General features: G+C 67.2%; 95 protein-coding genes and 1 pseudogene (2 of these 96 only partly in view). 53 read left to right on the plus strand and 43 right to left on the minus strand.

Annotated features, from left to right (window positions below; genetic code table 11):
* The 26 genes from flhB to VER16_RS08235 all read left to right on the plus strand — a co-directional run.
* Window positions 1-173, plus strand: the 3' end of a protein-coding gene (gene flhB, locus VER16_RS08110; protein ID WP_324807021.1) for a flagellar biosynthesis protein FlhB. The gene continues 958 nt to the left of window position 1, outside the view; 173 of the gene's 1,131 nt are visible here — the last part of the coding sequence; its start codon lies beyond the left edge, outside the window; its stop codon occupies window positions 171-173.
* Entirely contained in the window at window positions 170-2,275 is a 2,106-nt protein-coding gene (gene flhA, locus VER16_RS08115; RefSeq protein ID WP_324807023.1) for a flagellar biosynthesis protein FlhA, read from the plus strand. The genes flhB and flhA overlap by 4 nt, the downstream gene beginning before the upstream one ends.
* A gap of 145 nt (window positions 2,276-2,420) precedes the next feature.
* A complete protein-coding gene (flhF, locus tag VER16_RS08120; RefSeq protein ID WP_324807025.1) occupies window positions 2,421-4,163 on the plus strand; it encodes a flagellar biosynthesis protein FlhF in 1,743 nt (580 codons plus the stop codon).
* Entirely contained in the window at window positions 4,150-5,037 is an 888-nt protein-coding gene (locus VER16_RS08125) for a MinD/ParA family protein (protein WP_324807027.1), read from the plus strand. The genes flhF and VER16_RS08125 overlap by 14 nt, the downstream gene beginning before the upstream one ends.
* A complete protein-coding gene (locus VER16_RS08130; RefSeq protein ID WP_324807029.1) occupies window positions 5,034-5,777 on the plus strand; it encodes an RNA polymerase sigma factor FliA in 744 nt (247 codons plus the stop codon). The genes VER16_RS08125 and VER16_RS08130 overlap by 4 nt, the downstream gene beginning before the upstream one ends.
* 56 nt (window positions 5,778-5,833) lie before the next feature.
* Window positions 5,834-6,226 carry a chemotaxis response regulator CheY gene (gene cheY, locus VER16_RS08135; RefSeq protein ID WP_324807031.1) on the plus strand — a complete coding sequence of 131 codons (393 nt, stop codon included), beginning with the start codon at window positions 5,834-5,836 and terminating at the stop codon, window positions 6,224-6,226.
* On the plus strand, window positions 6,226-6,831 hold the full coding sequence (locus VER16_RS08140; protein ID WP_108765090.1) for a protein phosphatase CheZ: 606 nt from the start codon (window positions 6,226-6,228) through the stop codon (window positions 6,829-6,831). Before cheY ends, VER16_RS08140 begins: the two co-directional genes overlap by 1 nt.
* 2 nt (window positions 6,832-6,833) lie before the next feature.
* Window positions 6,834-8,657, plus strand: coding sequence for a chemotaxis protein CheA (locus VER16_RS08145; protein ID WP_324807035.1), 1,824 nt, complete (start codon window positions 6,834-6,836; stop codon window positions 8,655-8,657).
* Between the two features lie 102 nt (window positions 8,658-8,759).
* Complete coding sequence (locus VER16_RS08150; RefSeq protein ID WP_324807037.1) at window positions 8,760-9,500, plus strand: flagellar motor protein; 741 nt, start codon at window positions 8,760-8,762, stop codon at window positions 9,498-9,500.
* A gap of 1 nt (window position 9,501) precedes the next feature.
* Window positions 9,502-10,527, plus strand: coding sequence for a flagellar motor protein MotD (gene motD / locus VER16_RS08155; protein ID WP_414716032.1), 1,026 nt, complete (start codon window positions 9,502-9,504; stop codon window positions 10,525-10,527).
* A gap of 4 nt (window positions 10,528-10,531) precedes the next feature.
* Entirely contained in the window at window positions 10,532-11,314 is a 783-nt protein-coding gene (locus tag VER16_RS08160) for a ParA family protein (protein WP_324807038.1), read from the plus strand.
* Window positions 11,311-12,570 (plus strand): chemotaxis protein CheW, encoded by a 1,260-nt coding sequence (locus VER16_RS08165; RefSeq protein ID WP_324807040.1) that lies wholly within the window; start codon window positions 11,311-11,313, stop codon window positions 12,568-12,570. The genes VER16_RS08160 and VER16_RS08165 overlap by 4 nt, the downstream gene beginning before the upstream one ends.
* Window positions 12,571-12,728: 158 nt before the next feature.
* The gene (locus VER16_RS08170) at window positions 12,729-13,037 is read left to right on the plus strand and encodes an STAS domain-containing protein (protein WP_079221799.1); all 309 of its coding nucleotides are present in this window, start codon (window positions 12,729-12,731) and stop codon (window positions 13,035-13,037) included.
* A complete protein-coding gene (locus VER16_RS08175) occupies window positions 13,034-13,399 on the plus strand; it encodes a response regulator (RefSeq protein WP_070207889.1) in 366 nt (121 codons plus the stop codon). Before VER16_RS08170 ends, VER16_RS08175 begins: the two co-directional genes overlap by 4 nt.
* Before the next feature lie 54 nt (window positions 13,400-13,453).
* The gene (locus tag VER16_RS08180; RefSeq protein WP_324807042.1) at window positions 13,454-15,448 is read left to right on the plus strand and encodes a chemotaxis protein CheA; all 1,995 of its coding nucleotides are present in this window, start codon (window positions 13,454-13,456) and stop codon (window positions 15,446-15,448) included.
* Window positions 15,449-15,833: 385 nt separating this feature from the next.
* Entirely contained in the window at window positions 15,834-18,080 is a 2,247-nt protein-coding gene (locus tag VER16_RS08185; protein ID WP_324807044.1) for a methyl-accepting chemotaxis protein, read from the plus strand.
* A 213-nt stretch (window positions 18,081-18,293) separates the two neighbouring features.
* A complete protein-coding gene (locus VER16_RS08190) occupies window positions 18,294-18,770 on the plus strand; it encodes a hypothetical protein (RefSeq protein WP_324807045.1) in 477 nt (158 codons plus the stop codon).
* A 3-nt stretch (window positions 18,771-18,773) separates the two neighbouring features.
* On the plus strand, window positions 18,774-21,017 hold the full coding sequence (locus tag VER16_RS08195) for a methyl-accepting chemotaxis protein (RefSeq protein ID WP_324807047.1): 2,244 nt from the start codon (window positions 18,774-18,776) through the stop codon (window positions 21,015-21,017).
* A gap of 75 nt (window positions 21,018-21,092) precedes the next feature.
* On the plus strand, window positions 21,093-21,866 hold the full coding sequence (locus VER16_RS08200; protein ID WP_324807049.1) for a flagellar brake protein: 774 nt from the start codon (window positions 21,093-21,095) through the stop codon (window positions 21,864-21,866).
* Window positions 21,867-22,107: 241 nt separating this feature from the next.
* The gene (locus tag VER16_RS08205; protein WP_324807052.1) at window positions 22,108-22,599 is read left to right on the plus strand and encodes a chemotaxis protein CheW; all 492 of its coding nucleotides are present in this window, start codon (window positions 22,108-22,110) and stop codon (window positions 22,597-22,599) included.
* A gap of 137 nt (window positions 22,600-22,736) precedes the next feature.
* The gene (locus tag VER16_RS08210) at window positions 22,737-23,120 is read left to right on the plus strand and encodes a hypothetical protein (RefSeq protein WP_324807054.1); all 384 of its coding nucleotides are present in this window, start codon (window positions 22,737-22,739) and stop codon (window positions 23,118-23,120) included.
* 96 nt (window positions 23,121-23,216) lie between these two features.
* Window positions 23,217-25,583, plus strand: a complete 2,367-nt coding sequence (locus VER16_RS08215; protein ID WP_324807055.1) for a methyl-accepting chemotaxis protein — start codon at window positions 23,217-23,219, stop codon at window positions 25,581-25,583.
* A gap of 814 nt (window positions 25,584-26,397) precedes the next feature.
* Window positions 26,398-28,665 carry a methyl-accepting chemotaxis protein gene (locus VER16_RS08220; protein ID WP_324807057.1) on the plus strand — a complete coding sequence of 756 codons (2,268 nt, stop codon included), beginning with the start codon at window positions 26,398-26,400 and terminating at the stop codon, window positions 28,663-28,665.
* Between the two features lie 33 nt (window positions 28,666-28,698).
* A complete protein-coding gene (locus VER16_RS08225; protein WP_324807059.1) occupies window positions 28,699-29,568 on the plus strand; it encodes a CheR family methyltransferase in 870 nt (289 codons plus the stop codon).
* On the plus strand, window positions 29,565-30,161 hold the full coding sequence (gene cheD, locus VER16_RS08230; RefSeq protein WP_324807061.1) for a chemoreceptor glutamine deamidase CheD: 597 nt from the start codon (window positions 29,565-29,567) through the stop codon (window positions 30,159-30,161). The genes VER16_RS08225 and cheD overlap by 4 nt, the downstream gene beginning before the upstream one ends.
* Window positions 30,158-31,231: a chemotaxis response regulator protein-glutamate methylesterase gene (locus tag VER16_RS08235; protein WP_324807063.1), complete on the plus strand. Its 1,074-nt coding sequence runs from the start codon at window positions 30,158-30,160 to the stop codon at window positions 31,229-31,231. The genes cheD and VER16_RS08235 overlap by 4 nt, the downstream gene beginning before the upstream one ends.
* Window positions 31,232-31,305: 74 nt before the next feature.
* Here VER16_RS08235 and VER16_RS08240 read toward each other — a convergent pair whose 3' ends face one another.
* The 6 genes from VER16_RS08240 to VER16_RS08265 all read right to left on the minus strand — a co-directional run bounded on the left by VER16_RS08240 (window position 31,306) and on the right by VER16_RS08265 (window position 37,689).
* Window positions 31,306-32,196: an amidohydrolase family protein gene (locus tag VER16_RS08240; RefSeq protein ID WP_324807065.1), complete on the minus strand. Its 891-nt coding sequence runs from the start codon at window positions 32,194-32,196 to the stop codon at window positions 31,306-31,308.
* Entirely contained in the window at window positions 32,196-33,218 is a 1,023-nt protein-coding gene (locus tag VER16_RS08245; protein WP_324807067.1) for an amidohydrolase family protein, read from the minus strand. Before VER16_RS08245 ends, VER16_RS08240 begins: the two co-directional genes overlap by 1 nt.
* 23 nt (window positions 33,219-33,241) lie before the next feature.
* Window positions 33,242-34,525, minus strand: coding sequence for a carbohydrate porin (locus VER16_RS08250; RefSeq protein WP_324807070.1), 1,284 nt, complete (start codon window positions 34,523-34,525; stop codon window positions 33,242-33,244).
* Window positions 34,526-34,612: 87 nt separating this feature from the next.
* Window positions 34,613-35,926, minus strand: a complete 1,314-nt coding sequence (gene dctA, locus VER16_RS08255; RefSeq protein ID WP_324807071.1) for a C4-dicarboxylate transporter DctA — start codon at window positions 35,924-35,926, stop codon at window positions 34,613-34,615.
* A gap of 43 nt (window positions 35,927-35,969) precedes the next feature.
* A complete protein-coding gene (locus VER16_RS08260; protein WP_324807072.1) occupies window positions 35,970-37,025 on the minus strand; it encodes a 4-oxalomesaconate tautomerase in 1,056 nt (351 codons plus the stop codon).
* On the minus strand, window positions 37,018-37,689 hold the full coding sequence (locus VER16_RS08265) for a 4-carboxy-4-hydroxy-2-oxoadipate aldolase/oxaloacetate decarboxylase (protein WP_324807074.1): 672 nt from the start codon (window positions 37,687-37,689) through the stop codon (window positions 37,018-37,020). Before VER16_RS08265 ends, VER16_RS08260 begins: the two co-directional genes overlap by 8 nt.
* Before the next feature lie 100 nt (window positions 37,690-37,789).
* Here VER16_RS08265 and VER16_RS08270 point away from each other — a divergent pair, with 100 nt between their 5' ends.
* Together VER16_RS08270 and VER16_RS08275 are read left to right on the plus strand one after the other, a co-directional pair.
* Complete coding sequence (locus VER16_RS08270; RefSeq protein WP_324807076.1) at window positions 37,790-39,037, plus strand: LysR family transcriptional regulator; 1,248 nt, start codon at window positions 37,790-37,792, stop codon at window positions 39,035-39,037.
* A gap of 11 nt (window positions 39,038-39,048) precedes the next feature.
* Window positions 39,049-39,207, plus strand: a pseudogene (locus VER16_RS08275) (chemotaxis protein CheB); the annotation flags it as partial.
* A gap of 23 nt (window positions 39,208-39,230) precedes the next feature.
* Here the strand turns inward: VER16_RS08275 and VER16_RS08280 are convergent.
* From VER16_RS08280 to VER16_RS08325, 10 genes are all read right to left on the minus strand, one after another.
* Entirely contained in the window at window positions 39,231-39,521 is a 291-nt protein-coding gene (locus tag VER16_RS08280) for a hypothetical protein (RefSeq protein WP_324807078.1), read from the minus strand.
* Entirely contained in the window at window positions 39,479-39,757 is a 279-nt protein-coding gene (locus VER16_RS08285) for a hypothetical protein (RefSeq protein WP_324807080.1), read from the minus strand. The genes VER16_RS08280 and VER16_RS08285 overlap by 43 nt, the downstream gene beginning before the upstream one ends.
* 188 nt (window positions 39,758-39,945) lie before the next feature.
* Complete coding sequence (gene acnB, locus VER16_RS08290; RefSeq protein ID WP_324807082.1) at window positions 39,946-42,537, minus strand: bifunctional aconitate hydratase 2/2-methylisocitrate dehydratase; 2,592 nt, start codon at window positions 42,535-42,537, stop codon at window positions 39,946-39,948.
* A 43-nt stretch (window positions 42,538-42,580) separates the two neighbouring features.
* A complete protein-coding gene (locus tag VER16_RS08295) occupies window positions 42,581-42,979 on the minus strand; it encodes a type II toxin-antitoxin system VapC family toxin (RefSeq protein ID WP_108765065.1) in 399 nt (132 codons plus the stop codon).
* A 6-nt stretch (window positions 42,980-42,985) separates the two neighbouring features.
* Window positions 42,986-43,210, minus strand: a complete 225-nt coding sequence (locus VER16_RS08300) for an AbrB/MazE/SpoVT family DNA-binding domain-containing protein (RefSeq protein WP_324807083.1) — start codon at window positions 43,208-43,210, stop codon at window positions 42,986-42,988.
* A gap of 65 nt (window positions 43,211-43,275) precedes the next feature.
* Entirely contained in the window at window positions 43,276-44,700 is a 1,425-nt protein-coding gene (locus tag VER16_RS08305; protein WP_324807085.1) for an OprO/OprP family phosphate-selective porin, read from the minus strand.
* Window positions 44,701-44,820: 120 nt separating this feature from the next.
* A complete protein-coding gene (locus VER16_RS08310) occupies window positions 44,821-45,597 on the minus strand; it encodes an ABC transporter permease (RefSeq protein WP_324807086.1) in 777 nt (258 codons plus the stop codon).
* Complete coding sequence (locus tag VER16_RS08315) at window positions 45,581-46,414, minus strand: ABC transporter ATP-binding protein (protein WP_324807087.1); 834 nt, start codon at window positions 46,412-46,414, stop codon at window positions 45,581-45,583. Before VER16_RS08315 ends, VER16_RS08310 begins: the two co-directional genes overlap by 17 nt.
* 14 nt (window positions 46,415-46,428) lie before the next feature.
* Window positions 46,429-47,490, minus strand: a complete 1,062-nt coding sequence (locus VER16_RS08320) for an ABC transporter substrate-binding protein (RefSeq protein WP_324807089.1) — start codon at window positions 47,488-47,490, stop codon at window positions 46,429-46,431.
* A 75-nt stretch (window positions 47,491-47,565) separates the two neighbouring features.
* A complete protein-coding gene (locus VER16_RS08325; RefSeq protein ID WP_324807091.1) occupies window positions 47,566-48,687 on the minus strand; it encodes a 4-oxalomesaconate tautomerase in 1,122 nt (373 codons plus the stop codon).
* A 109-nt stretch (window positions 48,688-48,796) separates the two neighbouring features.
* Here VER16_RS08325 and VER16_RS08330 point away from each other — a divergent pair, with 109 nt between their 5' ends.
* Together VER16_RS08330 and acnA are read left to right on the plus strand one after the other, a co-directional pair.
* Window positions 48,797-49,699 (plus strand): LysR family transcriptional regulator, encoded by a 903-nt coding sequence (locus tag VER16_RS08330; RefSeq protein ID WP_049455867.1) that lies wholly within the window; start codon window positions 48,797-48,799, stop codon window positions 49,697-49,699.
* A gap of 171 nt (window positions 49,700-49,870) precedes the next feature.
* Window positions 49,871-52,624 carry an aconitate hydratase AcnA gene (acnA, locus tag VER16_RS08335; RefSeq protein WP_324807094.1) on the plus strand — a complete coding sequence of 918 codons (2,754 nt, stop codon included), beginning with the start codon at window positions 49,871-49,873 and terminating at the stop codon, window positions 52,622-52,624.
* A gap of 124 nt (window positions 52,625-52,748) precedes the next feature.
* Here the strand turns inward: acnA and VER16_RS08340 are convergent, their stop codons facing one another.
* Entirely contained in the window at window positions 52,749-53,123 is a 375-nt protein-coding gene (locus VER16_RS08340; protein ID WP_324807096.1) for a hypothetical protein, read from the minus strand.
* A gap of 253 nt (window positions 53,124-53,376) precedes the next feature.
* Between VER16_RS08340 and VER16_RS08345 the strand changes: the two genes are divergently transcribed.
* Complete coding sequence (locus VER16_RS08345; RefSeq protein WP_324807098.1) at window positions 53,377-53,751, plus strand: type II toxin-antitoxin system Phd/YefM family antitoxin; 375 nt, start codon at window positions 53,377-53,379, stop codon at window positions 53,749-53,751.
* On the plus strand, window positions 53,751-54,383 hold the full coding sequence (locus VER16_RS08350) for an AAA family ATPase (RefSeq protein ID WP_324807100.1): 633 nt from the start codon (window positions 53,751-53,753) through the stop codon (window positions 54,381-54,383). The genes VER16_RS08345 and VER16_RS08350 overlap by 1 nt, the downstream gene beginning before the upstream one ends.
* A 63-nt stretch (window positions 54,384-54,446) precedes the next feature.
* Here the strand turns inward: VER16_RS08350 and VER16_RS08355 are convergent, their stop codons facing one another.
* Window positions 54,447-55,994: a BCCT family transporter gene (locus tag VER16_RS08355; RefSeq protein ID WP_324807102.1), complete on the minus strand. Its 1,548-nt coding sequence runs from the start codon at window positions 55,992-55,994 to the stop codon at window positions 54,447-54,449.
* 168 nt (window positions 55,995-56,162) lie between these two features.
* Here VER16_RS08355 and betI point away from each other — a divergent pair, with 168 nt between their 5' ends.
* From betI to VER16_RS08380, 5 genes are all read left to right on the plus strand, one after another.
* The gene (betI, locus tag VER16_RS08360) at window positions 56,163-56,753 is read left to right on the plus strand and encodes a transcriptional regulator BetI (RefSeq protein ID WP_324807104.1); all 591 of its coding nucleotides are present in this window, start codon (window positions 56,163-56,165) and stop codon (window positions 56,751-56,753) included.
* Between the two features lie 37 nt (window positions 56,754-56,790).
* A complete protein-coding gene (gene betB, locus VER16_RS08365; RefSeq protein WP_324807106.1) occupies window positions 56,791-58,263 on the plus strand; it encodes a betaine-aldehyde dehydrogenase in 1,473 nt (490 codons plus the stop codon).
* 18 nt (window positions 58,264-58,281) lie between these two features.
* Window positions 58,282-59,964, plus strand: a complete 1,683-nt coding sequence (betA, locus tag VER16_RS08370; protein ID WP_324807107.1) for a choline dehydrogenase — start codon at window positions 58,282-58,284, stop codon at window positions 59,962-59,964.
* 241 nt (window positions 59,965-60,205) lie between these two features.
* Window positions 60,206-61,882: a long-chain fatty acid--CoA ligase gene (locus VER16_RS08375; protein WP_324807108.1), complete on the plus strand. Its 1,677-nt coding sequence runs from the start codon at window positions 60,206-60,208 to the stop codon at window positions 61,880-61,882.
* A gap of 200 nt (window positions 61,883-62,082) precedes the next feature.
* On the plus strand, window positions 62,083-62,952 hold the full coding sequence (locus tag VER16_RS08380; protein WP_324807110.1) for a crotonase/enoyl-CoA hydratase family protein: 870 nt from the start codon (window positions 62,083-62,085) through the stop codon (window positions 62,950-62,952).
* A 12-nt stretch (window positions 62,953-62,964) separates the two neighbouring features.
* Here the strand turns inward: VER16_RS08380 and VER16_RS08385 are convergent, their stop codons facing one another.
* From VER16_RS08385 to prfB, 7 genes are all read right to left on the minus strand, one after another.
* Window positions 62,965-65,142 carry a response regulator gene (locus VER16_RS08385; protein WP_324807112.1) on the minus strand — a complete coding sequence of 726 codons (2,178 nt, stop codon included), beginning with the start codon at window positions 65,140-65,142 and terminating at the stop codon, window positions 62,965-62,967.
* A gap of 154 nt (window positions 65,143-65,296) precedes the next feature.
* Window positions 65,297-66,436 (minus strand): two-component system response regulator, encoded by a 1,140-nt coding sequence (locus VER16_RS08390; protein ID WP_324807114.1) that lies wholly within the window; start codon window positions 66,434-66,436, stop codon window positions 65,297-65,299.
* A gap of 201 nt (window positions 66,437-66,637) precedes the next feature.
* Window positions 66,638-68,149: a lysine--tRNA ligase gene (gene lysS / locus VER16_RS08395; protein WP_324807116.1), complete on the minus strand. Its 1,512-nt coding sequence runs from the start codon at window positions 68,147-68,149 to the stop codon at window positions 66,638-66,640.
* 234 nt (window positions 68,150-68,383) lie between these two features.
* A complete protein-coding gene (locus VER16_RS08400; RefSeq protein ID WP_324807118.1) occupies window positions 68,384-70,024 on the minus strand; it encodes an acetolactate synthase large subunit in 1,641 nt (546 codons plus the stop codon).
* Between the two features lie 63 nt (window positions 70,025-70,087).
* Window positions 70,088-71,473: an NAD-dependent succinate-semialdehyde dehydrogenase gene (locus tag VER16_RS08405; RefSeq protein ID WP_324807120.1), complete on the minus strand. Its 1,386-nt coding sequence runs from the start codon at window positions 71,471-71,473 to the stop codon at window positions 70,088-70,090.
* Between the two features lie 735 nt (window positions 71,474-72,208).
* Entirely contained in the window at window positions 72,209-72,991 is a 783-nt protein-coding gene (locus VER16_RS08410; protein WP_324807121.1) for a helix-turn-helix transcriptional regulator, read from the minus strand.
* Between the two features lie 119 nt (window positions 72,992-73,110).
* Window positions 73,111-74,236, minus strand: a protein-coding gene (prfB, locus tag VER16_RS08415; RefSeq protein WP_108765046.1) for a peptide chain release factor 2 whose coding sequence is annotated in 2 segments (ribosomal slippage) — window positions 73,111-74,160 and window positions 74,162-74,236 — 1,125 coding nt in all. Because the reading frame shifts where the segments join, the coding sequence is not laid out codon by codon here.
* Window positions 74,237-74,416: 180 nt separating this feature from the next.
* Here prfB and VER16_RS08420 point away from each other — a divergent pair.
* Window positions 74,417-75,157, plus strand: coding sequence for a M48 family metallopeptidase (locus VER16_RS08420; RefSeq protein ID WP_324807124.1), 741 nt, complete (start codon window positions 74,417-74,419; stop codon window positions 75,155-75,157).
* 33 nt (window positions 75,158-75,190) lie between these two features.
* On the opposite strand, the gene VER16_RS08425 is transcribed toward VER16_RS08420, so the two are convergent.
* Window positions 75,191-76,093 carry a LytTR family DNA-binding domain-containing protein gene (locus tag VER16_RS08425; protein WP_324807126.1) on the minus strand — a complete coding sequence of 301 codons (903 nt, stop codon included), beginning with the start codon at window positions 76,091-76,093 and terminating at the stop codon, window positions 75,191-75,193.
* Window positions 76,094-76,228: 135 nt separating this feature from the next.
* Here VER16_RS08425 and VER16_RS08430 point away from each other — a divergent pair, with 135 nt between their 5' ends.
* On the plus strand, window positions 76,229-77,434 hold the full coding sequence (locus VER16_RS08430) for an acyltransferase family protein (protein WP_324807129.1): 1,206 nt from the start codon (window positions 76,229-76,231) through the stop codon (window positions 77,432-77,434).
* A gap of 91 nt (window positions 77,435-77,525) precedes the next feature.
* Window positions 77,526-78,509: a phosphatase PAP2 family protein gene (locus VER16_RS08435; protein WP_324807131.1), complete on the plus strand. Its 984-nt coding sequence runs from the start codon at window positions 77,526-77,528 to the stop codon at window positions 78,507-78,509.
* A gap of 67 nt (window positions 78,510-78,576) precedes the next feature.
* On the opposite strand, the gene VER16_RS08440 is transcribed toward VER16_RS08435, so the two are convergent.
* Together VER16_RS08440 and recJ are read right to left on the minus strand one after the other, a co-directional pair.
* Entirely contained in the window at window positions 78,577-81,477 is a 2,901-nt protein-coding gene (locus VER16_RS08440) for a VIT domain-containing protein (protein WP_324807133.1), read from the minus strand.
* A gap of 122 nt (window positions 81,478-81,599) precedes the next feature.
* Window positions 81,600-83,357 (minus strand): single-stranded-DNA-specific exonuclease RecJ, encoded by a 1,758-nt coding sequence (gene recJ, locus VER16_RS08445; protein WP_324807135.1) that lies wholly within the window; start codon window positions 83,355-83,357, stop codon window positions 81,600-81,602.
* 158 nt (window positions 83,358-83,515) lie between these two features.
* Between recJ and VER16_RS08450 the strand changes: the two genes are divergently transcribed.
* Window positions 83,516-84,547 (plus strand): DUF1176 domain-containing protein, encoded by a 1,032-nt coding sequence (locus VER16_RS08450; protein ID WP_324807137.1) that lies wholly within the window; start codon window positions 83,516-83,518, stop codon window positions 84,545-84,547.
* Window positions 84,548-84,750: 203 nt separating this feature from the next.
* Here VER16_RS08450 and VER16_RS08455 read toward each other — a convergent pair whose 3' ends face one another.
* From VER16_RS08455 to VER16_RS08490, 8 genes are all read right to left on the minus strand, one after another.
* Entirely contained in the window at window positions 84,751-85,668 is a 918-nt protein-coding gene (locus tag VER16_RS08455; RefSeq protein ID WP_324807139.1) for a phosphoglycerate mutase, read from the minus strand.
* Window positions 85,669-85,672: 4 nt separating this feature from the next.
* Window positions 85,673-86,137, minus strand: coding sequence for a transcription elongation factor GreA (gene greA, locus VER16_RS08460; protein ID WP_026347191.1), 465 nt, complete (start codon window positions 86,135-86,137; stop codon window positions 85,673-85,675).
* Window positions 86,138-86,145: 8 nt separating this feature from the next.
* Window positions 86,146-89,388 (minus strand): carbamoyl-phosphate synthase large subunit, encoded by a 3,243-nt coding sequence (carB, locus tag VER16_RS08465; RefSeq protein ID WP_324807141.1) that lies wholly within the window; start codon window positions 89,386-89,388, stop codon window positions 86,146-86,148.
* Between the two features lie 149 nt (window positions 89,389-89,537).
* Window positions 89,538-90,665 (minus strand): glutamine-hydrolyzing carbamoyl-phosphate synthase small subunit, encoded by a 1,128-nt coding sequence (gene carA, locus VER16_RS08470; protein WP_324807143.1) that lies wholly within the window; start codon window positions 90,663-90,665, stop codon window positions 89,538-89,540.
* Between the two features lie 290 nt (window positions 90,666-90,955).
* The gene (gene dapB / locus VER16_RS08475; RefSeq protein WP_324807145.1) at window positions 90,956-91,684 is read right to left on the minus strand and encodes a 4-hydroxy-tetrahydrodipicolinate reductase; all 729 of its coding nucleotides are present in this window, start codon (window positions 91,682-91,684) and stop codon (window positions 90,956-90,958) included.
* Window positions 91,685-91,806: 122 nt separating this feature from the next.
* A complete protein-coding gene (locus tag VER16_RS08480) occupies window positions 91,807-92,052 on the minus strand; it encodes a DUF6587 family protein (protein WP_324807147.1) in 246 nt (81 codons plus the stop codon).
* Window positions 92,052-93,914, minus strand: a complete 1,863-nt coding sequence (gene feoB, locus VER16_RS08485; RefSeq protein WP_324807149.1) for a ferrous iron transport protein B — start codon at window positions 93,912-93,914, stop codon at window positions 92,052-92,054. Before feoB ends, VER16_RS08480 begins: the two co-directional genes overlap by 1 nt.
* Window positions 93,911-94,165 (minus strand): FeoA family protein, encoded by a 255-nt coding sequence (locus tag VER16_RS08490; protein ID WP_324807151.1) that lies wholly within the window; start codon window positions 94,163-94,165, stop codon window positions 93,911-93,913. The genes feoB and VER16_RS08490 overlap by 4 nt, the downstream gene beginning before the upstream one ends.
* Before the next feature lie 118 nt (window positions 94,166-94,283).
* On the opposite strand from VER16_RS08490, the gene VER16_RS08495 reads away from it, so the two are divergent.
* The 6 genes from VER16_RS08495 to yeiP all read left to right on the plus strand — a co-directional run bounded on the left by VER16_RS08495 (window position 94,284) and on the right by yeiP (window position 100,591).
* Window positions 94,284-95,072: an enoyl-CoA hydratase-related protein gene (locus VER16_RS08495; RefSeq protein WP_324807153.1), complete on the plus strand. Its 789-nt coding sequence runs from the start codon at window positions 94,284-94,286 to the stop codon at window positions 95,070-95,072.
* Window position 95,073: 1 nt separating this feature from the next.
* On the plus strand, window positions 95,074-95,460 hold the full coding sequence (locus VER16_RS08500; protein ID WP_324807155.1) for a VOC family protein: 387 nt from the start codon (window positions 95,074-95,076) through the stop codon (window positions 95,458-95,460).
* 160 nt (window positions 95,461-95,620) lie between these two features.
* Entirely contained in the window at window positions 95,621-96,514 is an 894-nt protein-coding gene (locus VER16_RS08505; RefSeq protein WP_313179020.1) for a hydroxymethylglutaryl-CoA lyase, read from the plus strand.
* Window positions 96,511-99,093: a sensor domain-containing protein gene (locus VER16_RS08510; RefSeq protein WP_324807160.1), complete on the plus strand. Its 2,583-nt coding sequence runs from the start codon at window positions 96,511-96,513 to the stop codon at window positions 99,091-99,093. The genes VER16_RS08505 and VER16_RS08510 overlap by 4 nt, the downstream gene beginning before the upstream one ends.
* 112 nt (window positions 99,094-99,205) lie before the next feature.
* Window positions 99,206-99,976: an SDR family oxidoreductase gene (locus VER16_RS08515; protein ID WP_324807162.1), complete on the plus strand. Its 771-nt coding sequence runs from the start codon at window positions 99,206-99,208 to the stop codon at window positions 99,974-99,976.
* Between the two features lie 48 nt (window positions 99,977-100,024).
* Window positions 100,025-100,591 carry an elongation factor P-like protein YeiP gene (yeiP, locus tag VER16_RS08520; protein ID WP_079221730.1) on the plus strand — a complete coding sequence of 189 codons (567 nt, stop codon included), beginning with the start codon at window positions 100,025-100,027 and terminating at the stop codon, window positions 100,589-100,591.
* A 127-nt stretch (window positions 100,592-100,718) separates the two neighbouring features.
* Here yeiP and VER16_RS08525 read toward each other — a convergent pair whose 3' ends face one another.
* The 4 genes from VER16_RS08525 to VER16_RS08540 form a co-directional block, all read right to left on the minus strand.
* Complete coding sequence (locus VER16_RS08525) at window positions 100,719-101,183, minus strand: hypothetical protein (protein ID WP_324807164.1); 465 nt, start codon at window positions 101,181-101,183, stop codon at window positions 100,719-100,721.
* A 101-nt stretch (window positions 101,184-101,284) separates the two neighbouring features.
* Entirely contained in the window at window positions 101,285-103,036 is a 1,752-nt protein-coding gene (locus VER16_RS08530; RefSeq protein WP_324807166.1) for a DUF4105 domain-containing protein, read from the minus strand.
* A gap of 157 nt (window positions 103,037-103,193) precedes the next feature.
* Window positions 103,194-103,493 carry a DUF2388 domain-containing protein gene (locus VER16_RS08535; RefSeq protein WP_079225213.1) on the minus strand — a complete coding sequence of 100 codons (300 nt, stop codon included), beginning with the start codon at window positions 103,491-103,493 and terminating at the stop codon, window positions 103,194-103,196.
* 63 nt (window positions 103,494-103,556) lie between these two features.
* Window positions 103,557-104,945 (minus strand): FAD-binding oxidoreductase, encoded by a 1,389-nt coding sequence (locus tag VER16_RS08540; RefSeq protein WP_324807170.1) that lies wholly within the window; start codon window positions 104,943-104,945, stop codon window positions 103,557-103,559.
* 172 nt (window positions 104,946-105,117) lie between these two features.
* Here VER16_RS08540 and serA point away from each other — a divergent pair, with 172 nt between their 5' ends.
* Window positions 105,118-106,359, plus strand: coding sequence for a phosphoglycerate dehydrogenase (serA, locus tag VER16_RS08545; protein ID WP_324807172.1), 1,242 nt, complete (start codon window positions 105,118-105,120; stop codon window positions 106,357-106,359).
* A 125-nt stretch (window positions 106,360-106,484) separates the two neighbouring features.
* Here the strand turns inward: serA and VER16_RS08550 are convergent, their stop codons facing one another.
* Together VER16_RS08550 and VER16_RS08555 are read right to left on the minus strand one after the other, a co-directional pair.
* Window positions 106,485-106,802 carry a hypothetical protein gene (locus VER16_RS08550; protein ID WP_324807174.1) on the minus strand — a complete coding sequence of 106 codons (318 nt, stop codon included), beginning with the start codon at window positions 106,800-106,802 and terminating at the stop codon, window positions 106,485-106,487.
* 74 nt (window positions 106,803-106,876) lie between these two features.
* Window positions 106,877-107,491, minus strand: coding sequence for an NUDIX hydrolase (locus VER16_RS08555; RefSeq protein ID WP_324807176.1), 615 nt, complete (start codon window positions 107,489-107,491; stop codon window positions 106,877-106,879).
* 130 nt (window positions 107,492-107,621) lie between these two features.
* Between VER16_RS08555 and VER16_RS08560 the strand changes: the two genes are divergently transcribed.
* The 5 genes from VER16_RS08560 to mtnC all read left to right on the plus strand — a co-directional run bounded on the left by VER16_RS08560 (window position 107,622) and on the right by mtnC (window position 113,146).
* Window positions 107,622-109,094 carry an amino acid permease gene (locus tag VER16_RS08560; RefSeq protein WP_324807178.1) on the plus strand — a complete coding sequence of 491 codons (1,473 nt, stop codon included), beginning with the start codon at window positions 107,622-107,624 and terminating at the stop codon, window positions 109,092-109,094.
* A gap of 84 nt (window positions 109,095-109,178) precedes the next feature.
* A complete protein-coding gene (locus VER16_RS08565) occupies window positions 109,179-110,606 on the plus strand; it encodes an amino acid permease (protein ID WP_324807180.1) in 1,428 nt (475 codons plus the stop codon).
* Between the two features lie 549 nt (window positions 110,607-111,155).
* Window positions 111,156-111,797, plus strand: a complete 642-nt coding sequence (locus VER16_RS08570) for a methylthioribulose 1-phosphate dehydratase (RefSeq protein WP_324807182.1) — start codon at window positions 111,156-111,158, stop codon at window positions 111,795-111,797.
* A 92-nt stretch (window positions 111,798-111,889) separates the two neighbouring features.
* The gene (locus VER16_RS08575; protein WP_324807184.1) at window positions 111,890-112,447 is read left to right on the plus strand and encodes an acireductone dioxygenase; all 558 of its coding nucleotides are present in this window, start codon (window positions 111,890-111,892) and stop codon (window positions 112,445-112,447) included.
* A 3-nt stretch (window positions 112,448-112,450) separates the two neighbouring features.
* The gene (gene mtnC, locus VER16_RS08580) at window positions 112,451-113,146 is read left to right on the plus strand and encodes an acireductone synthase (protein ID WP_324807186.1); all 696 of its coding nucleotides are present in this window, start codon (window positions 112,451-112,453) and stop codon (window positions 113,144-113,146) included.
* A gap of 173 nt (window positions 113,147-113,319) precedes the next feature.
* On the opposite strand, the gene VER16_RS08585 is transcribed toward mtnC, so the two are convergent.
* Window positions 113,320-115,343, minus strand: the 3' portion of a protein-coding gene (locus VER16_RS08585) for a beta-mannosidase (RefSeq protein WP_324807188.1). The gene runs 595 nt beyond the window's last position; only the last 2,024 of its 2,619 coding nucleotides appear in the window; its start codon lies beyond the right edge, outside the window — the gene reads right to left on this strand; the stop codon is at window positions 113,320-113,322.

Here is a 115,343-nt window from a genome sequence, read left to right on the forward strand (position 1 = left end):
CACGCGCCTTGTATCGGGAAGGGCAACTCGGAAAGGAAATTCCCGTGAGACTGTACTCCGCCGTCGCCCAGGTGCTGTCCTACGTCTACCAGCTGCGCAGCTGGCGGACCGGCCCGATGCCGCCCGCCCCGAACGTGGACGTGGATGAATTCGGCAAGGGAGACCGCCCATGAGCGCCCAGACATCCGGCTTCAACACCCGCCGCGCCCTGGAAATGATCCGCCAGGGCCTTGGCGCGCCGCTGATCGTGCTGGCCCTGCTGGCCATGGTCGTGGTACCGCTGGCCGCGCCGGTGCTCGATGCGCTGTTCACCTTCAACATCGCCATCTCGCTGATGGTGCTGCTGGCGGTGGTCTACGTGAAGCGCCCGCTGGATTTCACCATCTTCCCGATCGTGCTGCTGGTCACCACCATGCTGCGGCTGGCGCTGAACGTGGCCTCGACCCGCGTGATCCTGCTCAACGGCCAGAACGGCCACGACGCGGCCGGCAAGGTCATCGCCGCCTTCGGCGAGTTCGTCATCGGTGGCAACTACGCCGTCGGCATCGTGGTCTTCGCCATCCTCACCATCATCAACTTCGTGGTCATCACCAAGGGCGCCGGGCGCGTCTCGGAAGTGACCGCACGCTTCATCCTCGATGCCATGCCCGGAAAGCAGATGGCCATCGACGCCGACCTGAACGCCGGTTTGCTGACGCGTGAGGAAGCCAAGGCCCGCCGTGAAGAGGTCCGCGAGGAAGCCGACTTCTACGGTGCGATGGACGGTGCCAGCAAGTTCATCCGCGGTGATGCCATCGCCGGCATCCTGATCCTGTTCATCAACATGCTCGGCGGCCTGGCCGTGGGCGTACTGCAGCATGGCATGCCGTTCGGCGATGCCGCCGCCACCTATACCCTGCTGTCCATCGGTGACGGTCTGGTGGCGCAGCTGCCGGCCCTGCTGATCTCCAGCGCCGTGGCCATGCTGGTCACCCGCGCCTCGCGCTCGCAGGACATGGCCCAGGCCATGACCGGCCAGGTGTTCGGCCAGTACCGCGCGCTGGCCATCACCGCCGGCATCATCGGCCTGGTCGGCCTGGTGCCAGGCATGCCGAACGTCGCTTTCCTGACGCTGGCCGCCATCCTCGGCTTCATCGCCTGGAAGCTGTACCGCAAATCCCAGGCCCCGGCCGCCGACGAGGCCGCCAAGGCAGGCGAAAACGGGCCGGTGAATGCATTGGGCCGCCCGGCCGCACCGGCCCCCACCGCGGAACTGAGCTGGGACGAACTGCGCCCGGTCGATCCGCTCGGCCTGGAAGTGGGCTATCGGCTGATTCCGCTGGTGGACAGCAGCCAGGGCGGCGAATTGATGGCGCGCATCAAGGGCGTACGCCGCAAGCTGACCCAGGACGTGGGCTTCCTGATTCCCTCTGTGCACATCCGCGACAACCTCGAGCTGCCGGCCAACGGCTACCGGGTGCTGGTGCATGGCGTGCCGGTGGCCACCGCCGACATCCATCCCGACCGCGAGCTGGCCCTGGACCCGGGCAGCGCACTGGGCCCGTTGGAGGGCATCGCCGGCAAGGATCCCGCATTCGGCCTGGATGCCACCTGGATCCAGCCGCATCAGCGTGCACAGGCCGAGACCATGGGCTACACCGTGGTCGACCCGGCCACCGTGGTCGCCACCCATCTTTCCCACCTGATCCGCGAACACGCGCCGGAACTGCTGGGCCACGAAGAGGTGCAGCACCTGCTGGCCAACCTGGGCAAGAGCGCGCCGAAGCTCGTCGAAGATCTGACGCCCAAGGCACTGCCGCTGTCGGCGGTGGTACGCGTGCTGCAGAACCTGCTGGTCGAGCGCATCCCGATCCGCCAGCTGCGCAAGATCGCCGAGGCACTGGTCGAGCATGCCCCGCTCACCCAGGACCCGGCCACGTTGACCGCCGCCGTGCGCAACACGCTGGGCCGCTTCATCGTGCAGGAAATCGCCGGAATGTCGGCGGAGCTGCCGGTGTTCACCCTCAACCCGCAATTGGAACGTGTCTTGCAGGAGTCCACGCAGGGCAACGGCGCCGCGCTGGAACCCGGACTCGCAGAGCGACTGCACCAGAGCCTGGCCGAATGTGTCAGCAAGCAGGAAGCGCGAAACGAGCCGGCGGTCGTGCTGGTACCGGGCCCGGTGCGCGCCGCGCTGGCGCGCCTGGTCCGCCACAGCGTTCCGTCGCTGTCGGTCCTGGCCTACAGCGAAGTGCCGGAAGACAAGCGCCTGAAACTGGTCGGAACGATCAGCTGACGCCGCCCTTCCAAGCGCCAGAAAACAGACATCACTTTCAAACCGCACCACACGACAGATTCCAAGGGGAACCCGAACCGTGCAGACCACCGACCACCCGCGTTCTCCGACTGCCACTCCGCCGACTTCGTCCCGTGACCACAGCATGAAAATCAAACGATTCGTCGCCGCCGACATGCGCTCGGCCATGAACCTGGTGCGCAAGGAACATGGCCCCGACGCGGTGATCCTGTCCAACCGGCGGATCGAGGAAGGCATCGAAATCGTCGCAGCCGCGCACTACGACGAGAGCGTCGTGCAGCGTGCACTGGAAGCCTCGCGCCGCGAGATTGCACCGCCGCCGCCGCCGAAGCCGCGCACCGCCGCCGACGCGGTCATCGCCGCCGTCAGCCGCCGCCGCAGCGCCACCACCGCCGCCGAGCCGGTCGCGGCCACCACTTCGGCCGTGGCCGCCCTGGCCCGCGCCGCCGTGGGCGCAACCGGCCGCACCCTGGACAGTGCCGACGAGATCGTGCCGACCCGCGGCAGCACCGGCTTCGCCGCTACCTTGGCCCGCGCGGGCGTCAATGAATCGGCACTGCCGGAACAGATCTTCGCCCCGTACGCCGAGGCCATCGTGGCACCGCCGGCCAGGCACGTGCTGCCTGCCGACCCGTACCCGGCCCAGGCTCCGGTCCAGCCCCCCGTGGCTGCGCCGATCAACCGCGCCCGCTTCCTGATCGACCCGCCGCTGGAAGAGGACAGCGCCCCCACGCTGCCGCCGCCCATTCCTGGCGCCGCACCGGCGCCGGCGCCAGCCATCGCCATGGCCGCTGCAGTGGTCCAAGCTCCGGTCGAAGTCGCCTTCACCGCGCCTGTGGTCGAGGTCGCCGCTGCCCCGGCCAATGACATGACGCCGGTTGCCGCGCCCCAGCCGATCCCGGCTCCGGCTCCGGCTCCGCAGCTTGCCCCCGCCCCGACCCTGACCGTGGTCGCCGCCGATGACGGCGAGATCCGCCAGCTGCGCCAGGAAGTGGCCGGCATGCGCCAGGTGATCGAGCGCGAAATGAACCGCTTTACCGACGAGCGCCTGCGCGGCAGCGCGGTGCGGGCTGCCGCCCTGGATCTGATGGATGAGTACGGCTTCGATACCGGCCTGTCGCGCGACGTGGCCATGCAGATTCCGCTGGACACCGAGGCCCACCGTGGCCGCGGCCTGATGCTGGGGCTGATCTCGCGCAAACTGCCGATCGCCCCGGTCGACCCGCTGGAAGCCGGCGGAGTGATCGCCCTGGTCGGTCCCACCGGGGCCGGCAAGACCACCACCATCGCCAAGCTGGCCTCGCGCTTTGCCGAAAAGCACGCCCCGCGTGACGTCGCCCTGGTGACCACCGACACGATGCGTATCGGTGCCCGCGAGCAGCTGTACGGGTACGGCCGCCAGCTCGGCATCGCCGTCCACGAGGCCAACAGCGGCACCGACCTGGACCAGCTGCTGGAACGCCTGCAGGACTACAAGCTGGTGCTGATCGACACCGCCGGCCTGGGCCCGCGCGACCGCGCCCTGGCCGCCCAGCTGCAGTGGCTGCGCGCCGCCCGCCAGGTGCGCACCCTGCTGGTGCTGCCGGCCAACACCAGCTTCGGCGACATGGACGAGGTGGTCCGCCGCTTCGGTGCCGCCAACCTGCAGGGCCTGGTCCTGAGCAAGCTGGACGAGACCGGCCGCTTCGGCAATGCCCTGTCGGTGGCCGTCGACCACGCCCTGCCGATCACCTGGGTGACCGACGGCCAGGACGTGCCAGAGGACCTGCACCGGGCCAGTGCAGCCAATCTTGTACTTCGCCTTGAAGATTTGCGCCGAGCGGCCGATATGCCCTGCAACCCGGAGTTGAACCATGCCGTCGCGTGAGTACGCCAAGCTGACCACTACCTTCCCGCTGTCGGCCACCCGCAGCGAGCCGCTCGGCCCTGTCCGCACCATTGCGGTGACCGGCGGCAAGGGCGGCGTGGGCAAGACCAATGTGTCGGCCAACCTGGCCGTGGCACTGGCCGGCATGGGCAAGCGCACCCTGCTGCTGGACGCCGACCTGGGCCTGGCCAACATCGACGTCATCCTCGGCCTGAGCCCCACCTTCACCCTGGCCGACCTGGTGGCCGGCCGCTGCAGCCTGGAGGACGTGATCATCGAGGGCCCCAACGGGGTGCTGGTGGTGCCGGCCGCCTCGGGCCGCCGGCACATGGCCGAACTGGCCCCGGCCGAGCACGTCGGCCTGGTCAACGTGTTCTCCGAACTGGAACGCGACCTGGACATCATGGTGGTCGACACCGCCGCCGGCATCACCGATGGCGTGCTGACCTTCTGCCAGGCCGCACAGGACACCGTGGTGGTGGTCTGTGACGAGCCGGCCTCGATCACCGACGCCTATGCGCTGATCAAGGTCCTGTCGCGCGAACGTGGCGTGGACCGCATCCAGGTGGTGGCCAACATGGTGCGCGACCCCAACGAAGGCCGCGTGCTGTACGAAAAGCTGAGCCGGGTCTGCGAGAAGTTCCTCGCCGATGTGTCACTGAACTACCTCGGCTGCGTGCCGCAGGATGACTGGCTGCGCCTGTCGGTGCAGCGCCAGCAGCCGGTGGTGAAAGCCTACCCGTCCAGCCCGGCCGCGCTGGCGATCACCGAGATCGCCCGCCGCACCGCCCGTTGGCAGGCGCCCACCGAACCGCGTGGTGGCGTCGAGTTCTTCCTCGAACGCATCCTCAAGCAGCGTGGGGTGACCGTATGAAAGGCGCAGCCCAGTACAAGGAAGTCCAGCGCTCGAACGCGACCGACGTCATCACCCAGCACTCGGACCTGGTGCGGCGCATCGCCCACCACCTGGCCGCGCGCCTGCCGGCCAGCGTGGAAGTGGACGACCTGATCCAGGCCGGCATGATGGGCCTGATCGAAGCCTCGCGCAGCTACGACGCCGACCAGGGCGCGTCGTTTGAAACCTACGCCTCGATCCGCATCCGCGGCTCGATGATCGACGAGATCCGCCGTGGTGACTGGGTACCGCGCTCGGTGCACCGCCGCGCCCGCGACGCGGCCGCCACCATCCGCCGGCTGGAACAGAGCACCGGCCGCGCCGCCAGCGCCACCGAGGTGGCTGCGGCGATGGACATGCCCCTGCCCGAATACCTGCGCCTGATGGAAGACGCCTCGCGTGGCCAGGTGCTGAGCCTGGAATCGCGCATCGAGGACCAGGGCGAGCTGGACACCGTGGCCCAGGGCGGCCCGACCCCGCAGCAGGTGCTGGAACGCGGCGAATTCGGCCGCGAGCTGGGCAAGGCCATCGGTCTGCTGCCCGAGCGCGAACAGCTGGTGCTTTCGCTCTACTACGAGCAGGAGCTGAACCTGAAGGAGATCGGCGCGGTGCTCGGCGTGAGCGAGTCGCGGGTCTGCCAGATCCACGGCCAGGCCGTGCTGCGCCTGCGCGGCCGCCTGAAAACCTTCGAGGCCGCCGACGCGGGCCTTGAAGAATGACATGAACGGGTCGGCTGCCCCCGGCCGCCCGGAATGAACACCAAAGGAACTCTGCTTTGAACAAGAACATGCGCATCCTGATCGTTGACGACTTTTCGACCATGCGTCGCATCGTCAAGAACCTGCTGGGCGATCTGGGCTTCACCAATACCGCCGAAGCCGAGGACGGGCATGCCGCGCTGTCGATGCTGCAGAGCCAGCCGTTCGATTTCGTGGTCACCGACTGGAACATGCCGGTCATGACCGGCATCGAACTGCTCAAGGCCATCCGTTCCGATGCCAAGCTGAAGACCCTGCCGGTGCTGATGGTGACCGCCGAAGCCAAGCGCGAGCAGATCATCGAAGCGGCGCAGAGCGGCGTCAACGGCTACATCATCAAGCCGTTCACCGCGCAGACCCTGGAAGAGAAGCTGGGCAAGATCTTCGAACGCCTGGCGGCCAGCGCCTGATGGATACCCCGGTCGACAGAAGCGCCCTTGCCCTGCGCCTGCAGGAGGCCCTGGATGCCCTGGAGTCAGGCGACGAGGCGGCCTGGCGCCAGCGCATCGACAGCCTGGTGGCCGCGCGCACCCAGCCGATGATGAGCGGCCTTTCACGGCTGGCCCGCGAACTGGGCCAGGCGCTGGGCGAGCTGCCGACCGTGCCCGACGAGGCCGGCGAGCTGGACGACGCCTGTGCGCGCCTGGACCACGTGGTGGCGATGACCGAACAGGCCACCCACCGCACCCTGGACCTGGCCGAGGAATGCCGCGCCCTGACCGAACAGCTGCGTGCCGATGGCCTGCAGCCGGGCCAGGACGCGCAGCTGGAGCGCATCCGCCACAACCTGACCGAGATCGCGCTGACCCAGAGCTACCAGGACCTGACCGGCCAGATCATCCGTCGCGTGGTCGGCATCGTCCGCCGCGTGCACGAAGGCTTCGGCGCGCTCGGCCTGCCACCGGAACAGCATCGCACCGACCCGGAACTGGCCGGGCCGGCACTGAAGGGACTGGACCGCCATGCGGTCTCGCAGAACGACGCCGACGACCTGCTGTCGGACCTGGGGCTGTAAGCATGAGCGCTGTTGCCGACGACATCACTGCCGATTTCATCATCGAGGCCCAGGAAATCCTGGATCGCCTGGGCGAACAGCTGGTGTCGCTGGAACAGGCGCCGCAGGACAATGACCAGCTCAACGCGGTGTTCCGTGGCTACCACACGCTGAAGGGCGGCGCCGGTTTCCTCGGCATCACCGCCATGGTCGAACTGTGCCACGCCGCCGAAGAAGCGCTGGGTGCGGCCCGCGCCGGCCAGGCCGTGCTGCAGTCCGGTCACTTCGATGCCGCCCAGCAATCGCTGGACTACCTGCAGTCGATGCTCGATGCGGTGTCGTCCGGCACCGAACCGGGCTATGCCCCGCCGGAACTGATTGCCCAGTTCGATGTGCACGGTGGCGCTGCGCCCACGCCGAGCGCCGCCGCAACACCGGCCGCTGCGGGCAGCGACCTGATCACCGACGACGAATTCGAAGCCCTGCTCGACCAGCTGCACGGCGGCAATGCACCCACTGCCGTTGCCGCGCCGAAGAAGGCCGACGATGGCCTGATCAGCGAAGACGAGTTCGAAGCCCTGCTCGACCAGCTGCATGGTGGCGCGGTTCCGGGCTCGAAGCCGGTGGCCGTCGTGCCGGCGGTCGCCCCGCCCGCGCCGCCCCCGCGCGCCGCGCCCAAGCCAGCCGCGAACAAGCCGGTGGCCGAAGCCGAGCACACCGTGCGCGTGGACACCAAGCGCCTGGATGCCATCGTCAACCTGATCGGCGAACTGGTGCTGTCGCGCAACCGGCTCAAGACCCTGCGCACCCGCCTGCGCGATGAAGAGCTGGACCGCGCCGTGTCCACCCTGGACATCGCCACCGCACGCCTGCAGTCGGCAGTCATGCGCACCCGCATGCAGCCGGTCGGCAAGGTGTTCTCGCGCTTCCCCAAGGTCGCCCGCGATGTTGCCCGTTCGCTGCAGAAGGAAGTGGACCTGGAGCTGGTCGGCGCCGAGACCGAGCTGGACCGCAACCTGGTCGAAGCGCTGGCCGACCCGCTGGTCCACCTGGTGCGCAACGCCATCGACCACGGCGTGGAAATGCCCGACCTTCGCGAAGCGCAGGGCAAGCCGCGGATGGGCCATGTGCGCCTGTCCGCACAGCAGGAAGGCGACTACGTCAGCATCGAGGTGCAGGATGATGGCGCCGGCATCGACCCGGAAAAACTGCGGGCCAAGGCGCGCGAAAAGGGCCTGATCGATCCGGAAGCCGCCGCCCGCCTGAGCAGCGAGGAGTGCCTGCACCTGGTGTTCCTGCCCGGCTTCTCCACCAAGCAGCAGGTCACCGACATTTCCGGCCGCGGCGTGGGCATGGACGTGGTGCAGTCACGCATCCGCGAACTGAGCGGGCAGATCCAGATCCAGTCTGAACTGGGCCGCGGCAGCCGCTTCCTGATCCGCGTCCCGCTCACCCTGGCCATCCTGCCGACCCTGCTGGTGCAGGCCGGCGAGGATGTCTACGCCCTGCCACTGGCCCGCGTGATGGAAGTGCTGCACGCGCCGCGCACCTCGCTGGGCTGGTTCGATGGCCGTGCGGTGCTGGACCGGCGCTCGCACACCCTGCCGCTGGTCGACCTGCGCCAGTGGCTGGATGTGACGCCGGCCGCCTCCACCCTGCTGACCATCGTGGTGCTGCAGGCCGGTGAAGCCCGCTTCGGCCTGGTCGTGGACCAGGTGCGTGGCCGCGAGGAAGTGGTCATCAAGCCACTGCCCAAGGCCCTGCGCGGCCTGCGCGGTTATGCCGGTGCAACCTTGATCGGCGATGGTCGCATGGCGCTGATCCTGGACGTGGACGGCCTGCGATGAACCCCCGCCGGGCCTGGCCCGGCAACCCGAAAACTGTGACTACCGTCTGTACACGATCACCCGGTGTCTCAAGTCCCGTTCACACACGCCGATACCGGACCCATGGATAGACTCAGCCTCATTGGACTCTTTCTGGCCCTGGCCTCGCTGGTCGGCGGCAGCATCCTGAAGGGCGCCGGCCTGGCCTCGCTGTGGTCGCCGGCGGCCTTCGTGATCGTGATCGTCGGCACCGTGGCGGCCATCCTGCTGCACACCGCACCGGCCGTGTTCAAGCACGCCTTCAAGATCGTGCGCTGGGTCGTGCGCCCGCCGCACAGCGACCGCCACGAACTGATCAAGCAGATCGTCGAGTGGAGCAACATCGCCCGCCGGCAGGGCCTGCTGGGCCTGGAATCGCAGGTGGAAGCGCAGCGCGACCCGTTCCTGCGCAAGGGCCTGCAGCTGCTGGTCGATGGCGTGGAACCTGAATCGATCCGGCACATGCTGGAAATCGAACTGGGCAGCCAGGAACACCAGGACCAGGCCGGTGCCAAGGTATTCGAGGCCATGGGCATCTATGCACCCACCCTGGGCATCATCGGCGCCGTGCTGGGCCTGATCGCGGTGATGAAGAACCTGGCCGACCCCAGCAAGCTTGGCCACGGCATCGCTGCCGCGTTCACCGCCACCATCTACGGCATCGCCTCGGCCAACCTGCTGTTCCTGCCCATCGCCGCCAAGCTCAAGGGCGTGATCGCCCACAACACCCGCGACCGCGAAATGGTCATCGAAGGCCTGATCTCGATTGCCCAGGGCGAGAACCCGCGCAACATCGAAACCAACCTCACCGGTTTCCTGCACTGACATGGCCCGCCGCAAGCACCACGAAGAGCACGCCAACCACGAGGCATGGGCCATCCCCTATGCCGACCTGATGACGTTGCTGCTCGCCTTCTTCGTGGTCATGTATGCCATTTCCTCGGTCAACGAGGGCAAGTACCGGATCATGGCCGATGCCCTCACCGATGCCTTCGGCGGTGCGCCGCGTACCATCAATCCGGTGCAGGTGGGCAACAAGCAGGTCCAGGGCGGCGGCTGGGACAGCCCCTCGGTCATCAAGTCGGGCACGAAGATCGGCCCGTCCGCACCCGCGCCCACCCACGATCCCACTCTGCTGCCGGCGATGGCCTCGCAGATGCGCATGCCGGTCTCGGTGCACAACCAGGAGCAGATCGCGCGTGCCGAGCGCCAGCTCAACAGCATCGCCGACCGGCTGACCGCCGCGCTGTCGCCGCTGATCGACCGCGGCATGATCAGCGTGCGCCGCACCGAGCTGTGGATCGAAGTGGAGATCAACAGCGACATCCTGTTCCCGACCGGCTCAGCCAATCTGGACGTACATGCGCGGCAGACCCTGGCCAGCCTGGCCGAGGTGCTGCGCGATGTGCCCAACAGCGTGCGCGTGGAAGGCCACACCGACAACGTGCCGATCGCCACCGCCACCTTCCCCTCCAACTGGGAACTGTCGGCCGGGCGCGCCGCCAGCGTGGTCCATCTGTTCGCAGACCAGGGCGTGCAGCCTTCGCGGCTGGCGATGGTGGGCTACGGCCAGTTCCGCCCGCGCGAGGAAAATGACAGCGCCCAGGGCCGCAACCGCAACCGGCGGGTGATGGTCATCATCCTGGCCGACACCAGCCACGCGGTCGATCCGCTGGGCCAGCGCCTGAATGCCGCCGCCGATGCCAACGCAGGTTCGTCCCGCACGACTGCGGACGCGGCCGCCACGGCGCCGCGCAGTCCCACCCTTTCCCCCAACGCACCGGTGCAGTTGCCGCCGGTGCCGGCTGGCAGCCGCGTCGGCGCCGCCGTTCCCCCGGCAATGAAGGAGTAACCCGATGCGCATCTGGGCAGTCGCCAACCAGAAGGGTGGAGTCGGCAAGACCACCACCACCCTCGCCCTCGGTCGCGGCCTGGCCGCACAGGGCCACCGCGTGCTGTTGATCGACCTGGACCCGCACGCCTCGCTCACCCGCGCCTTCGGCGTGCCGGTGGAGCCGGCGCCGGCGGGCGTGCTGGAACTGTTCGGCACACCGCCTGCCGAACTGTCCGCACTGACCCACCCCAGCAGCACCGGCGGGCTGGACTACGTCTGCGCACAGGCCTCGCTGGCGACGCTGGAACGGCGCAGCGCCAACCAGCCCGGCCTCGGCCTTGCGCTGCAGAATGCACTTGCCCGCCACCACGGCCAGCACGACTACATCCTGCTGGACTGCGCACCCACCCTGGGCCTGCTGATGATCAACGCGCTGGCCGCAGCTGACCGCCTGATCATTCCCACCCAGGCCGAACCGCTGGCCCTGCACGGCCTGGACGGTATGGTCCGCACCGGCGAAATGGTCGAGCGTTCGCGCCGCCGTCCGCTGCCGATCTCGATCCTGCCCACTCTGTTCGACCGCCGCACCCGCGCCGGCAACGAATCGCTGCGCACCATGCAGGACCGGCACGGCAGCCGCGTGTGGGAAGACGCGATCCCAATCGACACCCGCATCAGCAATGCCGCGGGCCTGACCCTGCCGAGCATCGGCGAGGAATACCCGGGCCGTGGCCTGGCCGCATACCGCCGTGCCCTGAACTGGATCCTCGGAGAAGACGCGCGCGCGCTGGAGCAGGCAGCATGACCACCACCGGCGTACTGGACGACTACCTGGACGAGCTGCTGGGCGAAGCGATTGCCGTGCCCGCACCGCCACCGGCCGCCGCTGCGCCGGTCGCGCCCGAGCGCGAGCCCACCCGGGACGACCTGCCCTCCGAAGTCATCCATGAAACCGGCGACGCCACCATGACCGCCGCCGTCGACGACGCTTCGCTTGAGGCCACCTTCGAATCCGCCGCTGCGCCAGCGGCGCCCGAGCGCGAACCGACCTGGGACGACCTGCCCGCCGAAGTCATCTACGAAACCGGCGACACCGCCGCGATCACCGCCGCCGTCGACGACGCTTCGCTTGAGGCCGCCTTCGAATCCGCCGCTGCGCCGGCAGTACCCGAGCGCGAACCCACCTGGGATGATCTACCCGCCGAAGTCATCTACGAAACCGGTGATACCCCCGGTAGCGCCGGGCCACCCCCGGCGAGCGCAGCGGCGCCTGTCCCTGCAGCAGAGCCGGCAGCGCCCAAGCCCACCTGGGACGATCTTCCGGACGAAGTGATCTACGAGACCGACAGTGCTGACAGCCATCGTCTGGCGCACACCGACAGCCCCGCCCTGCAGGCCGCCTTTGAAGCGGCCGCAGTAGGCGAACCGGTGCCCGTCCCGCCAACTCCGGCTCCGGCTGCGATACCCACGCCGCGACCGGCGCCCAGCCCGGCCCCGGCCGCACGCGCAGGCGTCGCACCGCCACCACGTGTCGCGCTGGACGCACCGGCGGGCACCCGCCCCGGCAGCTGGCAGGAACTGCAGGCCCAGGCCCACCAGCCACCGCACGGCACCAGCACACACAACCGCCGCGCAGCCGAACGCACCTCGCGCTGGCTGCGCCTGCGCTGCGGCACCCAGGCCTACGCCCTGGAACTGCTGAAGGTGCAGGAAGTGGTGCTGCCGGTACCACTGCTGCCGTTGCGCGGCACCGCCCCGGCCATGCTCGGCATCATGAACCTGCGCGGCCAGGTCGTGCCGGTGATGGACCTGGGCATCCATCTCGGTGCAGCCACCGGCGAAGATGATGCACAGACCCGCATCGTGGTGCTGGAGGAGAACGGCGAAACCCTCGGCCTGCGCGTATCGGCGGTCGAGGACGTGGCCAACCTCACCGATTCGCAGATCGAACCGCCCGATACGGCACGCATCTGCCAGATCTCCAACGAGCTGTTCCGTGGCGTGGCCCGCATCAGCCAGCGGCCGATGATCCTGCTCGACGCTACCAGGTTGTTGAGTTGAGCCCCATCCAGGCATGCCGTGTCCAGTAGATCCACGCCATGCGTGGATGCCCCTCCGGCCACCGCCCCGGTAGATCCACGCCATGCGTGGATGATTCCCCCTAAAGAACCCCCGCCCGATGCCGTTATGGATCTCGGAACCGTTTGTCCGGAGCAACGATGAGCACTGTCGAACTGGGTGACGATCTCGGCATCGAGAACAGCACCGAGCTCAAGAACCGCCTTTCGCCCCTCGTGGCGGAAGCAGGCGAACTGACCCTGGATGCAAGCCAGGTCGGTCGCATCCACACCGCCAGCGTGCAGGTGCTGTGTGCATTCGTGCAGGCGCGCCGCGAGGCGGGCCTGGGCACCGGCTTCCACGGTTGCACTGCAACCTTCCGTGACGCCGCCCGCCTGTTGGGCGTCACCCAGGCCCTGGGCCTGGACGTACCCCATGACAACCTGAAATCTGTGGAGAACGCTGCATGAGCGCACGTATCTTGGTGGTGGACGATTCGGCGTCGATGCGCCAGATGGTTTCCTTCGCCCTCACCTCGGCCGGCTTTGCCGTTGAAGAAGCCGAAGACGGCGCGGTCGCGCTGGGTCGCGCCAAGGGCCAGCGGTTCAACGCGGTGGTCACCGACGTCAACATGCCGAACATGGATGGCATCAGCCTGATCCGTGAACTGCGCCAGCTGCCGGACTACAAGTTCACCCCGATGCTGATGCTGACCACTGAATCGGCCGCGGACAAGAAGTCCGAAGGCAAGGCCGCCGGTGCCACCGGCTGGCTGGTCAAGCCGTTCAACCCCGAACAGCTGGTCGCCACCGTGCAGAAGGTGCTGGGCTGATCGCCCCGCACTCCTGAACCACCCCTACCCCACCGTTTCCGGATTGCCTCTGCCATGAGCATGGACCTGCAACGCTTCCACGCCACGTTCTTCGAAGAGAGCCGCGAAGGCCTCGACGCGATGGAGGCCGGCCTGCTGGCCCTGGAATCGGGGCAACAGGACGCGGAGATCATCAATTCGGTGTTCCGCGCCGCCCATTCCATCAAGGGCGGTGCCGGCACCTTCGGCTTCGATGCGATTGCCGGCCTGACCCATGTGCTGGAAACGCTGCTGGATGAGCTGCGTGCCGGCAAGCGCGCCCTGGAAGCGGCTGCGGTGGACGCCATGCTGTCCTCGGTGGACGTGCTGCGCGCCCTGCTGCGCGAAGCCGAGCACGGCCAGGCCGCCGACCCGGCCGCCGTCACCGCAGTGAAGGCGCGCCTGGAGGCCGTGCTGTCCGGCCAGGCCGCCGCCAGCGCTCCGGCGGTTGCCGAAGCCAAGGTGGACGACACGCCCGAAGCCTGGCAGATCGGCTTCACCCCCGCGCCGTCGCTGTTCATGAGCGGCAACGACCCGCTGCGCATCATCCGCGAACTGGAACACCTGGGTTCGCTGCAGGTGGCCGCGCGCATGGAGCGCCTGCCCGGTTTCGCCCAGCTCGACCCGCTGGAAGCGCACCTCGCGTGGGACCTGGGCCTGGTCGGCAAGGTGCCGCGCAGCAAGATCGAAGACACCTTTGCCTGGGTACTGGACGACTGCGAGCTGGACATCCGTCCGGCCGCGCCGCCGAGCCTGGCCACCCAGGCCCCTTCTGCACCCGTTGCCGCCCCTTCCACCCCCGCTGCACCGGTGGCTGCTGCGCCCGCAGCAGCCGCCAGCAGTGGCAACAACCAGGAAGCCGAAACCTCGATCCGCGTCAGCGTGGACAAGGTGGACGCGCTGATCAACCTGGTCGGCGAACTGGTCATCACCCAGGCCATGCTCAAGCAGGTCTCGCACGCGCTGGACCCGGTGCATGCCGAGAGCCTGTTCGCCGGCCTGGACCAGCTCGAACGCAACACCCGTGACCTGCAGGAAGCGGTGATCGGCGTGCGCATGCTGCCGGTCGATGCGGTGTTCCGCCGCTTCCCGCGCCTGGTCCGCGACCTGTCCACCCGCCTGGGCAAGCAGGTGCGCCTGCGCACCGTCGGCGAGGGTACCGAACTGGACAAGGGCCTGATCGAAAAGATCGCTGATCCGCTGGTTCACCTTGTGCGCAACTCGATCGACCACGGCCTGGAAATGCCGGACGTGCGTCGCGACACTGGCAAGGACGAGACCGGCACGATCACCCTGGCCGCTTCGCACCAGGGCGGTCACATCGTCATCGAAGTCAGTGACGACGGTCGCGGCCTGAACCGCGAGAAGATCCTGGCCAAGGCGCACGAACGCGGCCTGGCCGTACCGGACAACCCGACCGATTCGCAGGTCTGGGACCTGATCTTCCAGCCGGGCTTCTCCACCGCCGATGCGGTGACCGATCTGTCCGGCCGAGGCGTGGGCATGGACGTGGTCCGCCGCAACATCCAGGCGCTGGGTGGCGAAGTGCAGATCGAAAGCAGCCTGGGCAGCGGTACGCGCACGCTGATCCGCCTGCCGCTTACCCTGGCCATCCTCGACGGCATGACCGTGGCGGTGGCCGGTGAAACCCTGATCCTGCCGCTGGCCTACGTGCTGGAAGCCCTGCAGCCGCAGCCCGAGGACATCCGCAGCATGGCCGGCGAAGGCCGCGTGCTGCGCGTGCGCGGCGAATACCTGCCGATCCTGTCGCTGAGCGAGTACTACGGCTACGGCACCCGCAGCGCCAACAGCGAATCGCTGGTGGTGGTGGTCGAGGGCGATGGCCAGAAGATCGCCCTGGAAGTAGACGAACTGGTCGGCCAGCAGCAGGTGGTGGTGAAGAACATCGAGAACAACTACCGCCGCATCGGCGGGGTGTCCGGTGCCACCATCCTCGGCGACGGCCGCGTTGCGCTGATCGTCGACATCGGTGGCCTGGTGCGTTCGCTGCGCGTGCCGCAGGCCGCCTGATCCAACCCGCCACGCTGTCACCCGGACCGCCGCCCGCAGGGGCGGCGGTTTTCGTTTGTGTCCGCGCCGCGGGAGTCACTTCCGGGGTCAGATCCCTTTGCGCAGCAAAGGGATCTGACCCCACTCCCAGCGCACTGTGACCTCCGTCGCCGGAGCAGTTTCCGCTGCAACTACCGCAACCCACGAAAGCTCCTGCCCCACAAGGCTTTCGCAGGCTTTCGCGTACCCGAAACAAATGTGACATCCATCCATAAAGTCCGCGCGGACCACGCCGCTATCTGGCTTTGACGGCAGTCACCGCCCCCCACCGGCACCACCGTTTCCCTCTGCACTCCCCGGGCCCGTACACACGCGCCGGCCCTCTGCCCACCTGGAGCACCCCTGCATGAAGTGGTTCCACGATCTGCCCATCGCCCGCAAGCTGGCCGTGGGGTTCACCCTGACAACCCTGATGACCCTGGTCCTGGGCCTGTTCGCCCTGGTCCGCCTCAGTGAGGCCAACACCCAACTGGGCAGCATGGCCAGCAACGATATTCCCTCGGTGCAGCACCTGGGCGAGGTGCGTTCGCAGCTCGGCGAGTTCCGCACCTACGAAATGGCCCTGCTGACCATGCTTGACCAGCCGGACAAGGTGGCCGACTACAACAAACGCATGGATGACACCGCCGCCATCGTGCGCAAGGAGCTGGAGGGCTACGCCGCCCTGCCGGCCGGCGACAAGGAACGCGCCCTGTATGCACCGGTCAAGGCGGGTGTGGATGCCTATTTCGCCGCCAACGCGAAGCTGCGCGAGGCAGCCAACGGTGGCGACGGCGCACTCGCCCAGCAGATCTCAGATGAGCAGTCGCGCCCTGCGCGCCGCAAGGCCTTTGAAGATCTGAAGGCGCTCGGTGCCTTCATCGCGACCCAGATGCAGGGCAAGATCGACGACGCCAACGCCACCCACCGCAACAGCGTCATCGCCATCATCAGCACCATCGTGCTGCTGTCGCTGGTGGCGGCTGCGCTGGCCGTGGTCATTTCGCGCGCCGTCACCGTCCCGCTCGGCAAGGCCCTGACCGCCATCCAGGCGGTGTCGCGTGGCGATCTGAGCGTCACCGCCCAGGCCACCAGCAAGGATGAAGCCGGACGCATGCTGACCGCCACCAGCGACATGACCACCATGCTGCGCCGCTTCTCCGAACAGACCCAGCTGATGGCGCAGATGCATGCCGGCCCGGACATCAGCCACCGCATCCCCGAGGATTTCCCGGGCGTCTACGGCCAGCTGGCCGGCGGCATCAACACTGTCATCTTCGAGCACCTCGATTCGATCCGTGCAGCCATCGACGTGCTCAACCAGTACGCCGCCGGCAACCTGACCCAGGACGCACAGCGCCTGCCGGGCACCCGCGCGTTCCTGCACGAGGCGATGGACGCGGCCAAGGCCAGCCTGCTGGCCATCAACACGCAGATCCAGCAGCTGGCCGACGCGGCCGCCGCCGGCGATTTCAGCCAGCGCGGCGATGCCGGACGCTTCGATCATGACTTCAAGGTGATGATCGAACAGCTGAACTCGATGATGCAGGTGGCCGACGGCAACCTGGGCCAGCTCTCGCAGCTGCTGCAGGCCATCGCCGAGGGCGACCTGACCGCCCGCATGGACGGCCAGTTCAATGGCGTGTTCGCGCGCATGCGTGACGATGCCAACACCACCGTCGCCCAGCTGACCCAGATCGTCGGGCAGATCCAGGCCAGCGCGGGCAGCATCACCCTGGCCGCGGGCGAAATCGCGTCGGGCAACAGCGATCTGTCGCGGCGTACCGAGCAGCAGGCGGCCAACCTGGAAGAAACCGCCGCCTCGATGGAGGAACTGACCTCGACCGTGAAGCAGAACGCCGAGCACGCCCGCCAGGCCAACCAGCTGGCCATCGGCGCGCACGGTGTCGCCTCGCAGGGCGGTGAAGTGGTCGGCCAGGTGGTCACCACCATGTCGGCCATCGAAGCGTCGTCGAAGAAGATTGCCGAGATCATCTCGGTCATCGACGGCATCGCGTTCCAGACCAACATCCTGGCGTTGAACGCCGCCGTGGAAGCCGCCCGAGCCGGTGAGCAGGGTCGCGGTTTCGCCGTGGTCGCCAGCGAAGTACGCACGCTGGCGCAGCGCTCGGCTGCAGCGGCCAAGGAGATCAAGGGCCTGATCGACGATTCGGTCAGCAAGGTGGCCGAAGGCTCCAGCCTGGTGCACCAGGCGGGCAGCACGATGGGCGAAATCGTCGCCTCGGTGCAGCGCGTGACCGACATCATGGCCGAGATCTCGGCGGCCTCGCAGGAACAGAGCGCCGGCATCGAACAGGTCAACCAGACCGTGGTGCAGATGGACGAAACCACCCAGCAGAACGCCGCACTGGTGGAAGAAGCCACCGCTGCGGCGCGTGCCATGGAAGACCAGGCCGCACAGCTGGGTGAGGCGGTGGCCCGCTTCCGCCTGGCGACGCCGGGCCTGTCTGCGCCCGCACCGCGGATGGCCGCCGTCGTCCCGGCCGCACGCAAGGCAGCACCGACCGCCGCGACGGTGCCGGCGCGGGCACCTGCACGCAAGCCCGTCGCCCAGCCCGCACTGGCTGGCGACGGCGAGTGGCAGGAGTTCTGAGCAACGGCGGGTCCGGGTAAACCGGACCCGCCCCCTGGGTTCATCCACGCATGGCGTGGATCTACTGAAAACCGGCCCCAACCCAGTAGATCCACGCCACGCGTGGATGCATGTGCCCCACCAGTAGATCCACGCCATGCGTGGATGCACGTGATCGCCCCCTTCAGCTTCCCCCCATCGCGCCGTTATCGGAGAACGCCCCCAGCAGGCCCGATGATGCCCGCCAGCGCCGAACCCCTACGGGCACCCGCACCGCGCTGGCCAGCATTGGCCGGCCTCCTCCTGCTTTCCGCCTGGCTTGGCTGGACGATACCCGTACTCTGGCTGCAGACGGCCCGCGTCACTGCGACTACAGCGCACGACTGGGGCGCTGCGCAGCTGTTGGCGCAGATTCCTCCTGAAATGCTCGCCGCCAGCCGCCATCACCCCGTGCTGCTGCGCCAGACCGGCCACTGCCCGTGTACCGACGGCACCGTACCACCGGCGGGGATCAGCATTCGCGACAGCGCCCTCGCCCTGCCCTTCGACTGGCTGGTCCTGCACGACCAGCGACTGGTCTACGCCGGTCCCGCCCTGCTCGGCCCCGGCTGCAGCCGCAGCGCCCTGGCTGCCTCCGCCCTGGTCAGCCAGCTGCTGCGCGGGCCGCAGGCGCCACTCATCCTCTCCACCCCATGCCCCTGCAAGGAGTAGCGCATGCACGGATCCTCCCCTCCTCCCTCGCCCCTGGCCGGTCACGAAACCCTGCCGTTCCTGCGCGCCATGTCGGCCAGCGCGGACCGTCTGTTCCTGGCCGTCACCGTGGGCCTGGCCCTGGCCTCGCTGGGCTTGGCCGTGCACAGCGGGCAGTGGACTCCATGGCTGGCGGTCTCGCTGCCCACCCTGCTGGTGGTCGCGCTGCAGGTCCATGGCCTGCCCGGCACCCGCATCAGCCGCTGTACCGTTGCCCTGGCCTGGATGGTGCTGTCGGCCACGTTGATCCACCAGACGCACGGCCAGCTGGAAACCCACTTCACCGTCATCGTGCTGATCGCCCTGCTGCTCTACTACCGCGACTGGCTGCCGATCGTGGTTGCGGCCGCCGCCATCGCCGTGCATCACGTGCTGTTCTACGCACTGCAGGTGCGCGGCCTGCCCTATCCGGTGTTCGCCAGCGGCAGTGGGCTGGGCGTACTGGCACTGCATGCCCTGTATGTCGTGGTCGAGGCCGGCCTGCTGTCGGTGATGGCGGTGCAGATGCGTCGGCAGCTGCTCCTGCTCGGCCATGACCCACAGCAGCTGGCCCAGCTCGCGCGCGGGCTGGCCGAAGACCAGCCGCTGCCTGACAGCCTGCAATCGGCACGGTTCCCGCGCGATTCGCTGGCCGCAGCACTGGTACTGACCGGCAACCAGCTGCTGCAGCGGCGCGCCCGCGAACACGCGGCCGACGGCGAGTCACTGCGCATCCGCACGGCGCTGGACGATGTCACTACCCACGTCATGATTGCCGACCGCGAGCGCAACATCGTCTTCGTCAACCGGCCCCTGCAACGCATGCTGGCCGCCGCTGAAGCCGACCTGCGCCGCGACCTGCCGCAGTTCGATGCCACCGACCTGCTCGGCCGCAGCATCGACATCTTCCACCGCAACCCGGCCCACCAGGCCGCGCTGCTCGACGGCCTGGCCAGCACCTACCGCGCCCAGATCCGCGTGGGCGGCCGCCGCATGCGCCTGATCGTCAACCCGATCATCGACGCTGCCGGGCAGCGTCACGGCTTTGTCGTGGAATGGGCCGACCGCACCGTCGAACTGCAGGTGGAGGAAGAGCTTGGCCAGATCGTCGAAGCGGCATCGCTGGGCGATTTCAGCGGCCGCGTCGACACCGCCGGCAAGGAAGGCTTCTTCCTGCAGCTCGCCGAACGCCTCAACAGCCTGCTCGATGCCAACGCATCCAGCATCGAGCAGATCTCGCACCTGCTCGCGGCCTTGTCACGCGGCGACCTCACCGTGCACATGGAGGGGGAATTCCACGGGCTCTACGCACGCATCCGTGACGATGCCGACGCCACCGTGGCCCAGCTCACCGCCATCGTCGACAGCATCCAGTCTGCGTCAGGCACGCTCACCCGCAGCGCAGGCGATCTCTCGCGCGGCAATGGCCACCTGGCGGACCGCACCGAACAGCAGGCTGCCAACCTGGAGGAAACGGCAGCGACGATGGAGGAACTGACCGCCACCGTGCGACAGAACGCCGAGCATGCGCGCCAGGCCAACCAACTGGCCAGCGGCGCGGCCGCCGTAGCCGGCCAGGGCGGCGCCGTGGTGGGCCAGGTCGTCAGCACCATGTCAGCCATCCAGGCGTCCTCGCAGAGGATCGCAGAGATCATCGCCGTCATCGACGGCATCGCCTTCCAGACCAACATCCTCGCCCTGAATGCAGCCGTGGAAGCCGCCCGTGCCGGCGAACAGGGCCGCGGCTTTGCCGTGGTCGCCAGTGAGGTTCGCACACTGGCGCAACGCTCGGCGGCCGCCGCCAAGGAGATCAGGGGCCTGATCGATGATTCGGTCGGCAAGGTCGCCGAAGGCTCCAGCCTGGTGCACCAGGCCGGCAGCACCATGGGGCAGATCGTGCAGGCGGTGCAGCAGGTCAACCAGATCATGGGCGAGATTTCCGCCGCATCGCAGGAACAGAGCGCCGGCATCGAGCAGGTCAACCAGAGCATCGCGCAGATGGATGCCACGACCCGCCAGAACGCCGCCCTGGTAGAGGCGTCCACCCTTGCTACGCACGGCATGGCCGAACAGGCCGGCCTGCTGGCCGAGGCGGTCGCACGCTTCCACCTGAGCGAACGCGGTTTCGACCCCGGTAGCGTCGAGCCTGCTCGACTGACGCACTTGCCGTCGAGCAGGCTCGACGCTGCGAACCCCCTCATGGAAAGTGATGCACTTCACACTTCATAATCGGCGGTCACGGCCGATACCCTTTTCAAGCCACGCGCCACCGGGTGCCGGCCCCCGCCCCTGAACCAAGATTCCATGTCCGACGGCCACGACAACGATCTGCACGATGACCACGCGGCCGACCCCGCCGACGACCGCTTCCTGGTGCGCAACCCCCGCCAGCTGCGGCAGCTGCTGCGCTCGCTCATCGACCAGCGCTCGCTGATCAACGCCCATATCGACGGTCGCGACCGCTCCTTCCCCACCGCCCTGCTCGAGCTGGACGACGACGACGACTTCCTGCTGCTCGATGGCAGCCCGCAGGAAGCGTCCAACCGCGCCGCCGAACAGGCCGACCACCTGCTGTGCTTCGCCCAGCTGGAACGGGTACTGGTGCGCTTCCGCCTGCACGACCTGGAGCGGGTGGACAACGATGGCCACGTCGCCTTCCGCGCCCCGCTGCCCGAAGAGCTGGTGCATCTGCAGCGCCGCGAGCTGTACCGCCTGGAAACGCCCATCACTGATTCACCGCAGTTGGCTCTGCCCGCCGGCGAAGCGGGTGCGGAGGCGCTGTCCATGCGCGTAGTCGACATCAGCGGGGGTGGGCTGGCGGTCACCGTCCCCAGCGACTGCGCGGTCTTCAGCCTGCAGAAGCGCTACAACGCCACCCTGTCGATGCCCGACGGCCCGGACCTGCAGATCAGCCTGGTGGTGTGCAACATGCTGCCCCAGCGACAACCCAACGGTATCGAGGTCAAGCGCATCGGCATGCGCTTTGACGACCTGCCGCGCGGTGGCGACAGCGCCATCCAGCGCTATATCTTCCGCATCGACCGCCAGCGCAAGGCGCGCCAGAACGGCGAGATGTAGCGCCGCAGGGGTGCGGCAGCGCCGGGCCATGCCCGGCGGATCGCCCCATGCACCGCCGGGCATGGCCCGGCACTACCCATCCGGGGCCGATCCGGTACCCCAGTAGACCCACGCCATGCGTGGATGACCGTGCCCCAGTAGATCCACGCCATGCGTGGATGACCCACCCCACCTAAAGTCCCCCCGCGCGGGGCCGATATCGAGCCTGACACCGGCACATCCGGCAGACCAGGACCCCTCGATGAACGACAAGACCAGCTCCGCCGCCAGCGCCGGTGGCGAATTCCTCAGCTTCACCCTCGGTGCCGAACACTACGGCGTGGACATCCTGAAGGTGCAGGAAATCCGCGGCTACGACGCCGTCACCCGCGTCCCCGACGCGCCGGATTACATCAAGGGCGTCATCAACCTGCGTGGCACCATTGTCCCGGTCATCGATCTGCGCCTGAAGCTGCGCCTGGAAAACGCGCGCTACGACGCCTTCACCGTGATGATCGTGCTGAACGTGGAAGACCGCGTGGTCGGCATCGTCGTGGACAGCGTCTCGGACGTGATCCCGCTGTCGGCCGAACAGATCCGCCCGACCCCGGAATTCGGCGCTGCCGTCGATACCCGCTTCATCTCCGGCATCGGTACCCACGACGACCGCATGCTGATCCTGCTGGACATCGAAACCCTGCTGGACAGCGCCGACATGGGCCAGGCCAGCGTGGTCGAAGACGCCGCCGCCTGAGCGAACGGACTTTGCTCACGTTTCCGTAACCGAGCCCTTCAGTTCCCTGCGGCGCTGCCGATAGGGGGACAGGAACCCGGTCGCGCAGGAGCGCGCCGCACCGGATCGACCTTCCCAATCCCCGGAGAATCACCCTGATGAAGTCCCTGCTTGCGTTCGTTTCGGTCGCCGTCCTGGCCACCACCGCCTCCTCTGCCTTCGCCCAGTCGGCCGACATGATCCCGCCGGAACTGGCCCCGCGTTCGGTCGGCAAGGACGGCATGGTCTGCGGCAAGGTCGAAAAGGCCCGCTACGCAGAAGGTTCCGAAGGCCAGCCGACCTTCCTGTACATGGGCGGCGCCTTCCCGCGCCACACCTTCTCGGCCCGCATCGCCGGTGAAAACCGCGGCAAGTTCAACTTCCCGCTGGAAACCCTGGAAGGCAAGACCGTGTGCGTGATCGGCAAGATCCAGCGCGATGCCTCGCGCGCCGAAATCGAAGTCAGCTCGCCGGCAAGCCTGAAGCTGGCCAACATCAAGTAAACCGCTGTCCATCACCACGCCGGCCACGCGCCGGCGTGGTCTGCTGCAACCGGGCAAGACGCCCGGGCGCGTCTGCCTTAGGAGATCGCAACGCCCATGCCGTGGATCAACAACCTCAAACTGATGCCGAAACTGATGGTGACCTTCGGCGTCATCCTGCTGGTGATGCTGCTGCAGGGCATCGTCGCCTACCGTGGCCTGCATTCGCTGAACAACGTCACCACCGAACTGGCGGGCTCGCGGATGGAAAGCATCCGCATGGCCGGCGAGATGCGCGGCATGGTCGGCGAGTACCGCAATGCCGCCTACCAGCAGCTGATCCGCGCCAGCGATGACGTCAAGACCGACGCGCGCAATCGCGCGAAGGACGTCCGCGCACGCATGGACAAGGCGGTCGTCGACTATCCCAAGTTGATCGACAACGCCCAGCAGAAGAAGCTCTTCGATGCCTTCGCAGCAGACTGGAAGGCCGCGCTGGCTTCCTATGACAGCGTCACCGAGATGCTGGAGCTGGACCTGCCCGACGATGCCATCGATACCTTCGTCGGCGAGACCCGCAGCAAGCACAACAAGGCCACGGCCGCACTTGAATCGCTGATTGCCGAAGACAACCGCCTGGCCCGCGCATCGCGCGACGAGGCATCCTCGACCTACGCCGCCTCGGCCACGCTGATGGTGATCGCCCTGCTGGGCGGTGCCGCACTGGGCCTGGTGCTGGTGTGGCTGTTCGCCCGTGCCCTGGTCGGCAGCGTGCGTGGCGCCGTCTCGGTCGCCAACGACGTCGCCAGCGGCAAGCTGGACGGCCATATCGACGTCAGCCGCCAGGATGAAGTGGGCGAACTGATGCAGGCCATGCAGCGCATGCAGCGCGACCTGCGCGAACGCATCGAAACCGATGCCGCCATCGCCCGCGAGAACCTGCGCATCCGCACCGCGCTGGATTACAGCTCGACCGGCGTGTACCTGACCGACCCCAACAACACCATCGTCTACAGCAACCGCGCGCTGCAGCAGACCCTGGCCCAGTACCAGGACGATGTGCGCCGCGACCTGCCGGACTTCGACGCGCAGGCGTCGCTGGTCGGCAAGCCGGTCACCGTGCTGGAACACCGCGGCGAGATGGATGCCAGCCTGGTGGCCAACCTCAAGGCCCATGGCGTGGCCCGCCGCCCGATGCAGTACGGCGATGCACAGTTCGCCCAGGTGGCGTCGACCATCCGCAACGAGGCCGGTGACACCGTCGGCTACGTGGTGGAATGGCGCGACCGTACCCAGGAAGCCCAGGTCGAAGCCGAAGTGGCACGCGTCATCGCCCAGGCCGCTGCGGGCGACCTGTCCGGCCGCATCGATGCCAGCGGCAAGGAAGGCTTCTTCCTGCAGCTGGCCCAGCAGATCAACGGCCTGCTGGACGCCAACGCCGGCAGCATCGAGCAGATCTCCGGCCTGCTGGCCGCGCTGTCGCAGGGCGACCTGACCGTGCGCATGCACGGCGACTACCAGGGCGTGTTCGCCCGCATGCGTGACGATGCCAACGCCACCGCTGCGCAGCTGAGCGAAATCGTCACCCGCATCAAGCAGTCCAGCCGTGCGATCAGCTCGGCTGCGGGCGAGATCGCCTCGGGCAACAGCGACCTGTCGCGCCGTACCGAGCAGCAGGCCGCGAATCTGGAAGAAACGGCCGCTTCGATGGAGGAACTGACCTCCACCGTCCGCCAGAACGCCGAGCACGCCCGCCAGGCGAACCAGCTGGCCATCGGCGCGCATGGTGTTGCCTCGCAGGGCGGCGACGTGGTCGGCCAGGTGGTCACCACCATGTCGGCCATCGAAGCCTCGTCGAAGAAGATTGCCGAGATCATCTCGGTCATCGACGGCATCGCGTTCCAGACCAACATCCTGGCGCTGAACGCCGCCGTGGAAGCCGCCCGTGCCGGTGAGCAGGGTCGCGGTTTCGCCGTGGTCGCCAGCGAAGTACGCACCCTGGCCCAGCGCTCGGCTGCCGCGGCCAAGGAGATCAAGGGCCTGATCGATGATTCGGTCGGCAAGGTCAACGACGGCTCGGCCCTGGTGCACAAGGCCGGCGCGACCATGGGCGAGATCGTCGCCTCGGTGCAGCGCGTGACCGACATCATGGCCGAGATCTCGGCGGCCTCGCAGGAACAGAGCGCCGGCATCGAACAGGTCAACCAGACCGTGGTGCAGATGGACGAGACCACCCAGCAGAATGCTGCGCTGGTGGAAGAGGCCACTGCTGCCGCCCGTGCGATGGAAGAACAGGCCGGCCACCTCAGCGAGGCCGTGTCGATCTTCGTGGTGGACGAAGCCGAGACCGTGGTTGCCCCGCGCGCCCCGGCCCCGCGCGTGGCCGCCCCGGCACCGGCACCGGCGGCTCCCGCAGCCCGCCGCAGCACCGGTGGCCGCTCGCTGGCCGCAGAGCTGGCAGACGGAGACTGGCAGGAGTTCTGATTCCTGCTGCCGCAAGCTTCGAAGACGCCCTGGCTCCGTGCCGGGGCGTTTTCGTTTCCGGGGCTTCCGGGTCAGCAGCCAACGGCGAAGCCCCTCGGGGTGGATGCGCTCTTTGTGCTGGAATTTTGTGGGTTGGCCGGGCGGGTGGGATGCGCAGGGGACGCCGTTAACCCGTCCATGGGGGCTTGTCCGCGGCATCCATGCCGCGGACACCCCTGCGCAACCCACCCGCCCGGCCACGGACAGTTTCCCGCGCGTCCACCCCCGATTGAAGAAAGAAGAGCAAGAGCAACAGCTGCACCTCTCCCGGGGACAGAGCCGTTTTCCGCAGGAAAACGGCTCTGTCCCTAATTCCGTCCCCCGACAACAACCGCTTCTGCCGTCCGCCGCCGCGATGCATGAAGAGGCGGGTCGGGGTGGGCAGGCGGGACCGCAGGCGCCATGGGCCCGAGGCATGCCTCGGGCGGGTTGGGCAGGACGCCCAACCCCGGTCTTGCCGTGTGCGCAGGACAGCGCACACGAGCAAGGCGCCTACGAGCCCCCATGGATGGGTTAACGGCGTGTCCCGCCTGCCCACCCCGGCCCGCCTCCCTCGATGTAACGAAACGCCGACAGACCGCTGTTGCTGTTGCTGTTGCTGTTGCTTCAAAAGCCTGCCGCAGGCAGCGCCGCAGCCGCCGCTGCAAGGAACCCTGAATACGCAAAGCGCATCACCCTCAAATCTCCCCGCCCCCGGCCGATAACCGTTCTGTCACGGCCTGTCGCGCCCTGACCGGTACTGGCGCCGCCCGCCCGTCTCGACCTGGTCCGCTTCATGAACCTCCTGCATCGCTGGCAACACTACTTCAGCAATCTCTCCGTCCGGCGCAAGCTCAACCTGCTGACGCTGCTCATCGCGATCGGCGTGATCGCGCTGTCGGTGATCGCCGCCCGCATGCAGTACCTGGACCTCACCCAGACCCGCAAGGACGGCCTGAAGACCCAGGTCGAACTGACCTACGGCGTCCTGGACCACTACAAGCGCCTGGCCGACAGCGGTGAACTCAGCGAAGACGTTGCCAAGGCTTCTGCCCTGCAGGCGCTGAACGTGATGCGCGCCAACCACGATGCCGACTACTACAACGTGCTGGACACCCAGTACCGCGTGCTGATGCACCCGTTCGCACCCAAGCGCGTGGGTACCGTGCAGAAGGACTACACCTCCGACGACGGCGTGCCGATCTACTACCTGCAGGTCGGCATGGCCCGCCTCGGCGGCGGCTTCACCTATTACAGGACCGGCAAGCCCGGCAGCGAGGGTCTCATCGACAAGGTCACCTACGCCGGCATGTACGCGCCCTGGCAGTGGGTGGTCACCACCGGCGTCTACATGGACGACGTGCAGCATGAAGCCTGGGCCTTCACTGGCGTGATGACCCTGGCCGGCGGCGTGCTGGTGCTGATCGTGCTGGCCCTGAGCTGGATCATCGGCAACCGCATCGCCCGCCCGCTGAAGCAGGCCACCGCCATTGCCGAGGGCATCGCCAGGGGCAGACTGGACAGCCACATCGGCCCGCAGCCGCACGATGAAACCGGCCGCCTCCTGCACGCCATGTCCGGCATGCAGCAGCAGCTGCATGCGGTCATCAGCGCCCAGCGCGAAATGGCCCGCCGCCATGATGCCGGCGAACTCAGCCACCGCATCGACGCCAGCGCCTTCCCCGGCGAGTACGGCCTGATGGTGCAGGAAACCAATGCCCTGGTCGGCAGCCACGTGCAGACCCTGCACGACGTGCTGGACGTGGTGCAGCAGTACGCTGTTGGTGACCTGAGCCGCGACGTCGCCCGCTACCCGGGCGAGAAGGCCGCCATGACCACCACCGTGGACACGGTCAAGGCCAACCTCGGCCACATCAATACCGAGATCAAGCAGCTGGCCGCTGCCGCCGCCGCCGGCGATTTCAGCCGCCGTGGCGATGCCCAGCGCTTCCATCACGACTTCCGCCTGATGCTGGACAACCTCAACGCCATGATGGCGGTCAGCGATGACAACCTCGGCAAGCTCTCGCAGCTGCTGTCGGCCATCGCCGAAGGTGACCTGACCACGCGCATGCACGGCGATTACCAGGGCGTGTTCGCCCGCATGCGTGACGATGCCAACAGCACCGTCAGCCAGCTGACCCAGATCGTCGGTCAGATCCAGGCCAGCACGTCCAGCATCACGCTGGCTGCAGGCGAGATCGCATCGGGCAACAGCGATCTGTCGCGCCGTACCGAGCAGCAGGCCGCCAACCTGGAAGAAACCGCCGCCTCGATGGAGGAGCTGACCTCCACCGTGCGCCAGAACGCCGAGCATGCCCGCCAGGCCAACCAGCTGGCCATCGGTGCGCAGGGCGTGGCGGCGCAGGGCGGCAGCGTGGTCAACCAGGTGGTCACCACCATGTCGGCCATCGAAGCCTCGTCGAAGAAGATTGCCGAGATCCTCTCGGTCATCGACGGCATCGCCTTCCAGACCAACATCCTGGCCCTGAACGCTGCGGTGGAAGCCGCTCGCGCCGGTGAGCAGGGTCGCGGTTTCGCCGTGGTCGCCAGCGAAGTACGTACCCTCGCCCAGCGCTCGGCCGCAGCGGCCAAGGAGATCAAGGGCCTGATCGACGATTCGGTCGGCAAGGTCGCCGAGGGCTCGATCCTGGTGCACCAGGCTGGCACCACCATGGGCGAGATCGTCGCGTCGGTGCAGCGCGTGACCGACATCATGTCGGAAATCTCGGCGGCATCGCAGGAGCAGAGCGCCGGCATCGAGCAGGTCAACCAGACCGTGGTGCAGATGGACGAAACCACCCAGCAGAATGCTGCACTGGTGGAAGAAGCCACCGCCGCCGCACGTGCGATGGAAAACCAGGCCGCGCAGCTGGCCGATGCCGTGGCCATCTTCCGGCTGGACAACCAGGTGGCCGCTGCGGTCAAGGCCGTGGCCGCGCGTGTCGAGCCTGTGCCGCCTGCCAGTGCAGCGCGCCGTCCGCAGTCGCCGGCACCTGCCCGCCGTCCCAGCACCAGCACCAGCTTCGTCGCCCCCAGCGACGGCGACTGGCAGGAATTCTGATCCCGGCGGCGGCTCCGGCCGCCGTCCCCGCCGATGGACCTGTCCCCCGTGCAAAGTCCCACTCCCATCGTCACCGCCCCCCGCGAATTCGAGTTCGCCGACCGTGATTTCCGCCGCGTCTGCGATCTGATCTACCAGCGCGTGGGCATTGCGCTCGCGCCCGCAAAGCGCGACATGGTGTACGGCCGCCTGTCGCGCCGCCTGCGTACGCTGGGCATGCGCAGTTTCCAGCAGTACCTGGACCATCTGGAACAGGAGGGCGGCGATGAATGGCAGGCTTTCACCAATGCCCTGACCACCAACCTGACCTCCTTCTTCCGCGAACCGCACCACTTCGACAAGCTGCGCGAGGAACTGCAGCAGCGCTCCGGCCGCAGCCCGCTGCTGCTGTGGTCGTGTGCCGCGTCCACCGGTGAAGAGCCCTACTCCATGGCCATCACCGCCTGCGAGGCCTTCGGTACGCTGAAGCCGCCCGTGCGCATCGTCGCCACCGACGTGGACACCCAGGTGCTGGCCACCGCCAGCCGCGGCGTCTACAACATCGACCGCGTCAGCAACCTGGACCCGGACCTGCGACGCCGCTACTTCCAGCGTGGCAGCGGCCCCAACGAGGGCCAGTGCCGCGTGCTGCCCGCGCTGCGCGAGCTGATCGACTTCCGCCCGCTGAACCTGCTGGCCCCGCGCTACGACGTCGGCGGCCCGTTCGATGCACTGTTCTGCCGCAACGTGATGATCTATTTCGACAAGCCCACCCAGCGCGCCATCCTCGGCCGCCTGGTGCACCACCTCAATGAAGATGGCCTGCTGTACACCGGCCATTCGGAGAACTACCTGCACGCCGCCGACCTGATCCAGCCCTGCGGCCGCACCCTGTACCGCCGGGCGCAGGGGGCCGGCGCATGAATGCCTCGCTGCGCACCGACGAGGTGATGCGCTACCAGGATGCGCGCTTCAAGACCGTCGCCGCCAAGCTGCTGCCGACCCAGTACCTGGTAGTCGATGACACCACCGCGCTGACCACCACGCTGGGCTCCTGCGTGGCCGCCTGCCTGCGCGACCCGGTGCTGAAGATCGGCGGCATGAACCATTTCCTGCTGCCCGAAGGCAATGCCGGCGATGGAGCACCGGCGCGTTACGGCAGCTACGCCATGGAACTGCTGATCAACGACATGCTCAAGCGCGGCGCGCATCGCAAGCGCATCGAAGCCAAGGTGTTCGGCGGCGCCAACGTGCTCAAGGGCTTCACCAGCAATCCGGTGGGCACGCGCAACGCCGAGTTCGTGCGCCAGTACCTGCAGGCCGAGCATATCCCCATCATTGCCGAAGACCTGTGCGGCATCCACCCGCGCAAGATCTGGTTCTTCGCCGACAGTGGGCGCGTGGTGGTGCAGCGCCTGCCGCATGCGCACGAAGCCGAAGTGGCTGCCACCGAATCGGCCGTGCGGGCCCGCCTGTCCAAGGCCCCGGTCACCGGCGGCGTGGAGTTGTTCGAATGAACGTCCCCGGCAACGCCCCCTGCCGGGTGCTGATCGTCGACGACTCTGCCGTCGTGCGGCAGATGCTCACCGAGATCCTGTCCAGCGATCCGGGCATCGACGTGGTCGGCACCGCCGCCGACCCGTTGCTGGCGCGGGAGAAGATCAAGCGCCTCGCCCCGGACGTGATCACGCTGGACGTGGAAATGCCGCGCATGGACGGCCTGGCGTTCCTGGAAAACCTGATGCGCCTGCACCCACTGCCGGTGGTGATGATTTCCTCACTGACTGAGCGCGGCGCGGATACCACGCTGCAGGCACTGGCGTTGGGCGCGGTCGACTTCGTCTCCAAGCCCAAGCTGGACGTCGCCCGCGGGCTGCAGGGCTACGCCGAGGAAATCATCGCCAAGGTGAAGATGGCCGCGCGCTCGCGCGTGCGGCCGTTGATGCGTACCACGGCACCCAAGCTCATCCTCGATACCAGCCCGTCGCTTCGCCCCGCTGCGCCACAGTTCCGCACCACCGATCGGCTCATTGCCATCGGCTCGTCAGCCGGCGGCACCGAGGCACTGCGCGTGGTGCTGGAAGGCCTGCCGGCCGACGCCCCGGCGGTGGTGATGACCCAGCACCTGCCCGCCAGCTTCAGCACGGCCTTCGCCGAACGCCTGGACCGCCACTCGGCGATGGCGGTGCGCGAAGCCAGTGATGGCGAAGCCGTGCTGCCGGGGCACGCCTACCTGCCGCCGGGCGGCAAGCACCTGCGCATCATCCGCGACGGTGCGCGCTGGCGCTGCCGTGTTGATGACGGCCCGGCGGTGAACCGGCACAAGCCGGCGGTGGATGTGCTGTTCCGTTCGGTGGCGCAGGCTGCGGGTGGCAATGCCATCGGCGCCATCCTTACCGGCATGGGCGACGACGGCGCACGCGGCCTGCTGGAAATGCGCCAGGCCGGCGCGCCGACCCTGGTGCAGGACGAGGCCACCAGCGTGGTCTGGGGCATGCCAGGTTCGGCGTTCAAGCTGGGCGCGGCAGAGGAACAAGTGCCGCTGGAGCGGATCGCCGAACGATTGCTGGCGCTGGCACGCGGTTGATCGCGAGGGTTCGCGCATCCAGTAGATCCACGCCATGCGTGGATGCCTCTGCGGAGCCGAGCATGGGCTCGGCTCTACACGCCCCAATACAACCGCATCGGGTTGTCCACCAGCAGCTTCTGCTGCAACCCAGGCGTCGGCGCGATATGCGGAATCACATCCACCAGATGCCCGTCATCGGGCATGTGATCCTTCATGTTCGGGTGCGGCCAATCGGTGCCCCACAGCACACGATCCGGGAACCGCTCCACCAGGTGCCGGGCGAACGGCACCACGTCGGCATACCCGGGCGGCCCCACCCGCGACAGGCGCTCGGGGCAGCTGACCTTGCTCCACACGTTGCCGTGCTCGGCCATCAACTGCACGAAGCGCTGGAACTCCGGCCCCTCCACCGGCTGGCTGACATCCGGCCGGCCCATGTGGTCCACCACCACGGTGGTCGGCAGCGAGGTGAAGAATTTCCAGCGCTCAGCCAGATCGGCCGCTTCAAAGTAGACCACCACGTGCCAGCCCAGCGGCGCGATACGGTCGATGATCGCGTGGTAGTAGGCATCCGGCTTGGGGTCGACCAGGCGGCGCACGAAGTTGAAGCGCACGCCGCGCACACCGGCCGCATGCAGCTGCTGCAGCTCCTCGTCGCTCACCGTGTCACGCACGGTAGCCACGCCACGGGCCAGGTCGCCGCTGGCCTGCAGCGCATCGACCAGGGCGCGGTTGTCGGCACCGTGGCAGGTCGCCTGCACGATCACGTTGCGGCTGAACCCGAGAAAGTCACGCAGCGCGAACAGCTCTGCCTTGCCCGCGTCGCAGGGCGTGTACTTGCGCTCGGGCGCGTACGGGAACACCTCGCCCGGACCGAACACATGGCAGTGCGCGTCCACTGCGCCCGGCGGCGGCACGAACCGCGGGCGGCTCGGCTCGGCACAGTAGTCCAGCCAGTCGGCATCCTTCTGGAACGCGGCCATTACAGCCCCCTCGCCTTCAGCTGGGCATCCAGCCGCGGGTAGACGCGGCGTGCGTTGCCTTCGAACACCTTGCAGCGGTCAGCCTCGGACAGCGGCAACGCATCGACGTAGCGGCGGGTGTCATCGAAGAAGTGGCCGGTCTGCGGATCGATGCCACGCACCGCACCCACCATTTCCGAACCGAACAGGATGTTGTCGATGTCGATCACCTCGAACAGCAGGTCGATGCCGGGCTGATGGTACACGCAGGTATCGAAGTAGACGTTCTTCATCACATGCTCGGCCAGCGGCGGCTTGCCCAGCATGTCCGCCAGGCCCCGGAAGCGCCCCCAATGGTACGGCACCGCGCCGCCGCCATGCGGGATGATGAAACGCAGCTCCGGGAAATCACGGAACAGATCGCCCTGCAGGAACTGCATGAAGGCGGTGGTATCAGCATTCAGGTAGTGGGCGCCGGTGGCGTGGAAGTTCGTATTGCAGCTGCCCGACACGTGCACCATGGCCGGCACATCCAGTTCGACCATCTTCTCGAAGAACGGGTACCAGGACCGATCGGTCAGCGGCAGGCCGTCCCAATGACCACCGGAGGGGTCAGGGTTGAGGTTGCAGCCGACGAAGCCCAGTTCGTTCACGCAGCGCTCCAGCTCGGCCACCGAATGCGAAATCGGCACACCCGGCGACTGCGGCAACTGGCAGACCCCGATGAACTGATCCGGGTACAGCTGCACCACGCGCGCGATCAGGTCGTTGCAGTGGCGCGTCCATTCGGCGCTGACCTGCTCATCGCCGATGTGGTGCGCCATGGTGCTGGCACGCGGCGAGAAGATGGTCATGTCCGCACCGCGCTCGCGCAGCAGGCGCAGCTGGTTGGCTTCCACGCTGTCGCGCAGCTCATCGTCGCTGATTACGGGATAGACCGCCGCCGGCAGCGAGCGGTCGTTGAAGTGGGCCACCTGCGCCTTGCGGAAGGCATCGTGGCCCGCAGGGGCCGTGGTGTAGTGGCCGTGGCAATCGATGATCATGGGGGATCTCCTGGGGCGATGGATCACCAGCCGAACAGCTGGGCGAAGTGCACATCCACGCGCAGGCCGACAATCAGCGCATCGGGGATGTTGGTGGTACGCGTGGGCGCGTAGATCGGGTCGGGGTTGATGACGTACTGCAGGTTCGGCATCAGGCGGATCCCCTTCTTCACCGCCCAGCCGTAGCTCAACTCAGCGATGATTTCATCGGCATGGGGTGCGCCCGTTCCGCCGTAGCGGCTGCGACGGTCACGCAGGAAGTCGATCTGCTGATCGCTGAAATGCGTGTTGGAGACGAACAGGGCCAGGGTGTCCTGGTCGCGGCCCGCAAAGGTGCCGGTCTTGACGAAGCCGGCCGACACGAAGTGATCGACCGGCGCCTCGTTGCCGGTATTGACGTACACACGCCCGAACACGGCCAGGTTGCGTTTGCCCTGGCCACGCCAGACCGTCTGGTCGCCCATGGCATACCAGCCCATGCGCGCGCCGTCCTGTGCAGCCGTCGGCTTGCCGCTCAGCGCGGCCGAGTTGCCGTTGGCATCGAAGTACGGGCTCCTGCCACCGTCGCTGTTGCGATACATGCCCACACGGTACGTCCGCGGCAGCCGGTCGTTGGCGAAACTGGTCTGGTAACCCACTTCGTAGGCACTGATGGTGCCGGTGCCCTCGCCCACAGAGAAGTCCAGACCATTCTTGCCGGCCTTGTTCAGGTCGTTGTTGTAGTCGAACACACCGGCCTGTGCGTACCAGCGATCATCGACGTCATAGCGGACGATGCCGGCCCAGGACGAATTCGGATAAGCGGTGATGCCCAGATCGGTGATCGCACCGTAAGGCGTCAGGCACATCGCATTGCTCATGAACACGCAGTTGAGCGGCGAGTTGTTGAAATAGCTGTTCACCGGCGCGCGGCCGGCAGTGATGCTCAGGCCGTTGTCGAAACGGTGACGGATCGTCAGCCGGGTCAGGCGGCCGCCGGCCACGGGCCGCCAGGTCTGCTGCGCGCTGATCGAATTGCCGATCTTCTCGCGCGCCAGGTTGCGCCCGGCAAACCAGGCCCACTGTGCGTCCACATCGGTGCCGTGCACGCCGAACAGCTTGTCCAGGTCGAACTTCGACTGGGCCATCACCCAGTACGAGCCTTCGGTGCCCTGTTCGACACCGCCGACCGGGTTGTGGGCCACGTTGCCGACCAGGTCCAGGGTCAGGTCGATGCCCTCGGGCACGCTGTGTTCAGCGGCGAAAGCGGGCGCTGCCAGAACGCTGGCAAGCAGCAGGTACAGCGGGGTACGCAGGAACTGCGACATGTTCTCTCCCTTCCCGGCGCCGCCGGCGCCAGGGTGATGCATTCAATGGAGGCCACGCGCGGCGGCCGTCAGGATTCAGGCCACCGCTCAGGCAGGCTGCGCGCCGAGCAGACGCTGGCGGGTGCGGCGGGTACCGATCTGCGCCGCCATCGTCTTCTCGTCCAGCTTGCCTTCCCACTTGGCAATCACCAGCACGGCAATCGCATTGCCGATCAGGTTCACGAACGTCAGCCCTTCGGCCAGGATGCGGTGGATGCCCAGAATCAAGGCAATGCTGGCCACCGGAATGGTGCCGGTGGTGCCGAGGGTCGCCGCCAGTACCACGAACGCCGCACCGGCCACGCCCGCAGCACCTTTGGAGGTCAGCAGCAGCACGGCGATCAGGCCGAGCTGGTGCCACACGGTCAGCTCGGTATTGGTGGCCTGGGCCAGGAAAATCGCGACCGTGGTCAGATACAGGCAGGTGCCATCAAGGTTGAACGAGTAGCCGGCGGGAATCACGAAACCGACCACGCCTTCCTCGCAGCCCAGCTTCTTCATTTTCTCGATCAGGCGCGGCAGCACGGTTTCGGTGGAGGTGGTCGCCGCCACGATGATGATCTCATCGCGCAGATAGCCCAGCAGGCGCCACAGGCTGGCACCGGTCCACCAGCACACGGTGCCCAGCACCAGCACGGTGAACAGGCCGCAGACCACGAAGAATTCGATGATCAGCTCGCCCAGCGACAGCAGCGAGGCCGCACCGAACTGGCCCACGGTGAAGGCGATCGCACCGAATGCACCGATGGGTGCCACGTACATGATGTAGCCGATGATCTTGAACAGCGCGCCGGAGGCACTCTCGATCACATCCATCACTGGCTTGCCGCGCTCGCCGATGGCAGCCAGCGCCACGCCGAACAGCACGGCCACGAACAGCACCTGCAGCACATGGGCCTCGGTGAAGGCGCTGACCAGGGTATTGGGGATGATGGCCATGATGTAGGCCACGATCGACTGGTCATGCGCCGTGTGTACATAGCCCTGGATGCTGGCCATGTCGATGGTCGCCGCATCGATGTTCATGCCCGCACCGGGCTGCCACAGATCCACCGCCACCAGGCCGACGACCAGGGCGAGGATGGTGATCACCTCGAAGTAGATCAGCGACTTCAGCGCCAGGCGGCCCACGCTGCGCATGTCACGCATGCCGGCAATGCCGTGCACCACGGTGACGAAGATGACCGGTCCGATCATCATCCGGATCAGCTTGATGAAGCCATCACCGAGCGGCTTCATCGCCGAGCCCAGGTCCGGCTGCAGCCAGCCCAGCAGAACGCCGATCACGGTGCCGGCCAACACCTGGAACCACAACTGGCCAAAGATTCCAAAGCGGCCCGGCCGCTTCCCTACCACGGTCATAACAACCCTCCCAGGTCGCAGAGAATAGAAAGGCGGTGCCTGTTCAGTCGAACAGTTCGCCGTCGAACAGCTTCCGTGCGGTGCGCAGCATGGCCGTGCGGGCCACCTGGCCGTCCTCGTCCAGTTCAATCACGCAGGTGGTGGCCCCGCTGGGGTGCTCCACCGCCAGCGTCTGCACCTGCCCACCCGGCAGGCGGGCCAGGGCATGGGCTGGTGATTTCGGTAACAGGCAGGCCGTGGCCACGGTCACCGCCCCCAGCACGCCGATGGAGGCATGACAGCGGTGCGGGATGAACGAGCGCACGCAGATCGCGCCGCCGTCAGCCGGTGCGGCCACCAGCATCATCTTGGGCACCGACTTTTCCGCCACCTCGCCCAGGTTCATCTTCGGCCCCGCCTGCAGGCGGATCGCCTCCAGCCGCGCTTTCAGTGCGTCGTCGGCATCCAGCGTGGCGCGGTCCTCATGCCCGCTGATGCCCAGATCGGAGGCCCGCAGCACCACGCAGGGCATGCCGTTGTCGATCAGGGTCATCGGCACACCGTCAATCTGGTCCACCGCGTTGCCGGTCGGCAACAGCGCGCCGCAGCTGGAACCGGCGGTGTCCTCGAACGCCAGCGGTACCGGTGCGGCACTGCCCGGCACGCCATCGATGCGCGCCTCACCGGCATAGCTCACCTGCCCACCCGGCGTCTGCACGCTGGCCGTGGCCAGGGTGCCGGTGTTGGCCATGAAGATGCGCACCTCGGTCACCCCATCGCCCGCCGCCACCAGGCCACGCTCGATCGCGAACGGTCCGACGCCGGCCAGCATGTTGCCGCAGTTCTGCGCATCGCTTACCAGCGCCTGGTCGACGAAGACCTGCAGGAACAGGTAATCGACATCGGCGTCCCCGCGCTGCGAGGGCGAGATGACCGCGACCTTGGAGGTCAGCGGGTCGCCGCCGCCCATGCCGTCGATCTGGCGCACGTCCGGCGAACCGTAGGCACGCAGCAGGAACGCGTCACGCGCGGCCGCGTCGGCGGGCAGGTCCTGGGCGAGGAAGAATCCGCCCTTGGACGTGCCGCCACGCATCCACATCGCGCGCACGCCCTTACTCATAGCGCAGGCCCTTGGCAGCCAGGCGCTCGCGCATCGCATAGATGTCCAGGCCAAGCTCACCCCGGGCGAGGCGCTCGCGCTTGTCGGCCTCGCGTGCCTCGCGCGCCTGCGCTTCGGCGGCCACCCGCGCGACATCGGCGCGCGGCACGATGCAGACGCCGTCGTCGTCGGCAATCACCACGTCGCCCGCATTGACCAGGGCACCGCCACAGACCAGGGGCACGTTCACCGAACCCAGGGTCTCCTTCACCGTACCCTGCGCGTGCACCGCCCGGCTCCACACCGGGAAGCCCATCGCGGTCAGCTCGCGCACATCGCGCACACCCGCGTCGATGACCAGGCCGCGGCAGCCGCGGGCCTGCGCCGAGGTCGCCAGCAGATCGCCGAAGTAGCCATCGGTGCAGTCGCTGGTCGGTGCCACCACCAGGATGTCGCCCTCGCCGAGCTGCTCGATGGCCACGTGCATCATCCAGTTGTCGCCCGGCGGCACCGACACGGTGACCGCACTACCGGCAATGCGCGCGCCGCTGTAGATCGGGCGCAGGCGCGGGTGCAGCAGGCCGCTGCGGCCCTGCGCCTCGTGCACGGTGGCCACGCCGGCTTCAGCCAGTGACTGGATCAGCGCCGGTGCGGCGCGCTCGATGCGGGTGATGACGCGGGACATCCATCCATCCTTCGTTGGCGATGGCGCAGTCTGTTCCGCGCCCTACCGCCCCTCAAGATCGTTTTTCGTGCGCCCCATTCAATATGGTTATAGTTGTGCCATGGAAGCGCTTGCCGAACTGAACCTGAAACACCTGCACGCCCTGGTGGCCGTGCACGCGCACGGGGGCATCAGTGCCGCGGCGCCCCACATCAATCTGTCCCAGCCCGCCCTCACCCAGGCCATCGCACGGCTGGAACGGCAGCTGGATGCGCCGCTGTTCGACCGCCAACCCGGTGGCATGGTGGCGACCGAGGCCACGCGCCTGCTGGCACCTCGCATCGAACGCGCCCTCGCCTACCTCGCCCGTGGCGTGCGCGCAGCCCGCCGCGCCGCGCGCCTGCCTGCACTGGCAAGCATCGAGCGGCGACTGACACTCAGCCAGCTGCGCGCCCTCAACGCGGTGGACAGCGCGGGCAGCTTCACGCTTGCCGCAGCGCGCGCCGGGGTTTCGCAGCCGGCGATGCACCGTGCCGTACGCGAACTGGAAGCGGTGATCGAAGTGCCGCTGCTGCAGCGGCGTGGCAAGGCCCTGCTGGCCACCCCTGCCGCCACCCGCCTGCTGCGCTGGGTGCGGCTGGCCCTGTCCGAGCTGGCCACCGGGCTGGATGAACTGGCCGCGACCCGCGACCAGCACGGCGGCCGCCTGGCCATCGGGGTGATGCCGCTGGCGCGTGCCCTGTTGCTGCCGCAGGCGCTGGCACGCTTCGCGCGTGCGTGGCCGGCCGCCACGGTGAACGTGGTGGAGGGCCCCTTCTCGGAATTGTTGTCTGACCTGCGCGAAGGCAGCCTGGACCTGCTGGTCGGTGCCATGCGCGATCTCAGTGCGGTGCCTGACGTTGTGCAGGAAGGCCTGTTCGACGATGACCCGGTCATCGTCGGTCGCGCCGATCATCCCTTGGCCGCGCAGCAGCCGTGGCGCTTCGAGCAGCTGCTGGATTACCCCTGGGTGATCCCCACCACCGGCGCACCGGTGCGGGCACGCTGGGAAAAGATGTTCCGCGACAACGGCCATGAGCCACCCGTGCTGCGCATCGAGTGTGGCTCGCTGGTCATCACCCGCGGCCTGCTGCTGGAGGACGACTGGCTGACCCTGATGTCGCGGGACCAGTTCCTGATCGAACGCCAGGCCGGCCTGCTGGCCGATCTGGGCCTGGCCGGCCGCGCACTGCGTCGCCGCATCGGCCTGACCACCCGCGCCGACTGGCACCCCACCCGGCCGCAGCAGGCTTTCCTGCAGACCTTCCGCGACGTCTGCGCCGAGCGCAGCGGCGATGGGCCGGACGCCTGGCCGTTCCGCTACCGCTGAGGCAGAGCGCTGCAAGCAGCCTGCTGGAAGAGCGTCAGGCCGGAGCGCCGATGGTGATGGTGAACGAGGCCACCAGCGTGGTCTGGGGAATGCCCGGTTCAGCGTTCAAACTGGGTGCGGCCGAGGAACAGGTGCTGCTGGAACGGATTGCCTGGCGCCTGCTGGAGCTGGTCATGCGTTTCGCGCTTGCGGATCATGGCGCTTTCTTCTTGAGCTTCACCCCCCCATGCATACTCAGGTCAATGACGACGAATCCAGCCTCGAGGATTCTTTTCACCTCCTTGTAGCTGGGCCCATCCACGTTGCCGTTGAACTGCACGAACTTGCTGTCGAATACCGCAACATCCACAGCCCCGTTTTTCTTGGCCGCATTGAGTGCCTTGTTGATCTTGGTGTGGAAGACGTAACAGCACTCCGGGGGCAGTGCACCGCTCCCAAGGTTCAGCGCAGCGTCAATCCATGTGTTTTCTTGTCCTGGGTCCACTCACCTTCCAGGCCCCAGGACAGGCAATTGGGCACCACCTTCCCATCGACCGATGCCTTGACCAGTGACATCACTCCCGTACACAACTGATCTGCGCCGGAATAGGCGCTGCTGTCGGTTCCCACGGCGATGACGCTGAGGTTGAGTGAAAGCCCTCCTGCTGCCTTGAGAGCAGCCAGATAGTTCTGCAGCGGGGTGGTGGTCGTCTTTGCCTTCTCCGTCAACACAGCGTTCATGTGCAGCTCCAGCAGCCTCGTCGGCAGTCCCGACCACGGTCAATGCTACTTGCCGCCCTGCCCGGCGTACGACATTCCGTCTCACCGGTCCAATCCCCAGCACAAAGTGGATCGGCCAGAAAAAACCCCCGGTTCACACCGGGGGTTCTTCGCTTCAACGCACTGCCGGCCAGCGGCCGGCACTACCCTCAGGCCGCGACCGTCCTGGCCACGTCCTGGTATTCCTCGATCTGGTCGAAGTTCATGTAGCGGTAGATCTCCGCACCGCTCTGGGCGATCACGCCCACATCGGCCATGTACTCTTCCTTGGTCGGGATGCGACCCAGACGCGAGCAGATCGCGGCCAGTTCGGCCGAACCCAGGTACACGTTGGTGTTGCGGCCCAGACGGTTCGGGAAGTTGCGGGTCGAGGTCGACATCGCGGTGGAGCCTTCGCGGATCTGCGCCTGGTTGCCCATGCACAGCGAGCAGCCCGGCATTTCCATGCGTGCGCCGGTGGCGCCGAAGGTGCCGTACACGCCTTCCTTGGTCAGCTCCGAAGCGTCCATCTTGGTCGGCGGGGCCACCCACAGGCGGGTCGGCAGGTCGCGCTTGCCTTCCAGCAGCTTCGCAGCGGCACGGAAGTGACCGATATTGGTCATGCACGAACCGATGAACACTTCGTCGATCTTGGCGCCGGCCACTTCGGACAGCGTCTTCACGTCGTCCGGGTCGTTCGGGCAGGCCACGATCGGCTCGTGGATGTCGGCCAGGTCGATCTCGATGACGGCGGCGTACTCGGCGTCGGCATCCGGCTCCAGCAGCTCCGGGTTGGCCAGCCAGGCTTCCATCTTCTCGATACGGCGCTGCAGCGAACGCGGATCCTGGTAACCCTCGGCAATCATCCACTTCAGCAGGGTGATGTTGCTGGTCAGGTACTCGATGATCGGTTCCTTGTTCAGGCGCACCGAGCAACCGGCCGCCGAACGCTCGGCCGAGGCGTCGGACAGTTCGAACGCCTGTTCGACCTTCAGCTCCGGCAGGCCTTCGATTTCCAGGATGCGACCGGAGAAGATGTTCTTCTTGCCGGCCTTGGCCACGGTCAGCAGGCCCGACTTGATGGCGTACAGCGGAATCGCGTTGACCAGGTCACGCAGGGTCACGCCGGGCTGCATCTGGCCCTTGAAGCGCACCAGCACCGATTCGGGCATGTCCAGCGGCATGACGCCGGTGGCAGCGGCGAAGGCCACCAGGCCCGAGCCGGCCGGGAACGAAATACCCACCGGGAAACGGGTGTGCGAGTCACCACCGGTACCGACGGTGTCCGGCAGCAGCATGCGGTTGAGCCAGCTGTGGATCACGCCATCGCCCGGGCGCAGCGAAACGCCGCCACGGGTGGAGATGAACTCCGGCAGGGTGTGGTGGGTCTTCACGTCCACCGGCTTCGGGTACGCGGCGGTGTGGCAGAACGACTGCATCACCAGGTCGGCCGAGAAGCCCAGGCAGGCCAGGTCCTTCAGCTCGTCGCGGGTCATCGGGCCGGTGGTGTCCTGCGAGCCGACCGAGGTCATCTTCGGTTCGCAGTAGGTGCCCGGGCGCATGCCCTGGCCTTCCGGCAGGCCACAGGCACGGCCAACCATCTTCTGCGCCAGCGAGAAGCCCTTGCCGTTGTCGGCCGGCTGCACCGGCAGGCGGAACAGATCGGTCGGGGCCAGGCCCAGCGCTTCACGCGCCTTGCCGGTCAGGCCGCGGCCGATGATCAGCGGAATGCGGCCACCGGCGCGCACTTCGTCGAACAGCACGTCGCTCTTCACTTCGAACTCGGCGATCACTTCGCCGTTCTTCAGTGCCTTGCCGTCGTACGGGCGCAGTTCGATCACATCGCCGTGGTCCATCTGCGAGACGTCCAGCTCGATCGGCAGCGCACCGGCATCTTCCATGGTGTTGTAGAAGATCGGGGCGATCTTGCCGCCCAGGCAGACGCCGCCGGCGCGCTTGTTCGGGATGAACGGAATGTCATCGCCGGTCCACCACAGCACGCTGTTGGTGGCCGATTTGCGCGAGGAACCGGTACCGACCACGTCGCCCACGTAGGCAACCAGGTGGCCCTTGTCCTTCAGGTCGAGGATCTGCTGGATCGGACCGCGCTTGCCGTCTTCTTCCGGGGTGAACGCCGCATCGTCGCGCTTGTTCTTCAGCATCGCCAAGGCGTGCATCGGAATGTCGGGGCGGGTGGTCGCGTCCGGGGCCGGCGACAGATCGTCGGTGTTGGTCTCGCCCGGCACCTTGAACACGGTGACGGTCAGGCTCTGCGGCACTTCCGGGTTGCTGGTGAACCACTCGGCATCGGCCCAGCTCTGCAGCACGGCCTGGGCGTTGGCGTTGCCTGCCTTGGCCTTTTCCTGCACGTCATGGAAGGCATCGAAGACCAGCAGGGTCTTCTTCAGGCCGTCAGCGGCGATGGTACCGATGCTGGCATCGTCCAGCAGCTGCACCAGCGGGGCGACGTTGTAACCGCCGAGCATGGTGCCCAGCAGTTCGGTGGCGCGCTCGCGGCTGATCAGCGGGTTCTGCTCGCTGCCCAGGGCGATGGCCGCCAGGTACGAGGCTTTGACTTTGGCAGCATCGTCGACGCCGGCCGGCACGCGGTGGGTCAGCAGGTCGAGCAGGAACTCGGCCTCGCCCTGCGGCGGGTTCTTCAGCAGTTCGATGACATCGGCCGTCTGCTGCGCGCTCAGCGGCAGCGGCGGGATGCCAAGCGCAGCGCGCTCGGCGACGTGGTGGCGGTAGGCTTCCAACATGACAACTCCCGGGTAATGCGTAGGTTGAAAAAACAAGATGGGCTCAGGCTTGCGGCACGATCAGCTTCAGGCCCTTGAAGTAGTCGCGGTAAAACGTGTCGTTCCAGGTAATCAGGCCATCGCACTGCAGCAGTGCATGGGCACCGACCATGAAATCGTCCAGGCTGCGGCGGCCGCCGCTGCGCTGGCGGTGGCGGCGGTGCATCTCGCCGGCGCGCAGGGCCGACTTGGCCTCCAGCGCATTGAAGTGCACGCCCATTTCTTCCAGCGCTTCAAGCACCTCGGCGCCGCCGCGCAGCGAGGCGCAGACTTCGGCCAGGGTTGCGCCGCAGACCACCACGCGGCCGCCGACCAGGCTCTGCCGCAGGCAGGCCTCCACTGCATCGGCCTGCGGGCCATTGCTCAGCAGTTCGACCAGCACCGGGGAATCGACGGCGATCATCACGGCTTATTCCTCGTCGCGCACGGCGCGCACGGCGGCCTGGGCCGAATCAAAGCCATCGAGCGCGAACTTGCCGCGCGCCCGTGAAATGGCATCGTCAACACTCTTGCGCAGAATGATGCGGCTGCCGTCCAGCTCGACCTTCAGCTGGGTGCCCTTGGTCAGGCCCAGCGCATCACGTACTGCCTTGGGCAGGGTGATCTGTCCGCGCTCTGCAACAGTGGCTTCCATGGGTAGGCCCTCTTCGGTATGCACGAATTATACATACCGAAGGGGCCATACCGCCAGCCACGTACTTAGAAGACCACCTGCAGCCGGGTATTGAAGGTGGTGCCCTCGTCCCTGCCCTGCCCGCTGCCGCTGCGGTTGTCGGTCTGCCAGCGGATCGCCTCGAACATCAGCCGGCTGTAGTCGTTCAGGTACCAGTTCGTTCCCAGCGTCCAGGCGTGGCCGGTGCCGCCGGTCGGCAGCTCGGCGTAGTCCACGTCCTCATAGCGCGCCTTCAGTTCCCAGGCCCCGGCGCCGCCGTCGGTCACCGGGTCGGCCACCTTCACCTTGCCCCACGTACCGGCCTTGCCCGAGTAGGCGGGCATTGCGCCGGCCAGGAACCAGCCCGCCGACACCGCCCAAGCCTGGTGGTCCAGGTCATAGCGGCCGCTGGCGTCGACCCCGCGCAGGTTGCGCGTGCCCCATTCACCGGTCGCCCAGGCCGGGCCGAAGAACCCTGCCGCTTCCAGGCCGTAGGCCGTGCTGCGCTCGGCGCCGGCCAGGGTGCCCGGGGCGATCTTCACCAGATCGTTGAAATGCCCGGCAATGGCCGAACTGCGCAGCACGCCAGTGGCACCGGCAGCGATCTCTTCATGGAAGGCCCAGGCGCCCAGGTGCACGGTGGCCGCCTTGCTCGCCACCGGGTTCCAGTGCACGCGCGTGGCCCAGGTCTGGCTGTCGTTGTCATTGCCGGCGTTGTTCAGGTCGTTGCCTGCCACCGACAGGCTGGCATGCCAGCCCTTGCCATACACACGCTCGGTCAGGCCGACGCCGAACAGGCCACGCTGTGGCAGCATCAACGTACCGACCACGTTGCGGTCCGGGAACGGCGTATTGGAGGTGCTGCTGGAGCCGTCGATGCCACGGTCATTCAGCCGGTTGCCGACGGTCAGGTCGGCCGGCAGCCCGAACAGCCTGTGGTCCACGGTCGCATAGACCGATTTCCACGCCACCGCGTTGTCGGCGAAGTCGCCCTCCACCGCCCAGCCGAGGATGCCGTAGCGGCCCTCGGCGCCCAGACGTACCGAGCGGATCTCGGTACCGGAAATGTTGCGGTCGGACACCGACGAGCCATCGGTACTCGAGCCATCAACGAACAAGCGGCCGCGCGGGCGGAAGGCCACCTTGCCATCGGCGCTGCTGAATTCCGGTGCGCCCTTGGCCCAGGACACCTTGGGCGTCTTCGACTGGCTCGATTCCAGCGCCGCTACGCGGCTTTCCAATACTGGTGCCGGTGCCGGCGCCGGGGCTGCAGCGCCGTCCTGCCCGCCTTCAACGGCGCGCAGCCGCGCCTCCAGCTGCTGGATCTGCAGCGCCTGCTGCTGCACCAGCGCCGACAGTTCGGCCTGGCTCAACGGGGCCGGCGCGGACTGCGCTCCGGCATGGCCGCTGGCCAACAGCAGACCGAGCGCGACCGACAGCGCTGCGCGGGGCAGCACGGTGTGCGTGTTCATGGGTTCTCTCTCCGGCCAGCCGGCCCCCTGGCCTGGCGCTGGCCTGTTACGGTGGTGCGGGGGAAGATCGGGGGAGGCAGCGCGCGCCGCCAGGTCAGCCTGGCGGCGCGGCAGCAAGGCTCAGCTGGTGGCTTGAGCCTGGGCGTTGGGACGCCAGGTGATCAGCTTGTTCTCGACCACGTCGAGCAGCGCATCGATGACCAGCACGAAGGCGGCCAGGATGATGATGCCGGCAAACACACCCACGGCATTGAAGTTGCCCTCGGCCTGCGCGATCAGGTAGCCCAGGCCAGCCGAAGCGCCGAGGTACTCACCGATGATGGCGCCAACCACAGCAAAGCCCACCGAGGTACGCAGCGAGGACAGGATCCAGCTGGCGGCGGCCGGGAAGTACACGTGGCGCAGCAGGTCGCTGCGGCCCGCACCCAGGATGCGCGCGTTGGCCAGCACCACCGGGTTCACTTCACGCACGCCCTGCATGGCGTTGAAGAAGGTGGTGAAGAACACCAGGGTCACCGCCAGGGCCACCTTCGACCACAGGCCCAGGCCGAGCCACAACACGAAGATCGGTGCCAGCACCACGCGCGGGATCGCGTTGAAGCCCTTGATGAAGGGATCGAGGATGCGCGCCGAGCGACGGCTCAGGCCGAGCCAGACACCGCCGGCCACACCCAGGCCGGTACCGATCAGGTAGCCCAGCGCGGTCTCGGTCAGGGTGATGTAGACGTGCTGGTAGAACGAGGTGTCGGACAGCCAGGTCCAGGCCTGCTTCACGATCGCCGTCGGCGAGGGGAAGAAGAACGGATCGATCACGCCCAGCGCGATGCCGCCTTCCCAGCCACCGAACACGGCGATGACCAGGGCCAGCTGGATGAATTTGTCAGTCTTGGCGTGCATAGCTCTTCTCCACTTCGCCGCGCAGGCAGGCCCAGATGTCGCGGTACAGGTCGGTGAAACGTTCGTCCAGCTTGATTTCGGCGACATTGCGTGGCCGTTCCAGGTCCACATCGAAACTACGCACCACCCGGCTGGCCGGGCCGGAGGACAGCACCACCACGCGGTCACCCAGGGCGATGGCTTCTTCCAGGTCGTGGGTGATCAGGATCACCGAGCGGCGATCCTCCTGCCACAGGCGCAGCAGTTCGTTCTGCATCAGGTGGCGGGTGTGGATGTCCAGTGCCGAGAACGGTTCGTCCATCAGGATCACCTTCGGCTCGACGATCAACGCCTGCGCCATCTGCACGCGCTTGCGCTGGCCACCGGAGAGCTGGTGCGGGTAGCGGTGCTCGAAACCGGTCAGGCCCACCTTGGCCAGCCAGGCATTGGCCTTGGCCTTGCGTTCGGCCTCGGGCACGCCACGGAAACGCAGGCCCAGCTCGACGTTCTGGTAGGCCGTCTTCCACGGCAGCAGTGCATCCTGCTGGAACAGGTAGCCCACCGACTCCTGCACCCCATTGACCTTCTGGCCGTCAATGGCCACTTCACCGGAGGAGGGCTTGAGCAGGCCCGCCACGGAATTGAGGATGGTGCTCTTGCCGCAGCCGGTCGGGCCGACGATGGCGAGGAACTCGCCGTCGCCCACCTGGATGTCGACATCACGCACGGCGGTGAATTCGCCGAAGGACATGGTCACCTTGTTGATGGCGACCATCGTCTGTGCAGGCTCCAGCTGCGGCGCGCCGTTGAGCTGGCGCACGGTGGCATTGAGGGCCATGGGGTTACCTCCGATTACGGTTGGGCAGCCGGCGCCGCAGCGTGGGCACGCTCGACAAAGGCATTGGTGTAGGTTTTGGACAGATCGATGTCAGCGTTGGCGACATCCTTGTTGAACTCGCGCAGCACCTTCAGCGGCGTTTCCAGATCGGCCGGGGTGAAGTGGCCGTCGGTGGTGAAGATCGCGCGGGCGTTCTCCACCGCGCGGGCATAGGTGGCGCGGTCACCGGACACGTAGCTGTCGGGCAGTGCGGCGACAATCTCCTCGGCGCTGTGGTCGGCGATGAACTTCAGGGCCATCTGCTCGGCGCGGGCGATCTTCTCGGCCGCCTCCGGGCGCTGCTCCAGGAAGCTGCGGTTGGCATACATCACCGAGGTCGGGTACAGCCCGCCGTAGACCTGGCGTGCACCGTCATCGCTGCGCGCATCGATGATGATCTTGCCGACCTTGCGCTCGGTGATCAGGGTGGCGGCCGGATCGTAGTTCACCAGCAGGTCGATCTTGCCCTGCTCCAGCGCCGCCACCGCAGCAGCGCCCGAGCCGACGCCGATCAGCGAAATGCTGTCCACCGCAATGTCATGCTGTGCCAGGAAGTGGCGCACGAAGAAGTCCGACGAGGAGCCCGGTGCGGTGATGCCCACCTTCTGGCCCTTGATCGTCTCCGGGCGCGCCGGGTCGAAGGTCGCGTCATCGCGGCCGGCCATCACCAGCCCGGAATTGCGCGACAGCAGCACGAAGCCCACCACGTCCTTGTGCTTGGCCTGCATCTGGATGGTGTGGTCATAGAAGCCCACCGCCACATCTGTGGAGTTGGCCACCAGCGCCTGCAGCACCTTGGAACCGCCCTGGGCGAAGTTCTCGGTCTTCACCTCCAGGCCGACGTCCTTGAAGTAGCCCTTGGAATCGGCAATGAAGAACGGCAGGTTGTTGAGGTTGTACGACCCCACGCTGATCCGCACCGGCGCGGTGTCGGCACTGCCGGCGGCGGCACCCTGTGCTTCGGCGCCCTTGTTGCTGCACCCGGCCATGGCCAGGCCAGCCGCGCACAGCGCGGCCATGAACATCTGCTTGTACATCATCCCTCCCAGGAGTGAAGCATCTACGTTGTGGTGGCCGGCCACGCGCCACTGCGCGGGCCGACCGGTTTCAGGTCATGCCGCTGAAGTCCATTGGCGGGCTTGGGTGGAACAGTCCTCGGCGTGTGCGGGCGAGGTCGCGAACACGCGGCCTTCAAACAGGCGGCGGGCGGTACGGACCACGCTGGCAACCACCGGCGCATCGTCCGAGCTGCGACTCAGGCCCACGTCCAGGGCCCCGCTCGGATGTTCGAGGGTAATGCTGCCGGGCAGGTCCAGGCATGCGACAAAAGTGTTGGCCAGCGTGCCCGGGGTGACCGCCGCCGTGGCCAGGCCCACGCCGCCGGTGATCGCCAGTGCGGTGTGGCACTGGTGGGGCATGAAGTAGCGCACCTGCAGGTGGCCGCCATGCTGCGGCGCGGAAAGCAGCACTGGCTTGGGAATCACCTTGTTGCCCGCATCGGCGATGCCCATCCGCGCACCGGCTTCGATACGCAGCGCCTCAAGGCGCGCAAGGAAAGCGGCATCCGCATTCAGCTCGGCCGGTGACGCATCGCCGCGCACACCGAGGTCCTCGGCGCGCACCAGCATCATCGGCATCGCGCAATCGATCAGGCTTACCGCCACGCCATCGATGGTTTCCTGCGCGTGGCCACTGGGCAGCAGCTTGCCGGTGCGCGCACCGGCCGCATCCAGGAAGGACAAGCGTACCGGCGAGGCCGAGCCCGGCGCACCGGCAATGCGCGTATCACCGCGGTACACCACTTCACCGCCCGGGGTTTCCACCGTGGCCACGATCAGCTTGCCGGTATTGACGTTGAAGATGCGCACCCGGGTCTGCGGGTCCTGTACCTGCACAAGCCCGCGCTCGATGGCGTACGGGCCGACGGCGGCCAGCATGTTGCCGCAGTTCGGCGAGGTATCCACCACCTGCTGCTCCACCCGTACCTGGGCGAACAGATAGTCCACGTCCGCATCGGCACGGCTGGAACGGTCGATGATCGCCACCTTGCTGGTCAGGGCATTGCCGCCGCCGATGCCGTCGATCTGCAGCGGGTGGCCCGAGCCCATCACTTCCAGCAACAGGCGGTCGCGCCGGGCGGTGTCCGCCGGTAGATCGGAAGCCAGGAAGAAGGGGCCTTTGGAAGTACCACCGCGCATGAGCACGCAGGGAATGCTGAGCAGATCGTTGGACATACGTGTGCTAGATTGATGCGTATAGGGGATGAATACCCCCTCTGTGATTCGATACTGGCATGACCCCGATTGATCTGTGAATTGCTGATTTTTGGATGATTGATACCTAATGAGCATCAATTGCGAAATCCTCGACCTGCGCGCCTTTCTGCTTGTGGCCGAAACGCGCAGCTTCCACCGCGCTGCTGAAAGCCTGCACGTATCGCAGCCCGCGCTCAGCCGACGCATCCAGAAGCTGGAACAGGCGGTCGGCTCACCCCTGCTGGAACGCACCACGCGCAGCGTCAGCACCACGGCGGTGGGCGAGAACCTGCTGCCGCTGGTGCGGCGCATGCTGGAAGAATTCGATGGCTCGCTGTTCTCGCTGCGCGGTCGCGAGGACACCCGTGGCGCCACCGTCACCATCGCCTGCCTGCCGACGGCCGCGTTCTACTTCCTGCCCAGCGTCATGGCGCGCTTCCACGAGGCGCATCCCAACGTGCGCTTCCGCATCCTGGACATTCCGGCCACCGAGGGCCTGCAGGCGGTGGAACGCGGCGAAGTCGAATTCGGCATCAACTTCATGGGTGCCAACGACCCCAACCTGGATTTCGACGTCCTGGCCGAAGACCCCTTCGTGCTCGCCTGCCGCCGCGACCATCCGCTGGCGCGCAAACGCAAGGTCGAATGGGCCGACCTGGCCCAGCACCAGCTGATCACCGTGCACCGCACCAGCGGCAACCGCACGCTGCTGGATGGCGCGCTGGCGCGCGAGAACCTGAAGTTGAGCTGGCATTACGAAGTGACCCACCTGTCCACCTCGCTGGGCATGGTCGAAGCCGGCATCGGCGTGTCGGTGCTGCCGAAAATGGCCACCCCCGATGGCGACCACCCGATCCTGGTGACCCGCCCGATCGGCAATCCGGTGGTGTCGCGCACCATCGGCATCGTGCGCCGTCGCGGCGCCCTGCTCTCACCCACCGCCGAGCGCTTCCTGCAGATGCTGATGAGCCAGTGGCGCGGCAAACCGTGACATCGGCACTACATACAGCCATGTAACCTTGCGTCCTGCGCCAAGGGCGTTCCAGCCCCTCCCCGCTCGGCCATACTGGCGGGGATCCGGCGGCCGGAACGCCGCCGTCAAACGCAAGCAGGCCTGCCACGGTGGGCCATAGCAAGCCATCCGCAAGAGGAGTCATCCCGCATGAGCGATTCGTTCTCCACCCGCAGCCAGCTGGACGTCGGCGGCAAGACCTACGACTACTTCAGCCTTCCCACGCTCGGCAAGCGCTTCGACATTTCCCACCTGCCCTATTCGATGAAGATCCTGCTGGAGAACCTGCTCCGGCACGAGGACGGCGGCGCCACCGTCGGCCCCGACCACATCGAAGCGGTGGCGCGCTGGCAGCCCAGCGCCGAGCCGGATACCGAAATCGCCTTCATGCCCGCGCGCGTGGTCCTGCAGGATTTCACCGGCGTGCCCTGCGTGGTCGACCTGGCCGCCATGCGCGATGCAGTGGTCAAGCTGGGCGGCAAGCCCGAGCAGATCAACCCGCAGATCCCCTCCGAACTGGTCATCGACCACTCGGTGCAGGTCGATGTGTTCGGCAAGCCCGACGCGCTGGACCTCAACGGCAAGATCGAGTTCCAGCGCAACCAGGAACGCTACGGCTTCCTGCGCTGGGGCCAGAAGGCCTTCGACAACTTCAAGGTGGTGCCGCCCAACACCGGCATCGTCCACCAGGTGAACCTGGAGAACCTGGCCCGCGTGGTGATGACTGCCGACAAGGATGGCAAGGCGGTGGCCTACCCCGATACCGTGTTCGGTACCGACAGCCACACCACGATGATCAACGGCATCGGCGTGCTCGGCTGGGGCGTGGGCGGCATCGAGGCCGAGGCGGCCATGCTGGGCCAGCCGTCCTCGATGCTCATCCCGCAGGTGGTCGGCTTCAAGCTCACCGGCAAGCTGCCCGAGGGCGCTACCGCCACCGACCTGGTGCTGACCGTTACCCAGATGCTGCGCAAGCTCGGCGTGGTCGGCAAGTTCGTCGAGTTCTTCGGCGATGGCCTGCAGCACCTGCCACTGGCCGACCGCGCCACCATCGGCAACATGGCCCCCGAATACGGCGCCACCTGCGGCATCTTCCCGATCGATCACGAATCGCTGAACTACCTGCGCCTGTCCGGCCGCAGCGACGAACAGATCAACCTGGTCGAGGCCTATGCCAAGGCTCAGGGCCTGTGGCACGAACCGGGCAGCGCGCCGGCCCAGTACAGCAGCACGCTGGAACTGGACATGGGCACGGTCAAGCCCTCGCTGGCCGGCCCCAAGCGCCCGCAGGACCGCGTGCTGCTGGAAGACGTGCAGAAGAACTACCGCGAAGCGCTGGTCGGCCTCACCGGCAACCGTGACAAGCGCAGCGCCGATGTTTCCACCTTCGTCAGCGAAGGCGGCGGCGCGGCGGTCGGCAACGAACAACTGGCCAAGGGTTATGCGGACATCGAGACCGAAGGCCGCAAGGTCCGCCTGAAGGACGGCGCGGTGGTCATCGCCGCCATCACCTCCTGCACCAACACCTCCAACCCGGCGGTGATGATCGGCGCCGGCCTGCTGGCCCGCAACGCCGCCGCCAAGGGCCTGAACCGCCAGCCCTGGGTGAAGACCTCGCTCGGCCCAGGCTCGCGCGTGGTTACCGATTACCTGGAAAAGGCCGGCGTGCTGAAGGAGCTGGAGAAGATCGGCTTCTACGTGGTCGGCTACGGCTGCACCACCTGCATCGGCAACTCCGGCCCGCTGCCGACCGAAGTCAGCGCCGGCATCGCCGCCGGCGATCTGGTGGTCACCTCGGTGCTGTCGGGCAACCGCAACTTCGAGGGCCGCGTGCATCCCGAAGTGAAGATGAACTATCTGGCCAGCCCGCCGCTGGTGGTGGCCTACGCCATCGCCGGCACCACCGACATCGACCTGACCACCCAGCCGCTGGGCACCGGCAGCGATGGCCAGCCGGTGTTCCTGCGCGACATCTGGCCAAGCAACAAGGAAATCGGCGATGTCATCGCCGCCACCATCGGCCCGGAGATGTTCAAGCAGAACTACGCCGACGTGTTCAAGGGCGATACCCGCTGGAACACCATCGCCTCGCCGGACGGCAACCTGTACGAATGGAGCGATGCCTCCACCTACATCAAGAACCCGCCGTACTTTGATGGCATGACCATGCAGACCGGCAGCATCAACGATGTGCACGGTGCACGCGTGATGGGCCTGTTCGGCGATTCGATCACCACCGACCACATCTCCCCGGCCGGCAACATCAAGAAGGATTCGCCGGCGGGCCGCTTCCTGCAGGAACGCGGCGTGCAGCCGGCCGACTTCAACAGCTACGGCAGCCGCCGCGGCAACGATGACGTCATGGTCCGCGGCACCTTCGCCAACATCCGCATCAAGAACCTGATGTTTGGTGGCGAGGAAGGCGGCAATACCCTGTACTACCCGGCCAACGGTGGCCAGCCGGAAAAGCTGGCGATCTACGACGCGGCCATGAAGTACAAGGCCGACAACGTGCCGCTGGTGGTGCTGGCCGGCAAGGAATATGGCACCGGCTCCTCGCGTGACTGGGCCGCCAAGGGCACCCTGCTGCTGGGCGTGAAGGCCGTGGTGGCCGAGAGCTTCGAGCGCATCCACCGCTCCAACCTGGTCGGCATGGGCGTGCTGCCGCTGCAGTTCCGCAACGGTGAGAACGCGCAGTCGCTGGGCCTGGATGGGTCGGAGACGATCGACATCACTGGTCTGGAAGACGGTGCCAGCAAGCGTGCCACGGTGACCGCGACCAAGGCCGATGGCACGAAGAAGACCTTCGAGGTCTCGGTGATGCTGCTGACCCCGAAGGAAGTGGAGTACTTCCGCCACGGCGGCCTGCTGCAGTACGTGCTGCGCCAGCTGGCCAGCAAATGACGCGAACTCATTCGCTTCTGTAGAGTCGAGCCATGCTCGACTGATCCCGACGTGCCAACCAAGGTTGGCACCTACCGGGGTCTGGCGTGCCAACCAAGGTTGGCATCTTCCAGGGCAATGGCTGCTACGGCTGCACGCCGTAGATCCGCCACGGGGCCGCGCTCGGTCCCACGTAGTACACCAGCCCACGCAGACCCTCTTCCATGAGGGTCTCGCCATCTGCGGCGCCGGTATTGACCACGGTCACCACCATCCCGAACGCCGGGTGCGCTGCCTGGCCAATGCGCGAACACACCACGCCGCGGTTCTCGTAATGCACCACCGGGGTGAACCCGGGGTCTTCGCAGTGCACGGCCACGAACCGGTAGCCGCGGTCCTCGCTGCTGCCCGGCATCAGCGCATGTGCCGCGTACGACACCCGGCCCTGACCGCCTGCATACGCCGGTACCTGCACCCGGAACTGCCCCGTGTCGCCCATCGCCAGCACGGGGTAATCCAACTGCCGCATCGGTGGCGACGTCTGCGCCACGGCGACAGCGCAACTGCAGAACAGCAGGCAACTTACTGCAATGCGCATCGCGCGCTCCCTTGCTTCACAGCCTGTGATGGTGCAGTACGGATGCGTACGGTGTCTTTAGGGATGGCACGAAATGCCAATATCCACATTTCATATTTCGTATGTTTTTCACTATTCATGAAATTCATCCGCATCCGGTGTAGGCTGGCGCCAAAGGTCCCCCTGGAGCCCCGCCATGCTTCACCTGCCCGTCCGCTTCGACCCCATCAACGAGCTGACCCACACCACCGCATCGTCGGTGAAGGAGCACTGGCGCAAGGTCATGCAGGAGGTCCGCGACCAGCGCATGGTGGTGGTCACCAACCACAACGAGCCGCAGGCGGTCATCGTCTCCATCGAGCAGTACCGCGCGCTGCAGGCCCGGGTGGAAGCGCTGGAATCCTCGCTGGAAGCCCTGCGCGGGCAGGACCCGGGCCTGGCCGAACTGCGTGCCGGCTTCGACCAGCGCCTGGCCGTGCTGCAGCAGGCCCAGGCCGGTGACACCGCGCGCGCCCTGCTGCGCCGCCCGGCCCGCCTGAAGGGACAGGTCAAGGCCGGCACGGGGCACTGATGTCGCGACCGTTCCTGTACGTCCTTGCCGGCGTCAACGGCGCCGGCAAGAGTTCGGTGGGCGGCCACGTGCTGCGCGAGGCCGGGCTGGACTGGTTCAATCCGGACTCCTTCGCCCGTGGCCTGCGCGGGCTGTCGGGCCTGTCCCAGGCCGAAGCCAATGCCCAGGCCTGGCAGGAAGGCGTCAACCGCATCCGCGATGCCCTCGATCAGGGCCGCAACCACGCTTTCGAGACCACGCTGGGCGGCAATTCCATCGCCGCCCTGCTGCACGAAGCCAGCCACAGCCACGACGTGCTGATGTGGTTCTGCGGGCTGTCCAGCCCGGAGCAGCACATCGCACGCGTGCAGGCGCGGGTACGCCACGGTGGGCACCCCATCAACGAGGCCGATATCCGCCGGCGCTGGCCGCTGGCCCAGCAGAACCTGATACGGCTGATGCCGGTGCTGGCCCAGCTGCAGATCTACGACAACAGCGCCGATGCCGCGCCCGGCGAAGCCGTTCCCGATCCGCAGCTGCTGCTGCAGATGGATGCTGGCCAGGTGCTGTATCCCCAGGCCGATGACCTCGATACGCTCGCGGCCACCCCCGCCTGGGCCGCCCCGCTGCTGGAAGCCGCCCTGCGCCTGTAAACCCCCAGCGCCGGGCCCCATTGCCATCAGTCGAGCACGCTCGACGCTACGAAGCCGCCGAGGTCAATGCGGCGCGTCCGGATCACTGCGCAATGCCCGCAGCAACCCGATCATGTAGAAGGCCAGGATCACCGAGAAGGGCAGCCCACACAGCACCACGGCCGTCTGCATCGCGCCGAAATTGCCGGCGAGCAGCAGCCCCACCGATGCCACGGTAATGCCCGCGGCCCAGAACACGCGCAGCCAGATCGGCGCGTCATGGCCGTCTTCCACGCCATCATCCACGCGGCGGGTGCACAGGTTGGCGATCATCAGCGTGCCTGAATCAACCGGCGTCAGGAACAGTACGAAGCCGATCATCACCGCTGCGCCCGCCACATAGGGCGCCCCCGGCAGGTATTCCAGCAGCTTGAACAGCGTCATCGCCGCATCCTGCTGGGCAACCTGCCCCAGCACCGCCTGCCCGTGGTTCAGCACCAGATCAATGGCGGTATTGCCGAAGATCGACAACCACGCCAAGGTGAATCCCAAGGGGATCAGCAGCACGCCCAGAATCACCTCGCGGATGGTGCGGCCGCGTGAGATGCGGGCAACGAACAGGCCCACGAACGGCGCCCAGGCAATCCACCATGCCCAGTAGAACAGCGTCCACGAGCCAATCCAGGTCCGCCCCTTGGGATCGTTGAGGTACATGTCAAAGCTCTTGCGCACGAACGCGCCGAGGTAGTCACCGGTGTTCTGCACCAGCCCATCCAGCAGATGCAGGGTCGGCCCGGTCAGCAGCACGAACAGCAGCAGCGCACACAGCAGCCGCACATTGAGATTGGACAGCCAGGCAATGCCTTTTTCCACACCGGCCACCACGCCGATCGTGGCCACCGCCATCATCACCAGCACGATCACCACCAGCACGTGCGGCGTATCGGGCACATGGAACAGGTAGACCAGCCCGGACTGCACCACCAGCGCGCCGATGCCCAGGTTGGTGACCATCGAGATCAGCGTAGCGAGGATGCCGAAGCCATCCACCATGTCACCGATGCGGCCATGGATGCGCTCCCCGAAGATCGGATGCAGCGCCGAGCGCAGCGCCAGCGGCAGGTTGCGCCGATAGGCGAAGTAGCCCAGCGCAACGCCGACCAGGGCATACAGCGCCCACCCGTGCAGGCCCCAGTGCAGGAACGTCAGCACCATCGCTTCGCGGCCGGCAGCCACGGTACTGCCGGGCTGCCCGGGTGGATTCAGGAAATGATCCAGCGGCTCGTAGGCACCGTAGTACAGCAGCGCGATGCCGATGCCGGCCGAGAACAGCATCGACACCCATGGCACGTAGCCGAACGCCGGGGATTCCTCGTTATGGCCCAGCCGGATCCGCCCGTAGGACGAGAACGCCAGCCACAGCACGAAGCCCAGGCTGGCCACGAGCAGCAGCATGTACCACCAGCCGAAGGCGGCTGACACCTCCGCCTGCGCCCATTGCAGCCAGTGCTCGCTGGCCTCCGGGAAGAACACGGTCAACGCGCCGAGGACACCAATGGAAAGGGACGCGCTGAAGAACACGAAACGGTTCAAGCGCAGAGGCAGGCGCTTGGAATGAGCCAGGGCAGGCATGGGGTCGTCTCATCGGTCCGGGAAGGCACATGGGCGGGGCCGGACCGGTAGCCGGGCCCATGGCGTGGGGGCGCACCGGCATCCTATGGTTTATTGATTGAACGTTCAATCAATAAAAAGTATGATGAACACTCTGCCGATACCCGGGCCGCACCCGTTGGAGACACGATGCCGAAGAAAGGCATGGAACCTGTCCGCCGCGAACAGTTGATCCAGGCGACCTTCCAGACCATTGACGAGATCGGCATGGCGGACGCAACCGTCGCCACCATCGCGCGCAAGGCCGGCCTGTCCAGCGGCATCGTGGCCCACTATTTCGGCGACAAGGATGGCCTGCTCAATGCCGCCATGCGCCAGATCCTGCGCGAACTGAAGACCGCCGTTGCCCGCTACCGCGACGCCGCAGGCAGCGACCCGCGCGACCACCTGCGCGCGATCGTCGATGGCAACTTCGACGACAGCCAGACCAATGGCACGGCCATGCGCGTGTGGCTGACCTTCTGGGCCGCCAGCATGCACCAGCCGGAACTGGCCCGGCTGCAGCGCGCCAATGACCAGCGGCTGTTCTCCAACCTGTGCCACCAGTTCAACCGCGTGCTGCCGCACGACCACGCCCGCCTGGCCGCCCGTGGCCTGGCCGCGATGATCGACGGCCTGTGGCTGCGCGGCAGCCTGGTCGGCGGCCAGTTCAACGCCGACAAGGCCCGGCGCATCGCCTACGGCTACATCGACTTCCAGTTACAGGCCCACGCGCTATAAGCGCCTGAGCATCCGCCCCCTTCCCAGGAGTACGCCCATGACCGCCCTGCCCGTGCAACAGCTCTACATCCACGGCCAACGCGTCGACGCCACCAGTGGCAAGTCCTTCCAGAGCATCAACCCCGCCAACGGCCAGGTGCTGGCCGAGGTGCAGATCGCCAGCCAGGCCGACGTCGAGCGCGCGGTGCGCAGCGCAGCCGAAGGCCAGAAGGTGTGGGCGGCGATGACCGCGATGGAGCGCTCGCGCATCCTGCGCCGTGCGGTCGACCTCCTGCGCGAACGCAATGATGCGCTGGCCCGCCTGGAAACCCTGGATACCGGCAAGGCGCTGGCCGAGACCACCACGGTGGACATCGTCACCGGCGCGGACGTGCTGGAGTACTACGCCGGCCTGGCCACCGCCATCGAAGGCATCCAGCTGCCGCTGCGCGAATCGAGCTTCTTCTACACCCGCCGCGAACCGTTGGGTGTGGTCGCCGGCATCGGCGCCTGGAACTACCCCATCCAGATCGCCCTGTGGAAGTCGGCGCCCGCGCTGGCCGCCGGCAACGCGATGGTGTTCAAGCCCTCAGAGGTGACCCCGCTGACCGCCCTGGAGCTGGCCGCGATCTACAGCGAAGCCGGTGTACCGGACGGCGTGTTCAACGTCGTCCAGGGCCCGGGCGCCGAGATCGGCAACTGGCTCACCGAACACCCGGTGATCGAAAAGATCTCCTTCACCGGTGGCGTGACCACCGGCAAGAAGGTGATGGCCGCGGCCGCCTCGTCCTCGCTGAAGGAAGTGACCATGGAACTGGGTGGCAAGTCGCCGCTGGTCATCTGCGATGACGCCGACCTGGACCGCGCCGCCGACATCGCGGTGATGGCCAACTTCTTCAGCTCCGGCCAGGTCTGCACCAACGGCACCCGCGTGTTCGTGCCGCGCCGCATGCTGGCCGCATTCGAGGCCGCGGTGGTCGAGCGGGTCAAGCGCATCCGCATCGGCGATCCGCAGTCAGCCGACACCAACTTCGGGCCGATGGTCAGCTTCGCGCATATGGACAACGTGCTGCGCTACATCGACAGCGGCAAGGCCGAAGGCGCCCGCCTGCTGACCGGTGGCGGCCGTGCCAGCGAAGGCACGCTGGCCGAGGGTGCCTACGTGCTGCCCACCGTGTTCTCCGACTGCCGTGACGACATGACCATCGTGCGCGAAGAAATCTTCGGGCCGGTGATGAGCATCCTCGCCTACGACGACGAGGACGAAGTGATCCGTCGCGCCAACGACACCACGTTCGGTCTTGCCGCTGGCGTGGTCAGCAGGGACATCAGCCGCGCCCACCGCATCATCCATCGCCTGGAAGCCGGCATCTGCTGGATCAACACCTGGGGTGAATCGCCGGCCGAAATGCCGGTCGGTGGCTACAAGCAGTCCGGCGTCGGCCGCGAGAACGGCCTGTCCACCCTGGGCCATTACACCCGCATCAAGTCGGTGCAGGTCGAACTGGGCGACTACGCCAGCGTGTTCTGAACCCGCAGGAGAACAACCATGAGCACCCCCAACGAGTACGACTACATCATCATCGGCGCCGGTTCGGCCGGCAACGTGCTGGCCACCCGCCTCACCGAGGATGCCGACGTCAGCGTGCTGCTGCTGGAAGCCGGCGGCCCCGACTACCGCCTCGACTTCCGCACACAGATGCCGGCCGCACTGGCCTATCCGCTGCAGGGCACGCGCTACAACTGGGCGTACAAGACCGACCCGGAGCCCTTCATGAACAACCGGCGCATGGACTGCGGCCGCGGCAAGGGCCTGGGCGGCTCGTCGCTCATCAACGGCATGTGCTACATCCGCGGCAACGCCATGGACTATGACCACTGGGCCAGCCTGCCGGGCCTGGAAGACTGGACCTATCTGGACTGCCTGCCCTACTTCCGCAAGGCCGAGACCCGTGACATCGGCGCCAACGACTACCACGGCGGCGACGGCCCGTTGCGGGTGACCACGCCCAAGGCCGGCAACAACGAACTGTTCGCCGCGATGGTCGAAGCCGGCGTGCAGGCCGGTTACCCGGGCACCGACGATCTCAACGGCTACCAGCAGGAAGGCTTCGGCCCGATGGACCGCACGGTCACGCCGAAGGGCCGCCGCTCCAGCACCGCCCGTGGCTACCTGGACCTGGCAAAACCGCGCCCGAACCTGACCATCGCCACCCATGCCCTCACCGACCGCATCCTGTTCTCGGGCAAGCGCGCGGTGGGCGTGCAGTGGCTGCACAACGACCAGCCCCAGCGTGCCACCGCGCGCCGCGAGGTGCTGCTGTGTGGCGGCGCCATCGCCTCGCCGCAGATCCTGCAGCGCTCCGGTGTCGGCCCGGCCGATCTGCTGCGCAGCCTGGACATCGACCTGGTGCATCACCTGCCCGGCGTCGGCGCCAACCTGCAGGATCACCTGGAGATGTACCTGCAGTACGAATGCAAAAAGCCGGTATCGCTGGCGCCGGCCCTGAAGCTGTACAACCAGCCGGCCATCGGCGCCGAATGGCTGTTCCTGGGCACCGGCATCGGCGCCAGCAACCAGTTCGAAGCCGGCGGCTTCATCCGCAGCGACGAATCCTTCGACTGGCCGAATCTGCAGTACCACTTCCTGCCGGTGGCCATCAACTACAACGGCTCCAACCCGATCAAGGCGCACAGCTTCCAGATGCACGTCGGCTCGATGCGCTCGCCCAGCCGCGGCCGCGTCCACGTGGTGTCCAAGGATCCGCGCGTGCACCCCAGCATCCTGTTCAACTACATGTCGCACGAGCAGGACTGGCGCGAGTTCCGCGCGGCCATCCGCATCACCCGCGAGATCTTCGCGCAGCCGGCGCTGGCGCCCTACAGTGGCCGCGAGATCTCGCCCGGCCGCGAGCTGCAGACCGATGCGCAGATCGATGGCTTCGTGCGCGAGCACGCCGAGACGGCCTACCACCCGTCCTGCACCAACAAAATGGGGCACGCCGATGACCCGATGGCAGTGGTCGACGGCCAGGGCCGCGTGCACGGCCTGGAGGCCCTGCGCATTGTCGATGCCTCGATCATGCCGCAGGTGGTCACCGGCAACCTCAACGCGCCGACCATCATGATGGCCGAGAAGCTGGCCGACGTGATCCGTGGCCGCACGCCGCTGCCGCGCAGCAGCGCGCCCTACTACAGGGCCAACGGCGCCCCGGCACGCAACCGCAGCTGACGCGAATGCCACGCCCCGACCCCCGGCAGGTGCCCACCTTGGTGGGCACACGCCAACCCGCGCCGAACGACCGGTAGGTGCCCACCTTGGTGGGCACACGCCAGCCCATCCTACCAACCACCGGCGCACTGACCGCGACGCCCCCTTCGCGTTTTCCCTACGGAACGGTATGCTGCCCGCAGCGGTTCCGGCGGATACTGTCCGCGCCGCACCCATCAAAAACGATTCCTGGAGGGGGAATATGAGTCTGGATCGTCCCTGGCTGCAGAGCTATCCGAAAGGCGTTCCCGCCGAGATCGACATCAACGAGTTCCATTCGGTAGCTTCGGTCTTCGACGCCTCGGTCGCCAAGTACCGCGACCGCCCTGCCTACTCCAGCTTCGGCAAGATCCTCACCTACGGGCAGACCGACGCCCTGGTCGAGCAGTTCGCCGCCTATCTGCTGGGTGAGCTGAAGCTCAAGAAGGGCGACCGCGTCGCCCTGATGATGCCCAACTGCCTGCAGTACCCGATAGCCACCTTCGGCGTGCTGCGCGCGGGCCTCACCGTGGTCAACGTCAACCCGCTGTACACCGCGCGCGAGCTGAAGCACCAGCTGGTCGACGCAGGCGTCAGCGCACTGGTGGTGGTCGACAACTTCGGCGATACCGTCGAACAGGTCATCGCTGATACCCCGGTCAAGCACGTCGTCACCACCGGCCTGGGCGACCTGCTCGGCCTGAAGGGTACGATCGTCAACTTCGTGCTGAAGTACATCAAGAAGATGGTGCCCAACTACCATCTGAAGGGCGCGGTGCGCTTCCGCCAGGCCCTGGCGCTGGGCAGCCGCCACACACTGCCCAAGGTCGAGATCGACCACGACGACGTCGCCTTCCTGCAGTACACCGGCGGTACCACGGGCGTGGCCAAGGGCGCGATGCTGACCAACCGCAACCTGATCGCCAACATGCAGCAGGCCTCGGCCTGGATCGGCGCGTCGGGCATCGAGCCGGGCAAGGAGTGGATCATCACCGCTCTGCCGCTGTACCACATCTTCGCGTTGACGGCGAACGGCCTGGTCTTCATGAAGTTCGGTGGCTGCAACCACCTCATCACCAACCCGCGCGACATGAAGGGCTTCGTCAAGGAACTGAAGTCGGTGCGCTTCACCGCCATCACCGGCGTCAACACCCTGTTCAACGGCCTGCTCAACACCCCCGGTTTCGACACCGTCGACTTCTCCTCGCTGAAGGTGACCCTGGGCGGTGGCATGGCCGTGCAGCGTGCGGTGGCCGAGCGCTGGAAGAAGGTCACCGGGGTGACCCTGGTCGAGGCTTACGGCCTGACCGAGACCTCGCCGGCGGCCTGCATCAATCCGTTGGACCTGAAGGAATACAACGGCGCCATCGGCCTGCCGATTCCGTCCACCGATGCGTGCATAAAGGACGACAACGGCAACACCCTGGCCATGGGCGAGGTGGGTGAACTGTGCATCCGCGGCCCGCAGGTGATGAAGGGTTACTGGCAGCGCCCCGACGAAACCGCCACCGCCATCGATGCCGACCAGTGGCTGCACACCGGCGACATGGCGAAGATGGACGAACAGGGCTTCTTCTACATCGTCGACCGCAAGAAGGACATGATCCTGGTGTCCGGCTTCAACGTGTACCCGAACGAAGTCGAGGACGTCATCGCGATGATGCCGGGCGTACTGGAAGTGGCCGCCGTCGGCGTGCCGGACGAGAAATCCGGCGAGGTGGTGAAGGTGGTCATCGTGAAGAAGGACCCGAACCTGACCGCCGAAATGGTCAAGGAACACGCGCGTGCCAACCTCACCGGCTACAAGCACCCCAGAATCGTAGAATTCCGAAAAGAGCTGCCGAAGACCAATGTCGGCAAGATCCTGCGTCGCGAACTCCGCGATACGCCCGCCCCGTAAGGGTTTGCGGGCAGAGGTAACGGACAGGCCCGGGTCGGCGACGACCCGGGCCTTCTGTTTGCGCGGCCGGCGGGGGCCTGGCCGCTTGCGGGCGGTTCACAGGGAGTGCATAGAATCACTCGCCGCCGCACGTTCAGCTTGCCCCCTCACTCTTCTCCGTCCGCTCTGCGGTCGGCCGGACGGTCATACGGAGAACACCCATGTCTGCAGTCCATCCCTTCATTTCCCGCGCCTCGCGCCACCCCACCCTGCGCCTGACCGAGGAGCAGGAAAGAAACGTCTACTGGATCCACATGCATGCCCACCTAGCCGAACAGCCGGGCCGGCCCTGCTTCGCCTCCCGGCTGGTGGACGATATCGTCGACTACCAGCGCGACCTGGGCGAACGCCTCTCGGCCTCCCATGCACTGTCGCCCCATGTCGTACTGGCTTCGGACAGCGATGTCTTCAATCTGGGCGGAGACCTGGAGCTGTTCTGCCGCCTGATCCGCGAAGGTGACCGTGCCCGCCTGCTCGACTACGCGCAGCGCTGCGTCCGTGGCGTGCACGCCTTCCACGCCGGGCTGGGCACGCGCGCGCACAGCATCGCCCTGGTGCAGGGCAATGCCCTGGGCGGCGGCTTCGAAGCCGCGTTGAGCTGCCACACCATCGTCGCCGAGGAAGGCGTGCTGATGGGCCTGCCGGAGGTCTTGTTCGACCTGTTCCCCGGCATGGGCGCCTATTCCTTCCTGTGCCAGCGCATCAGCCCGCGCCTGGCCGAGAAGATCATGCTGGAGGGCAACCTCTACACGGCCAGCGAACTGAAGCAGATGGGCCTGGTCGACGTGGTGGTACCGGTCGGCGAAGGCGTGGCCGCGGTGGAACAGGTCATCAAGGACAGCAAGCGCATCCCGCACGCCTGGGCCGCCATGCGCCAGGTCAACGAGATCGCCACCCAGGTGCCGCTGCACGAAATGATGCGGATCACCGAAATCTGGGTGGACACCGCCATGCAGCTCGGCGAGAAGTCCCTGCGCACGATGGACCGACTGGTGCGGGCGCAGGCACGCCGCAATGGGGATGGGGCCTGAACCCCGCGCGGATCAGGAAGGCGACCGCTCGCCATCGTCCTGCCGGACAACGCCGGCAATACGTGCGTCGAGCGCCTTCCTGCCGCTGCGCAATGCAGCGGCCAGGCTGGAGACACGGACGCTCCACTCGGCCTTGAGCTGCCAATCAGCCATCCGCATCAGTTCACCACTGGTGGCCGCCACCTGCACCAGGCCCAGGTTGCTGGTGACCCCGCGCAGGGCGTGGGCACGCTCACGGAACTCTTCCCAGTCCTGCTGCTCGGCACTGCTCTGGATATGCTTCATGCACAGATCGACGTCGGCCAGGCACTGGTCGATGAACTTGCGCTCGAAGCCATCGCCCATGCCCAGTGAAGCGAGTTCGTCCAGCACGGCCGGATCGAACACGCCGTTGCTGACCACCTGCGGCGGCACTGCTTCCAGGCTGGTACCGGCGCGGACGTTGGCGGCAACGTCCGCCAGCACGTCCAACAGGCGCGTGGCCACCACCGGCTTGGCCAGGAAGGCCCGCGCGCCGGCCTGCTCGCAGCTGCGGATGGATTCGGGCGTGACATCGGCACTGAGCACCATCACCGGCACATAGGGCATGCCGCTGGCATGCATCACCCGCAGCTGCTTGAGCAGATCCAGGCCGCTCATGCCGGGCATGTGCAGATCGACGATCGCCGCATCGAAACTGGCCTGTTCCAGCGTGTCCAGCACCTGTTCGCCGCCATTCACGCAGGTCACCTTGTGCCCGGCTTTCTCCAGCAGGCGCTGCAGGACCATGCGGTTGGCTTCGTGGTCATCGGCCACCAGCACGCGCAGGCTGCGCACCCGTGCACGGTGGCGCAGGAACGGATTGGAGAAGGCGATGACATTGCCACCCTCCTCGGCAGGCGCGGCCACCTCCTCGGTCACGCTGGCCGGTTCCAGCTCCAGTTCCACCCAGAACAGGCTGCCGCGCGGCAGGTTGGGCGCATAGCCCACCTGGCCCCCCATCGATTCCACCAGGCCCTTGGCAATGGTCGTGCCCAGCCCGGTGCCCTCGTGGCGCCGGGCCAGGCCGACGTCGGCCTGCTCGAAGGGCTCGAACAAGCGGCTGCGCATCGCGGCCGGCACGCCAATGCCGCTGTCGAGGATCTCAAAGCGCAGGCGCATGCGGTTGCCGCTACCGGACGCCGGTTGCCCCGACACCCGCAGATGAACGAAACCGCTGTCGGTGAACTTGACCGCATTGCCCATCAGATTGAGCAGGATCTGCTGCAGATGGCCCGCATCGCCGTACAGGCGCGGCGGCACGTTCTCGTCCACCATCACCCGGTACTCCAGCGACTTGGAGCGGGTCTGCGGAGCCAGGATCAGATTGATCGCCTGCAGCACATTGGCCAGTTCGAACTCGTTGCGCTCCACGCGCACCTTGCCCGCCTCGATGGCCGAAATATCCAGCACCTCTTCCACCAGCACCAGCAGGCTGCGGGTCGAGGCCTGGATCGTGCTCAGGCATTCGCGCTGCTCATCGTCCAGTCGGGTGGTGGCCAGCACTTCGGTCATGCCGGCCAGGCCGTTCAGCGGCGTACGGAATTCATGGCTCATGTTGGCCAGGAACCGGCTCTTGGCCTCATTGGCCTGGCGTGCCTCTGCCACCGCACGGGTCAGCGCGCGCAGCAGCGAATCGAAGTACAGCGGAATGGCCCCCAGGCCCAGCAGCAGGCCCCAGCCCAGGTACTCATGGGCGCGCCAGTACGGCGACAGCACCACCGTGCACAGGAAGGCGACAAAGCCCATCGCCGTGGCCACGCGCAGATAGGTGCTGCCATAGCGCATGCCGTTGCCGATGGTCACCCACAGCATCACGGCATACAGGGGCGCAGCAGGCTCACCCTGGATGGTCATGATCCAGGCCATGCAGGTGTAGTCGGTCAGCATGCCGATCACCCGGCGCACATGCGATGCGCGCGGCTGCAGCAGGATCGCCGCCAGCAGGCCGGCGGAGATCGTCAGCTCGAACGCCAGGATCAGCCAGGTCGCCGTCAAGGTGTCGCCGCCCCCGCTGAAGGAGCGCCAGCCGAGATAGCTGATGAACAACGCGGTGATGACGATGCGGATCAGGTTCTGCGCATGCTCGCTGTCCTCGCGGCCGGCCAGGCGCTGTTTCAGCCGGCGCAGCAGCGAAGGGGATGGCAGGGGGGACGTTGCGGAGGTATCCATGGGCGTGAGGGGGCATCCGTCGGCACATCAGGGGAAAACGGCACCGGGCAGCCGCTGCCGTACCTGCCACGTGCGTGGCATGCGGTACTGGCACGCGGCCCCCGCAGGTTCCCGCGCCGGCCGGTGTATCAACCGTGGACGCAGGTCCTGCATGTCAACCGACCGGTCGCGTGGATGCCGTCGAGTGCTGGGCGCAGATGTCCGCCAGCTGCTTGCGCCCGCGCATCAGCGCGTCAACACAGCGCGGGTCGAACAGACGACCGCGCTGGGCGTACAGATAAGCCAGGGTAGCTTCCATGGTCCATGCTTCCTTGTAGGGACGTGGTGAGATGAGCGCGTCGAACACATCGGCGACCGCCACGATCCGCGCTTCCAGCGGGATCGCGTCGCCCACCAGGCCATCGGGGTAGCCGCTGCCGTCGTAACGCTCGTGATGGCGCAGGGCGATCAGCGCCCCCACCTGGATGAAACGGTTCTGGCTGCCACTGAGCAGTTCATGGCCGATGCGCGGGTGCCGGCGCATGATCGCCAGCTCCTCGTCGTTGAGCTTGCCCTGCTTGAGCAGCACCGCGTCGGGGATGGCGATCTTGCCCATGTCGTGCAGCGGCGCGGCCATCTCGATCAGTTTGGCGTCCTCTTCAGGCAGCCCCAGCTGTTCGGCGATCAGCCCCGCCACCCGCGCCATGCGCTCCAGGTACGCACTGGTACCCGCATCACGGAACTCGATGGCGCGCGCCAGCCGCGAAAGGGTCTCGCGTTCGCGCTCCTCCACCTCGTGCATGCTGGCCAGCAGGCGCTGTTCCAGTGAAAGCGCACGTTGCTTCACGTTCTCGGCCTGCTGGCGCAGCTGCAGCAGGTTGTAGCAGCGCGCCCGCAGCTCGCGCGGGCGGATCGGCTTGACCAGGAAATCAATGACGCCCGATTCCAGCGCCGCCTGCCGGATCGGCTCATCGCCGACCACAGTGATCAGGATCACCGGAATATCGCGGTGCTTGGGCAGGCGGCGGAAACGACGGGCGAATTCCAGCCCGTCCATCTCCGGCATGCGGTAATCCAGCAGCAGCAGATCGACCGCGTAGGACTCGCACCACGCCAGGGCGGTAAGCGGGTCGCCGAAGTCGTGCACGCTCAATTCGGGCGCGATGTCTTCAATGACATGGCGCAGCATCGTCCTTGCGGACGTCTGGTCGTCGACGATGACGATGTTCAAGGCGTTCTCTGCCTGCCTTCTCGACCACGCTGGAATATCAGCCAGCGAGGATACCCCGCCGCTGTGCACACTGGCACCCTGCATCGGCACGACTCCCGTCACGCGCTCCCCGGTTCATGATCGTCGTCACAATGTGAAGCGGGTTCTACACATTGCACACTCCCCGACGCCATCAAGCCACAGCGAGCGTCAAGGCCGTGCAACAACCATACGCCGAGTGCGGAAGGCGTCAATGGCGCCGGCCCGATCCGGGACGGCGCGCACAGTCGTGACCGGTACTGCGTCTTACTGCTCGGGGCGCATGTAGGGGAACAGCAGCACGTCGCGGATGGAGCTGCTGCCGGTCAGCAGCATCACCAGCCGGTCCACGCCGATGCCCAGGCCGCCGGTCGGGGCCATGCCGTACTCCAGCGCACGGATGTAATCGGCGTCGTAATGCATGGCCTCGTCGTCGCCGCCTTCCTTCGCCGCCACCTGGGCCTGGAAGCGCTGCGCCTGGTCTTCCGGGTCATTCAGCTCGGAGAAGCCGTTGGCCAGCTCCTTGCCGTTGACAAACAGCTCGAAACGGTCGGTGTAGCCCGGATCGTTGTCGTTGGCACGGGCCAGCGGCGAGACCTCCACCGGGTGGTCGGTAATGAAGGTCGGCTGGATCAGGGTGTGTTCGACGGTGGCTTCGAAGATCTCCAGCAGCAGCTTGCCCCAGCCGTAGGACGGCTTGACGCGGATCTTCAGGCGTTCGCAATGGCGCAGCAGCGCCTCGCGGTCGGTGCAGTCGGCGGCGGAGATTTCCGGGTTGTGGTGGCGCACGGCTTCGTCCATGCGCCAGCGGCGGAACGCCGGGCCCAGGTCGATCTTTGCCCCGTCCCACTCCACTTCGGTGCCACCGTTGACGGTGGTCGCCACGTCACGGATCACGCCTTCGGTCAGGTCCATGATCTCGTTGTACGTGGCATAGGCCTCGTACAGCTCCATCATGGTGAATTCCGGGTTGTGGCGGGTGCTGACTCCTTCGTTGCGGAAATTGCGGTTGATCTCGTAGACGCGCTCCAGGCCGCCCACGGTCAGGCGCTTGAGGTACAGCTCCGGCGCCACGCGCAGGTACAGGTCCAGATCCAGCGCGTTGTGGTGGGTGGTGAACGGCTTGGCCGCCGCGCCGCCGGGGATGTAATGCATCATCGGCGTTTCGACTTCAAGGAAGTCGCGGTTGTCCAGCCACGCGCGCATGGCGCGGATGATCTTGGAGCGCTTGATGAAGACCGCGCGCGATTCCGGGGTCACGATCAGGTCGACGTAGCGCTGGCGGTAGCGCTGTTCGACGTCGGCCAGGCCGTGCCACTTGTCCGGCAGCGGGCGCAGCGACTTGGTCAGCAGGCGGATCGACTCGGCCTTCACCGACAGTTCGCCGGTCCTGGTGCGGGTCAGGCCGCCTTCGACGGCGATGATGTCGCCTACGTCCCAGCCCTTGAAGGCGGTGTAGGCATCGCCCAGTGCGGCGCCCTGCAGGAACAGCTGGATGCGGCCGGATTCGTCCTGGATCTGGGCGAAGCTCGCCTTGCCCATGATGCGCTTGGCCATCAGGCGGCCGGCCATCTTCACCTGGCGGCCGCTGCCTTCCAGCGCCTCGGCGGTCCAGGCATCGGCATCGGCGAATTCGGCCTGCAGCTGCCCGGCAAAGTCCTCGCGACGGAAGTCGTTCGGGTACGCGATGCCCTGCCCGCGCAGCGCGTTGAGTTTCTCACGGCGCTCGGCGATCAACTTGTTTTCGTCGACGGGGGGGGTATCGGTAGCTTCGCTCATGGATCTGCGGGAATCGTGTAGTGAGGGGGGATGGTGCACCCGGCACAGCCGGTTGCCCAGCATACCAAAACCGCCCTCCCCCGGCCCCGCAGCCGCCGCCCCCGGTAGTCGCCAACCTTGGTTGGCGGCCTTGCCCTCGTAGTCGCCACCCTTGGTTGGCGGCCCGTGTGTCGACCAAGGTCGACACCTACCAGAGCGCGCGCGCGCCCGTACCAGACCGCGTGCGGGGTGGCCTCACCCGTTGCCCGGAAACGCCTGTCGCAGCTCCTCCACCAGCACCCGCTGGTTCTCCGAATAGTCCACCGGCACCGACACCAGATGCACCCCACCCTCGCTGAACGCTGCCTCCAGCGTGGGAATGAACTGCTCGATGGCGGTCACTTCATGGCCCTTGCAGCCATACGCCTGCGCGTACTTCACGAAATCCGGGTTGCTGAAGGTCATGCCGTAGTCGGTGAAGCCATCCACCGCCTGCTTCCAGCGGATCATTCCGTAGGCACCGTCGTTGAGGATCAGCACGACCAGGTTCAGGCCCAGCCGCCGCGCGGTCTCCAGCTCCTGGCTGTTCATCATGAAGCCGCCGTCACCACAGACCGCCAGCACCCGTCGCTGCGGGTACAGGATCGAGGCCATGATGGCCGAGGGCAGGCCCGCGCCCATGGTGGCCAGCGCGTTGTCCAGCAGCAGCGTGTTCGCCACCTGCGTGCGGTAGTTGCGGGCAAACCAGATCTTGTACATGCCGTTGTCCAGCGCCACGATGCCGTCCGGCGGCATCACCTGGCGCACGTCATGCACCAGTCGTTGCGGGGTGAAACCCGCTTCCTCGGCACGGTCGGCAAGGTGCTCGAGGATGGTCGCGCGCAGCGGCAGCAGGGCATCGGCATGCGGCACGGCGCCTTCGATGCGGTCGGCCAGCTGGGTCAGCGAGCGCCCGATATCGCCGATCACCTCCACCTGCGGGAAGTAGACCTGCTCCACCGCCGCCTGCGAGTAGCCAATGTGGATGACGGTCGGGCCACCCGGACGCATCACGAACGGCGGCTTCTCGGTGACTTCGTGGCCGATGGTCACGATCACGTCGGCCTGGTCGATGGCCATGTGCACGTAGTCGCGCTCGGTCAGCGCCGCGGTGCCCATGTACAGGCCCGAACCGCCCGCCACCGCGCCCTTGCCCATCTGCGTGGTGAAGAACGGAATGCCGGCGCGCTGCACGAAGGCCGACAGCGCATCGCTGGACTGCGGGCGCGATGCCGCCGAGGCGATCATCAGCAGCGGCCGCTTGGCACCCCGGATGATCTCCGCCGCACGGTCCAGCGCTTCCGGGCTGGCAATCGGCCGGTCCACCGCATGGGTGGGAATCAGCGAAACGCCCTCAACCTCGGTGGCGGCAATGTCCTCGGGCAGCTCCAGCAGCACGGGGCCGGGGCGCTCTTCCTGGGCCACACGAAACGCCTCGCGGACGATGGTCGGAATGGTGCGTGCCGAGACGATCTGCCGGGCCAGCTTGGTCAGTGGCTTCATCGTGCTGACGATGTCCACGATCTGGAAGCGCGCCTGCTTGCTGGCGACGATGCCCTTCTGGCCGGTGATCATGATGACCGGCCACGCGCCCAGCAGCGCATAGGCCGCACCGGTGGTGAAGTTGAGCGCGCCCGGCCCGAGCGTGGCCAGGCACACCCCCGGCTTGCCTGTCAGGCGCCCGTAGGTGGCCGCCATGAACACCGCCGCCTGCTCGTGGCGGGTGATGACCAGCTCGATGCGGGAATGGCGCAGCGACTCGACCACGTCGAGGTTTTCTTCGCCGGGAATACCGAAAATGCGCTCGACGCCTTCGTTCTCAAGTGCGGCGACAAGCAGATCTGAACCCTTGGACATTGGAATGTCGTCCTTTTCGCTGGACTGGTGGTGGATCGTTGCAGGAAGGGAGGAAACCGCGCGTCAACGCTTGTCGAACCAGACGGTCTGCGCGTTGACGAACTCACGGATGCCAAAGTGCGAAAGCTCGCGACCGAAGCCGCTCTTCTTCACGCCACCGATGGGCACGCGCGGATCGGAGGCCGAGAATCCGTTGACGAACACGCCGCCGGTCTGCAGCCGGCGCGCCAGCTGCCGGGCCCGGGCCCGGTCGCCGGTCCACAGGTTGCCGCTGAGGCCGAACTCGCTCTGGTTGGCCAGTGCCACCGCGTGGTCGGCATCGCGGGCACGGCTGATCGACGCCACTGGCCCGAAGGTCTCGGTATCGAAGGCCTGCATGCCCGGTTCAACGTCCACCAGCACGGTCGGGGCGTAGAAGGCCCCCGGACGATCCAGCTGATGACCGCCTACCCGCAGCTGGGCACCGGCATCCACCGAGGCCTGCACCTGGGCGTGCAACTGATCCAGCAGGTCCTGGCGGGCCATCGGGCCGATCCGGTTGCCCGGCTCGCGGCCATCACCGATGGTCAGCGCCTGCACCTTCTGGCAGAACTGCGTCACGAACCGGTCGTAGACGGCGTCTTCGACGATGATGCGCTTGCCGGCGATGCAGACCTGCCCGGTGTTCTGGAAGCGTGAGGCCACGGCCGCATCGACGGCAGCGTCGAGGTCGGCATCGGCCAGCACGATGAACGGATCGGAGCCGCCCAGTTCCAGCACCACCTTCTTCAGCGCCTGCCCGGCCTGGGCGGCGATGCTGCGGCCAGCGGCGACGCTGCCAGTAAGGGTAACGGCGGCGATGCGATCATCGGCGATGGCGGCACTGGTGCCCTCACGGCTGATGTTGGCGGCGATGAAGGTGCCCTCTGGCAGGCCGGCTTCACGCCATGCGGCGTCGAGCAGCTGCGCGGTGCCGACGATGTTCTCGGCTGGCTTCAGCAGGAAGCCGTTGCCGCCAATCAGGATCGGCACCGCTGCACGCATCACCTGCCAGTAGGGGAAGTTCCACGGCATGATGCCCAGCACCACGCCCAGCGGCAGGTAGGACACATACGCCTGCTCGCCCGGCACCTGGGTCGGCTCATCGCGCAGGAACGGCGCGCCGTGCTCGGCGTACCAGTCGCACAGCACCGCACATTTCTCGATCTCGGCCAGCGATTCGGCGTGGACCTTGCCCATTTCGGCGGTGGCCATCGCGGCCAGGGGCTCGCGGTCACGGCGCAGTACGGCAGCCATGGCACGCAGCACGTCAGCGCGCGCTTCCAGCGGCCGGGTGCTCCAGGCCGCGAAACCGGCCTGGCCACGCTGCAGGATCGTTTCGAGTTCTGCGGCAGTAGCGAAGGGGTGGTTGGCGATCACCTGGCCGGTGGCCGGATCGCGGGACACGGCAGTGGTGGGGGCAGCGGACATGCAGGTCTCCTGTCGTCTCGACAACGGGCCGGCAGCCCGTTTCCTGCACGGAATGTGGACCTGATCGAGGCCGGCAACAAGGCGTCTGCGTATCCTGTGACCTGCACTTACCTGTATGGGGAGGGGCTGTTGTGGCAGGGCTTGCAGCCCTGCACCTGCTCAATGCAACGGCAACGGCAACGGCAAAAGCTGGCCATCCATGGGATGGCGGGGTGGGTCCGGTTGAGGGGGACGCTGCAAGTACGTCCCTGTAAGCTCGGTCGCCGCATCCATGCGGCTCACGCCCCCTCAACCAGACCCACCCCGCCTTCGACAGTTTCCCGCGATCTGTCGGAACGGCATGAAGCTGCTGGTGGTGGGTGCCGACCGTTGGTCGGCACGGGGATGTGCTCGTGTAGATGTCGACCTTGGTCGACACAGTAGATCCACGCCATGAGTGGATGAATCTGTGAGACATCGAAATCAATCTGGGGTCGGAGCCGGTTGCGCAGCAACGGGATCCGACCCCGTGCCGTCCCGACAGATCGCGGGAATCTGTCCGAGGTGGGGCGGTGTGGGCTTGCAGGACCGCAGGCGCCATGGATGGCGCCTACGAGCCTACACGGACGTACTTGCGGCGTGTCCTGCAAGCCCACACCGCCCCGCCATCCCACGAGTACCCAGCTTTTGACGTTGCCGTTGCGGTTGTCGTTGCATTGAGCAGGTGCAGGGCTGCAAGCCCTGCCGAACACCCCCCTACTTCCGCGGCAGGTAGGTCACCAGCGAGAGGTCATGCCGGCTCTCCGGCACCAGCGCCACGTACTGCAGGTCCAGCAACCCGCGCGTGGGGTGGTTCAGCTTCTTCGCACCCTCATCGAAACGACGCACGTCATGCTCCGGCCACCACAGCCGGAACACCTCGCTGTGCGCCGACAGGTCCTCGACCAGCGCCAGGAACGGCGCCTTGTCCGGGGCCTGCGCCATCGCCGCCCGGAACCCGGCAAGCAGCCCGCGGGTCATCTCTTCCCAGTTGAGGATCAGGGTGCGGTACGGCGGGTACAGGAACATCAACCGCAGCGTGTTGCGCTCATGCGGCGGAAACTGGCTGTAATCCACGAACAGATCGGCGATGGCCGCATTCCACGCCAGGATGTCGAACCGGGTGTTGCGCACATAGGCCGGGATCGGCTGCATCGCCTCCACCAGCTGGCGCAGGCCGTCGGTGACGCTCTCGTCCGGCGATTCCAGCGGCACGCCGTAACCGGACAGCGCGAAGGCGTACGCGCGCTCGTCATCGCTCAGGCGCAGCACCCTGGCCAGGCGCTCCAGCACTTCCGGCGAGGCGCGCACCTCGCGGCCCTGCTCGATCCAGGTGTACCAGCTGACACTGACCCCGATGGCCAGCGCCACTTCCTCGCGCTTCAAGCCCGGGGTGCGCCGGCGCCCGGCCGGCAGGCCGAGCGTGGCGGGGTCGACACGGGCGCGGCAGGCTTTCAGGAAGCCGCCCAGTTCCTTGCGTTCACTCTCGCTGCGCATCATCGCCCCGCCGTAATTTTTCGTGCCAACAGCAGCCGAGCATGGCTCGGCTCTACAGAAAAACGGTGCAGCCGCCCTCGGCATTGCGCACGAGGGCGATGATATCCGCGCAGGGGCGGGAATCAGGCATCGCTGCGCTTGGAACCCACCGCCAGACCCGCCTTCAGGCTGGCCTCGACGAACTCGTCCAGATCACCGTCAAGCACCTTCTGGGTGTCCGAACGTTCGATGCCGGTGCGCAGATCCTTGATGCGGCTCTGGTCGAGCACGTAGTTGCGGATCTGGCTGCCCCAGCCGATATCGGACTTGGTCGCTTCCACGGCGTCCTTCTCGGCGTTGCGCTTCTGGATTTCCAGCTCGTACAGCTTGGCGGCCAGCATCTTCATCGCGTTGTCGCGGTTCTGGTGCTGGCTGCGGCCGGTCTGGCAAGCCACGACGATGTTGGTCGGGATGTGGGTGATACGCACCGCCGACTCGGTCTTGTTCACGTGCTGGCCACCGGCACCGGACGAACGGTACACGTCGGTACGCAGGTCGGCCGGGTTGATGGTGATATCGATGTTGTCATCGATTTCCGGCGACACGAACACCGAGGTGAAGCTGGTGTGGCGGCGGTTGTCCGAATCGAACGGCGACTTGCGCACCAGGCGGTGCACGCCGGTTTCAGTCTTCAACCAGCCGTAGGCGTAATCGCCTTCCACGCGCAGCGTGGCCGACTTGATGCCGGCGACATCGCCACCGGACACTTCCATCAGCTCGGTCTTCCAGCCGCGCGATTCGCACCAGCGCAGGTACATGCGCAGCAGGATTTCCGCCCAGTCCTGGGCCTCGGTACCACCGGCACCGGCCTGGATATCGACGAAGGCAGCGGCATTGTCCATTTCGCCGGAGAACATGCGCTGGAATTCCAGCTTTTCCACGTGCGCCTGGTGCTTGTCCAGATCGGCGACCACGGCCAGGGCGGTATCTTCGTCCTGTTCGGATTCAGCCAGTTCCAGAAGCTCGGTCGCGTCGGTCAGGCCGTCCAGCACCGAGGCGATGCCGCCCACGGTCTTTTCCAGGCTGGAGCGCTCACGGCCCAGGTTCTGCGCGTATTCGGCGTTGTTCCAGACGTCGGGGCTTTCCAGCTCCCGCGTTACTTCTTCAAGACGCTCTTTCTTGGCGTCGTAGTCAAAGATACCCCCTGAGCGACACCACACGATCGGTCAGATCGGTGATGCGCTGGCGGACAGGATTCAGTTCGATCATGTCGGCAGTCATGCACTAGATAGATGACTGCGCATGATACCGCAGGCAGGGGGCTCCGGCGAGGCAGGCCGGGGGCTGGCGCGCCCACAGCACATCTGGCCACACGATCCCGGTAGACTTCCCGACCGCCGCGGGAACAGCGGCCACGCGGACCATCCCAACCCAAGGAGCATCACTTCAATGACGATCATCCGTTCCACCCTGTGCCTGGCCGCCTGCCTGCTGGCCGCCAATGCCTCGGCCATCGACCTGAAGGGCCTGTCCAGCACCGGCCTGAAGGCGGGCAAGGCGCTGACCCTGTCCGACGCCGACGTATCACAGGCCGCCGACCAGGCCTGCGCGTACATGGACCAGGAAAACCAGGTGGTGACCGGCAACGATCCCTATGCCCAGCGCCTGGCGAAGATCACCCAGGGCCTGGCCAATGAGGACGGCCTGAACCTGAACTTCAAGGTCTACCGCACTGCCGACGTCAACGCCTGGGCGATGGCCAATGGCTGCGTGCGCGTCTACACCGGCCTGATGGACATGGCCAGCGATGACGAGATCCGTGGTGTCATCGGTCATGAGATCGGCCACGTGAAGCTGGGCCACAGCAAGTCCAAGATGCGCACCGCACTGCTGACCTCGGCCGGCCGCGATGGCCTGGCGGCGTCCGGCAACGGCAACCTGACCCAGCTCAGCCAGGGCCAGCTCGGCGAACTCGGCGAGAGCTTCATCAACGCCCAGTTCTCGCAGAAGGAAGAAAGCGCCGCCGACGATTACGGCTACCAGTTCATGAAACGCCACAACCATGATCCGGCCGCCCTGGCCAGCATGTTCCGCAAGCTGTCCAGCAAGGGTGGACTGATGTCCTCGCACCCGGGCTCGGACGCCCGCGCCGCGCGCATCGACAGCATGATCAAGAAAGACACGAAGTAAGCAGGATGCGGGCGGGCCCCGGTGCCCGCCCGCTCAGGCGCCCGCCAGTGCCTGCCGCAGCGTTGGCAGCTGCCGCCGGCTGCACGGCACCCTGGCCCCGTCGACCATGTGCAGCAGTGCCTCACCGCCATCCAGCGGCTCGATCGAACGCAGCTGCCCGCGGTGGATCAGCCAGCTGCGGTGCGTGCGCAGGAACATCGCCGGGTCCAGGCGCTGTTCCAGCGCCGCCATGGTGATCCGTAGCGGGTAGTCGTGGCCGCGCACCCGCAGATTCACGTAGTTGCCGGCCGCCTGGGCATACTCCACGTCCGCGGTGGCCACCAGGAACTCCTTGCCCAGCTTGCGCACCAGGAAGTGCTGTGGGCGTTCGACCGGCTCGATCGGCGGGCCGTCGTCGGGCTCGGCCAGCAGGTGTGCCTCGCCCTGCCTCCGGCGGCCGAACCACGCTGCGGCGTGCACGGCGATCACCAGCAGACTGTAGGTCTGCACGTCCTTGAAGAACTCGTAGAACCACTGCGCCGGCCAGTCACCATAGGTGTAGTGCTGGCCGACAAGGGCGAAAGCCAGCTTGCGCAGCAGCACCATCATGCTGACGTGCAGCAGCCACCAGGCAATGCCTCCCAGCAGATAGAAGCCGATCCGGCGCCGCCAGGTATCGGCATGCAGCGGCCAGCGCCGCGTGGCGGCATGCAGCACGACAAGCAGAGCCAGGGTGGACAGCGCGCTGCTGAACTCCTCGATCGAGGTGCCCAGCGCGGCGAACGGCTGGGCGTCCCGCCATGCCCGCATCCCGTGCGCCAGCACATTGCCCGCCGCCGTGGACAGGAACAGCAGCGACCAGAACGCGACGGCATTCATCAGGCGGGGCCGCGCAACAGTGACAGAAGCGGCCACGACCGCCGGGTATCCATTTTCCATCCGTCCATTGTTGCCCATCCACATCCATACGCACCGGCCATTGGTCCCAGCCACCCCACCACTGGCCCCTGCGCGCCACCCATTGCGCCCCATCCGCTGGCGCCCAGGCCTTGCCAGACCGACGCTGCAGCTTCCTCCTGACAGCCGCCGACCATGCACCGTCGCCACGACCTGGATACTCTGCGCATCGCCGCCTTTGCGCTGTTGATCCTCTACCACGCCGCCATGGCCTACGTGGCCGGCTGGGATTTCCACCTCAAGAGCGCCTACACCGCCGAGTGGCTGCAATGGCCGATGATCGCGATGAACCGCTGGCGGATGCCACTGCTGTTCGCCATCAGCGGCATCGCTCTGGGACTGTCGCTGCCTGACCATGGCCGCTTGCGCCACACCCTGCGCAGGTGCTGGCGCCTGCAGCTGCCGCTGTTGTTCGGCATCATCGCCGTGGTGTCCCTGCAGGCCTACTACGAGGCGTTGGACAAGGGGGATGTGGCGCCGGGGTGGGCCCGGTTCCTCTGCCGCTACTGGCAGTTCAGGCCGTGGCCGGGGGCGCACTTCAGTGGTGCGGCCTACGGCTTCACCTGGAATCACCTCTGGTACCTGGCCTATCTGCTGCCCTACACCGTGTTGGCCGTCGTGCTGGCCAGCCTGCTGCGACCGCTGCGTGCGGCACTGCCGCGCTGGCAGACAGGTGACCATCTGCTGGGCGCGCTGCTGCTGGTGCTGCCGGTGGCCTGGCTGGCCTGGGCCTTGCTGGTGCTGATGCCGCGCTGGCCACCCACCCACGCGCTGCTGGATGATGTGTATGTGCACGCCGAGTCGCTGCCGCTGTTCCTTGGGGGGTTCATGGCTGCGCGCTGGCAGCGCGGCTGGGAGCTGCTGGTGCGTGGGCGTCGGCTGACCCTGATGCTGGCCGCGCTTGGGCTGTGCCTGGAACTGGGAATCCGTGCGCTGGCCCGGCTTCCGGATGTGGGCGAGGTTGATGCCTGGGTACTGGCACTGCCCTGGGGCCAGACCGAGCGCATCGGCCGCGCGCTCTACACCTGGTGCATGCTGCTGACCCTATTCGGCTGGGCACGGGTGCTGCTGTCCAAGCCGTGGCCTGGGCTGGCGTATTGCCGGGAGGCGGTGTTCAGCTGGTACATCCTGCATCAGACCGTGTTGATCGTCGTGCTGTACACGCTGCGACCGCTGCAACTGGGCCCGTGGTTGGAACCGGCGCTGCTGGTGGCCGGCACCGTGGGTGGCTGCCTGCTGATCCACGAACTGCTGATCCGCCGCGTGCGCTGGCTGCGCCCCCTGTTCGGCCTGCGCAACGACGCGTCATCGCTGCCGGTGACACGTGTTGCGCCGGTGTAGCGCCAAGTCCACACTCGGCTGCTTTGGCCATGCGCCGAGCACAGGCTCGGCCCTGCCTGACCTGACTAGCAACGGATGATGAGGACAACGGATGTTCCAGACCCAGTGGCACCTGTGGCTGCAGCACACCTTCGACGCCGGCTGGATGCTGTCGGTGATGCAGTTCATCAGCCTGCTCGGTTACGAGATGACCTATACCGCGCTGATCCTCGTCTGCGCGTTCGGGGCCCGGCTGCGCGCCGGCCTCTGCGTGATGCTGGCCGTACTGCTGATGGCCTGCGCCACCCATGCGATAAAACAGAGCGCCGCCCTGCCCCGCCCCTCCGACGTGGATGCGGCGGTGCTGGACAAGGGCGAGCCTTCGCACCCGTTCGTCGTGGATGGCGGCGGCCGCACCTTCTGGTCGCTGCCCGATGCGCATGCCACGGCGATGCTGCGGGCGCAGCCTGATCCGGACTACGGCTTCAACAGTGGCCACGTGGGCGTGGCGACGGCCGCGTGCGTGGGCCTGCTGCTCGCCTTTGGCATCCGCCGCCGCTGGCTGCGCTGGGCGCTGGTGCTGGGCTGGCCACTGCTGATGGCGATCTCGCGCATGTACCTGGGCCGGCATTTCCTGGCAGATGTGCTGGCCGGCTGGGTGATCGGCATCGGTGTGGCCGTGCTGGCCTGGCAGCTGATGCCAGGCCAGCACGCAGCACGGCGCTGGCAGTTGCCTGCGCTGCTGGGCCTGGGCGTGATGCTGGCCGGGGCCTCGCTGTGGACGCACCTGGTGCCCCTCGGTGAAGCCGCGCGCCTGCTGGCGCTGGTGCTGCTGGTGGCCTGGCTGCAGTGGCGCGGCTGGCCGGCGGATCCGCAGGGCATCGTGCCGCGGGTGCTGCGCGTGCTGGGCGTGGTAGTGGTCTACCTGCTGGCGCGGCCGGTCATTGACTGGCTGGCCGGCGCGATTCCGCTGCCGGATGCACCGATCACCGGGTTGCTGTGGCACACCGTCGGCACGTTGCTGATCCTGGGCGGAGGCGTGGCACTGGCACGGTGGATTCCGCGCCAGCGCCAGATCCACGCCATGCGTGGATAAGCGGCCACAGTAGATCCACGCCATGCGTGGATGACCCGGGCACCACAACCATGCCTGGCCCAGAGCCCTACCGCACCTCGAACTCGCCCACCAGCACGGTCTCCGCACGGTCCTTCAGGCGCAGGGTGACCCTCTGGTCCTTCTGCTGCGGCGTGCCCCAATGCGTGGTCAGGCGCAGCATCAAGGTGGTGGCGCCGGTCACCAGCTGCTGCCGGCTGCCGAAGTAGTTGGCCTCCACCTTGTACCTGCCGGGCTTGGCATCGCGCAGCGAGAACTGCTCGGGGCCATAGCCGCCGGTGAAGTCCTGCGACATCTGCCCGCCCTGGTACGTCAGGCGATTGCCGTAGTAGGCGCGCTCGCCATTGGGGTCGGTCACCCACAGGTCCATGTCGCTGTTGTCGGCATCCCAGGCCAGCACCACGCGCAGGTCCAAGGGCATGGCCTGAAGCAGGCGCGGGTCGATGCCCCGGGTGTCCAGGGGCGGTCGGCTGCGTGACACCAGATTGGTCAGCTCATCCAGCGCGATCAGGGCGATGCCATCGAAGCGACCATCCCACGGACGCACCACCACCTGGTACAGCGGCTCGAGCGCCTGCTGCGGCTTGCCGGCTGCGGCCAGTGCCAGGCCGAGATCACGGAAGCTCTGCGGCTCTTCCTGGCCCATCGCCAACACCTGCTCGAATACCGGCACGGCGAGCGCGGGCGCGTCGGCCTGCAGCAGCCGGTAGCCCAGCACGCGCAGCAGATGGCGGTTGTCCAGGTCCATCTCGGCCAGGTTGGACAGCACGCGCAGTGCCAGTTCGCGCTGATTCTGCTGCAGCAACAGGTCGGCGACGTCCAGGAAGAACGCGCTGCTGTCGGCATGGGCGGCACGCTCGGCCAGATAGCGGTCGTACAACTGCGAGGGAGGCCCTTGGCGCAGGCCAAGGGCAACCGGCGAATCCGGCTGCCATGCCGCCAGCCGGATACCGAGCTGGCCACGGTTTGCGCGCGGCGGCGATGCCTCGTCAGCCGACGGGCTGCCGCCGATGATATCCAACGCCAACGATTGCGCCGCGGGCGCCTGACGTTGCGCGCGGGCGGCCTCCCTCCGCGATTCGGCGGCCATCATCGGTGCGGGCGGCGGCGCAGGTGCAGCCGGTGCGGGCGCGGCGAGCAGGGCCATCGGCGCGCTGGCGGCCGATTCGTTGTAGAGCATCTCCTTCGCCGCAGACGGCGGGGCCTGCTTCGGCCAGCTGCGGTTCCACCACTGCTGGCGCTCCTTCCACTGCGCGGCCACCTTGTCGAGCCTGCGGCGGTCTTCGGCTGCACGGTCAGCGACCTGGCGGGCGAACAGGCGGTCATAGTCCGCACGCAGCGCACCGGCCGGGCGGATCGCATAGCGCAGGTAGTCCTGCAGGGTTTCCAGCACGATCAGCGAGGTGTCCGGGCCCACCAGCCCGAACTGCTGCGACAGGCGCTGCATCGCTTCACGGTTGCTGCGCCGGTCCACCGCAAGCTGCTGCAGGCGCGCCTGCGCCCACAGCCCAGCAAGCAGGTCGCCATCGTCGCTGCGGGTGGTCGGCGGCAGGGCCTGCCATTGGCCCCCATCGATGCGCACGCGCATCGGCACGCCCTCGGCTGCCAGGCGGGCATGCAGCCACAGCCAGCCCTGCGCTTCGCTGCGGCGATCGATCACCACGTCCTGCACGCCACGCCCGACGTCGATCTGGATGTCCCGCGGTGCGGACAGCAGCTCGCGCGCGGCAGCCTGCACGTCATTGCCCAGCGCCACGAAACGGCCCCCGTGTGCCTCGCTCCAGCCACGCAGGCGGGTGACATCGGTGTGTGCGCCGGCACTGCTGATCGCGAACAGGCGCTGACCAGCGGCAAGCGTCGGCAGCGCTTCCGGGCCGTAGGTCAGCAGGCCATCACTGACCAGCAGGTACTCCTTCACCCCGGGCTGCGGCTGCCAGTTGGCCAGCGCGCTGGCGCCGTCCGGCCGTACCTGCTGCAGCGCCTGGCGCAGTGCGCTCCAGTCGCCCTTGCGGATACGGAACCGCCGCTCGGCCTCGGGGCGGTCGCGCAGCACGGTCAGCACGACATTGCCCTCGCCCATCGCCGCGAAGTAGCGGTCCAGCAGCGCGAACTCGCGTGTGCGATCGCGCTGCCCAGCCGAACCGGAGCCATCCCAGAGCAGGCCCACTTCGCTCGCCACCGCGCGCGGCGTGCGGTCGGCGGGCACCGGCAGCTGGGCCAGCAGGTAATGACCGTCCTGCCACTTCGCCACCTGCACCTGCGACTGGCGCACCGCAGGCAGGGTCCATTGCAGCTGGGCCGGCAGTTGTGCCCCACGCCCCTGCCAGTGCAGCTGCCCGCCCTGCAGAGCGAATGGCGCCTTGCCGGTAGTCGCAGCGCCTGCCACCTGCAGATCCAGCTTCACCGAAGCCGCGCCCGCGGCGAACTGCAGAGGCAATGCCCATTGCCAGCCCTTGTCGGCGAACGCCAAGGGCTCACGCACCACCAGCTGCACGCGGCGGCTGCCGCCGGCCGGCAGCGGATACACGCGCAGCCGGAACTGGTTACCCGCCGTCTGTTCCAGTAGGCCCGGGTCGACACCCCGGCGCGCGATCTCCTCGAAGACCTGGCGGCCGCGATCCTTCGGCACCGGCACCGCCTCGCGCAGCTCGCCATTGATGTCCAGCGCGAAGCCGCTGATCTGCTGGCCATCCCCGAGCGGGAACTGCAGCTCGCCTTCCAGCACGCGGTTGTTGGGATTGTGGAATTCCAGGGTGATGCGGGTCTGCGCTATGCCGGCCTGCACCTCACCCTCGATGCGCGCCTCGCGCAGCTGGATCGGCTGTTCGGCGGCCGGGGCAATCAGCAGCGGCGTGCTGGCCTGCGGCCGCGCGTGACGCGGCGCCTGCGCGTCAACGGGCCAGACCGCCAGCGCAAGCAGGATGAGGGAGGCACAGCGGGCAAAGACCATGGCACGGCTCCAGTGGGATCGTGGACGGTTCAACGCACCAACACGGCAGGTGGGGTTAAAAAGGGGACGGAGGGGATTAAGTCGTTTGTGCACAAACGACTTAATCCCCTCCGTCCCCTTTTTCAGGCGGGAAGGCAGTGCTCGACGATCAGCTGGATCGCGGTGCCGCCACGGTAATCATCGCAGGCCAGGCGGTAGGCCAGGTGTACGTGTCGGCTGGGTGCATTGCCGTGCCAGCCGCCGAAGTGGATGGCGTTGACCGTGCCCGGCAGGCCGGCCAGGCGCAGTTCCAGCTTCAGGTGTCGCTCCTTCAGCACGCGCCAGTTGGCCACCTCGAAATGACCATCGAACAGCGGCTCGGGGAAACCCTGCCCCCAAGGCCCGGCCAGGCGCAGGGCATCGGCATGGCGGTGGTCGAGTTCGTGCACGGCCAGTTCGCCATCGCTGAGCACGTGCTGCTGCAGCGCAGCCGGGTCCAGCACTTCCTGCACGATGGCGACGAAGGCGGCCTCGAACGCGGGCAGATGCTCCAGGCGCATGCTCAGGCCGGCGGCCATCGCATGGCCGCCGAAGCGCTCGACCAGGCCGGGATGGCGCGCATCAACCAGCGCCAGTGCGTCACGGATATGCAGGCCCGGGATCGAACGGGCCGACCCGCGCAGGGTGTCGGCGCCGGGTTCGGCGGGTGCGAAGGCGATCACCGGGCGATGCAGGCGGTCCTTCATCTTCGATGCGACCAGGCCGACCACGCCGGGGTGCCAGTCGGCATCGAACAGGCAGGCCGCCACCGGCCGCTCGCCCTCGGACTGCAGCACCACGCGTGACAGCGCCTGCTCGGCGTCGTCGGTCATCGACTGCTGCACGGCGCGACGCTCGGCGTTGATCTGCTCGAGGGTCTGGGCGATGTCGCGGGCCTGGCGCGGGTCTTCGGTCAGCAGCAGGGCGATGCCCAGCGCCATGTCCTCCAGGCGGCCAGCCGCGTTCAGGCGCGGGCCAAGCGCGAAACCAATGTCGGTGGCCGTCAGCCGTGCGGCATCGCGGCCACTGGCTTCGATCAATGCCTTCAGCCCCACACAGCCCTGCCCGGCACGCAAGCGGCGCAGTCCCGCGCTGACCAGCGCACGATTGTTGGCATCCAACACCACCAGATCGGCGACGGTGCCGACTGCCACCAGATCCAGCAGCGTGGTCAGGTCCGGGCCCTTGCCATCGGCGAAGACACCGGCCTCGCGCATCTGCCGGCGCAGGGCCATCAGCACGTAGAAGATGACGCCGACACCGGCCAGCGACTTGCTGGGGAAGCCGTCGTCTTCCAGATTCGGATCGACGATGACATCGGCCGGTGGCAGCTGCGGTCCGGGCAGATGGTGGTCGGTGACCAGCACCTGCCACCCGCGCGCCTTGGCGGCGTTGACGCCGGCATGGCAGGCAATGCCGTGGTCGACGGTGACCAGCAGGTCCGGCTGCAGTTCGGCCAGCTCCTCCACCAGCGAGGGCGACAGGCCGTAGCCGTGCACCATGCGGTTGGGCACGGCATGGAACACGTGCTGCGCGCCGAGCATGCGCAGGCCGCGCACGCCGACCGCACAGGCGGTGGCGCCATCGCAGTCGAAATCGCCCACCACCAGGATGCGCTTGTCGTGGGCGATGGCCTCGACCAGCAGCGCAACCGCCGCATCGATGCCGGTCAGCAGCTCCGGCGCATGCAGGTTGCCCAGGCGCGGCAGCGCAAGTTCCGGTGTGGTCGCGCCCCGGTTGGCATAGAGGCGGGCCAGCAGCGGCAGCGTGTCGTCGGGCCACGGCCCCGGCTGCACCGGCTCGCGGCGGCGGATCATCGGGGTATCGGACACGGACGGTGCAGCATCGGCGGCAAGGGACATCGGCATCGCCGGGTTGCGGGAGACCTCACCATCATAGCGCGGGGCCGGAGACGGGGTCGGCCCCCTCTGCACGGCAGAGGGCCCCGCCCCCAACCCAGGCATTTGGATTTCATCGCCACATCTTCCATGCTTGCTGGCCCCGAAATGGATGTCACCCCATGCACCGCTTGTTGTTCCTGGCCCTCGCCCTGGCTCCCGCCGCCCATGCCGCCACGCCCGAACCGAACGCTGGTGTGGCGTTCGAGCACAACGACTGGTCACTGGCCTGCGACAACACCCGCACCTGTCGTGCCGCCGGCTACAGTCCCGAAGAACCCGGCAACCTGCTCAGCCTGATGCTGGAACGCGCGGGCGGCCCGAATGCACCGGTCATCGCACGCCTGCGCAATGGCGAGGATGGCGACAGCCCGACGCCGGCGGGCACGCTGCGCCTGCGCCTGAATGGCAAGGACCTCGGGCCGGTGCAGGACACCGGCGACTCGGAAAAGGTGCTGCTGAAACAGGAACAGACCGTTGCCCTGCTTGCTGCCCTGCCCCGCAAGGCACGCATCGAGATTGTCGATGGCAAGGGCAAGGCGTGGGCGATTTCGGACAGCGGGGCCACGGCCGTGTTGCTGAAGATGGACGAGGCGCAGGGCCGGCTGGGCACGCCCGGCGCACTGGTGAGGCCGGGCGACAGGACCGAGGCTAGCGTACCGGCGGCTCTGCCGGTGCCGGTGATCGTGCGCGGAAAACTGGTGGCGCCGCGCGGCACGGATGCGGCGCTGGCGGGGGTGCCTGCGCTGCGCAAGGCGCTGATTGCCAGCCTGCCGGACGCCGACGCGTGCACGCGCCTGAGCGAGGGCGAGAAGGATGAGATCGAGATCCAGCGGCTGGATGCCGCGCACGTGCTGGCCAGCACCAGCTGCTTCATGGGGGCCTATAACTTCAGCAGCGGCTACTGGGTGGTGCAGGACAAGGCACCGTACCCGGCGAAGTTCGTGACCTCCGACGCGGAGGACTTTGATCGCGATGATGCCACGCTGCGCGGGCGCTTCCGTGGGCGCGGGATCGGCGACTGCTTCTCCGGCCACGACTGGACCTGGGATGGCGCGCGCTTCGTGAAGAGCAGCGAATTCACGACGGGACAGTGCCGCGGCGTGGCAGGCGGGCATTGGCAGCTGCCGACGGTGGTCAGCACGGTGAGGTAAGGCCGGCAGCGCTGCCGGCCTCTGTAGAGTCGAGCCATGCTCGACTGATCCCAACGTGCCAACCAAGGTTGGCACCTACCGAGGCGTGGCGTGCCAACCAAGGTTGGCACCTACCCAGGCGTGGCGTGCCAACCAAGGTTGGCACCTACCGAGGCGTGGCGTGCCAGCCAAGGTTGGCACCTACCGGGACAAAGCGGCCCCGCTCAGTCGTGCAGCTGGCGGGGCTTCTTCCAGAACTGCCAGCGCTGGCGCTTGTCCAGCTGGAACTGCAGGCCGTCCTCGAAATCCAGCACCAGGCGCTGCAGCTCACCGCGCCGCAGGGCCACCAGCAGCGGGCGGATGGCATCGTTGCCCAGCTGCTGCAGCGAGCGCAGCTGGCGGAGATCCACCAGCGCATCCACCGACTGCTCGCCATCCACCGAAACGCCTGCTGCAAGGGCCAGGCCCTGCAGCAGCGCATCACGGCTGCGCACCTGCACGTGCGGCGTGGTCACCGACACCGGCATCACCCCACCGCCCCAGAACCACAGGGAATTGATCGGCTGCTGGCCCTGTGCGGCGCGTTGCTGGTTCCACGAATGGTTGTGCAGCAGCACCTGCGCTTCGGTCATCAGGGCACGCCAGCGGCGGCCAGCCTCGCCGTCAGGCAGGTGCGAGAACAGATCATCGCCCAGCACCTCGTCGGGGCTGTCGAACGATGGCAGCTCGGTATCAATCGGCAGGCGCAGGTACCAGCGCGCCGGGTCCGGCGCATCCAGCACGAAGCCGGCATCGGCGAACAACGGCTGCAGCACCGGCAACAGGGCCAGCGTGTCGGCCAGGGTCGGCCGCAGCGTTTCGCCGTGGCCCATCATCCGCGCCCCGTGCATGTCCGGCACCATGCAGGCCGGATCCGCACGCAGCCAGCAGGCGCCGGCGGCATCGCCCACATCACGCTGGCGGGTCAAGGCCGCGACCGGCCACTGCGGCGCGGCGACGCTGAAATGGCGCTGCAGCTGGGCGCGTTCACCCGCATCCCGCTGCACGACGATGGCGCGGCCCAGGGCGCGCGCCACCTCGTCTGGCAATGCAGCCGCTGCAAAGCGGCTGCGTGCCGGCAACAACAGAGTCGCCGTTGCCACCCGGTCAGTCCACGTAGCTGACGCTGACGATCTCGTACTCGCGCTGGCCGGCCGGGGCGTCGATCACGATCGAATCGCCTTCGAGCTTGCCGATCATCGCGCGGGCCACCGGCGAGGAAATGGCGATCAGGCCCAGCTTGATGTCCGCTTCCAGGTCACCGACGATCTGGTACTTCTTCTCTTCGTCGGTTTCCACGTCAGCCAGGGTCACACTGGCACCGAACACGACCTTGGAGCCGGCATTGAGCTTGCTCACGTCGATGATCTCGGCATGCGACAGCTCGCCTTCCAGCTGCTTGATGCGGCCTTCGATGAACCCCTGCTCCTCGCGCGCGGCGTGGTACTCGGCATTCTCCTTCAGGTCGCCGTGCTCGCGCGCTTCCGCGATCGCGGCGATCACCTTCGGGCGCTTGACCGACTTCAGGTGATCCAGTTCGTCGCGCAGCTTCTGCGCGCCCTTCATCGTGATGGGGGCTCTCATGCATTCAACTCCTTGTGCAGCTCCTGCAGCGACCAGACGGGGCCGGTGCCGCGGAATTCCAGTGAATCCACCAGCGCCTTGGCGCCGGCAATGGTGGTCGAATAGGTGACGCGGTGCTGCAGCGCCTCGCGACGGATCGAGAACGAGTCGTTGATCGCCGCACGGCCTTCGGTCGTGTTGACGATGTAGACGATCTCGCCGTTCTTGATCGAATCGACGATGTGCGGACGGCCTTCGACCACCTTGTTGATGATCTCGCAGTCCATGCCGTGCTGCTGCAGCCACGCGGCGGTGCCACGGGTGGCAACCAGGCTGTAGCCACGCGCCAGCAGGGCCTTGGCCACCGGCAGCACGCGCTTCTTGTCCGGGTCACGCACCGAGACGAAGGCCTTGCCGACCGGCGGGGCCTTGATGCCGCCCGCTTCCTGCGCACGCGCGAAGGCGGCGTTGAAGGTGCGGCCGACGCCCATCACTTCACCGGTGGAACGCATTTCCGGCCCGAGGATCGGGTCGACGCCTTGGAACTTGGCAAACGGGAAGATCGCTTCCTTCACCGAGTAGTAGTCCGGCACGATCTCTTCGGTCGCGCCCTGCTCGGCCAGGGTCTTGCCGGCCATGCAACGCGCGGCGATCTTGGCCAGCGCCATGCCGGTGGCCTTGGAGACGAACGGCACGGTACGCGAGGCGCGCGGGTTCACTTCCAGCAGGTAGATGGTGTCATCGCCATCGTCGTTGGTCTGGATCGCGAACTGGGTGTTCATCAGGCCGACCACGTTCAGGGCCTTGGCCAGCTCCACCACCTGGCGGCGCAGCTCGGCCTGGGTCTTGGCCGACAGCGAGTACGGCGGCAGCGAGCACGACGAGTCACCCGAGTGCACGCCGGCTTCTTCGATGTGCTCCATCACGCCGCCGATCAGGACGTTGCCATCCTTGTCGGCAATGATGTCCACGTCGCATTCCACGGCGTTGTCCAGGAACCGGTCCAGCAGCACCGGCGAATCGTTGGACACCTTCACCGCGTCGCGCACGTAACGGGCCAGGTCGGATTCACCGTAGACGATTTCCATCGCGCGGCCGCCCAGCACGTAGCTCGGGCGCACCACCAGCGGGTAGCCGATCTCGCGGGCCAGCAGCAGGGCTTCCTGGTCATTGCGCGCGATGCGGTTCGGCGGCTGCTTCAGGCCCAGCTTGTCGACCAGCTGCTGGAAACGCTCGCGGTCTTCGGCCAGATCGATCGAATCCGGGCTGGTGCCGATCACCGGCACGCCGTTGGCTTCCAGCGCGCGCGCCAGCTTCAGCGGGGTCTGGCCGCCGTACTGCACGATCACGCCCTTCGGCTGTTCCAGTTCGACGATTTCCAGCACGTCTTCCAGGGTCAGCGGTTCGAAGTACAGGCGGTCGGAGGTGTCGTAGTCGGTCGACACGGTTTCCGGGTTGCAGTTGACCATGATGGTCTCAAAACCATCCTCGCGCAGGGCCAGCGCCGCGTGCACGCAGCAATAGTCGAACTCGATGCCCTGGCCGATGCGGTTCGGGCCACCGCCCAGGATCATGATCTTGTCGCGGTTGGTCGGCGCGGCCTCGCACTCGTCCTCGTAGGTCGAGTACAGGTAGGCGGTGCCGGTGGAGAACTCACCGGCGCAGGAGTCCACGCGCTTGTAGACCGGGCGCACCTTGTGCGCACGACGCAGCGCGCGGATGGCCGCTTCGTTGGTGCCGGTGAGCTGGGCCAGGCGGGCGTCGGAGAAACCGGCACGCTTCAGCTTGCGCAGGCGCGCGGCATCCAGTGCGTCGATGCCACCGGCAGCGACTTCAGCTTCGGCCGCGATGATTTCTTCGATCTGGTCCAGGAACCAATGGTCGATGAAGGACAGCGCGTAGATCTCTTCCACGCTCATGCCGGCGCGGAACGCATCGGCCACGTAGAACAGGCGCTCCGGGCCCGGCGCCTTCAGCTCGCGGCGCAGGGTCTGCAGGTCGTCTTCGCTGGTCAGGTCCAGGCCGGTCGGGTCGAAGCCGACCTTGCCGGTTTCCAGGCCGCGCAGGGCCTTCTGCACCGATTCCTGGAAGGTGCGGCCCATCGCCATCACCTCGCCCACCGACTTCATCTGGGTGGTCAGGCGCGCATCGGCGGCCGGGAACTTCTCGAAGGCAAAACGCGGAATCTTGGTGACCACGTAGTCGATGGACGGCTCGAACGAGGCCGGGGTCAGGCCGCCGGTGATTTCGTTCTTCAATTCGTCCAAGGTGTAGCCCACCGCCAGCTTGGCGGCGACCTTGGCGATCGGGAAGCCGGTGGCCTTGGAGGCCAGCGCCGAGGAACGCGACACGCGCGGGTTCATCTCGATGACGACCACGCGACCGGTGGTCGGGTTGATGCCGAACTGCACGTTCGAGCCACCGGTGTCCACGCCGATCTTGCGCAGCACGGCGATGGAGGCATCGCGCAGGCGCTGGTATTCCTTGTCGGTCAGGGTCTGCGCCGGCGCCACGGTGATCGAGTCACCGGTGTGCACGCCCATCGGGTCCAGGTTCTCGATCGAGCACACGATGATGCAGTTGTCCGCGGTATCGCGGACCACTTCCATCTCGAACTCCTTCCAGCCCAGCACCGACTCTTCGACCAGCACTTCGGTGGTCGGCGACAGTTCCAGGCCGCGGCTGACGATCTCGACCAATTCTTCGCGGTTGTAGGCGATGCCGCCACCGCTGCCGCCCAGGGTGAAGCTCGGGCGGATGATGGTCGGGTAGCCGACGCGGGTCTGGATCTCCAGCGCTTCGTCCAGGGTGTGGGCGACGGCGGCGGTCGGGCACTCCAGGCCGATCTCACCCATGGCCACGCGGAACAGCTCGCGGTCTTCGGCCATGCGGATGGCTTCGCGCTTGGCACCGATCAGTTCGACGTTGTACTTTTCCAGCACGCCGTTGTCGGCCAGGTCCAGCGCGCAGTTCAGCGCGGTCTGGCCACCCATGGTCGGCAGCAGCGCATCGGGCTTTTCCTTGGCGATGATCTTCTCGACCGTCTGCCAGTTGATCGGCTCGATGTAGACGGCGTCGGCCATCTCCGGGTCGGTCATGATGGTGGCCGGGTTGCTGTTGACCAGCACCACGCGGTAACCCTCGTCACGCAGGGCTTTGCAGGCCTGGGCGCCGGAGTAGTCGAACTCGCAGGCCTGGCCGATGACGATCGGGCCAGCACCGATGATGAGAATGGTCTTGAGGTCAGTGCGCTTGGGCATTTTCTTCTCTAAGTCAGTACAGCGTGACAAGGGGGGTGATCGCACGCTGTCGATCAGGAATCTTGATCCGCAACGCCGCGCCAGGGGCAGCAGCGATGCGGGGGCTTACGGTCCATCGCGACGCCACCGCCGGGCCGGCGGCGAACTGATCACGCCTTGCTCTGTTCCATCAGGGCCACGAAGCGGTCGAACAGCGGACCGACATCGGTCGGGCCAGGCGACGCTTCCGGGTGACCCTGGAACGAGAACGCCGGCACGTCGGTGCGGGCGATGCCCTGGTTGGTGCCGTCGAACAGCGAACGGTGGGTCACGCGCAGGGTCGCCGGCAGGGTCGATTCGTCGACCGCGAAGCCGTGGTTCTGCGAGGTGATCATCACCCGGCCGTTGTCCAGGTCCTGCACCGGGTGGTTGGCACCGTGGTGGCCGTGGCCCATCTTCATGGTCTTGGCGCCCGAGGCCAGGCCCAGCAGCTGATGGCCAAGGCAGATGCCGAAGGTCGGGATCTTCACGTCGATGAAGGTCTTGATTGCTTCGATGGCGTAGTCGCACGGTTCCGGGTCACCCGGGCCGTTGGACAGGAACACGCCGTCCGGCTTCAGCGCCAGAACCTCGGCAGCCGGGGTCTGCGCCGGTACCACGGTCACTTCGCAGCCGCGCTCGGCCAGCATGCGCAGGATGTTGGTCTTCACGCCGAAGTCGTAGGCCACGACCTTGAACTTCGCCGGCACGCTGACGAACGCGTTGGCGTCCAGGTCCAGCTGGCCTTCGGTCCAGGTGTAGGTCTTCTCGGTCGTGACGACCTTGGCCAGATCCATGCCCTTCAGGCCCGGGAACGTGCGGGCGGCTTCCAGTGCCTTTTCCACGTCGATCTCGCCAGCCATCAGCGCACCGTTCTGCGCGCCCTTCTCGCGCAGGATGCGGGTCAGCTTGCGGGTGTCGATACCGGCGATGGCGACCACGCCGCGCTGGATCAGCCAATCCTGCAGCGACACCTGGCTGCGCCAGTTGCTGGGACGGCGCGGTACGTCGCGCACGATCAGGCCGGCCGACCACACCTTGGACGCTTCATTGTCCTGGTCGGTCATGCCGGTGTTGCCGATATGCGGATAGGTCAGCGTGACCATCTGCCGGGCGTAGGACGGGTCGGTCAACACTTCCTGGTAACCGGTCATGGCAGTGTTGAACACCACCTCACCGACGGACAGGCCGGGCGCGCCTACGGATTCGCCCTCGAATACGGTGCCGTCTTCGAGGACGAGGATTGCGGCTTGGGTCACGGAAATCTCACTTTGGCTACCGAGGGGGCTGCCGAAGTCACGCCTGCGCTTCACGGAAATCCGGTTGCAAAAAAGCGCGGACGTACGGTCTGGGACCGGTCCGGCTTTCGTGATTCGGCGAGTGCGAATTGTAGCGCTGCCGGCGCGCTCGCGCCAGCGCTTATATCGCTTTATGAACAGGAGATTGCGTATTCATTTCAATCCGGCAGCGTATGCGGGCTTCTGCCGGTAGCGCCGGGCCATGCCCGGCGGAATTGACGAGGCCGCCGGGCGTGGCCCGGCGCTACCCTTTACTGCGGTCCGTCCAGCAGGTCGCGCACCCGGTAGCTGCCCGGCGCCCGCCCCTGCAGCTGGCGGGCCGCAAACAGCGCACCGCGGGCGAAGATGTCCCGGTTGGTGGCGCGGTGCACCAGCTCGATACGCTCGCCCAGGCCGGTGAACTGCACCAGGTGCTCGCCAACGATATCGCCGGCCCGCAGGCTGGCGTAGTGCGGCTCCGCCCCGCCCCGCTGCGCGGCCGCTCCCAGGGTCAGCGCGGTGCCCGACGGCGCATCCTTCTTCTGCGTGTGGTGCGACTCGACCACATCGCAGTCCCAGCCGGCCAGCGCCTGTGCGGCACGCTCGACCAGTTCATCCAGCACGGCCACGCCCATGCTGAAGTTCGAGGCCCACACCAGCGGAATCGCGCCTGCCGCCGCCTCCAGTGCCTGCCGCTGCACCGAGGAAATACCGGTGGTGCCGGAGACCAGGCCAGCGCCGCGCTCCACACACAGCGCCAGCATCGGATCGAAACCCTCCGGCAGGCTGAAGTCGATCGCCACGTCGAACGCCGGCGCGCCCGCCAGTTCGCTGGACGCGAAGAAAGGCACGCCGTCGATGACGCGCTGGGCCGGTGCGCGGCCGGTCACGGCGGCCACGACCTGCAGGGTTTCGGGGTGTTCGGCAGCCAGGCGCAGCAGGGCCTGGCCCATGCGCCCGGAAGCGCCGTGGATGAGCAATCGCAGGGGAGTCTGGTTCATCCGTGCAGGCTAGCGGCAGCGCCGCCATTTGGGTAGATCCTCGCCGCGCGTGGATGCACATCCCGGTAGATCCATGCCATGCGTGGATGGGGCCCGCGCAACGCCGTCGAGCAAGCTCGACGCTACCGCTTGGTCGGCCCGCAGCTGTCACACCCACCACAGGCACCGCCACCACCCGTGCCCGGCGGTGCGATCCTGCGGCCCAGCGCCTGCATCCACGCAGGCCGGCCCGGCTTCAGCAGGGCCAGCGCCAGTGCACCGCGCAGCCGGCGCGTGGTGCCGGGAAACTGCTTCTTCATCACCACCCACACGCTGGCCAGCACGGCCACCGCGACGATGAGGTACTGGATCAGCAGCCCGGCGTCCATCAGCCGCCGCCCAGCGCCACGACCACCTGGTAGGTGATCAGCGCCGCCACATAGGCCGCGGCGAATAGGTACAGCGCCGAGAAGCCCATCGTCTTCCACGAATTGGTTTCGCGCTTGATGGTGGCCAGCGTGGAAATGCACATCGGCGCGTAGATGAACCACACCATCAGCGCCAGGCCGGTGGCCAGCGACCAGCCGTCGGCCACCACCGGCGACAGCGCGGAGATCGCCGCATCGTCATCGGCGGCCGACAAAGCGTAGACCGTGGCCAGCGAGGACACCGCCACTTCGCGTGCCGCCAGGCCGGGAATCAGTGCAATGCAGATCTGCCAGTTGAAGCCCAGCGGCGCGAAGATCGCGGTCATCGCGTGGCCGATCTGGCCGGCGTAGCTGTAATCGATGGCCGGCATGGTGGCGTCGGCCGGTGCGCCGGGGAAGGTCAGCAGCACCCACAGTAGGATGGTCAGGGCCAGGATGATGCCACCGACCCGGCGCAGGAAGATCATCGCGCGCTCGTACAGGCCCACGGCCAGATCGCGCACATGCGGCAGGCGGTAGGACGGCAGCTCCAGCATCAGCGGGTGCTCGCTCTTGTCGCGGCGCCACTTCTTCATCACCCAGGACATCACCAGCGCGCTGAGGATGCCGGCCACGTACAGGCCGAACAGCACCAGGCCCTGCTGGTTGAAAATGCCGACCTTGCCGGCCGGGATGAACGCGCCGATCAGCAGCGCATACACGGGCAACCGTGCCGAACAGGTCATCAGCGGCGCCACCAGGATCGTGGCCAGGCGGTCACGCGGGTCCTGGATGCTGCGGGTGGCCATGATGCCGGGCACCGCGCAGGCGAAGCTGGACAGCAGCGGGATGAACGAACGGCCCGACAGGCCGGCGCCGGCCATCATGCGGTCGAGCAGGAACGCCGCACGCGGCAGATAGCCCGATTCCTCCAGGGCGAGGATGAAGGCGAACAGGATCAGGATCTGCGGCAGGAACACCACCACCCCGCCGAGGCCTGCGATGATGCCTTCGGTCAACAGGCTGGTCAGTGGCCCGGGCGGAAGCACGCCGCCCACGACTTCACCCAGCCAGCCGAAGCCGGCTTCGATGCCATCCATCAGCGGCGTCGCCCAGGCGAACACCGCCTGGAAGATCAGGAACATGACCACCACCAGGGTGACCAGGCCGAACACCGGGTGCAGCAGCCAACGGTCCAGGCTGTCGTCGATCTTCGCGGTGCGCGCCGGCATGGTGACGGCCGACGCAAGAATGTCACGTACCTTGCCGTGATAGTCGATGCCGCCTTCCACCTCCGGCTGCGGCGCATCCAGGTGCGGCACCATCGCATCCAGGCGATCCACCAGCGCCTTGGCACCCTGCTTGCGCACGGCCACGGTTTCCACCACCGGCACGCCGATCCCGCGCTCCAGCGCCGCAACGTCGATCCTGATGCCGCGCCGCTCGGCCGCGTCCACCATGTTCAGCGCGATCACCATCGGCTTGCCCAGCTCGCGCAGCTCCAGCGCGAAACGCAGGTGCAGGCGCAGGTTGGTGGCGTCGATCACGCACAGCAGCACATCCGGCGCGGCCTCGCCGGGGTAGAAGCCGCGGCACAGATCACGGGTGATCGCCTCGTCCAGGCTGGCCGGCTGCAGGCTGTAGGCGCCCGGCAGGTCGAGCACGGCGAATTCGCGCCCGGACGGCGCACGCAGGCGGCCTTCCTTGCGCTCGACGGTGACGCCGGTGTAGTTGGCGACCTTCTGCCGGCTGCCGGTCAGCTGGTTGAACAGGGCGGTCTTGCCGCTGTTGGGGTTTCCGACCAGGGCGATGCGCAGCGGGGCGGCGTTGGCGGCAGCGTTCATGCGCGGCCCTCCGCGGCAGCGGCATCGATGACCACACGCTTGGCTTCACTGATGCGCAGCGCGAACCGGGTGAACCCGACCTGCACCAGCAGGGGTTCACCGCCGATCGGGCCCTTGGCCACCAGGCGCACTTCCTCGCCCTGGACGAAGCCCAGTTCGCGCAGGCGACGGGCAATGGCATCGTTGGCGTGCAGGTCCTGCACGGAATCGACGGTGGCGGAGGCGTGCAGCGGCAGTTCGGACAGCGTCATCTAGCAGATCTCGGCTGGATGTAAATAGTTCTCGATTCTAACATTCCCGCGTCGCGTCATGGCCCGGGGCCCTTGGCCCGCTATGATCCGTACAGGTATGGAGTGACCCCGGATTCCCATGAATGATGCTTTGCTGATCGAGCGCGATGGCGCCGTCCTGACCCTCTGGCTGAACCGGCCGGCGCTGCACAACGCCTTCGACCCCAGCCTGATCGCCCGGCTGACCGCCGCCCTGGAGGCCGCAGGCCGCGACCCGGCCGTGCGCGTGGTGGTCCTGGCCGGCCACGGTGCGTCCTTCTCCGCCGGCGCCGACCTGCAATGGATGCGCGGCATGGCCGCCGCCAGCGAGGCCGAGAACCGCGAGGATTCGCTGGCCCTGGCACGGCTGATGCGGACCCTGGACGAACTGCCCCGGCCGACCCTGGCCCGGGTCCATGGCGCAGCCTTCGGCGGCGGCGTCGGCCTGGTCGCCTGCTGTGACATCGCCATCGCCACGCCCGCCGCCCGTTTCGGCCTGACCGAGAGCCGCCTGGGCCTGCTGCCGGCGGTGATCTCGCCCTACGTGATCGAGGCGATCGGCCCGCGCCAGGCCCGGCGCTGGTTCGCCACCGGCGAGCACTTCGATGCGGACACCGCCCTGCGCATCGGCCTGGTCCACCAGCTGGTGGAGCCCGAGCGCCTGGACGACGCGGTGCAGCGCCAGCTGGCCCTGCTGGACAAGGCCGGCCCGATCGCCTCGGCCTCGGCCAAGGCGCTGGTCCGCCAGGTCCGCGACAGCCATGACCGTGACACGCTGGACCGCGACAATGCCGCGCTCATCGCGCGCCTGCGGGTGTCGGCCGAAGGCCAGGAAGGGCTGGGCGCCTTCCTCGACAAGCGCGCGCCGCACTGGGTCACGGAGGCCTGACATGCTCGACCATATCGGCCTGTGCAGCGCCGACCTGCCCCGCAGCAGGGCGTTCTTCCTGCAGGCACTGGCACCGCTGGGCATCACCCTGGTGATGGAAGTGACCGCCGAACAGACCGGCAGCCATGACCACGTCGGCTTCGGCAGCAACGGCAAGCCCTTCTTCTGGATCGGCAATGGCGGCAGCGCCAGCCAGGGCGTGCACGTGGCGTTTGCCTGCGGCAGCCGTGCCGAGGTCGACGCCTTCCACGCCTCGGCACTGGCCGCCGGGGGCCGCGACAACGGGGCACCGGGCCTGCGCCCGTGGTACCACCCGGACTACTACGCCGCCTTCGTGACCTGCCCGGATGGCAACAACATCGAAGCGGTCTGCCACCGCCCCGCCTGATGCCCGCGCAACACCGTGGCCGCTCCGGCGGCTGATCTGCGTATCCCTGTTGGCAGCCCGGCTGAACCCGGGCCGCTCCCCGTTTTCCAGGACCCCTCGTGACCGCACCCGCTGACGCCCCTGCCGCCCGCCCCGCCCTGCCCACCCTGGAGGTGCGTCGATGAGCGATTTCGTCCGCATCGTCGAAGTGGGCCCGCGTGACGGCCTGCAGAACGAAAAGCAGGCGGTGGCCACCGCCGACAAGATCGCGCTGATCGACCGTCTGTCCGCCACGGGCCTGCGCACCATCGAGGCCACCAGCTTCGTCAGCCCGCGCTGGGTGCCGCAGCTGGCCGACGCCGCCGAGGTCTATGCCGGCATCGACCGCCGCCCCGGTATCGCCTACCCGGTGCTGGTACCCAACGAGCAGGGCTATGACCGCGCCCGCGCCGTCGGCGTGCAGGAGGTGGCGGTGTTCACTGCCGCCTCCGAAGCCTTCAACCGCACCAATACCAATGCCGGCATCGACGAGTCGCTGGCGCGCTTCGCGCCGATCCTGCGCCGCGCCGCCGAAGACGGCGTGCGCGTGCGCGGCTACGTCTCGACCGTGCTCGGCTGCCCCTACCAGGGCGAGGTGCCGCTGGCCGACGTGGTACGGGTGGCGCGCGCCCTGCATGGAATGGGCTGCTACGAAATCTCGCTGGGCGACACCATCGGCGTGGGCACGCCGCACAAGGCGCGCGCCATGTTGAAAGCGGTCGCGGCTGAGATTCCGATGGACGCGCTGGCCGTGCACTTCCACGATACCTACGGCCAGGCCATCGCCAACATCGCCAGCTGCCTGGAGGAAGGCGTGCGCGTGGTCGACAGCGCGGTGTCCGGCGCCGGCGGCTGCCCCTATGCCAAGGGCGCCAGCGGCAACGTGGCCAGCGAGGACGTGGTCTACCTGCTGCAGGGCCTGGGCCTGGAATGCGGCGTGGATCTGCCGGCGCTGGCGGAAACCGGGCGCTGGCTGGCCGGCCTGCTGGGGCGCGCCACCGCAAGCCGGGTCGGGCAGGCCCTGGCGGCGACATGAACAACAGCGGCCCGCGCGACGTCCCGGCCTACGGCGAAGCATCCGCCGTGACCGACGACGCGCTGGCCGCACTGCAGGCCGCACTGGCCGGTGCCCCACCCTCAGCGCAGGCCCGGCTGCTGCGCCAGGCGATGGAGGCACTGATCGACGCCCGCCTGCGCATGGGGGAGGCGCAGGAACGCTACGCCGCGCTGTTCGATGCGGTACCCGACCCGGTCAGCATCCTCAGCGCCGATGGCGTGGTGCTGGACGTCAACCGTGCCGGCGTCCACGCCTACGACCGGCCGCGCGAGGCCATCATTGGCCAGCCCATCGAGCTGCTCAATCCGGACCTGCCCAGCGACCACCTGGAGCCGGTGTGGGAAGCCCTCAACCGCGGCGACACCTACGTCATCGAAGTGACCAACATGCGCGGCGACGGCAGCCGCTTCCCGGTGGAGGTGCACTCGGCGGGCTTCCAGGACCATGGCCAGCCCTGCATCGTGGCGGTGGCGCGCGACCTCAGCGGGCGCTGGCGGGCCGAATCGCGTTACCGGCTGCTGATGGAATCCATCGACAAGGGCGTGATCCTGTTTGACCGCGACCTGCGCGTGATCTCGGCCAACCCGGCCGCACACCGCATCCTCGGCATCAACGGCAGCGCCAGCGGCAATGGCTTCCATGCCCTGCTAGACCCCGAGGCGTGGCTGATCGTGGACGAACGCGGCAATACCCTCACCGAGGCACAGTGGCCGACCCGCCGCTGCTTCCAGGCCGGCCGGGTGATCCGCAGCACCATCATCGGCCTGTACCACCGCCCCCGTGGACGCATGCTGTGGCTGTCCACCACCAACGTGCCCGTCTTCGGCACCGGCTGCGACCAGGCCGACCATGTCTATTCGATGTTCAGCGACATCACCGAACTCAAGCGCAACAACACGCTGTTCGCGCGGGCGCAATCGCTGGCACACATCGGTGGCTGGGAATGGGACCGTGGCCTGCAGCGCCTGTACCTGACCGACGAGGCGCGGCGCATCCTCGGCCAGCCCGACGAACTGCAGGACATGACCGACCTGCTTGACTGCCTGCGCAGTGACGACCGCGCGGCCCTGCAGCAGGCGTTGGCCGACACCATCGAACACCGCAGCAGCTTCGGACTGGAGCTGCAGGGCCAGCGCCGTGATGGGCACTCGTTCTGGATCCGGATGATCGGCGAGGTCTCCACCGGTGATGTCGACGCTGCGCGCATCACCGGCACCGTGCAGGACATCACCGAGCGCAAGCAGGCCGAGGAAACGCTGCGCGTACAGGCCCGCACCGACCCACTGACCGGAATCATGAACCGCGATGCGGTACTCACCGACCTGGGCGTGCGCATGCTCAGCCCCGGCCATGACCGGGTGGCCGTGCTGTACATCGACCTGGACCGCTTCAAGGTGGTCAACGACCTGCTGGGCCACAACGCCGGCGACGAACTGCTGATCGAGGCCACCCGCCGCATCGGCAAGGCCATCGGCACCGAGGGCCTGCTCGCCCGCTTCGGTGGCGACGAATTCCTGGTGATCTGCGACCTGCGCGACCAGCCCGACCAGGCCGAGCAGCTGGCCGAACGCATCACCGCCGCATTCGCCTCGCCCTTCCAGCTGGGCAGCGACGAATTCCAGGTGACCGCCAGCATCGGCATCGCCAAGGCGCCCGGCGATGGCGACCGCCCGCAGCAGCTGATCCAGAACGCCGACACGGCCATGTACGAGTGCAAACGCCGCACCCGCAACGGCTGGCAGGTGTTCTCGCAGGAACTGGCCGAGCGCCAGAATGATCGGCTGCAGATCGAAAGCCGCCTGCACAAGGCGCTGGACGCCGACGAGTTCCACCTGGTCTACCAGCCGCAGATCAACCTGCGCACCGGCGCCATCACCGGCTGCGAAGCGCTGATGCGCTGGCACAACGAACAACTGGGGCAGATGCGCCCGGATCTGTTCATCGGCCACGCCGAGCATACCGGCGACATCGTGCGCATCGGCCAGTGGGCGCTGCGCGAAGCCTGCCGCCAGGTGCGGCAATGGCAGGACGACGGCCTGGCGACGATGCGGGTAGCGGTCAACGTGTCCTGGCGCCAGTTTGTCGGCGAGGACCTGGCCCGCTGGGTGCGCCAGGTCCTGGATGAATTCAACCTGCCCGGCAGCGTGCTGGAACTGGAGTTCACCGAGCGGGTGCTGATCGAGGATGCGCCGGACACGCTGCGCACCTTCGCCCGCCTGCGCGAAATGGGGGTGATGCTGACCATCGACGATTTCGGCGAGGGCTACAGCGCGCTGAACTACCTGCGCCGGCTGCCGATCCATGGACTGAAGCTGAGCCAGCTGTTCGTCGAGGGCATTCCGCGCAACCGTTCGGACGTGGCGGTCTGCGAGGCGGTCTGCGCGATCGCCCGCAGCCTGGGCCTGGGGGTGGTGGCCGAGGGCGTGGAAACAGAGGCCCAGCGCCAGTGCCTGCTGGGCCTGGGGGTCACCATCGGCCAAGGCTTCCTGTTCGCACCGGGCCTGCCTGCGGACGAATTCCAGCGACGCCTGCGCCGGCGCGACCTACCGAATATGTAGAGTCGAGCCATGCTCGACTGCCCTGCCCCCGCCTCCAATTGCAGCAGCGCACAACGGCGCGTGTCGTGGCTTCCGTTAGAATCGGCGGTTCTCGAACCTGCAGGACCGTTCAATGCAGCTGTCTTCCGTACGTGCCGTGATCACCGGCGGCGTTTCCGGCCTCGGCCTGGCCGTGGCCCAGCACCTGGTCGCCCACGGCGGCAAGGTCGCCCTGTTCGACCTCAACGACGACAAGGGCGCAGCCGCCGTGGTCGAGCTGGGTGCTGACAAGGCCCGATATTTCAACGTCAACGTCAGCGATGAAGCGGCGGTGGCCGCGGCCATCGACCAGGCCCACGACTTCCTCGGCGGCCTGAACGTGGCGATGAACTGCGCCGGCATCCTCGGCGCCGGCCGCGTGCTGGGCAAAGAGGGCCCGATGCCGCTGGCCGGTTTCCAGGGCACGGTCATGGTCAACCTGGTTGGCAGCTTCAACGTGGCCAAGGCCGCGGCCAACCGCATGCAGCACAACGAGGCCGGCGACGACGGCGAGCGCGGCGTGATCATCAACACCGCCAGCATCGCCGCCTACGAAGGCCAGATCGGCCAGGCCGCCTATGCGGCCAGCAAGGGTGGCGTGGTCTCTATGACCCTGCCGATGGCGCGCGAACTGTCGCGTTTCGGCATCCGCGTCAATACGATTGCACCGGGCGTGTTCTGGACGCCGATGGTGGACGGCATGCCGGAGGCCGTGCAGCAGTCGCTGGCTGCCTCCATCCCGTTCCCCTCGCGCCTGGGCAAGCCGGAGGATTTCGCCAGCCTGGTCGGGTTCATTCTCGGCAACACCTATCTCAACGGCGAGACCATCCGCCTGGACGGCGCTACCCGCCTCGCTCCGAAGTGATTCCCCCGGGCGCCGGGACGGCGCCCTCCCCCAACGACCAACAACATCATGAAAGCCAACGACATCAAGAAGGGCAACGTCGTCGAGTACAACAACGGCGTCTACCAGATCCGCGACATCGAGCGCAGTTCGCCGCAGGGTCGCGGCGGCAACGTCCGCTTCCGCTTCATCATGTACAGCGTGCCGGGCGGCAACAAGCTCGACGCCAGCTTCGACGCCGACGACAACCTGGTCGAAGTCGAACTGCTGCGCCGCCAGTCCACCTATTCGTACAAGGACGGCGATGCCTTCGTGTTCCTCGATGACGAGGACTACACCCCTTACACCCTTGACGCCGACGTGATCGGTGACGACGCCGGCTACATCACCGACGGCCTGACCGGCATCTACGTGCAGGTCATCGACGAGCAGCCGGTGGCGATCCAGCTGCCCGCCTCGGTGGTGCTGGAAGTGATCGAGACCCCGCCGGAACTGAAGGGCGGCACCGCCACCAAGCGCCCGAAGCCGGCCAAGCTGAACACCGGCATCGAGATCATGGTTCCGGAATACATCGCCAACGGTGAGCGCGTGCTGGTGAACACCGCCACCGGCGAATTTGCCGGCCGCGCCGACTAAGTGCCCCGCGCCGGGCTTGGCCCGGCGCTACCGCCGTCTGTAGAGCCGAGCCCATGCTCGGCTGCTTCTGCTGATGCATCGCGGGCGAAGCACAGCCGAGCATGGGCTCGGCTCTACAGAATTGCGCTTATTTGGCGCCGAAGTTGCCGCAGCCGTGGTACTGGTGCGCGCCGATGGTCAACATCGCCTTGGCCTCGAATGATTCGCCGCTCATGCCGTCCTGGCAGGTGGTGCGCTGGAAGCTCAGCTTGATGGGCGTGCCATCGGCGGCCTTGCCGGCCCAGCCATCGGCGCCCGCGGTGGGTGCGGCAACCTGGAAACGGCGCTCGCCATAGTCCACCTCGACCTCCAGGCCTGGCGCCTCGCCATCAACCACCGCCAGCCAGCCGGGTTCGTTGCCGCTGGCACGGAACGCCGCGGTGCCCGCACTGCCGTTGCCTTCGGTTTCGCTTGCGGCGGCACTGTCCGCCGCCGGCTCAGGCACAGGCGCTGGCAGGTCGGCGCTTGCCGCTGCGGCGGGCGCTGGTGCCGGCTGGCACGCGGTGAGGATGATGCCCAGGGAGGCAGCCAACAGGCTGAGAGCTGTACGCATCGCTCGACTCCTTGTCGATACTGCTGAGGACACCTGACCGTACCACCTTGGCAACGGCAGGGCCTGAAAGCCGCCTGACCGCAGCCCCGCGCGCGCGACGATCAGCGAACGGCCACGCCCGCTGCCTGCTCCCGCAGTCGATACCCAAGCGCGGCCAGGTTGGCATCGATGTCGTCCAGCTCCTGCCGTTGTCCTTCAGGCAGCTCTGCCCGCAGTTGCTGGCGCAGCGACTTCCAGGCGGGTACGGCCGCGGCACTGGCGGCGGACACGGCCCCGGCAACCACGGCCTGTTCCTCGGCCAGCGGCAATCCGTAACCGGCTTCGGCCAGCACCCGGCCTGGCCGCAGCCACTGCCCGCTCTGTTCCAGCAGGCCACGCAGTTGGGTGGTTGCCGGGCCATCCGGCGCCGCCAGCAGGCGACGCTTCAAGGTATCGCGCGCACGAAGCTCGGCACGGCGCTGCGCGGCCTGCTCCAGCAGCAGCAATCCGGCACTGGCGCGCACATCCCCCTGCTGCAGCCACGGAGCGCGCTGCCGCGCGGGCAGCTTCAGCCAGCCGCGCACGTCTGCGGCCGGCAAAGCGATCTGTGCCGCCGCGACCGCAAACAGCTGCTGATAATGATCGCGAGCCGATGCGAAGTAGTAGCCCTGCGCCTGCGCGTCGGCACGATCATCCAGCACCTGCCCATCCAGCACGTCCAGGCGCGCCAGCCGACGGCGCAGGCCGCGTGGGGTCAGCTGCGCCAGGCCCGCCTTGCCAAGCCGAGGCACGCCGGCCTGCAGCAGCTTGGCCGTTTCCACCGCACAGTTGTTGCTGACGAAGTAATAGCGCCCGTCATAACTCCAGTGCACCTGCGCAGTCCGCTCGAGCAGGCTGGCAATCTCGCTGCGGTCGAGCTTCAACGGCAGCGACTGCAGGCCGCGCAGCTCGACCTTGGTGTACTCATCCACCACCTGCTGCAGCGGCAGCACGAACAAGCGTGAGGGGTAACCACCGGTCAGGCCCCGCCAGTTGGAGATCTGCACATCGCCGACGAACGCGCGGAAGGACAGGACACGGTGGTATTCCAGATCCAGCCGGCAATCGGGTCCCGGCACGCGGCCCGGGCGGCAGATCACCAGCCGCAGCATGCTGTGGCCCCAGCGGCTCATCGGCTGCGCACTGCCCTCGGCGAACAGGTAGTCCACGGCATAGACGCGCGACGGGTCCAGCTGCAGCAGCGACGCGGCGCCCTCCTCCGCGTCGGCCTGCAGCAGCGGCACGGTACGCTCGCACTGCGGCGTCGGCAGCGACGGCGGCGTCCCGAAATGTTGCTGGTACCACTGCGCCACGGCCGGCCGGCGACAGGCGAATTCGGGATCGAGGACGAAGCGCTCGGCGTTCACCGCCAGGTATTCGGCGGGGTCCTGCAGCTCGTAGGGATCGGGACTGCGGTCGCTGAAATGATTGGCGCCATGCCCGAGGTGCCACGGCCTGCGCTGCCAACCGGCCAGGTCACGCCAGCGCGCGCTGCGCGACCAGTTCGCGCCGCTGCGGTCGGCAACGTGGGTCAGCTCATGGATCAGCGCGCTGCGGCGCGCACGGCGCGCACCGGCCTGGCTGTCATCCAGCAGGTCCAGGCGCAGGGCGATGCGCCCGGCGAATGTGCGGCCGTGTACCTGTGCCGGCAGATCATCGCGCCACGACACCCGCACCTGCGCGGGCAAGGCACGCAGCAGGCCATCGGGCAGCAGCGCCTGCACGTCGTTCAGCGTCTGCCGGGCGAGCTGCTGTTGCGGCTCGCTCAGTCCGGCCGGATCGAGCTGCAGGCGATCGGCGGCGTGCGCAGCATGCGCGATCAGCAGTAGAGCCACGCCATGCGTGGCTGCCGCGATCGACCGCCTGCGCCCGGCGCGTTTCTGAAGCGCCGAGCCATGCTCGGCTGCCGTTGCCGTGCGTCCGCGTTGCAGGTCCAGCCGAGCATGGCTCGGCTCTACAGGGAGCGATGCCAGGCCTGTCACGCGACGTGGATCAACGCGCCAGCAGCGCGCGGGCCAGCTGCAGGTCGCTCTGCTGCTGGGCAGCGGCATCCTGCTCGCGCAGATGCACCAGCGCCGCCTGCAGGCGCGCGCCACGGATCTGGCCATCGCTGGCAACAAAGGCGGCGGCGTCATCGCGCGCCGCCAGCACCACCTTGTCATCCCCGGAGCTGCTGCCCGAGGAGCCGGATGAGGCACCGGTGGCCGAACCCGCCGAGGTGCCGGCGAAGCTGGAAGCGAAGCCGGCCAGCGGCAGGGACAGCAGGGCAAGCAGCAGAAGCGGACGGGTCATCGTGGTCTGGCCATCAAAGGGAGTAGCGTGGAGCGTAATGGTTGCGTGAAGTCTTTGCCTGCATCAGACGTCGAACAGCTTGCCGGGATTCAGCAGCGCTTCGGGATCGAACGCGCGCTTGACCGCCTTCATCAGCGCGATTTCGGCCGACCCGCGGGTGCTGTCCAGGTAGCCTTTCTTGACCAGGCCGATGCCATGCTCGGCCGAAATACTGCCATCAAACCGGGCCAGCACCTGCGCCAGCAGCTTGGTCACGTGCTCGCACTGGGTTACGAAATCCCCGTCACTGGTGTCATCCGGCTTCAGTACGTTGATGTGCAGGTTGCCGTCGCCGATGTGCCCGAACCAGACGACGTCGAAGTGCGGGTACGCCTGCCCGATCAACGCCTGGGTCTCGGCCAGGAACGCCGGCATGGCCGAGATCCGCACCGAGACATCGTTCTTGTAGGGCTTGTAGCGCGCCACCGCCTCGGTGATGCCCTCGCGCAGGCGCCACAGCTGAGCGGCCTGGGCGTCGCTGGCGCTGATCACGCCATCGCTGACCCAGCCATTGCCCATGCAGTCCTCGAAGGCCGCCATGGCCGCTGCCTCCTGCGCCTGGTCATTGGCGGCGAATTCGGTGACCACGTAATACGGGTGCACCTCGTCGAACGGCGCCTGTGCACCGTGCGCCAGCACGTGTTCGAGCGCGCGCTCGGTGAAGAACTCGAAGGCCTGCAGCTGCAGGCGCGCACGGAACGCCGCAAACACCTGCATCAGCACATCGAAGCTGGGCACCGCCAGCAGCATCACGTTGCTGGCCGGCGGCGGGTCGGTCAGCTTCACCGTGGCTTCGACGATCACGCCCAGCGTACCCTCCGAGCCGATCATCAGCTGGCGGAAGTCGTAGCCGCTGGAATTCTTGATCAGGCCCTTGTTGAGTTCCAGCAGTTCACCGCTGGCGGTAACCACCTTCAGCCCGGCGATCCATTCGCGGGTATTGCCGTAGCGGATCACGCGGATGCCGCCGGCATTGGTGGCGATGTTGCCGCCGATCGAGCACGAGCCGCGCGCGGCGAAATCCACCGGATAGATCAGGCCGTGTTCCAGCGCCGCATTGTGCAGCGCCTCCAGCGGCATGCCCGCCTGGACCACCAGGGTACGGTCGACGGCATCGTAGGCCAGCGCCTTGTTCATCCGTTCCAGGCTGAGCACCAGCTCGCCGTTGGCCGCCACCGCGCCCCCGGACAGGCCGGTGCGGCCGCCTGACGGCACCACCGCCACGCCCTCGGCCGCGCTCCAGCGCATCACCGCCTGCACCTCCTCCACCGTGGCCGGCAGGGCGATGGCCAGCGGCGCCGGCGTCCAGCGCCGGGTCCAGTCGCGGCCGTAATGCTCCAGGTCGGCAGGGTCGGTCTTCAGCTTCAGGCCGGGACAGGCCTGCTGCAGCGAGGCGATGCGGGAATCGGTCATGACGGTCCGGCGCGGTGCGTGAAGAACGGGCAAGCGTGCCAGCGGCGCGGCCCAGCGTCCAGCCCCGTCAAGCGGCAGGGAATGGCTACGAATGCAACTATTTCCGCACTGCACCATGGCCCCGGCGATCTGGCATAGTGGTCAGCCCCTGTCCCACTGGCCGTGCCGCACCATGTCGCCGAAGAAGACCTCGTTCCCCAAGCAGGATATCCGCGTGCTGTTGCTGGAGGGGGTCAGCCAGACCGCCGTGGAGGTGTTCACCGCCGCCGGCTACAGCCAGATCGAAGCGCACACCAAGGCCCTGCCCGAGGATGAACTGAAGGCGCGCATCGCCGAAGCGCACATCGTGGGCATCCGCTCGCGGACCCAGCTCAGCGCCGAGGTACTGGCCGAAGCCAAGCGCCTCATCGCGGTGGGCTGCTTCTGCATCGGCACCAACCAGGTCGACCTGGATGCGGCCGAACTGGCCGGCATCCCGGTGTTCAACGCCCCCTATTCCAACACCCGCAGCGTGGCCGAGCTGGTGATTGCCGAGGCGATCATGCTGACCCGTGGCATTCCGCAGAAGAACGCCGAATGCCATCGCGGCGGCTGGTCGAAGTCGGCCAGCGGCAGCCATGAAGTGCGTGGCAAGACCCTGGGCATCATCGGCTACGGCCACATCGGCACCCAGGTCGGCGTGCTGGCTGAATCGCTGGGCATGCAGGTGATCTTCCACGACGTGGAAACCAAGCTGTCGCTGGGCAATGCCCGTGCTGCGGCCAGCCTGGACGACCTGCTGGCGCGCGCCGACATCGTCACCCTGCACGTGCCGGAAACCCCGTCCACGCAATGGATGATCGGTGCCACCGAGCTGGCGAAGATGCGCCCCGGCGCGCACGTGATCAATGCCGCGCGCGGCACCGTGGTCGACATCGACGCCCTGGACGCCGCGCTGGCCAGCGGCCACATCGGCGGCGCCGCGCTGGACGTATTCCCCATTGAACCCAAGGGCAACGGCGATGTCTTCGAATCGCCGCTGACCCGCCACGACAACGTGATCCTGACGCCGCATGTGGGCGGCAGCACGCTGGAAGCACAGGACAACATCGGCATCGAGGTCGCGGCCAAGCTCGTGCGCTACAGCGACAACGGCAGCACCCTGTCAGCGGTCAACTTCCCGGAAGTAACCCTGCCCGAGCACGCCGACAGCCTGCGCCTGCTGCACATCCACCAGAACGTGCCGGGCGTGCTGTCCAAGGTCAACGAGATCTTCTCGCGGCACAACGTCAACATCGACGGCCAGTTCCTGCGCACCGACCCGAAGGTGGGCTATGTGGTGATCGACATCACCGCCAGCGAGGAACAGGCCGGCGCCGTGCGTGACGAACTGGCCGCGATCCCAGGCACGCTGCGCACGCGCATTCTGTACTGAGCAAGGCGTCGCCGGGCATGCCCCGGTGGATTGCTTCCGGCATCGCGCCATCCACGCATGGCGTGGATCTACTGGCGTTTCGCGCGATCCCGCAGTAGATCCACGCCATGCGTGGATGGAACACCTCAGAACCTTACGGCGTGGAGGTTCTTGTAAAAGTCCCAATGGATCAGAACCCTGTCTTCCATCGACAGGAACAGCGTATCGACGAAATCCAGCTCATCGGCATGAACCAGCCAGTCCTGCAGGCGGGTGCCCAGCGAAGGTACCGCCCCATCCACCTGGACAACCGTCAACGCAGCGTCGCTTGGCAAGCCAACAGCATCTGCAATGGCGCTCAACTCCTGCGCCAGCCGCTCCCGCCCCACCCCGGGGACCTCCAGGCGTGATGGCACGCGCTCCCAGTCGATGGATGTGATGACTGGCAATGCAGCCTTGATCATCGCAAGGGCAGCATCCTGCTTCGCCTCGCCACACGCATGAGCCGCAACAAACGCGGCACAGCCGTCCGAGAGCATCAACGCGCCAACCACCGGCGCGCCATGCGCTGCATCGATTCGTCCGATTCCGGGTCCGCGGCGACCTCGGCCACCGGCCGCCAGGCCAGCTCCAGCGATTCCTCGCTGAGTACGAAGGCCTCGCCACCCAGCGCGCGGATCACGAAACGCACGTCGTAGTGCCAATGCCCCGGTACGTCCTTGCGCTCCGGAATCCAATGCTTGTCCAGATCGAAGATGGCCGGGTCTTCCAGCACCAGGCCGCTCAGGCCGGACTCCTCCTCGGCTTCCTTCAGCGCGACCTGGGCCAGGTCGCGGTCGCCGTCGGCGTGGCCGCCCAGCTGCAGCCAGCGCTGCAGCTTGCGGTGGTGGGTCAGCAGCAGGCGCTGGCCGTCGGCGCTGACCAGCCAACAGCTGGCAGTGAAGTGACCGGCCAGCCGTTCGCGCCGGAACGGATCTTCCGGATCGTCCAGCAATGTGCCGAATTCGGCAGCCAGTGCGTCGTGGGCCGGCTCACGGCGGGCATAGTCCCGCAGCAGGCCACGCAGGCGATCGTCAAGCACGGCAAGGGTTTCGGCGGTCTGGCTCATGAATGGGCGGCGTTTGGAAAAATACTGCTCATTATCGCCGTTCATTGTTGCGATTGCGCTTGTGCGGTGCCTTCAGCATTGGCTAAGGTACAGCGGGCCGTTCGCACGGCCTTCACCATTCCAGGCCGCCGGCAACGCATCGGCGGCCCCAATCCGATCATCAGGAAAGTTCTGCATGCTGAAAGCACTGTTGAGGGTCAAGCCGGTTCAACCGGCCGGGCACGTCGATGCCGGCGAACCCATCGAAGGCAGCCTGGACGGCGAAGCCACGTTGAAACGGACCCTCACGGCCAAACACCTCATCATGCTCGGCATCGGTGCGGTGATCGGCGCAGGCATCTTCGTGCTGACCGGCCAGGCTGCCGCCAACCACGCCGGTCCGGCGGTCATGCTCTCGTTCGTCATAGCCGGCTTCGCCTGCGCGCTGGCAGGCCTGTGCTATGCCGAATTCGCCGCGATGATGCCGGTTTCCGGCAGCGCCTACTCCTATTCCTACGCCACCCTGGGCGAAGGCATGGCCTGGTTCATCGGTTGGTGCCTGGTGCTGGAATACCTGTTCGCTTCGGCTTCGGTCGCGGTGGGCTGGTCGGCCTACCTCATCAGCTTCCTCACCACCACGCTGCACATGCCCTTCCCCGAAGCGCTCAGTGCCGCCCCCATCGCCTGGACCGGCAGTGAGTTCGTCTCCTCCGGCACGCTGTTCAACCTGCCGGCGGTGCTGATCATCGCCGCGGTGTCGGGCCTGCTGTACGTCGGCGTGACCCAGTCGGCCTTCGTCAACGCGATCATCGTGGCCATCAAGGTCACCGTCATCTGCCTGTTCATCGGCATCGGCGCGGCGCACATCGATCCGGGCAACTGGCACCCCTTCATCCCTGAAAACACCGGCCCGGGCGAATTCGGCTGGAGCGGCATCTTCCGCGCCGCCACCATCGTGTTCTTCGCCTACATCGGCTTCGATGCGGTCTCCACCGCCGCCGGCGAAACCAAGGACCCGCAGCGCAACATGCCGATCGGCCTGCTCGGCTCGCTGGCCGTGTGCACCATCGTCTACATCATCGTCTGCGCGGTGCTGACCGGCATGATGCCCTACCACCTGCTGGGCACCGACAAGCCGGTGGCCACTGCGCTGGAAGGCTACCCGCAGCTGGCGTGGCTGAAGACCGCGGTCGAGATCGGCGCCATCGCCGGCCTCTCCTCGGTGATCCTGGTGATGATGATGGGCCAGACCCGCATCGCCTACACGATCTCTCGCGACGGCCTGCTGCCGAAGTTCTTCGGCAAGGTCCACGCCCGCTTCCGCACCCCGTACTGGGCCACGATCGTGGTCGGCGTGATCGCCGCGGCGCTGGCCGGCCTGGTGCCGCTGAACGTGCTGGGTGAACTGGTCTCGATGGGCACCCTGCTGGCCTTCGCCACCGTCTGCATCGGCGTGCTGGTCCTGCGCTACAGCAAGCCGGAACTGCACCGCCCGTTCCGCGTGCCGGCGGTCTGGATCATCTGCCCGCTGGGCGCAGCCACCTGCCTGTTCCTGTTCTGGCAGGCGTTCGTGGTGCACTGGCACCTGTTCGTCGGCTGGACCGTGCTGGGCCTGCTGATCTACCTCGGCTACGGCATCCGCAACAGCAAGCTGGCCAAATCTTCCTGATCCGCCTACGGGCCGGCCCCTGTGCCGGCCCGTCCGTTTTCCCCCGCGCGCCTGTAACGGCGCGCTTCGACAAGAACGATATCCATGTTCAAGCAACTGTGGGCCACCAAGCACCCGCATGCCGCCCATGAAGACGCCAACGGGCTCAGCCTGCGTCGCCACCTCGGCCCCTGGGGCCTGACCGCCCTGGGCATCGGCGCGGTCATCGGCGGCGGCATCTTCGTCATCACCGGCCAGGCCGCAGCCAACCACGCCGGCCCGGCCATCATGCTGTCCTTCGTGCTGGCCGCCGTCTGCTGCGCCTTCTGCGCGCTGGCCTACGCCGAGTTCGCCTCGATGGTGCCGGTGTCCGGCAGTGCCTACACCTATACCTACGCTACCTTCGGCGAGCTTGCGGCCTGGTTCATCGGATGGATGCTGGTGCTGGAGTACGGCGTATCGGCCTCGGCGGTGGCGGTGAGCTGGACAGGCTACTTCCTCAGCCTGCTCAGCCAGTTCGACATCCACCTGCCACCGGCCCTGGTCAGTGCACCACTGGACGCACAGCTGCGACCCACGGGGGCCATCGCCAACCTGCCGGCAGCCGGACTGGTGCTGCTGCTGACCTGGCTGTGCTACGTCGGCATCAGCAAATCCTCGGCGATGAACATGGCGATGGTCGTGCTGAAGACCGGCCTGATCATTCTGGTCATCGTGGTCGGCTGGAAGTACGTGGACACCAGCAACTGGACCCCGTTCATCCCGGCCAACGAAGGCCCGGGCAAGTACGGCATGGAAGGCGTGCTGCGCGGCGCGGCGATGGTGTTCTTTGCCTATATCGGCTTCGAAGCGGTGTCGGTGGCGGCGCAGGAATCGAAGAACCCGCAGCGTGACATGCCCTTCGGCATGATGCTGTCACTGGCGATCTGCACGGTGCTGTACATCGCCATGGCGGCGGTGATGACCGGCCTGGTGCCTTACCCGCTGCTGGGCACCGACGAACCGGTGGTGACCGCCGTGGCCGCGCACCCGCAACTGGGCTGGCTGCGCTGGGTAGTCGAGGTCGGCGCCCTGATCGGCCTGTCCTCGGTGGTACTGGTGATGATCATCGGCCAGCCGCGCATCTTCATGATCATGGGCCGCGACGGCCTGCTGCCGCCGGTGTTCACCAGGATCCACCCGAAGTACCGCACCCCGCACATCAACACGGTCATCACCGGCATCGGCATCGCCCTGCTGGCGGCGCTGTTCCCGCTGGACATCCTCGGCGAACTGACCTCGATGGGCACACTGATCGCGTTCGCGGCAGTGTGCGCGGGCGTACTGATCCTGCGCCGTACGCAGCCGGACCTGCCGCGTCCGTTCCGCATGCCGATGGCGTGGCTGATCTGCAGCCTGGGCGTGCTGAGCTGCCTGGCGCTGCTGTCGGCGATGACGCTGCACAACTGGATGCTGATGGGCGTGTGGACGGTGGTCGGGTTCGTGATCTATTTCGGTTACGGGTTCAGGCACAGCCGCCTGCGGGGTCAGTAAGGGTTTTTTGTTTTGCAGGGCCTGCGGCCCTGCACCTGCTGGAGCCGGAGCAACGGCAACAGCTGGGTTGAGGGGTTGGCGGGGAGGGGTGAGATTGCGGGGGACGCTGCAAGTACGTCCCTGTAACCTCGGTCGCCGCATCCATGCGGCTCACGCCCCCGCAACCTCACCCCTCCCCGCCTTCGACACTCTCCCGGCACGTCCGGTAGATCCACGCCATGCGTGGATGAATTCGTCCGGGAAAGGAAATTTTCCGGTTGATGAATTCCCTGTAGAGCCGAGCCATGCTCGGCTCCGAGCAAGCGCAGCGCCGCGACCCGCTCTTGCCTTTCCTTCTTCACTCCGTGGCTGGCGCGCACGGAACCTGTCCGTGGCCGGGCGGGTGGGCTGTGCAGGGGTGTCCGCGGCATGGATGCCGCGGCCAAGCCCCCAAGGACGGGTTTACGGCGTTCCCTGCACAGCCCACCCGCCCGGCCAAAGCAAGAAATCCAGCCCTGCATCCAGCCACGAGGGGCTCAGCCGTTGGCCGAATCCAGTAAAATCGACCGCATGAACGCCCCCACCTTCCCCTACGACACCGCGCGCCTGAGCGAACTGGCCCAGCTGCTGATCGACAACGTCCGCGAACTGGCCCACGCCGGCTGGACCCCGGCCACCAGCAGCAACTTCTCCCACCGCCTGGACGACCGCCACGCCGCGATCACCGTCTCGGGCAAGGACAAGGGCCGCCTGATCGAGGACGACATCATGGTGGTGGACTTCGACGGCCTTGCCGTAGGCCGCCCGCTGCGCCCGTCCGCAGAGACCCTGCTGCACACCCAGCTGTACCGCCGCTTCCCGGAAATCGGCTGCGTGCTGCACACCCACTCGCCGGTGCAGACCATCGCCTCGCGCCTGTACGCGCCGCAGGGCCACATCCGCATCGAAGGCTACGAGCTGCTGAAAGCCTTCGCCGGCAACAGCACCCACGAAATGGCCATCGACGTGCCGGTGTTCGCCAACACCCAGGACATGAACGTGCTTTCGGCACAGGTCGATGCGCTGCTCGATACCCAGCCGCTGTGGGGCTACCTGATCGACGGCCATGGCCTGTACGCCTGGGGCCGCGACATGGCCGAAGCGCGCCGCCACATGGAAGCCTTCGAGTTCCTGTTCCACTGCGAACTGGAACTGCGCAGGCTGCGCGGCTGAACCTGCGCAGGGGTGCAGATTCCAATCCGGAATCTGCCGCCCTTCACCACCCTGTTACCCTGTCTTCCCCCCGAGACGTTCAAGCTGCCGCCATGAGCCGACTGCGCATCTACGACGATACCCGCCCTGAATCGCCGCTGCTGGATACCCAGGACGGCGCGATCATCGCCGCCGAACTGAAGAGGATCGACGTCACTTTCGAACGCTGGCAGGCCACCGCGCCGGTCGCGCCGGGCGCCAGCCAGGACGAAGTGTTCGCAGCTTACCGTGCGGACATCGACCGCCTCGTTGCCGAACACGGCTTCAAGAGCGTGGACGTGGCCTCGATCGCCCCGGACAACCCGAACCGCGCCGAGCTGCGGAAGAAGTTCCTCGACGAACACTTCCACAAGGAAGATGAGGTGCGCTTCTTCGTCGCAGGCTCGGGGCTGTTCACCCTGCATGTCGGTGACAAGGTGTACGAGATCGAGTGCGTGAAGGACGACCTGATCGCCGTGCCTGATGGCACCACCCACTGGTTCGACATGGGCGATGAGCCGAGCTTCGTGGCCATCCGCTTCTTTACTGAACCGGACGGCTGGGTCGGTCACTTCACCGGCACCGACATCGCGCAGAAATTCCCCCGTTACGTTCCCACCCAGGCATCCTGATCCATGCAGCCCCGCGTCATCCTGACCGATATCGAAGGCACCACCAGCAGCATCTCGTTCGTCAAGAACGTGCTGTTTCCCTATGCCCGCCAGGCGCTGCCGGCGTTCGTGGCCGAGCACAGCCAGCAGCCTGAGGTACGCCGCTGGCTGGATGCGGTCGCCGCCGAGATCGGGGGTGCCTGCCAGGACAGCCTGGTGGCCGAAACGCTGCAGGGCTGGATCGACCAGGACCGCAAGCACACCGCGCTGAAGGCCCTGCAGGGCCTGATCTGGGATGCCGGCTACCGCCGCGGCGACTACACCGCGCACTTCTACCCGGAAGTGGCACAGGTACTGAAGGGCTGGCATGCCTCGGGCCTGCCGCTGTACGTGTACTCCTCCGGTTCGGTGCCGGCGCAGAAGCTGTTCTTCGGCTTCAGCGATGCCGGTGATCTCAGCCCGCTGGTGTCGGGCTGGTTCGATACCGAGATCGGCGGCAAGCGCGAGGCGGACAGCTACCGCCGCATCGTGCAGGCCATCGGCGTGTCGCCCGGCGAGATCCTGTTCCTGTCGGACGTGGTGGAAGAACTGGATGCCGCTCGCGAGGCCGGCCTGCAGACGCGCCTGATCGACCGCCGGGACGACTACCCGATGCCGCGCACCGGCCAGGCCGCCAACGGCCATGACCGCGTCGAGAATTTCCAGCAGATCCAGCTGTAACAGATGGGTAGATGCCAACCTTGGTTGGCACCTACCAGAGCGGGGTACGCCTGCCCAACGGTTATCGGTAGATGCCAACCTTGGTTGGCATGTTCCTGGTGCGCCAACCAAGGTTGGCGCCTACCAGAGCGGGGTACGCCTGCCCAACGGTTATCGGTAGATGCTCCCCCCCCTCAACGATCGTTGAGGGTCTTCACCTTCAATGCCTCACGCAGCGTCGCCAAGTCCACCGGGCCACGCACGGCGATGTCCCGCGTTTCGCCCGGCAACAGGTCCAGCAGGTTGTCTTCCACCTGCACATCCAGTGCACCGAAATCGATCCACGCCGAACGCACGTAGGCCGCGCTCTGCAGCCGCAGCCGGTAGTGGTCGCCGTCGATGACCAGCGCGGCCTTCAGGCGCTGACGCGGCAGCACCTGGTCCTTGGCTTCGACGAAGCCAACCACCTGGCGTGCGCTCACCTTGCCATCCTGCAGCAGCTCGAACACCGCCACGGTGCGCTTCGGGTCTGCACCGGCCAGCAGTTCGGCATCGGCGAAGTCACCAACCGCGGTCACACCGGCAGCGGCCAACGTCACCGGCACCTCGCGACGGCGAAGCACCTTGCCCTCAACGTCCATCACCCGCAGCCGCCAGCGGGCATCCACGGCGGCACCGTCGTTGATCAGGCGCACCTGCGTGCGGCCCTCATCGCGCAGAGCCGCCAGAGTCACCGGCGCGAAGAAGCGCCGTGCGGCGAAGTGCAACGCCTTCCAGCGCCCAAAGTAATCGACGCTGGACCATGAGGCGCCCGGCCACACATCGTTGAGCTGCCAGTACAGCGAGCCCATCGTGTACGGCCGCGAGGCACGATGATGCAGGGCGGCCAGGGCAATGCCATCGGCCTGCATCACCTGGCTGAGATAGACGAAATCCTCGAAGTCCTTCGGCGTGCCGTAGCCCAGTCCGATGTAATGCAGCAGGCGACTATTGCCCTCGCCCGCCATGAACTTCTGGTGGGCACGGATCACCGGGCTGTCGATGCCCTGCTCGCCGCGGGTCACGATCTGGTCCACCGTCGCCAGCGCAGGCCAGGCCTGCAGGCCGTATTCGGACATGAAGCGCGGGGTTTCGTGCAGGTAGGCCTGCACCGGCAGCGCCGGATTGCCCCAGACCTGCCAGTAATGCTTGTCGCCGCGGGTGGAATCGTTGGCCTTTTCGTCGAGGTCGTTGCTGGGCGAACTGGACCAGTACGGCACGCCCAGCCCCTCCTCGCCCACCACCTGACGCAGGTCCTTGCCGAAGAGATCGACATAGCCCTGCCAGACGCGGGCGGCGAACGCCGGATCGGCGGCCTTCAGGTCGCGGCCGTGGCCCCAGTCCTTCCAGGCGGTCTCTTCTTCGTTGTTGCCACACCACAGCACGATGCTGGGGTGGTGGCGCAGCCGGCGCACATTGTCGCGCGCCTCGGCCACCACGCTGGCGCGGAACGCGGGGTCATAACCCGGCTGCATGCCGCCGCCGAACATGAAGTCCTGCCAGACCAGCAGGCCCAGCTCGTCGGCGATGTCAAAGAACGCGTCGTCCTCGTAGTAGCCGCCGCCCCAGTTGCGCAGCATGTTCATGTTGGCGTCGCGCGCGGCGGTCAGCACCTGGCGCAGGCGGGCGGGATCCACGCGCGCGGGAAACGCGTCGAACGGAATCACGTTCGCGCCCTTGGCGAAGACATCCACGCCGTTGATGACGAAGGCGAAGCCCTGCCCGCCCTTGCCATCTTCCTCGCGGTGCAGTTCCACTGTGCGCAGGCCGATGCGCTGTTCACGCGCCAGCTCGGCGGAGCGGCCGCCATCCAGGCGTGCCTGCACGGTGTAACGATCCTGTGCGCCATGGCCAACCGGCCACCAGCGACGCGGATCAGCCAGTTCAACGGGAATCTCGACCGTGTTCGCGCCCGGCTTCAGCAGCACTGTGCGCTGCAGCTGGGCCACGCTGCGGCCCTCCGGGTCGCGCACGTCCACAGCCACCACAGCCGAACCGGCGGCACTGCCCTGCTCCACCTGCAGCAGCACGGCAAGCTTCGCCTGCCGCGCATCCAGCGCATCGGTGCGCACGGCCAGGTCGATCAGCCGGTGCGCATCCCAGGCCTGCAGGTCGACGCCACGCCAGACGCCAGCGGTGACATAGCGCGGGCCCCAGTCCCAACCAAAGTGATAGGCCG

The organism is Stenotrophomonas sp. (assembly GCF_035634915.1).
GTDB lineage: Bacteria > Pseudomonadota > Gammaproteobacteria > Xanthomonadales > Xanthomonadaceae > Stenotrophomonas.

Bases quoted from the DNA above. Each gene is read 5' to 3' on its own strand.
- VER16_RS08140 (WP_108765090.1), top strand. From the start codon at position 6,226: ATGGATACCCCGGTCGACAGAAGCGCCCTTGCCCTGCGCCTGCAGGAG.
- serA (WP_324807172.1), top strand. From the start codon at position 105,118: ATGTCGCCGAAGAAGACCTCGTTCCCCAAGCAGGATATCCGCGTGCTG.
- VER16_RS08345 (WP_324807098.1), top strand. From the start codon at position 53,377: ATGCTTCACCTGCCCGTCCGCTTCGACCCCATCAACGAGCTGACCCAC.
- VER16_RS08420 (WP_324807124.1), top strand. From the start codon at position 74,417: ATGACGATCATCCGTTCCACCCTGTGCCTGGCCGCCTGCCTGCTGGCC.
- VER16_RS08300 (WP_324807083.1), bottom strand. From the start codon at position 43,210: ATGGAAGCCACTGTTGCAGAGCGCGGACAGATCACCCTGCCCAAGGCA.
- VER16_RS08380 (WP_324807110.1), top strand. From the start codon at position 62,083: ATGTCTGCAGTCCATCCCTTCATTTCCCGCGCCTCGCGCCACCCCACC.
- VER16_RS08330 (WP_049455867.1), top strand. From the start codon at position 48,797: ATGAGCATCAATTGCGAAATCCTCGACCTGCGCGCCTTTCTGCTTGTG.
- VER16_RS08170 (WP_079221799.1), top strand. From the start codon at position 12,729: ATGAGCACTGTCGAACTGGGTGACGATCTCGGCATCGAGAACAGCACC.
- VER16_RS08375 (WP_324807108.1), top strand. From the start codon at position 60,206: ATGAGTCTGGATCGTCCCTGGCTGCAGAGCTATCCGAAAGGCGTTCCC.
- VER16_RS08510 (WP_324807160.1), top strand. From the start codon at position 96,511: ATGAACAACAGCGGCCCGCGCGACGTCCCGGCCTACGGCGAAGCATCC.
- VER16_RS08195 (WP_324807047.1), top strand. From the start codon at position 18,774: ATGCACGGATCCTCCCCTCCTCCCTCGCCCCTGGCCGGTCACGAAACC.
- VER16_RS08305 (WP_324807085.1), bottom strand. From the start codon at position 44,700: ATGAACACGCACACCGTGCTGCCCCGCGCAGCGCTGTCGGTCGCGCTC.
- VER16_RS08550 (WP_324807174.1), bottom strand. From the start codon at position 106,802: ATGATCAAGGCTGCATTGCCAGTCATCACATCCATCGACTGGGAGCGC.
- VER16_RS08310 (WP_324807086.1), bottom strand. From the start codon at position 45,597: ATGCACGCCAAGACTGACAAATTCATCCAGCTGGCCCTGGTCATCGCC.
- VER16_RS08265 (WP_324807074.1), bottom strand. From the start codon at position 37,689: ATGTCCCGCGTCATCACCCGCATCGAGCGCGCCGCACCGGCGCTGATC.
- VER16_RS08410 (WP_324807121.1), bottom strand. From the start codon at position 72,991: ATGATGCGCAGCGAGAGTGAACGCAAGGAACTGGGCGGCTTCCTGAAA.
- feoB (WP_324807149.1), bottom strand. From the start codon at position 93,914: ATGAACGCTGCCGCCAACGCCGCCCCGCTGCGCATCGCCCTGGTCGGA.
- VER16_RS08315 (WP_324807087.1), bottom strand. From the start codon at position 46,414: ATGGCCCTCAATGCCACCGTGCGCCAGCTCAACGGCGCGCCGCAGCTG.
- VER16_RS08570 (WP_324807182.1), top strand. From the start codon at position 111,156: ATGAACGCCCCCACCTTCCCCTACGACACCGCGCGCCTGAGCGAACTG.
- VER16_RS08190 (WP_324807045.1), top strand. From the start codon at position 18,294: ATGATGCCCGCCAGCGCCGAACCCCTACGGGCACCCGCACCGCGCTGG.
- VER16_RS08180 (WP_324807042.1), top strand. From the start codon at position 13,454: ATGAGCATGGACCTGCAACGCTTCCACGCCACGTTCTTCGAAGAGAGC.
- VER16_RS08540 (WP_324807170.1), bottom strand. From the start codon at position 104,945: ATGACCGATTCCCGCATCGCCTCGCTGCAGCAGGCCTGTCCCGGCCTG.
- VER16_RS08505 (WP_313179020.1), top strand. From the start codon at position 95,621: ATGAGCGATTTCGTCCGCATCGTCGAAGTGGGCCCGCGTGACGGCCTG.
- VER16_RS08405 (WP_324807120.1), bottom strand. From the start codon at position 71,473: ATGTCCGCTGCCCCCACCACTGCCGTGTCCCGCGATCCGGCCACCGGC.
- VER16_RS08200 (WP_324807049.1), top strand. From the start codon at position 21,093: ATGTCCGACGGCCACGACAACGATCTGCACGATGACCACGCGGCCGAC.
- VER16_RS08205 (WP_324807052.1), top strand. From the start codon at position 22,108: ATGAACGACAAGACCAGCTCCGCCGCCAGCGCCGGTGGCGAATTCCTC.
- VER16_RS08535 (WP_079225213.1), bottom strand. From the start codon at position 103,493: ATGACCCGTCCGCTTCTGCTGCTTGCCCTGCTGTCCCTGCCGCTGGCC.
- VER16_RS08220 (WP_324807057.1), top strand. From the start codon at position 26,398: ATGAACCTCCTGCATCGCTGGCAACACTACTTCAGCAATCTCTCCGTC.
- VER16_RS08500 (WP_324807155.1), top strand. From the start codon at position 95,074: ATGCTCGACCATATCGGCCTGTGCAGCGCCGACCTGCCCCGCAGCAGG.
- VER16_RS08270 (WP_324807076.1), top strand. From the start codon at position 37,790: ATGGAAGCGCTTGCCGAACTGAACCTGAAACACCTGCACGCCCTGGTG.
- flhA (WP_324807023.1), top strand. From the start codon at position 170: ATGAGCGCCCAGACATCCGGCTTCAACACCCGCCGCGCCCTGGAAATG.
- VER16_RS08245 (WP_324807067.1), bottom strand. From the start codon at position 33,218: ATGATCATCGATTGCCACGGCCACTACACCACGGCCCCTGCGGGCCAC.
- VER16_RS08235 (WP_324807063.1), top strand. From the start codon at position 30,158: ATGAACGTCCCCGGCAACGCCCCCTGCCGGGTGCTGATCGTCGACGAC.
- VER16_RS08295 (WP_108765065.1), bottom strand. From the start codon at position 42,979: ATGATCGCCGTCGATTCCCCGGTGCTGGTCGAACTGCTGAGCAATGGC.
- VER16_RS08250 (WP_324807070.1), bottom strand. From the start codon at position 34,525: ATGTCGCAGTTCCTGCGTACCCCGCTGTACCTGCTGCTTGCCAGCGTT.
- acnB (WP_324807082.1), bottom strand. From the start codon at position 42,537: ATGTTGGAAGCCTACCGCCACCACGTCGCCGAGCGCGCTGCGCTTGGC.
- cheD (WP_324807061.1), top strand. From the start codon at position 29,565: ATGAATGCCTCGCTGCGCACCGACGAGGTGATGCGCTACCAGGATGCG.
- VER16_RS08555 (WP_324807176.1), bottom strand. From the start codon at position 107,491: ATGAACGGCGATAATGAGCAGTATTTTTCCAAACGCCGCCCATTCATG.
- VER16_RS08175 (WP_070207889.1), top strand. From the start codon at position 13,034: ATGAGCGCACGTATCTTGGTGGTGGACGATTCGGCGTCGATGCGCCAG.
- VER16_RS08480 (WP_324807147.1), bottom strand. From the start codon at position 92,052: ATGGACGCCGGGCTGCTGATCCAGTACCTCATCGTCGCGGTGGCCGTG.
- VER16_RS08385 (WP_324807112.1), bottom strand. From the start codon at position 65,142: ATGGATACCTCCGCAACGTCCCCCCTGCCATCCCCTTCGCTGCTGCGC.
- betB (WP_324807106.1), top strand. From the start codon at position 56,791: ATGACCGCCCTGCCCGTGCAACAGCTCTACATCCACGGCCAACGCGTC.
- betI (WP_324807104.1), top strand. From the start codon at position 56,163: ATGCCGAAGAAAGGCATGGAACCTGTCCGCCGCGAACAGTTGATCCAG.
- VER16_RS08515 (WP_324807162.1), top strand. From the start codon at position 99,206: ATGCAGCTGTCTTCCGTACGTGCCGTGATCACCGGCGGCGTTTCCGGC.
- VER16_RS08125 (WP_324807027.1), top strand. From the start codon at position 4,150: ATGCCGTCGCGTGAGTACGCCAAGCTGACCACTACCTTCCCGCTGTCG.
- flhF (WP_324807025.1), top strand. From the start codon at position 2,421: ATGAAAATCAAACGATTCGTCGCCGCCGACATGCGCTCGGCCATGAAC.
- VER16_RS08210 (WP_324807054.1), top strand. From the start codon at position 22,737: ATGAAGTCCCTGCTTGCGTTCGTTTCGGTCGCCGTCCTGGCCACCACC.
- VER16_RS08430 (WP_324807129.1), top strand. From the start codon at position 76,229: ATGCACCGTCGCCACGACCTGGATACTCTGCGCATCGCCGCCTTTGCG.
- VER16_RS08450 (WP_324807137.1), top strand. From the start codon at position 83,516: ATGCACCGCTTGTTGTTCCTGGCCCTCGCCCTGGCTCCCGCCGCCCAT.
- acnA (WP_324807094.1), top strand. From the start codon at position 49,871: ATGAGCGATTCGTTCTCCACCCGCAGCCAGCTGGACGTCGGCGGCAAG.
- VER16_RS08350 (WP_324807100.1), top strand. From the start codon at position 53,751: ATGTCGCGACCGTTCCTGTACGTCCTTGCCGGCGTCAACGGCGCCGGC.
- VER16_RS08525 (WP_324807164.1), bottom strand. From the start codon at position 101,183: ATGCGTACAGCTCTCAGCCTGTTGGCTGCCTCCCTGGGCATCATCCTC.
- VER16_RS08325 (WP_324807091.1), bottom strand. From the start codon at position 48,687: ATGTCCAACGATCTGCTCAGCATTCCCTGCGTGCTCATGCGCGGTGGT.
- betA (WP_324807107.1), top strand. From the start codon at position 58,282: ATGAGCACCCCCAACGAGTACGACTACATCATCATCGGCGCCGGTTCG.
- VER16_RS08320 (WP_324807089.1), bottom strand. From the start codon at position 47,490: ATGTACAAGCAGATGTTCATGGCCGCGCTGTGCGCGGCTGGCCTGGCC.
- VER16_RS08165 (WP_324807040.1), top strand. From the start codon at position 11,311: ATGACCACCACCGGCGTACTGGACGACTACCTGGACGAGCTGCTGGGC.
- recJ (WP_324807135.1), bottom strand. From the start codon at position 83,357: ATGTCCCTTGCCGCCGATGCTGCACCGTCCGTGTCCGATACCCCGATG.
- VER16_RS08400 (WP_324807118.1), bottom strand. From the start codon at position 70,024: ATGTCCAAGGGTTCAGATCTGCTTGTCGCCGCACTTGAGAACGAAGGC.
- dapB (WP_324807145.1), bottom strand. From the start codon at position 91,684: ATGAACCAGACTCCCCTGCGATTGCTCATCCACGGCGCTTCCGGGCGC.
- yeiP (WP_079221730.1), top strand. From the start codon at position 100,025: ATGAAAGCCAACGACATCAAGAAGGGCAACGTCGTCGAGTACAACAAC.
- VER16_RS08240 (WP_324807065.1), bottom strand. From the start codon at position 32,196: ATGGCCGCGTTCCAGAAGGATGCCGACTGGCTGGACTACTGTGCCGAG.
- mtnC (WP_324807186.1), top strand. From the start codon at position 112,451: ATGCAGCCCCGCGTCATCCTGACCGATATCGAAGGCACCACCAGCAGC.
- VER16_RS08160 (WP_324807038.1), top strand. From the start codon at position 10,532: ATGCGCATCTGGGCAGTCGCCAACCAGAAGGGTGGAGTCGGCAAGACC.
- VER16_RS08435 (WP_324807131.1), top strand. From the start codon at position 77,526: ATGTTCCAGACCCAGTGGCACCTGTGGCTGCAGCACACCTTCGACGCC.
- VER16_RS08575 (WP_324807184.1), top strand. From the start codon at position 111,890: ATGAGCCGACTGCGCATCTACGACGATACCCGCCCTGAATCGCCGCTG.
- VER16_RS08145 (WP_324807035.1), top strand. From the start codon at position 6,834: ATGAGCGCTGTTGCCGACGACATCACTGCCGATTTCATCATCGAGGCC.
- lysS (WP_324807116.1), bottom strand. From the start codon at position 68,149: ATGAGCGAAGCTACCGATACCCCCCCCGTCGACGAAAACAAGTTGATC.
- VER16_RS08490 (WP_324807151.1), bottom strand. From the start codon at position 94,165: ATGACGCTGTCCGAACTGCCGCTGCACGCCTCCGCCACCGTCGATTCC.
- VER16_RS08355 (WP_324807102.1), bottom strand. From the start codon at position 55,994: ATGCCTGCCCTGGCTCATTCCAAGCGCCTGCCTCTGCGCTTGAACCGT.
- VER16_RS08215 (WP_324807055.1), top strand. From the start codon at position 23,217: ATGCCGTGGATCAACAACCTCAAACTGATGCCGAAACTGATGGTGACC.
- VER16_RS08185 (WP_324807044.1), top strand. From the start codon at position 15,834: ATGAAGTGGTTCCACGATCTGCCCATCGCCCGCAAGCTGGCCGTGGGG.
- VER16_RS08440 (WP_324807133.1), bottom strand. From the start codon at position 81,477: ATGGTCTTTGCCCGCTGTGCCTCCCTCATCCTGCTTGCGCTGGCGGTC.
- VER16_RS08285 (WP_324807080.1), bottom strand. From the start codon at position 39,757: ATGAACGCTGTGTTGACGGAGAAGGCAAAGACGACCACCACCCCGCTG.
- VER16_RS08565 (WP_324807180.1), top strand. From the start codon at position 109,179: ATGTTCAAGCAACTGTGGGCCACCAAGCACCCGCATGCCGCCCATGAA.
- VER16_RS08150 (WP_324807037.1), top strand. From the start codon at position 8,760: ATGGATAGACTCAGCCTCATTGGACTCTTTCTGGCCCTGGCCTCGCTG.
- carB (WP_324807141.1), bottom strand. From the start codon at position 89,388: ATGCCCAAGCGCACTGACCTCAAGACCATTCTCATCATCGGTGCTGGC.
- VER16_RS08225 (WP_324807059.1), top strand. From the start codon at position 28,699: ATGGACCTGTCCCCCGTGCAAAGTCCCACTCCCATCGTCACCGCCCCC.
- VER16_RS08560 (WP_324807178.1), top strand. From the start codon at position 107,622: ATGCTGAAAGCACTGTTGAGGGTCAAGCCGGTTCAACCGGCCGGGCAC.
- VER16_RS08495 (WP_324807153.1), top strand. From the start codon at position 94,284: ATGAATGATGCTTTGCTGATCGAGCGCGATGGCGCCGTCCTGACCCTC.
- VER16_RS08130 (WP_324807029.1), top strand. From the start codon at position 5,034: ATGAAAGGCGCAGCCCAGTACAAGGAAGTCCAGCGCTCGAACGCGACC.
- VER16_RS08425 (WP_324807126.1), bottom strand. From the start codon at position 76,093: ATGGGCAACAATGGACGGATGGAAAATGGATACCCGGCGGTCGTGGCC.
- dctA (WP_324807071.1), bottom strand. From the start codon at position 35,926: ATGACCGTGGTAGGGAAGCGGCCGGGCCGCTTTGGAATCTTTGGCCAG.
- motD (WP_414716032.1), top strand. From the start codon at position 9,502: ATGGCCCGCCGCAAGCACCACGAAGAGCACGCCAACCACGAGGCATGG.
- VER16_RS08390 (WP_324807114.1), bottom strand. From the start codon at position 66,436: ATGCAGGGTGCCAGTGTGCACAGCGGCGGGGTATCCTCGCTGGCTGAT.
- VER16_RS08260 (WP_324807072.1), bottom strand. From the start codon at position 37,025: ATGAGTAAGGGCGTGCGCGCGATGTGGATGCGTGGCGGCACGTCCAAG.